The following is a 113948-nucleotide window of genomic DNA, read 5'->3' as shown; positions in this document are numbered from 1 at the left end:
CCGTCGATGCGGATCATCTCGGACATCTTCGCGTACACCTCGCAGAAGATGCCCCGGTACAACTCGATCTCCATCTCCGGCTACCACATCCAGGAGGCCGGGGCCACGGCCGACCTGGAGCTGGCCTACACCCTGGCCGACGGGGTGGAGTACCTGCGCGCGGGCCTGGACGTGGGGCTGGACGTGGACGCCTTCGCGCCGCGGCTGTCGTTCTTTTGGGCGATCGGCATGAACTTCTTCATGGAGGTCGCCAAGCTGCGCGCGGCCCGGCTGCTGTGGGCCAAGCTGGTCAGGCAGTTCGACCCGAAGAACACCAAGTCCCTTTCGCTGCGCACCCATTCGCAGACCTCGGGCTGGTCGCTCACCGCCCAGGACGTGTTCAACAACGTCACCCGGACCTGCGTCGAGGCGATGGCCGCCACCCAGGGCCACACCCAGTCGCTGCACACCAACGCCCTCGACGAGGCGCTGGCGCTGCCCACCGACTTCTCCGCCCGCATCGCCCGCAACACCCAGCTGCTGCTGCAGCAGGAGTCCGGCACCTGCCGGGTGATCGACCCGTGGGGCGGCTCGGCGTACGTCGAGAAGCTGACGCACGACCTCGCCTCCAGGGCCTGGCAGCACATCCAGGAGGTCGAGGCGGCCGGCGGCATGGCCAAGGCGATCGACGCGGGCATCCCGAAGATGCGCGTCGAGGAGGCCGCCGCCCGCACCCAGGCGCGGATCGACTCCGGCCGCCAGCCGGTGATCGGCGTCAACAAGTACCGGGTGGAGAGCGACGAGCAGATCGACGTCCTCAAGGTCGACAACTCCGCGGTGCGCGCCCGGCAGATCGAGAAGCTCCGGCGCCTCCGCGAGGAGCGCGACGAGGCCGTGACCCAGGACGCGCTGCGCGCGCTGACGGCGGCCGCCGAGGCCGGTCCTCAGCGCGGCGGCTCGCTGGACGGCAACCTGCTGCACCTGGCCGTCAACGCGGCCCGGGCCAAGGCCACCGTCGGCGAGATCTCGGACGCCCTGGAGAAGGTGTACGGCCGCCACTCCGGCCAGATCCGTACCATCTCCGGTGTGTACCGAGACGAAGCGGGCCCGTCGGCTCCCCTCCAGCGCACCCGCGACCTGGTCGAGCGGTTCGAGCAGGCCGAGGGCCGCCGTCCGCGCATCCTGGTCGCCAAGATGGGCCAGGACGGCCACGACCGCGGCCAGAAGGTCATCGCCACCGCCTTCGCGGACCTCGGCTTCACGGTCGACGTCGGCCCGCTGTTCCAGACCCCGGCCGAGGTCGCCCGCCAGGCCGTCGAGGCGGACGTGCACATCGTGGGTGTCTCGTCGCTGGCCGCCGGTCACCTCACCCTGGTGCCCGCACTGCGCGCCGAGCTGGCGGAGGCGGGGCGCGAGGACATCACCATCGTGGTCGGCGGCGTCATCCCCCCGCAGGACTTCGACGCGCTGTACGAGGCGGGCGCGGCAGCGGTGTTCGGCCCGGGCACGGTCATCCCGGACGCGGCGTACGACCTGCTGACGGCGCTGGCGGCCGATCTCGGCCACGAGCTGTGATTGCCTGATCGTATGGCTCCGCGGACGATCGATCTCAACAGCTACGTGACGGGTGTCCTCGACGGCTCGCGCGCCTGGATCGCGCGCGCCGTCACCCTCGTCGAGTCCACCCGGCCCGACCATCGTGTGCTCGCGCAGCAGCTGCTCCAGCGGCTGCTGCCGCACGCGGGCGGGGCGGTCCGGGTGGGCATCACGGGGGTGCCCGGGGTCGGCAAGTCGACCTTCATCGACTCCTTCGGGACGATGCTGACGGGGCTCGGCCACCGGGTCGCGGTGCTCGCCGTCGACCCGACGTCGAGCCGGACGGGCGGGTCGATCCTGGGCGACAAGACCCGGATGGAGCGGCTGGCGGTGGATCCTGCCGCCTTCGTCCGGCCGTCGCCGACCTCGGGGACGCTGGGCGGGGTCGCCAAGGCCACTCGCGAGTCGATGGTGGTGATGGAGGCGGCCGGGTACGACGTCGTCCTGATCGAGACGGTGGGCGTCGGGCAGTCGGAGACGGCGGTGGCCGGGATGGTGGACACCTTCCTGCTGCTCAGCCTCGCCCGCACGGGCGACCAGTTGCAGGGCATCAAGAAGGGCGTGCTGGAGCTCGCGGACGTCATCGCCGTCAACAAGGCCGACGGGCCGCACGAGCGGGACGCGAGGGCGGCGGCCCGTGAACTCGCGGGCGCGCTGCGGTTGTTGCAGGCGCCGGACGCGGCCTGGACGCCGCCGGTACTGACCTGCAGCGGGCTCGACGGGGCCGGGCTCGACGTGCTGTGGGAGCGACTGCAGCAGCACCGCAAGGTGCTCGACGCGACGGGTGCGCTGGCGGCCAAGCGGCGGGAGCAGCAGGTCGAGTGGACGTGGTCGATGGTCCACGACCAGCTGTACGCGCGACTGCACGAGCACCCGGAGGTGCGGCGGCTGGCCCCGTCGCTGGAGGCCGAGGTCCGCGCCGGCACGCTGCCGGCGGGGCTGGCCGCGCAACAGATCCTGGACAGCTTCTTCGGTACGCCCTGAGGGGAGTCACCAGCCGTCGCCACCATCGTCGAGGACGTCGCCGTCGAGGCCGACCTGGATGAAGTCTGGGACGCCGTACGGGATGTGGGCGCCGTGCACCGGCGCCTCATCGACGTCGCTGGCAGCCCCGGGTCAGATCGGTGTCCCTCCTGTCGCGTTCCGCAGCCGGTCGGGGGAGATCGGTGGCCAGAAAGACATCAGCGAGCCCGACAGGTCGGCACAGTCCCTGCGACTCTCCCTGCCACGCTCGCGCGGGAGCGCCCCGCGGCGCGTGGCTGCGGGGCGCCTTGTGGGGTTCAGTCGATCTTCTCCCCGTTGTGCGTACCGCCCTTGCAGAGGTTGGCCATCAGATCGGCCGTTCCACCGCCCTGCGTGCACTGAGAAGGGGTGACGTAGGACGGGGCACCCTTTGCGGTGGTGGCGGCGGTGGCGGTGGCGGCGCCCGTGAGGCCGAGTCCGGCGAGGGCTGCCGTGGCGATGACGGCGGCGAGGATTCGTCGAATGCGCATTTGGTTCCCCTTTCACGGATTTCCTCGGTTGGGGCCACTAATCAGCTTGATCTTCATCCCTATGGACGGCACGACATGTTGCGCCATTCGGGTGACGGCGCCGTCGGATGCGGGGCCAGTGACGCGACCCGTCGGACAGGACCTTGCGTATAGGACATTTTGTCAAGCGGTGCAGGTGGTCGACCCCGAGCAAAAGGTTTGTTCACCCAGCGGCGGCTACAGGAGCCAGGCGAGCCCGCGACCAGCCCACTTACCCCGATCGAAAGCGCGAAACGGAAATCGCCTTACTGACCGCCCACTCAATGGGCGTTTAGGGCGTCAACCCGCGTGACCGTTTGATCCGCTTCTCGGCGGTGGATTCCGTTTGGTTTAGCAATGCGGCGAAATACTCCTGCCAATGCAGAGCTTCCAGGGTGAAGCTGCCGGTGCCGAAGGCCAGGCTCGGATTCCTGAGCGCGGCCACCTCGTTGTCGCCCCTGCCGTAGGTCTTCTCGACCGCTTCCAGCCGGACGGCCACCGCCCGCCGGTCGTTCCCTCGGGTCTGCACTGGGTCTCCCCCGATCGGTCGCGCACCTCGCGCGAACTGGTATCGACGGTAGGAGCGGTGCCGTTCGGGCACATTGGCATGCCTTGGCGTACCCGAGGTAGAGGTTTCTCCGCCTCGGACAGCCGGCTCCGGTCTCAGTGGGTCGCGCCCTCCGGGACGCGGAGGTCGGCGGTGTGGGTCGCGGCGGCGGTGAGGAGGGCGCGAAGGGCGTGGGCGACGGCGTCGGCCGGGAGGGAGGGCTTGGAGCCGTCGAGGGCCTGTTCGGGGAGGGCGGGAATGTGGACGAAACCGCCTCGGACGGTGGGTAGTTCGGTGGCCAGCAGGTGCATCAGGGCGTAGAAGACGTGGTTGCAGACGAAGGTCCCGGCGGTGTGGGAGAGGGAGGCGGGGACGCCGGCCTGCCGGACGGCGGCGACGCAGGCCTTGACGGGCAGGGTGGAGAAGTAGGCCGCCGGGCCGCCGGGGGCGACGGGCTGGTCGACCGGTTGGCGGCCCGCGTTGTCGGGGATGCGGGCGTCGTCGACGTTGATGGCGACGCGCTCGACGGTGACGTCCGGGCGGCCGGCGGCCTGGCCGAGGCAGACCACCAGGTCGGGAGTGAACTCCCGTACAGCGGCGCGTAGTTCCTCGGCGGCCTGGCCGAAGACGCAGCTCAGGCGGATGGGGGTGACCAGGAGCCCGTCAGGCGGGGTGTCGGCGACGAGGCGGGCGACCTCCCAGGACGGGTTGACGTCGGCGCCGTCGAAGGGTTCGAAGCCGGTGATCAGGGCCCTGGCCACGGGACCGCCTTTCCAGGAATGGTCAGAACGCGAAGAGCGACATGATGACGATGTTGCAGACCAACAGCGCGCCGGCAGTTGGCACTTGGGCCTTGATCGGCCCGTACTGGTCCTTGAGTTCGAGCAGTGCCGCCGGGACGAGGTTGAAGTTGGCCGCCATCGGCGTGACCAGCGTGCCGCAGAAGCCGGCCAGCATGCCCACCGCGAGGACCACGGCCGGGTTGCCGTGCAGTTGGGTGATCAGGATCGGCCAGCCGATCGCGGCGGTCATCACCGGGAAGGCGGCGAAGGCGTTGCCCATGATGATGGTGAAGAGCGCCATGCCCAGGCAGTAGACCGCCACCGCCGCGTACGTGCTTCCGTCCGGCAGGAAGTGGGTGGTGATCTTGCCGACCTGGGTGCCGACGCCGGCGCTCTGGAAGATCGAGCCCAGGACGGCGAGCAGTTGGGGCAGCAGCAGTGCCCAGCCCATCGCCTCCAGCAGCCCGCGGCCGGACCGCAGGGCGACCGCCGGGTTGCGCTCGCGGGTGAGCAGCAGTCCGATGCCGAGGGCGACGATCGTGCCGATGCCCAGCCCGAGGAGCGTCTCGCTGCCGGTCTGCAGCAGCAGCGGACCGCCGGTGCCCAGGTGCACGCCCTTGAGCAGGGTCCCGCAGGCCAGTGCGACCAGCGGGAGCGCCAGCGCGGGGATGAACAGCCGGCTGCCCAGGCGCCCGGCGGAGGCGACCCGCCGTTCGGGGGCGGCGGCCGTGGAGGCGCCCCGGCCGGTGAAGCCGAAGCCGGCCAGACAGATCATCAGCAGCACGGCGACGCCCAGCGGTGCGGCGGGGGCGCTCTTGTCGGCGACCCAGGTGCCGTAGACGAAGCTCGCGCCGAGCAGGCCCCAGAAGGCGGCGCTGCCGTAACGCCTGGGGTTGCCGCGGTCCACCGCCATCTGTGCGGCCATCGCGACGAACATGGCTCCGACCAGCCAGTACAGCCACTCGACCTTGATCACTTGCTCGGCTCCTCGATGCGGACGGCAGCGGTGGCCCGGCCGGCGGGGGCGGACAGGTCCCGGGCGAGGGTGTGGTCCAGGCGCAGCAGGCGCGCGCCGTGGATGAGGGTGGCGCAGACCGCGGTCGGGATGGCCCACAGCGCGAGCTGCACCGGCTCCAGGTCGGCGTGGTAGGTCGCGTTGACGAAGCCGGTGATCAGGAGGATCGAGCCGACGGCGAGGAAGCAGTCTTCACCGAAGAACAGGCCGACGTTGTCGGCGCTCGCGGCGAAGGAGCGCAGACGTTCGCGGGCCCTGTCGGTCAGCGTGCCGTGGCGGCGCTCGGCGGCGGCCTCGGCCATCGGTACGACCATGGGCCGCACCGCCTGGGCCGGGCCGCCCAGGCCGGTGAGGCCGAAGGCGGCGCTGAGCTGGCGGAACACCAGGTACACGGCGAGGACGCGTCCGGCGCTGGCCCTGGCGAGCCTGTTCATCAGGGTGCGGGCCTGTTCCTGCAGGCCGTGGCGCTCCAGCAGGCCGATCACCGGCAGGGCGACGGCGAAGACCGTCACCGAGCGGCTGGAGGCGAAGCCGGTGCCGAAGGCCTCCAGGACCTTCAGCGGGCTCATCCCGCCGAGCAGTCCGGTGAGGACGCCGGCAACGCCGACGACGAGGAGCGGATTCCGCCGGGTGGCGAACCCGGCCACCACGACGAGGATGCCGAGCAGAACGATCACGTTCCTGACCGCCTTTCGAAGGGCCTCCGCTCCGAGTACGGCCGTCTGGGGCACCACGGGCGGAGGAGGTCGCGACCGGGTGGGCCGCGACCCTGCGGGGGTTGCCGAGAGGCTAGGGGATTGTGGAACAATCCGACAAGAGTTCAGGAGGTGGAACGTGACCGGGGTTTTCGACGCGCTCGCGGCCGACCGTGGCCGGCTCGAACGCGCCAGCGCCGCCCAACGCGTGGCCGAGGTGCTGCGCGACCACATCACCGAGGGCCGGCTCGCCCCCGGCACCCGACTGTCGGAGGAGGCACTCGGCGAGGCGCTCACCGTCTCGCGCAACACGCTCCGCGAGGCGTTCCGGCTGCTGGCCGACGAGCGGTTGGTCGTGCACGAGCTGAACCGCGGCGTGTTCGTCCGGATCCTCGAACCGGCCGACGTCGCCGACATCTACACCCTTCGCCTCGCCCTGGAGACGGCCGGGGTGCGCGCCCTGCACAGCGCCGCACCCGAGCGCCTGGCCGCCCTGCGGGCCGCGCTGGACCGTGCGGAGGCCGCCGAGGCGATCGGCGACTGGGTCACCGTCGGCACCGCCGACCTGCACTTCCACCAGGCCGTCGCGGGGATCGCCGGCAGCCGTCGGATCGACGAGTGCATGGCCCGGCTGATGGCCGAGCTGCGCCTGGCCTTCGCCGCCGTCCCGTCCGCCCGCGCGCTCCACGCGCCGTTCCTGCGCCGCAACCAGACCCTCACCGGGCTGCTGGAGTCGGGCGAGATCGACGACGCCGAGGTGGAGCTGACCAGCTATCTGAACGACGCGCGCGCGGTGATCGTCCGGGCGATGACGGAGAACGCGACAACGGAGAGCGCGATGGGGGAGGGCGCCACAGCGCAGCGCCCGATGACGGACGGCGCGAGATGACGCCGTCCGCTGCGATGACGATCGACCTCAACGCCGACCTCGGCGAGGGCTTCGGCCGCTGGACGCTCACCGACGACGACGCCCTGTTGTCGGTGGTCACCAGCGCCAACATCGCCTGCGGCTTCCACGCCGGGGACCCGAGCACCATGCGGCGGGTCTGCGAGCTGGCCGCCGAGCGCGGCGTGCGGATCGGCGCGCAGGTCTCCTACCGGGACCTCGCCGGGTTCGGGCGGCGCGCGATGGACGTCCCGCCCGACGAGCTCGCGGACGAAGTCGCCTACCAGATCGGCGCGTTGCAGGCATTCGCGCGGGGCGCCGGAGCGCGGGTGGCGTACGTCAAGCCGCACGGCGCGCTGTACAACCGGACAGTGCACGACGAGGAGCAGGCGGAGGCGGTGGTCCGCGGCGTCGGGCTGGCCGCACCGGGCCTTCCCGTCCTCGGACTGCCCGGTTCGCGGCTGCACGAGGCCGCCGGGCGGGCCGAACTGCCGGTGGTCGCCGAGGCGTTCGCCGATCGCGCCTACACCCCGCACGGCACGCTCGTCCCCCGCCGCGAGCCCGACGCCGTCGTCCACGACCCCGAGGCCGTCGTCCGCCGCTCGGTCACCATCGCCCGGGACGGCGAGGTCACCGCGCGCACCGGCGACCGGATCCGGCTGCGCGCCCGCTCGCTGTGCGTGCACGGTGACACCTCCGGGGCCGCGGACCTGGCGCGCCGGGTCCGAACGGCCCTGCGGGCGGCCGGAGTCCGGGTCGAGGCGTTCGCGTGAGCAGCACCGGGAACAGCGGGAGACGGACGAGGTGGACGGGGTGGACGGGATGAACATCCGGGTCCTGCGGGTCGGCCTCGACGCGCTGCTGGTCGAGCTCGACGGCGCCGACGAGGCGATGGCCTTCCACGCCGAGCTCCAGCGCCGGCGTGCGGCGTGCCGACTCCCCTCCGTCGCCGAGGTCGTGCCCGCCGAACGGACCGTCCTGCTCGACGGCGTGGCCGACCCCTCGGCCCTGGCCGCCGAACTGGCCGGCTGGCGCGTACCGCCGCTGCGGGCGACCAGCGAGGAGACCGTGACCGTCCCGGTGCGCTACGACGGCGCCGACGTCGCGGAGGTCGCCGCGCTGTGGGGCGTCGCCGAGGAGGACGTCGGGCGCATCCACTCGGCGACCGAGTTCCGGGTCGCCTTCAGCGGCTTCGCCCCCGGCTTCGGCTACCTGACCGGCCTGCCCGAGCGCTACCGGGTGCCCCGGCGGGCCGTCCCGCGTCCCGCCGTCCCGGCCGGCGCGATCGCCCTCGCCGGCCCGTACACCGGCGCCTACCCGCGCTCCTCCCCGGGCGGCTGGCAGCTGATCGGGCACACCGACGCCGTGCTGTGGGACCCGTCCCGCGAACCCGCGGCCCTGTTCAGCCCGGGGACCCGGGTCCGGTTCGTGATCGAGGAAGCCTGAGCCAGGAAGCCCGAGCCAGGAAGCCCGAGCCAGGAAGACCTGCTCGAAGGGAGCGTGATCGAGAGCGCATGACCGTCACCGTGATCAACGCAGGCCTGCTGACGACCGTCCAGGACCTCGGCCGGCCCGGGCACGCGCACCTGGGCGTGCCGCGCTCAGGGGCGCTCGACCAGCCCGCCCACCGGCTGGCCAACCGCCTGGTCGGCAACCCCGCCACGGCGGCCACCCTGGAGACCACCGTGCTCGGTTGCGCGGTGCGGGTGGACCGCGCGGTGACGGTCGCCGTGGCCGGCGCACCGTGCTCCGTGCGGGTCGACGGGCGGCCCGCCGCCTGGGCCGCCCCGGTGCGGCTGCCCGCCGAAGCGCTGCTGGAGGTGGGGCCGGCGACCAGGGGCGTGCGCAGCTACGTCGCCTTCGCGGGCGGGATCGCCGCCGCGCCCGTCCTCGGCAGCCGCTCGACGGACCTGCTCTCGGGGCTGGGCCCCGCTCCCCTGACCCCCGGGGAGGCGCTGCCGCTCGGCGAGCCGGTCGGCCCGGCCGCCGGGGCGGACGTGGTGCCGGCGCCCGCGCCGCCCGACCCGCTGCTCCTGCCCGTACTGTTCGGGCCGCGGGACGACTGGTTCACCGCTCGTTCGCTCGCCGTCCTGACCGGCCCCGGGTACCGCGTCTCGCCCACCAGCAACCGGATCGGCCTGCGCCTGGACGGCCCGCCGCTGGAGCGCGCCCGCGAGGGCGAACTCCCCAGCGAGGGCATGGTCCTGGGCGCGGTGCAGGTGCCGCCCGACGGCCGTCCAGTGGTCTTCCTCGCCGACCACCCCACCACGGGCGGCTACCCGGTCATCGGCGTCATCCCCTCCAGCGCCCTCCCGGCCGTCGCCCAGGCGGCACCCGGCACGCCGGTCCGTTTCACCCCGAGGGGACGGCGGTAACGCCCCTCGGCTCAGCGACGGATCGCCCCGGCGCGGCGCGCCGCGGCCTGGCGGGTGCGGCGGACGGCTCGGTGGAGGCGCTGGACGGCGATGAAGCGGTTCATCGCGTCGGTGAGGGTGAGGCGGTACTTGAGCCGGAGCTGGGCGTTGAGCTCGGCCACCCGCTCGGGGCCGATGGCGTTCAGGAGCCGGCTGACGTGCCGCTGGTAGACCTCCCAGTAGTTGCGGTCGCCGTCCGGGATGGACCAGAAGAACATCGGGATCTCCTCGACCAGGCAGTTGCGGTCGTAGGCGCTCAGGTACCCGGCGAACTGCGGCTCGGGACGGGCGAGGAGCCACTCGCGGACGAGTTCCATCGAGCGGACCCGGTCGATCAGGCCGCGCGGATCGGTCTTCTTCTGGGTGATCGAGAGGGCGCCGTCCTCGCGGACCCGCCAGTGGTAGATCGGCTCGGCGAGGACGTCGACCCGCTCGGCGAGGAAGTGGTGGGGGACGCTGACCGGCGCGTCCTCGTACAGGATGCCCTCGGGGTACTGGATGCCTGCGGCGTCGAAGAAGGAGCGCCGGTAGACCTTGTTCCAGGCGGTGCGGTCGGTCACCAGGGCGGGCAGTTCGCTGACGTGGGTGCGCAGCCGGGTCTCGCGGAACGGGCGGCGGTGGGCGTGCGAGGGGCTGAGGCCGGTGGTGCGCAGGCGCATCGCGTTGCCGGCGGCGAAGTCGGAGCCGGTCTCGTCGAGCGTGCTGATCATCAGCTGGTAGGCGTGCGGCGGCAGGGTGTCGTCGCTGTCGACGAAGGCCAGGTACTCGGTGCCGGGGGTGAGGTGGCGCCAGCCGGTGTTGCGGGCGGCGCCGAGGCCCTTGTTCTCCTGCTGGACGAGCCGGAAGCGCCCGTCCCGGGCCGCGTACGCCTTGGCGACGACGGGGCCGTCGTCGGTCGAGCCGTCGTCGACCATGACGCACTCGAAGTCCTCGAAGGTCTGTGCCGCGATCGAGTCCAGGCACTCGCCGAGGTAGCGCTCGACGTTGTAGATCGGGACCACGACGGACAGGCGCGGAGCCATCGAACGACCTTTCGCTCAGGAGCGGGCGGGCCGGTCGGCCGGTCGGCCGCCGACCGCCGGTGACCGGCGGTGGTCCGAGCGTAGCGACCGGGCGGCGATCCCGGGCGAACAGCGGGTGGCGGCGAGTCTTCGGTTCGGTGTGACTGCCGTGCCCGGAGTCAACGGCCCTGCCCGGTGTCAACGGCTGTGACGGGCAGCCGCGGTGGGAACCGCAGGGGGAGTGCCCCGGACCGCCCGACCGGTCCGGGGCACTCCCGCTCGATCGGTGCTCAGGCGCCCTTGACGGCGGCGAAGCGGGCCGAGACGTCCTGCCAGTTGACGACGTCCCACAGACGGGTGACGTAGTCGGGGCGGACGTTGCGGTACTGCAGGTAGTACGCGTGCTCCCAGGCGTCGAAGGCCAGCAGCGGGGTGGTGTTCTGGCCCACGTTGCCGTGGTGGTCGTAGACCTGCTCGACGATCAGGCGCTGCCCGAGCGGCTCCCAGGAGAGGATGCCCCAACCGGAGCCCTGGACACCGGTGGTGGCGGTCGAGAGCTGCTTCTTGAAGGCCTCGAAGCTGCCGAAGTGCTCGGTGATGGCGTCGGCCAGCTCGCCCTCGGGGCGGTCGCCGCCCTCCGGGGAGAGGTTCTGCCAGAACAGCGAGTGCAGCACGTGGCCGGACAGGTGGAACGCGAAGGTCTTCTGCAGCCCGACCAGGCCGCCGAACTGCTCCTTGTCGCGCGCCTCGGCGAGCTGCTCCAGGGTGTCGTTCGCGCCCTTCACGTACGCGGCGTGGTGCTTGGAGTGGTGCAGCTCCAGGATCTCGGCGGACATGGCCCGCTCGAGCGCGGAGTAGTCGTACGGCAGGTCGGGAAGCTGGTAGGTGCCCATCAGGACACTGCTCCTTTCGGCGGGTTGAGCGATGACGATCGTGCCGGGACAACACTATTGCGTATGAGTTGCAGGAACGAGCTATGGGCTCCTGCTTATTCCTCACATGCCGTCGGGCACAATGATCAGCCGAACGCGTAATGGCCGATAAGGGTGAGTGACCGTGACAGGAGTGACGGGGACGCCGGGATCCTCCGGGGCGCCGGTGGTGGTGCTGGGCATCGAGTCCTCGTGCGACGAGACCGGCGCGGGGCTGGTCCGGGGCGGTGTGCTGCTCGGGCAGGCGGTGGCGTCCTCGATGGACGAGCACGCCCGCTACCGCGGGGTGGTGCCGGAGATCGCCGCCCGGGCGCACGTGCACGCGGTGGCCCCGGTGGTCCGGGTGGCCCTGGACCGGGCCGGACTGGCCCTGGCGGACGTCGGGGCCGTCGCGGTGACGACCGGTCCGGGGCTGGCCGGGGCCCTGCAGGTGGGGGTCGCCGCCGCCAAGGCCTACGCCTTCTCGCTCGGCGTCCCGCTGTACGGGGTGCACCACCTCGCCGGGCACGTCGCCGCCGCGACCCTCGACGGCGGGCCGCTGCCCGACCCCTGCGTCGTGCTGATCGTCTCCGGTGGGCACACCTCGCTCCTGCTGGTCCGCGACCTCGCCCGGGACCCGATCCTCCACCTCGGCGACACCCTGGACGACGCGGCCGGTGAGTGCTTCGACAAGGTCGCCCGGATCCTGGGCCTCCCCTACCCGGGCGGGCCGGCCATCGACCGCGCCGCCCGCACCGGCGACCCGACGGCGGTACGGCTGCCGCGCCCGCTCACCGGACCGCGCGACGACCCGTACGCCTTCTCCTTCTCCGGCCTCAAGACCGCCGCCGCCCGCTGGGTCGAGGCCCAGCCCGAGCCGCACGTCCCGGACGCGGCGGCCGCACTGCAGGAGGCGGTCGCGGACGTGCTGACCCGCAAGGCGGTACGGGCCTGCACCGACCACGGGATCGGCACCCTGGTGGTGGTCGGCGGCGTCGCGGCCAACTCCCGGCTGCGGGCGCTCGCCGAACAGCGCTGCGCCGCGGCCGGGATCACCCTACGGGTGCCGCCACTGCGGCTGTGCACCGACAACGGCGCGATGGTCGCGGCGATCGGCGACCTGCTGGTCCGCTCGGGGGCCGAGCCGGCGCCCGCCCGGCTGTCGGTGGACCCGTCCGCGCCGCTGGAGTTCGCGGCGCTCAGTCCCGTACCCGTGCCGGCGCCGTTGTCGTAGCCACTGCCGTCCAGGTGAGGGCGGACGCAGTGGTGGGGGCATCAGGGCCGGCGCTCGCGCGAACGGGTCGCGGGGTCACGGCTGCTTCGGGAATTCGAGGGTGAGGACGGCGGGGGTGGTCTCCGGGGCGGCGAGGCGGAGGAGGCCGTGGCCGATGCCGGCCAGGCCGACCATCAGGGAGGGGCTGTGGACCCCGTGTGGCAGGCCGCAGGCCCAGCCCCGGTCGGCCAGGGCGTCCAGGGCGGCGTGCGCCTGTTGACGGGCGGCGGTCCGCCAAGGGCTGCCGGCCTGGTGGAGGGCTTCCAGGTTGCCGAGGTCGCCGTGGCAGAGTGAGGAGTTGTGGCCGAAGCCCTCCCGCAGGACGGTGCCGAGGGCGGTGTCGCGTTCGGCGAGGAGAGCGTTCCGCGCTTCGGGGAGGAGTTCGGCGAGGGTGGTGCGGGCCAGGGCGATGCCCGAGGCGCCGTGGCACCACAGCGCGGGGAAGGAGGGGGCGCCGCCGTCCTCGCGGACGTCGCGCCAGTTGGCCTCGGTGGCGTCGAAGAGCGTTCGCTCGTACTCGACGGCGGCGAGGGCGAGTCGGGGAAGCCGGGGGTCGCCGAGGCGGTGTCCGGCGCGGGCCAGGGCCCAGGCGATGCCGGAAGCGCCGTGGGCGAAGCCGGCCAGGGGACGGGTCGCGGCCGCGGCGAGGGAGGCGGGCAGCCAGCCGGCGCCGCCTTCGGGGTGCGGGACGGCGGCCTGGAGAAGCCGTTCGGCGCAGGCCGCCAGCGCGTCGGTGACGGCGGGCCCGGGGCGGACGGCCTCCCAGGCGAGCAGGCCGCCGATGGTGCCGGCGCTTCCGGCGAGCAGGTCGTACTGGGTGTCCTCGGCGGCGGTCGCGGTGACGCGGTCGAGCACGAGGGCGCCGAGGGAGTCGAGTTCGGCGTCCGGGTGGTGGGCGGTGAACTGGGCGAGCGCGTAGAGCACCCCGCCGGTGCCGGACAGTCCGCCGCCGAGCCGGTCGGCCCGCCGTCGGATCTGATGACGTAGCGTCAGCTCGGCTGCACGGGCGGCCTGATGGTGCGAACGGTCGCCGGTGGCCAGGGCGAGCTGGTGGAGGAAGAGCGTGATGCCCGCGGTGCCGCTGTACAGGTCGGGACCGAGTTCGGCGGGGGCCCAGCGGCCGGGCGGCGCCCAGTTGGGGCCGGCCCAGGCGAGGTCGGCGTTGCCGCGGTAGGCCTCGCGGAGCAGTTGTTCACCGACTTCGACGGCCTTGGCGAGGGCGCGGCCGCCCGGGTCCTCGCCCGGCGTTACGGGTGCACTCGAGGCGCGAACAACAGCCCGGTCCGGCTCGCGCGCCCCGTCCGCCGTCGTCACCGAGAGCCGCAGCAGCTGGAGTTGGCGGGCGAGGTCCTCCTCTCCGAGGGAGTCCGCCTTGGCGAGCGCGAGTTCGAGGGCGGGCCGGTCGGTGACGCCCGGGATCAGTGCGCCGGTGGACGAGCGGGCGTCGACGCCGTCGGGGCGGATGGTGAAGACGGGCACGTCGCCGCGCCACAGGTCGGCGCGTTCGTGTTCGACGAAGGCGAGCGTCTGCTCCTCCCAGCCGACCAGCGCCCAGAGCCGGTCGAGGTGGCGGTCCTGGTCGAGGGCGTCGCGGAGCAGGTCGGGATGGCAGGCGGTGTTGAGCAGGGTGCGGTACTCGAAGGTGTCGCGGCGCAGCAGTCGCGTCTCGTCGGCCGCGAACGCGCGGAGCAGCGTGCGGAGTTGCGGTTTGTCGGCGGCGAGCAGCCGGTAGGCCTCGGTGAAGCCGGCCTCCAGCTCCGCCAAGTGGTCGGCCGGTCGCAGCGGCTGCCCGGCCGGGACGGGCCGGCTGCCGGGCGCCTCGACGGGCATCCGCCGGTACTCCAGCCGGAGTTCGTCCGTGCCCTGGTTGACCAGGACGGGCACGGGGCGGGGCGGGAGGTTGGCCGGGTCCCAGCCGAGGGCGGAGATGTCGGCGCCGCCGTTGCCCTCGTCCCACATGCGTTCGGGGAGGAGGCCGGAGCGCAGCACCGAGTGGCGGGCCTGGTGGCGGGCGAGCCGTTCGGATTCGGACAGGTCCTTGGCGGGCTCGTGGAGATCGGGGTGGAGGAGGGCCTCCAGGTCGATCAGGACGGGCTGGTCCCGGACGGCGAGCAGGTTCTGGGCGTGACAGTCGACCGCGTCGAGGACGTACATCAGCGCGGCGAGGGCGCCGGCCCGGCGGTAGAAGGCACTCAACTCCCGCTCGTCCGCGGCCGGTTCGGCGGTGACGTGGGCGACCCAGCCGTAACCGTCGCCGGCCAGGTGGGCGAGGTCGCGCAGGGGCAGCCGCAGCTGGGGGTTGAGCCAGTGCAGGAGCTGTTGGAAGTGGGTCTCGGCGCCGAGCGGCCGGGGCTTGTAGACGAGTCGGACGCCGTGCTCGAAGCGCAGCGAGCTGACCGTGGCGCCGCCGCGGTGCGGGTCGCCGAGGCCGGTGGCGAGTTCGGTGAGCCGGCCGAGCGGGCGGTCCTCGGCGAAGGTGCGGGCGAGGGCGGGCAGGTCGGCGGCGAGGCGGCGGAACAGGGTGAGGGTGGTGCTCGTCCACTGTTCGGCGAGGGTGGTGAGGCGCAGGGCCAGGACCGGGTACTCGGCGAGGAGGCGGAGCGCCTGCTCGGGTCGGGCGAGCCGGTCGAGGAAGTCGCGGTAGCGCCGCTCGGGGGTGCCGGCGGTCAACTCGCCGCTGAGCCGGGCAACATGGAGTTCGGTGATGACGGTCCGGGTGGCCATCCCGTGGGCGGTGGCGGTGAGCGCGGGCAGGGCGAGCGCGGCCAGTTCCTCGGGGGTGCCGAGGGACGGTGCGTCCAGCGCGGCGAGTCCGGCGCACAGGCGGTCGCGGGCGGCGGCGAGCAGCGGGGCGACGAGCCGGGCGAAGTCGTGCTCCTCTGGGACGTCCAGGGTGGCCGGGCCGTCGAACGCGGCGGCGAGCCGCTCGGCCCACGCCGGGGTGCCCAGGCGGGCGGCGAGCGCGTCGGGGTGCTCGGCGAGGAGGGCGTGCACGGCGTCCGGGTCGAGGGCGTCGGACGCGAGGCGGCGGGCGAACCAGTCGGCGCGGTCGAACGGCGCCTGGGCCCGCCAGCGCTCCAGTTTCCGGTCGGCGCGCTCGGCACGGGCGGCCCGGTCGGTGCGCTCGGCGCGCTCCTCGTCGCCGGCACCCTCCCGGTCGAACCCTTCCGGCACCCGGCCGCGGGCGTTCAGCGGGACGGCTCGGGCGGCAGCCCGCAGGAGTTCGGACGCGTCGGCCACGGGGCGGTGCCGCCTCTCTTGTTGCACGGTTGCACTGCTTGCTCGGCGACGTGCGGCACGGGCTCCGGACCGGTCGTACGGCCGGTCCGGAACGCGTGCCGCACCCGGGCTCAGTAGCTGCAGACGCGACCGCAGCTGGACCAGCCGTCACAGGTGCTGTTCAGCACTGCGGCGGTGACGTAGAGCTCGTCCGCGAGCTCCCCGGCCGGGTGGACCTGGTGGCCCTGGCCGAGGGTGAGCCGGAAGTCCTCGTCCTTGAGTGCGCGAACCTGCTCAGCCGTGGGCTGCATGCTGCCTCCTCCAAGCGTTCGGGTCTGGCACGGGTGTGCCGGTTCCGGATCTTGGCAGCGCCTCCCGGCGGCACACCATAGGCATGCGCACCACCGGTCCTTGTTTCGGCCAGGGTCGAAGTAGTGGCCGCCCGACCGCCCCGTCCGCCGTTCGCCCAGGCAGAGCCTCGTCCCGACCCTCCTCCGACCGCCGTCCGATCGTTCGGACGGTGCTCCCACGTGGCCGGAATGCGGGCGCGGGGCCGAGTTCCTGGTTTGAACCGGTCGCTCCTGTGGCAGGGCCCCGCACCGAGGGTCACGATGGAGGCCGAACGCCCCCAGCCCGATCGGAGTGCGATGAGCGAGCAGCGCAACCTCGTCCTGCTGACCTTCCTCGACACCCCCGCCTGGCGATCCGCGTTCGACGAGGCCCAGCACCTGCCGGGCCTGCACGCGGTGGCAGCTCTGGAGCGCAGCTCCGACGGTGTGCTGGAGGTGCGGGACACCTTCACCCGGGGCGCCGGCGTGGCCACCGTCGGCTCCGGAGTGCTGAGCGGCCTGGTGGGCCTGCTCGGCGGGCCGATCGGGATGCTGCTGGGCTTCGCCGCGGGCGCCGCGCTGGGCAACGCGGCGGAGGAGCGGTACGCGACGGAGGCCGGCGCCGCGATGATCGTGCTCTCGCCCCGGGTGCCGGACGGCGGGGCGCTGCTCGCCCTGGACGTCCGGGAGTCCTCACCCGGCCCGGCGGACGAGCTGGCCGCGAAGCACGGGGCGGCGGTCGAGCGGATCGACGAGCACACCTTCACCGAGCAGGTCCGGGCGGCCGAGAAGAAGGCCGAGGAACGCTGAGGCGCACTGCGCAGGCCCACCCGAGCCCGTCCGTCCTGCCCGCGGAACCGGCTACGGGCTCACTCCGCCCGTAGCGCGTCCACCGTCCGCGCCCGCGTCGCCCGTACGGCCGGGAGCAGGGCGCCGAGCAGGGCGATCAGCACCCCGCCGAGGCCGAGCAGGATGAGCGTCGGCGTGCCGAAGACGTCCAGCGCGGAGGACGGGAAGTTCAGCCCGGCGCTGTGGGCCATCGCGGGCACCGTCAGGCCGTGAAGCAGCAGTCCGACCGGCAGGCCGATCGCGCCGCCGACCGCCCCGACCAGCAGCACCGAGGCCAGCACCACGCCCGCCGTCTGCGCCGGGGTCATGCCGACCGCCTTGGTGACGCCCATGTCCCGGGTGCGTTCGCGGATCTCCAGGACGACGGTGTTGAACACCCCGAGCCCGGCGACCACGACCAGCAGCACGGTCAGGGTGGCGGTGAGCGAGTTCAGGGCCGTGATCGAGTCGCTGGAGCCGTGTTCCGCCCCGGCCGCGGCGGCCAGGTGCAGCGGGGCGAGCGCGCCGCCGCGGGCGGTGGCGTAGGCGGCGTGGTCGGTGCCGGGCTTCAGTTTGACGAACCAGGTGTCGGGCTCCGGGGCCGTGCCGGACGGGAAGGTCGCGGCGTCGGTCAGCAGCTCGTTGGTCTGCACGTGGGGGTCGAAGACCTCTCCGACGATCCGGACGGTGACCGGCCGGCCGTGGGTCGTGAAGGTCACCTGGTCGCCGAGCCCGACCGAGGCCTCGGTCAGGAAGGTGCTGGGCGCGACGGCCTCGCCCGGGCCTCGGTACCAGCGGCCGAAGACCGAGCACGGCCACCGACTCCCCCGCCCGCACGCTCAGCGTCACCCCGTCCAGTGCCGCCCGCGCGCCCTCGTAGTGCCGGCTCACACCGCTCAGCCCGATCACCGGTTCACTGCTCACGTCCCCGCCGCCCTTGTCCGCGCCGCTCATGTCCCCGCTCCTCGTGGTCTTCCTGCCTGGTGACGACGAAGGTACGGACGGGCGGCGCACCCCCGCGTCCGCCGACGGCGGCAGGTTCCGTACCGCGTCCGGTGGACCCGGCGCGGCGTCATCCTTGCGATGTAGTCACCCGGTGTACCGGTTGCCGCCGACCGCGGGGCTGTCCCGGGCGCGGGCCGACCGCCACAATGTCCCGGTGATCAACCACCCGACGGTGCAGCGGCTGCGCACGGCAGCGACCCGGCTGGGGAGCGGCCCGGGTGCGGCTCCCCCGCCCCGGACGACCCGGCGCGGCCAGGCCTTCGACCTGGCCCTGGCCCTGTTCCTCTCGTACACCTGCGGACGCTACGCCATCGTCGCGCACCGCACCCACGACGCCCACGGCACCACCTGGAACGAGCTGTTGCTACTGGTGCCGCTCGTCCCGCTGCCGCTGGTGCTGCGTCGGCGCCACCCGCTCGCCGCGCTGTGGACGGTGCTGCCGGCCGCGCTGCTGGTGCGGTCGCAGCACCCGGATATCGCGTTCTGGGAGGGCGTGGTGGTGATCGTCGCCGCCTACAGCGCGGCGGCGTACGGGCGCCATCCGAACGCCCTCCTGCTGAGCCTGTCGGCCGCCACCGGCGCGCTGGCGGTGCTCTTCGACGACGCCCTGCTGCCGCACTTCCCGAACTCGGTGGTCGCCCTGCTCGTCCTGGTGCCGGTGTTCGCGGTCGCCTACGAACTGCGGATGTGGCGCCGCCGGGTGGAGGAGGGACGGGAGCGGCTGTCCGCTCTGGAACGCGACCGGCTGGCCGCGCTGCAGCGCGCGGTGGAACACGAACGGGCCCGCATCGCCCGGGAGTTGCACGACGTGGTGACCCACAACGTGAGCATGATGACGATCCAGGCCGGGGCCGCCCGCAAGATCCTGGACACCGCCCCGGACCGGGCCCGGGAGGCGATGGCCGCGGTGGAGTCCGGCGGCCGGGCGGCGATGACCGAACTGCGGCACGTGATGGGCCTGTTGACCATGGACTCGGACACCGGGGACGATCCCGCGGCGAGCGCCGACCTGAGCCCGCAGCCCGGCCTCGGAAGGCTGGACGCCCTGGTCGACGGCGTCCGCCGGGCCGGACTGCCGGTGGAGCTGACCGTGCGCGGGGAGCGCCGGGCGGTCCCGCCCGGGGTCGAACTCGCTGCCTACCGGGTCGTCCAGGAGGCGCTCACCAACACCGTCAAGCACGCGGGCGGTGCCGACGCCGAGGTGACCGTCGACTACGCCCCGGACGGGCTGCGGGTGGAGGTCACCGACACCGGCGGCCGCCCCACCGGCGCGGCCGCCACCGGCAACGGGCGCGGCCTGCTCGGGCTGCGCGAACGCCTCGCCGTCTACGGCGGCACCCTGCACACCGGCCCCCGGCCGCGCGGCGGCTACCGCGTCACGGCCTCGATACCGTTGGAGAGTCGATGAACGAGCAGCCCCTGCGCGTGGTGGTCGCCGACGACCAGGCACTGGTCCGGATCGGGTTCCGGCTGATCCTGGAGTCCGAGGGCATCGAGGTGGTCGCCGAGGCCGAGGACGGCGAGCAGGCCGTCGCCGCCGTCCGCCGGAGCAGACCGGACGTGGTGCTGATGGACATCCGGATGCCCGGCCTGGACGGGCTGGAGGCCACCCGGCGGATCCTCGCCGGTGGGCCGGAGAACGCGCCCCGGATCATCATGCTGACCACCTTCGACCTGGACCACTACGTCTACGCCGCGATGGCCGCCGGGGCCAGCGGCTTCCTGCTCAAGGACGTCACTCCGGAGCACCTGGCCGCCGCCGTCCGGCTGGTCCGCACCGGCGACGCGCTGCTCGCTCCCGCGATCACCCGCCGCCTGGTCGAGCGCTTCGCCCGCCCGGCCGCCCCGCACGCGGCCGCCCCGCACCGGGAACTGGCCACCCTCACCCCGCGCGAGCTGGAGGTGATGTCGCTGCTCGCCCGCGGCCTCAGCAACGCCGAACTGGCCGCCCGGCTGCAGCTGTCCGAGGCGACGGTGAAGACCCATGTGGCGCGGATCCTGGGCAAGTTGGGGCTGCGGGACCGGGCCCAGGTGGTGGTCGCGGCGTACGAGACGGGCCTGGTCAGCGCGGGGACGCCCGGAACGCCCGGAAGGCCAGGAACGCCGTAGGACTCAACGACGACCGGGAGCCCGGGGGTCCGCACCCCCGGGCTCCCGGTCACCGGTGAAGCGTCACACCAGGTCGAAGCGGTCCGCGTTCATGACCTTGACCCAGGCCGCGACGAAGTCCTCCACGAACTTCTCCTTGGCGTCGTCGGCCGCGTACACCTCGGCGACGGCGCGCAGTTCGGAGTTGGAGCCGAAGACCAGGTCGGCCCGGGTGCCGGTCCACTTGACCTGGCCCGAGGCGTCCCGGCCCTCGAAGGTGTGGGCGTCCTCCGAGGTGGACCGCCAACTGGTACCCAGGTCCAGCAGGTTGACGAAGAAGTCGTTCGTCAGCACGCCCGGGGTCTCGGTGAGCACGCCGTACGAGGACTGCTGGTAGTTGGCGCCCAGCACGCGCAACCCGCCGACCAGTACGGTCAGTTCGGGAGCGCTGAGGCCCAGCAGGTTGGCCTTGTCGAGCAGCAGGAACTCGGCCGGCAGCCGGTTTCCCTTGCCGACCCAGTTGCGGAAGCCGTCCGCCCTGGGCTCCATCGCGGCGAAGGACTCGGTGTCGGTCAGCTCCTGCGGCGCGTCCACCCGGCCGGGCGCGAACGGCACCTCGACGGCCAGGCCGCCCGCCTTGGCGGCCTGCTCGATGCCGACGCCGCCGGCCAGCACCACCAGGTCGGCCAGCGAGACCTGCTTGTCGCCCGCCTGCGCGTTGAAGTCCCGCTGCACGCCCTCCAGGGCCCGCAGCACGCCGGCCAGCCGGTCCGGCTCGTTGACCTCCCAGCCGGCCTGCGGCTGCAGCCGGATCCGGCCACCGTTGGCGCCGCCGCGCTTGTCACTGTTGCGGTAGGAGGAGGCGGCGGCCCAGGCGGTGGAGACCAGCTCGGAGACCGAGAGGCCGGTGGCGGCGATCCGCCGCTTGAGGTCGGCGACGTCCGCCGCGTCGATTCGCTGGTACGAGACGGTCGGCAGCGGGTCCTGCCAGAGCAGCTGCTCGCTCGGCACCTCGGGGCCGAGGTAGCGCACCACCGGGCCCATGTCGCGGTGGGTCAGCTTGAACCAGGCGCGGGCGAAGGCGTCGGCGAACTCCGCCGGGTTCTCCAGGAAGCGCCGCGAGATCGGCTCGTACACCGGGTCGAAGCGCAGCGACAGGTCGGTGGTGAGCATGATCGGGACGTGCCGCTTGTCCGGGTCGTGGGCGTCCGGCACGGTGCCCTCGCCGGCGCCGTCCTTCGGCTTCCACTGGTGGGCACCGGCCGGGCTCTTGGTGAGCTCCCACTCGTAGCCGAACAGCGTCTCGAAGAAGCTGTTGTCCCAGGTGATCGGGGTGGCGGTCCAGATGCCCTCCAGGCCACTGGTGATCGCGTCGCCGCCGACGCCGGTGCCGAAGCCGCTCTTCCAGCCGAGGCCCATCTGCTCCATCGGCGCGGCCTCCGGGTCCGGGCCGACGTTGTCCGCCGGGCCGGCTCCGTGGGTCTTGCCGAAGGTGTGGCCACCGGCGATCAGCGCGACGGTCTCCTCGTCGTTCATCGCCATCCGGTAGAAGGTCTCGCGGATGTCGCGGGCGGCGGCGATCGGGTCCGGGTTGCCGTTGGGGCCTTCGGGGTTGACGTAGATCAGGCCCATCTGGACGGCCGCCAGCGGGCTCTCCAGCTCGCGGTCGCCGGTGTAGCGCTCGTCGCCCAGCCAGGTGGTCTCCGGGCCCCAGTAGACGTCCTCGTCCGGCTCCCAGTCGTCGACCCTGCCGCCGCCGAAGCCGAAGGTCTCGAAGCCCATGCCTTCCAGGGCGACGTTGCCGGCCAGCACGATCAGGTCGGCCCAGGAGATGCTGCGCCCGTACTTCTTCTTCACCGGCCAGAGCAGTCGGCGGGCCTTGTCCAGGCTGGCGTTGTCGGGCCAGCTGTTGAGCGGGGCGAAGCGCTGCTGACCGCCGTCGGCGCCGCCGCGGCCGTCGCTGATCCGGTAGGTGCCGGCGCTGTGCCAGGCCATGCGGATGATGAAGGGGCCGTAGTAGCCGAAGTCGGCCGGCCACCAGGGCTGCGAGGTGGAGAGCACCTCCTGGATGTCCCGCTTGACGGCCGGGAGGTCGAGGGCGTTGAACGCCTTCGCGTAGTCGAAGGCCTCGCCGAAGGGGTTGGCCACGGCGGGGTTCTTGGCGAGGATCTTCAGGTTCAGCCGCTCCGGCCACCACTGGCGGTTCCCGCCGCCCTGGGTGGGGTGGAGCGCGCGCCCGTGGTTGACCGGGCAGCCGCCCGCGCTCGCCTCTACGCCGGTTGCATCGTGGTTCTCAGACATGGGAATCCTTCCCTACAAGGCGGATCACGGTGTCTTTCTGCTACCTACGGCACCTACTGCTATTGCCCAGGCTAGCGCCGGAGCCGATCCTACGATGGACGGAATCCAAGTCAAGAACGACACCAAACCCGTATCCGGTCGGGAAACGGACCGCAGCGGACGCCGGTTGGTAAACTCCGGTCCTCCCCGTGACCTGAATAGGTGAACCGTGATGAGTGACCTGCTGGAACGACTGCGCGAGCGCGGCTGGCGCCTCACCTCCCAGCGGCGTGTCGTGGCCGAGGTCCTGGACGGCGAGCACGTGCACCTGACCGCCGACGAGGTGCACGCCCGCGCGGCCGACCGCCTGCCGGAGATCTCCCGCGCGACGGTCTACAACACCCTCGGCGAGCTGGTCACCCTCGGCGAGGTCATCGAGGTGTCCACGGACGGGCGCGCCAAGCGTTACGACCCCAACGCCCACCGGCCGCACCAGCACCTGGTCTGCACCGGCTGCGGCGCCATCCGCGACGTCCACCCCGTCGGCAACCCGCTCGCCGATCTCCCGGCCGAGCAGCGCTTCGGCTTCACCCTCTCGGGGGCCGAGGTCACCTACCGGGGGCTCTGCCCGGCCTGCGCGGGCTGACCGCCCGCCGTTCCGGAAGCCGGAGACCAGGCGCTGCGGCGGTGGGCCCGGGACGGGTTCCGCTCACGAACGCGCGGTTCCGTCCGCGCGCGGCAGAGCTCTGGCGCGGGCGACGAGCAGGGCGATGTCGTCGTTTCCGCTCCGGTGGCGCAGGCCGCCGAGGAGGAGGTCGCAGGTCTCCTCCGGGGAGCGGCGGGGCCGTCCGAGGAGGTCGGTGAGGGCCGCGAGGCGGGTGTCGATGTCGTGGTCGCGGGTCTCCACCAACCCGTCCGTGTAGAGCACCAGTTCGTCGTCGACCGCGAGGTCGAGGGGGGCGTCCCGGAAGGTGACGCCGCCGACGCCGAGGGGCGCGCCGGTGGGTAGCTCGAGGAGGACCGGGGGGCGCCCGGGGCGGGTGTGGACCGGGGGGAGGTGGCCGGCGCTGGCGATGCGGCCACGGCGCCGACGGGGGTCGTGCACCGCGTAGACGCAGGTGGCGATAACCTCGCCGAGGTCGGCGGCGATCCGGTCGAGCTGGGTGAGGACGGCGGCCGGCGCCAGGTCGAGACCGGCCAGTGTCCTTGCCGCAGTGCGGAGTTGGCCCATGGTGGCGGCGGCGTTGATGCCGCTGCCCATGACGTCCCCGACCACCAGAGCCGTCATGTCGTCGCCCAGGGGGATGACGTCGAACCAGTCGCCGCCGACCTCGCCGACGCTCGCCGTCGGCTGGTAGCGGTAGGCGACTTCCAACCCGGGGGGTTGCGGGGGCGAGCCGGGCAGCAGGTGCCGCTGGAGGGCGAGGGCGGCGTGCCGCTGGCGCTGGTACCAGCGGGCGTTGTCGATGGCGACGGCGGCACGGGCGGCGAGTTCACCGGCCAGTACCAGGTCGTCGTGGTCGAAGGGCTGGTCGTTGCGGGCGCGTTTGAGGTCGAGGGCGCCCAGCACCTGGCCCCGGGCGCGCAGCGGTACGGCCAGGTAGGAGTGGACCCGGGCCTGCCTCAGCAGTTCGGCGGCCCGGTCGTCCTTGGCGATACGCGGCACGTCACGGTCGGTGACGTGGGCCAGCAGGACCGGGCGACCCGTACGGGCACAGCGGGTGATCAGACGGGTGGCGTCGTAACTGGCTATCTCGCCGACGGGGTCGGCGGCGTCGGCGGCGGGGGTGGGATAGGCGGCTTTGACGGCCAGGGCCCGGATCAGGACCGGGTCGTCCGTGCCGGTCGGGGGCAGGGTGTCGGTGAGGACGCTTTCCAGGATGTCGACGGCGGCGATGTCGGCGAACTCCGGGACGAGGACGTCGGCGAGTTCGCGGGTGGTGGTGTCGAGGTCCAGGGTGGTGCCGATGCGTTCGGACGCCTCGGCGACGACGGTGAGGCGTCGGCGGGCCGCTGCCGCGGCGGTGGAGGCCCGGTGCTGCTCGGTGACGTCGATGACCGTGACGGCGACGCCGATCACCCGGTGGGCGGGATCCTCCAGGCGGTAGAAGGACACGGACCAGGCGTGTTCGGTCCCGGGGTCGAGACGGGTGCGGCCCGTGGTGAACTGGTTCAACAGCGGGGTGCCGGTGTCCAGCACCTTCCGCATCGCCGCCTCGATCGTGTCGGCGTCCAGGAACGGCAGCGCCTCCCGGACGGTGCGGCCCAGGCACTCGGCGGCCGACATGCCGTTGATGCGCTCCAGCGCCGGGTTGATCAGGACGTACCGCAGGTCGGTGTCCATCACCGACAGCCCGATCGGGGACTGCTCCACCAGCCGCAGGGACAGTGCGAGGTCCCGTTCCAGGCGGCGCAGTGTGGCCTGGTCGGTGGCCAGGCCGAGCGCGTAGTACTGGCCGTGCTCGTCCTCCAGGCGCATGTTGCGGAACTCGGCCAGCAGCGTGGACCCGTCCTTGTGCCGCACCGGGAAGACCCCGGCCCACGCCCCGCCACCGAGCATCACCTTCGTGAACAGCGACAGCACCAGCTCCAGGTGCTGCTCCTCGACCAGCACCTGGGCGGCAGGACGGCCCAGCGCCTCGGCCGCCCGGTAGCCGAACAGGTCCTCGGCCTGCGGGCTCCACAGCACGATCCGCCCCTGCGCGTCCAGCACCACCGCGGCGACGCCCAGCACGTCCAGCAGCCCGCCCGGCTCCATCGCGGGATCCCGGCCCGGCTGGGCGGCACCCGACGGCGTCGCGTGCCCGGCGTCCACTCGGCCACCTCCTCCCGCCGACGCCCACCCAGCTGCAACGACGGCGTCGGTTCACTCCATCGTCCCGCCCCGGCCCGAACCCGCCAGTCCAGCAGCAGCCGCCCACCGGCGGAGCCTCGACCCCCGAACCGAAACGGTCACGCAGCGCTACCGGAAGGGGCTGTCGCGTGCGCGGTCTCCAGGCGGTCCGCCGAACGTGACGAGCCCCGGCCTCCTGCACGGGCCCCGGCGTGGGCCGGTCGAACCGGGTCCCGTCTACCGCAGGGGAAGGTTCTCCTCCTGGAGCCGGTGCAGCAGCATCTCCCGGTGCAGGGCGGCGATCGGCTCGAGGAGGTCGGGGTGGCGCAGCAGGGGCGCCGCCTGGTGCTCGTGGTCGCCGGGGCGCAGGAGGCGGGTCACGGCGCCGGTCGCACCGGCGCCCGCGGCGGCCGCGGCGGCCTGGGCGAGTGGGACGAGGGCCGGGTCGGCCAGGAGGCAGGCCGCCCAGCTGACGACGGTCTCGTCCACCCAGGTCCGCCAGGCGGTGTCCTCGGCGGGCCGGTCGTGTTCGGCGCCGGTGAGCCAGTCCAGTCGGGCGCTGCCGCCCGGGCCCAGGAGGTGCAGCAGTTGCGCGTCGAGGTCGGTGGGGTAGCGCAGCACGGCGGCGAGGGTGACGGCCTGGCCCGCCTGGGCCTCGGCCAGGGCCCGGCTGAACGCGCCGGGTGCCGGCGGGAAGGCGGTCAGCAGCCAGCGGGTGCCGGCGGCTATGACGGGGGTGAGATCGGCGGACAGGGCGTCCTCCTCGGGGCAAGCTCGCTTGCCCGGCCGGGTTCCGCGAGTTACGGCGCGAAGCCGCACTGCTCCGCTCGTGGCCGCCAGTGTAGGCGGGCTCGGCCCGGCAACGGCATGATGCCCGTCACTTCCGGCCGGGTGGGTGCGGAGGCCGGCTGCCGGGTCCGCACCCACCGGGCCTGTCGGGACCAGCTCAGGACTTGCCGCGCCCGGTGACGAAGTCGCGTGCCCGGTCCACCAGGCCTGCGCCCGGTGCGAGCAGCTTGCTGGCCATCGGGGTGCTGGGAGTGGACGGGTGGGGGCGGGTGGGTGCCATGGCCTTGGCCCGGCGGATCTTGTCCCCGAGATCGTTCAGCTGCTCGGGCGTACAGGCCTGCCGCAGCATGGGGAAGAGGTTGTTCTCCTCGTCCTGGAGGTGTGCGGCGACCTCGTCCATCAGCCGCCGCAGCAGCGAGGTCATCTCCGGGTCGTCGGCCCTCGTCTTCTCCAGTTCCTTGAGGAGCTTCTCGACCCGGTTGTGCTCCTCGATCTCCTTGTCCGCGAGCCGCGCCCCGCCTTCGACGTGCTCGCGCACCGCCGGGTAGAGGTACTGCTCCTCGGCGACCGAGTGCCGCACCAGCTCGATGGTGACCTCGTCCACGAGGTCCCGCAGCTCCTGTCCGCCGCCGCTCATCGCCTGGATGCGACCGAACATCCGCTCCACCTCCCGGTGGTCGGTCGTCAACTCGTCGATCACGTTTCCGCCGTGCCCCATGTCGCCTCCACGCGTCCGCGGGCGGGCCCTTCCCGCCCGGGTTCGGGAGGGGTTCCCCGCCCGGCGGGTCCGCGCCCCGGCGCTGGGCGGGTCTCATCCGATCGGACGCGCGCACGGGGGCACGGCCGCGCAGCCTGCAGTGCCCGCGCACCCGCCCGAGTCCTCCACCGCCGAACCTGGTCTACGTCTGGCTGACCGGGCGACGGCGCCCGGACGGACCTGGTCGGCGCGCGGGGTAGTTCACGAGACGCTGTCGGGAACCGCCGCTTCGTCGCGCAGCACCTTGACCTGCAACCTGACCAGCAGGAAGCAGGGCAGGCAGACCACCGCCATCGCCAGGAACGCCCAATGCGGGGAGGCCGTGTAGAGCGGGCCGGTGACGGCGGTGACGGCGGCGACCCCGAGGCCGATGGCCAGCCCGGCGTAGAGCGCCTGGGCGTTGGGCCAGAGGTCCTCGGGGACATGGCTCTGCACACAGCGCGCGTGCGCGAGGTGGGTCAGCGCGAAGGTGCCCGCGTGGAGCGTCTGCGTGAGCACCACGAAGGCCAGTGGCATCGGTACCGCGAGCAAACCCCAGCGCAGAACGGAGATCGCCGCGGCGGCCGCGAAGAGAACAGGGACCGGATAGCCGCCGAGCAGCGGTCCCGCGTACTTGAACAGGAGCAGTTCGCACCCGACGGCCAGCGCCAGCATGAGGCTGACGTTGATGCTCGACACGCCGAGCCGGCTGAAGTATTCGGCGCCGAAGGCGTAGTACGCCGCGTGCGCACCCTGGAGCAGCACGGAACTGCCCAGGCCGAGGGTGTAGACGCGGTTGCGCAGCAGCCGAACACGGCCGCCACTGGCCACGGTCGTCACCGTCGGGAATCCGACCGGGCTCACCACGTCCGCCACCGCGAGCAGCAGGCAGCCCACGACGAACACCCCGACCAGTGCGCCGCTGCCGGCCAACCGCCCGACCACGCCGGACACGCACAGACCGAAGAGGAACCCTGCCGAGCCGAAGTAGCGGACGCTCCCGTAGTCGACCTGCCCGTTCGCTGCGCCGATGGTCGCCAGGGTCTCGCTGAGCGGCATCAGCAGGGGATAGCTGATGCCGACCAGAACCGATACGGCCAGCATGGAGCCGAACTGAGGGTGAGTCAGGTAGAGCGGGCTGAGTGCCGTCGCCGTCCAGGCGAGCAGTTGCGACAGTCTCCGAAGCGGGATCGTTCGGCAGAGCATCGGGAAGACGACGGCTATGGAGATCGAGCGTGACACCAGACCGGCGGTGATGATCGCGGTCACTTCTGTTGGCCCGAAGCCTGACGCGAGCAGCCAGACCCCCCAGTAGGAGAGGTAGGAGCTCCAGGTCAGGAAGAAGAGGAAGAACCGGGCCGACAGCCACACTCGGAATGACATCTCAATATCTTCCTACACATACTCAGCTGCTCGTGGCCAGTTGGGCGACCGCCTTGGCTACCGTCAGCGCCGCCCGCTCGCACTGCTGCTTGTCGACGTCCAAGTGGGCCACCAGCCGGACCGTCCGCGGTCCCATGACCGAGACCCGCACGCCGGCCGTCGCGCAGAGCTCCTGCACCTTGGCCGCATCGGGCACCTCCACGAACACGAGGTTGGTCTGGGGTTCCCGAACCTCCAGTCCACTGTCGCGCAGCAGACCGGCGATGAGGGCCGCGTTCGAGTGGTCCTCGGCCATCCGCCCGATGTTGTGCTCGAAGGCGTAGATGGCAGCGGCCGCCAGGATCCCGGTCTGCCGCATGGAGCCGCCCATCCGGTGCCGCATGACCCGGGCCTCCTCCAGACGGTCGGCATCGAGGAGCAGCACGGTGCCGGCGGGCGCGCCGAGCCCCTTGGAGACGCAGAGGGACAGGGTGTCGAAACAGGCTCCGTAAGCCTCGAAGGAAACGCCGCTGGCGACATGGGCGTTCCAGAGCCGGGCGCCGTCGCAGTGCACCGCGACCCCGGCCTCGCGGGTGATCCGCCGGATCTCCCGCAGCGCGGCCAGGGGGTACACCACGCCGCCGGCCGCGTTGTGGGTGTTCTCCACCGCCACCGCCCGCGTCCCGCTGCCGTAGGCGGTAGCCGGACGGATCATCCGGGCGAGCACCTCCGGGTCGATGAGGCCGTCGTCGGAGACCGTCGTCCGGGTCAGGATCCCGCCGTGCCAGGCGACTCCCCCGTCCTCGTAGAGGAGGAAGTGCGCACCCGCGTCAGCCAGCAGCTCCTGCCCCGGCGGTACCAGCAGACGGAGCGCGAGCTGATTGGCCATGACGCCGCTGGGCAGGAACAGTGCTCCGGTGAACCCGAAGGCGTCGGCGAGCATCCGTTCCAGCCGGATCACCGTGGGGTCGTCACCGAGGGTGTCGTCACCGACCTCGGCGGCGGCCATGGCGGCTCGCATGGCCGCAGTGGGCCTGGTGACGGTGTCGCTCCGCAGATCGATGGTCTGGTCTGTCACGGTGCTCCCTTGATATCGGGTGCCGAGGGGACGGCCGAGCCCTTGGTGAGGGCGGTCAGGCTGTCCGTGAGGCAGTCGAAGAAGAGGTCGGGGTGGTCTCGGAAGTAGAAGTGGCCGCCGGGAAAGAGCCGGACGGCGGACGGACCCGTGGTGTGCCGGCGCCACTCGCCGAGCCGGCTTTCGTCCTCCCAGTCGTCCGTGGCGCCGAGAGCGAGGATGGGGCAGCTCAGCGGGGCTGTCGGGACATACTGGTAGGTCGCGACGATGGTCAGGTCCGCATGCAGGTTGGCCAGGTACAGCTCACGCATCCGCGCGTCGCTCCCGAGCTCCGGCAGTGGTCCGTACCGCTCCTCGACCCGGGGGACGAAGTCGGCGCCGTCGAGGAGGTGGAGCGGCAGTCCGGGGCGGTGCAGGTGCGGGGGGCCGTTCACGGACACGATGAGCTGCTGCGGCTCCGGGCGTCCGCGGTCGCGCAGCGCGACAGCTGTCTCATAGGCGACGATCGCACCGAGACTGTGCCCGATGAAGGCGTACGGGCCCGAGAACTCGGCCTGTTCCGTCAGCGCGCCGACCAGTTCTCGCATGTCGGTCATGGCCGACTCGCGCATCCTGCTTCCGCGGCCCGGGAGTTGGACCCCCCACACCTCGACCTCGGCGGGGAGTCGGTCCGCCCAGCGCTGGTACTCACCGGGCGAGCCACCGCTGTGCGGGAAGCAGTAGAGGCGCAGGGCGGCGCCGGCTCGCCGCTGACGGCACATCAGCCATCGGGGTGGTGCGGCTGTCATCGCCACCTCCTTCGGTCGGTCAGTTCTTCTGCGGCAGTGCGTCGTAAGCCAGTTGGTCGATCGCACCGTGGTCCAGCTTGCCGTTGGGCAGCACCGGAAGCCGGGACAGCGGCACGATGCGGCTCGGCACGGCGACGGCCGGCAGGCGCTCGATGAGGTGCGCCCGGAGGGTGCGCTGGTCGACTTCTCCGTTCGTCGGGCTCACGAAGCCGACCAGCTTCTTCCGTCCCTGGACGCTGCAGACACCGACTGCGGCGGCCTCCACGTCCGGGTGGGTGCGCAGTGCCTGTTCGATTTCGGAGCGGTCGACGCGCATCCCACCGAGCTTGAGCTGGTGATCGGCCCGGCCGTGGAAGCGCAGTTCGGCCTCGGCGGTGACGGACACGATGTCACCCGTGCGGTACAGGTCCGAACCGAGCTCGGCGAGGCCCGGTCCGCCGATGTGGAGCTCCCCGGGTTCCCCGGTCGGTACGGCGGCACCATCGGCGGACCGGACGTAGAGGCGGGTCCCGGGAACAGCGCGCCCGATGGGTACGTCGGAAAGGTCCGCATCCGCCCGGGTGCACTCATGGACCGCGCTCCACACCGTGCACTCCGTCGGACCGTATTCGTTGTAGAGCCGGGTACGGGGGAGCGCGTCGAAGTGCCGCTGGACCAAGTCGGGAGGGCATGCCTCCCCCGCGACGATCACCGTCGACAGCGCGCCGGCCCGCTCGGCGAGGCCACCGCGCAGGGCGATGTCGTAGAGCGACGGAAGCATGAGCAGGTGCGACGCGCGGTACTCCTGCGCGGCCCGGCCGACCGCCAGCAGGTCCGCCGGGCGGTCGCTCGGGATGACCAGTCGGCCGCCGCAGGCCAGGGTCCAGTAGATGCCGGCGACCGAACTGTCGAACGAGATCGACGAACAGAGCAGGAAGGTGGAGACCGGCGTGGGGTAGTACTCGAGTCTGGCCGCGGTCGAGGCCGCCAGCGCGGAGGCGGAGATCGTGACGCCCTTCGGCCGCCCGGTCGACCCGCTGGTGAAGCAGGTGTACGCCAGGGTGCCGCGGACCGTTTCACCCCGGGAACCCTCGGCATCGGCTTGCACCGTCCGGAGGTTGTCGAGCCGGATGCCCAGACCAGGCTCCGACACCGAGAACCTCGCGCCGCTCGCCTCCGCGATGTAGCGCTGCCTGGCGACCGGGAACCCGGCGTCCACAGGGACGTATCGCGCTCCCGCACGCAGCACCCCGAGCATGCCGACGACCGCCCAACGGGACAGCCGCGCGTGCACGACGACCGGGCTGTCCGGCTCCACCCCAGCGGCCCGCAGCGCGGTGGCGATCACGGCGGACCGCTCGTCCAGCTCCGCGTAGCCGAGTGATCCCTCACCGTCGACAACTGCCGTGCCCTGGGCCCGGAATGGCTCGATCAGGTCGAGGATGTGCGGCGGGGCGTGGAGTGGCACGACTGGCAGGTCTGGTACCCAGTGGGTCATCTGAGTCAGCCCTCCACCGTGGCCCTGCGGGGAACTCCTGCGACTGGGACCCGCTTGAAGCCGGCCAGGAACGTCGAGTGCATCCGCTCGATCTCGCCGACCACCTCGATCGAGGAGAACGTCGCGAACAGTTCGGTGAACAGCAGGCGCAGGGCCAGCCGGGCGAGGTGCGAGCCGACGCAGTAGTGATGGCCGACGCCGAAGGCGAGGTGCCGGTTGGGGCGTCGCCGGATGTCGAACACATCGGGATCGGGGAAGACCTTGGCGTCCCGGTTGGCCGAGGCCAGGTAGGCGACCACGGCGTCGCCCTCCGCGACCGGCACGCCGGAGAGTTCGACCGGGTGGAGTGCGTAGCGCATGAAGTTGCTGGCCGGCGTGGCCCAGCGCAGGGCCTCCTCGATACCGGAGTCCAGCAGCTCCGGGTGCGCGGCCCAGTCCCCGTAAGTCGGGCTCCCGGCCAGTTCGACGATCGCGGCGATCGGGACGTGCGGCAGAGTCCCGGCCGAACCCAGCAGCATGCTGTAGCAGTTGGAGATCACCGAACCGGTCGAGATGCGCTCGCCGTCCACTTCGGTCTCGGCCAGCACACTGATCAGGTCGTCACCGGGATTCCGCAGCCGTGCCCGGACCAGGTCCGAGAAGTAGGCGAAGATCTCACGATGACCGCGCTTCAGCGTCGGCTCCACTCCGCCCGGCAGCTGGAACTCGGGATCCTCCTCCGCCGTCGACATCATGGCCAGTCGGATGAGACGCGGATAGTCCTCGGTGGGCAGCCCCAGGATGGGGCCGAGGGCGACCAGCGGCAGCTGGGACATCGCGACCGCGAAGTCGAAGGGCTGCCCGTCGGCACCGGGGGCGAGCAGGTCACGGATGCCGGCCTGGATCCGGTCGGAGAACGATGCGAGCGGCTTGACGGCGAGTGCCTGCTTGAGCGGGATCCGCGCTCGGTCGTGGTGCGGTGGGTCGGTCGCCGCCAGTTGCTTCCCGGCTGCCGGGTCACCGCGGCCGAGCAGGTTGAGCAGCGTGCCTCGTTCCGAGGTGAAGGCGGAGTAGTCGTGCAGCACCCGCTCGACATCGGCATACCGGGTGACGACCCAGTAGCCGCCGCCACGGCCGGAGTTCGGTTGCCAATGGACCGGGTCGTGTTCGCGAAGGTGACGCCAGACCTCGTGTGGTTCGCCCTGGGAGTAGAGCCCGGGATCGGTGAGGTCTCTTGCCGTACCGGTGCTCACTGACGGCCTCCCGGGTGCGCGCCGGTCGTCCCGGACGGAGCGGCCGCCACGGCCTCCTCGATCACCTGCGTCAACTCCGTGATCGTGGGCGACAGGAAGAGGGTCGTGGCCGAAACCTCCACCCCGAATTCCTTGTCGATATCGCCCTGCAGTTCCGCTGCGGTCAGCGAGTCGCCACCGAGCTCGAAGAAATCGTCGTCCAGTCCGATCGGCGATATCTCCAGCCGGGCGGTCCATAACTGCGCGAGCCGCTCCTGCACTGATGTCTGCTGTGCTGCTTCCACTGCCACGAGCAACTCCCTTACGCGTCGAACGAATAGACCGAGAAGAGTGGCACGCTCACCCGCGACCTTCCCTTCAGGAACGACTTCTCGATCAGGCAGGTGATTCCGACCACCGTGGCACCAAGCTCCTCGAGCATTTCCACGGCGGCCGCCACCGAGTTTCCGGTGGCAACGATGTCATCATGAATGAGGACTCGGGAACCGGGCTGCACCAGATCCTTGCGAACCTCGATCCGATCGGTCGAGTATTCACCGGAGAATGTCCGGCTCACCGTCTCGCCCGGCAGCTTCCCCTCTTTGCGAATGGCCAGGAAGCCGCAGTCCAAGCGATCCGCCAAAGCCCCGCCGAGGATGAAACCTCGCGCGTCTATGCCGGCAACGTAGTCCGGAGTGAGCGGAGTTGACCACTCTGTGAGGTCCTCGAGCGCCGAACTGAAGGAGTCTCGATTGGCCAGCACCGGCATGACGTCGCGAAATGCAACGCCAGCCCGGAAATCCTTGAACACTGGAACCCTTGATTCGCCGTCCCGCTGTTGACCGGTTTTCATGAGTCCTCCTTACTGCCGCACGGCAGTGAAAGATCCTGACGAGCGCGCCAGGAAAGGCCTACCCTGAAGGAATTCCGGATTTCGATAGTGCGGTAACAGTCCGGCACCGTGTCGCAGTGGCCGATGCGCCTGTCCGGGAAACCGATTCGGCTGCGCCGGAAAACTCGGACGGACCGTTCCGGCGCCCGGGGCCCCCGAGCGTGATCGCAGCCATAACAGCCGGATCATCGTTCAACACAAGAACTTCATCGGCAAACACAGCCCCCCGGTTGACTCCGAACCGCTAGCTGGACGTGTCCATGACGCTGTGGACGAAGCTACATCGCAGGCGCCCCCTCGGCAAGATCGCTTGGACTTTCATCCACCGAGAACTCACAATTGACGGTCGGTCGGGTCGGAAAGCTCCGCCCGTGCCAGCATTGGCGTCGAAATCATCAGAACCACCGGGTTGAGACCGATTTGCCGGAGTCGGCCGTTCGACGACGCTCCCGCGGCGCCCGACAGGAACTCGGGCACCGCGCCCGCTCCACACCGCCCCAGCCCACCGCCGTAGCCCGCGCTGCTGACTGATCCTCAGGGTTGCTTCGCAGAAAGGTTGGTTGGATCATGGCTGCCATGAACACGACCGAGATCAATGCGTCCCCCGCACCGGCACTGACCATAGGTTTCGACCTCGACATGACGCTGGCCGACGGCCGACCGGGCATCAAGGCGGTGCTGGACATGGTGGCGGCCGAGACGGGGGTCGCCATCGACAGCGACCTGGCGATCACCCGCGTCGGCCCGCCGATCGAGGAGGAGATGGCCTACTGGTTCCCCGCCGATCAGGTGGACGCGGCTGCCGACCGGTATCGGGCACTGTTCCCCGAACACGGCGCCCCGGTGGGCAAGTTGCTGCCCGGTGCGCTCGAGGCGATCGCCGCCGTCTACCGGCACGGAGGTCGACCGATCGTCGTCACCGGCAAGTTCGAGCCCAATGCCCGACTGAACCTCGCCGCGCTCGACATCAAGGTCGACGACGTCTTCGGCTCGGTCTTCGCCGACCGCAAGGGTTCCGTTCTGCGGGAGCAGGGTGCCAGCGTCTACGTCGGTGACCACCTCGGCGACATCACCGGGGCACGGACAGGCGGCGCACTCGCGGTGGCAGTGGCCACCGGGCCGTACACCGCGGACGAACTGCGCGAGGCCGGTGCCGATGTCGTACTGAACGACCTGACCGAATTCCCGGGCTGGCTCGACACCCACCTCGCGGCTTGAACCGGACCGGACCCGCAGGTGATCGAGTCATCGACTCCCGTCACCTGCGGGTCCGGTCATCGCGGGCGGGCCCGCGGAGCCTGGTCTCAGGCGACCGTCCCGGAGGTGTCCCGGAGGGCGACGCTCGCGTGACTCTCCTGAAGGCTCTGCTCGGACACCAAGGTCAGTCGCGCCGAGGACTGGAACTCCGGCAGCGTCACCGAGCCACAGGAGACCATGGTGGACTTGATCTTCGCAATGGTGGTGGCCAGACCCTCGTTGAGATCGCCGGCATAGGGAACGTAGCCGTCGACACCCTCCTCGAAGACCAGTCCCTGGCCGCCCTGGCCGTAGCGCTGCCAGTTCCGGGCACGGTTGGAGCCCTCGCCCCAGTACTCCTTGACGAAACCGTCCCGGGTGGGGATCTTCGCACCGGGCGCCTGGTCGAACCGGGCGAAGTACCGCCCCATCATGACGAAGTCCGCACCCATCGCCAGCGCCAGCGCCACGTGGTAGTCCTCCACCAGACCACCGTCCGAGCAGAGCGGCACGTAGTCGCCGGTGCGCTCGAGGAAGGCGTCGCGGGCCGCGGCGACGTCGAGGACGGCGCTCGCCTGGCCCCGGCCGATGCCCTTCTGATCGCGCGTGATGCAGATGGAGCCGCCGCCCACCCCGATCTTCACGAAGTCGGCACCGGCCTCGGCGAGGAAGGTGAACGCCTCGCCGTCGACCACGTTGCCGCCGCCGATCGGGATCTCCGGATAGTGCTTCTTCGTCCAGGTCAGTGCCTCGGCCTGCCAGTCGCTGTAGCCGTCGGACGAGTCGAAGCACAGGACGTCCGCGCCCGCCTCCAGCAAGGCCGGGACACGATCGCGGTAGTCGTGGGTGTTGACGCCCGCACCCACGCGCAGGCGCTTGTCTGCGTCCACGACCTGGTTCGGGAAGCGCTTGTTGTCCGCGTAGTCGGACCGGAACACCAGATGCTGCAGGTGCCCCTCGTCGTCCAGCACCGGAAGGCAGTCCAGTCGCTCCTCCCACAGCCGCGCGTTCGCCTCGGAGAGGGTGACGTCGACGCCGGCATGCGGCAGGTCGCCGACGGCGGTCATCCGGCCACTGACAGGTCCTTCGAGGTCGTGCCGCTGGGGATGGAAGTCGCGCGAGGTCACGAGTCCGAGCAGGCGTCCGGTGGCGCTCCCGTCGTGGGTGACGGCGGCGGTGCTGTGGCCGGTTCGGCCCATGAGCCCGACCAGGTCGCGAAGGCTGTCGTCGGGCCGGACGTTCGTGTCACTGGTGACGAACCCGGCCTTGAAGTTCTTCACCTTCCGGACGGCCGCTGCCTGTTCCTCGATCGACTGGTTGTGGTGGATGAAGCTCAGACCGCCGTTGCGGGCGAGCGCGATCGCGAGCTCCGGAGAGCTGACCGCCTGCATGATCGCCGACGCGAACGGGGCGTGCAGCTCGATCGCCGACGCCTCGCCCGCGCGGTGCCGCACCAGGGGCGTACGCAGATCGACGGCCGCGGGCCTGCAATCGGTTCGAGTCCGATTCGGAAGGAGCAGATACTCGTTGAACGTCCGCGACACCTCGGCGATGATCTGTGCCATGCATTCCTCCTGATCCCATCGGCCGGCGCCGGTCGGCCCAACCGTGAAGCCCGCGCCCATGTTCGATGGCTCGGCCGGTCGGGTGCGCGGAAGGGCGTGGCGGAGCTCCGCCTCCCCAGGGCGTGCATCCTGACCGGATCTCACAAGTGAGGCGCGGTAGTTGATCCCGCACCCTATCGACTGCCCGCCCTGTTGACGAATCATCGTCATATCGTCAGCTGACACCCGACAGCAGCCCCTGGGCGAGGACCCGGACAGCGCGCTGCAGGCCAGTTGATCCAGGGTCAGGATATTCGGGGCCGACCCCGCGCGCCGACTCCTCCACCCACCGGTCCGGCGCCTCGGCCCGCAGCTCGCGGAAGAGCCCGTACGGCACGTCCTCAGCGTACGTCTCCGGCCGGAAGATCCGGTTCACCCGCGCCTGGTCGAAGCCCATGCCGACCGACCGTACGCGGCAAGTCGGCGGCCCGCCAGAACCCGGGGCGTCACGGTTGCAGCGATCGGCGGCCGACATCCCGTAGGGTCGGCCAATGGCGAAGTACTTCGACGTGCACCCAGAGTCCCCCCAGCCGCGCACCATCAGCACCGTGGCCGACAGCGTCCGGTCCGGGGCTCTCATCGCGTACCCGACCGACTCCTGTTTCGCCCTGGGCTGCCGACTGGACAACCACGAGGGCCTGGAGCGGATCCGCTCGATCCGGCGCCTCGGCGAGCGGCACCACTTCACCCTGATGTGCGAGGACTTCGCGCAGCTCGGGCAGTTCGTCCAGCTCGACAACTACGTCTTCCGGGCCGTCAAGGCGGCGACCCCGGGCAGCTACACCTTCATCCTCCCCGCCACCAAGGAGGTTCCGCGCCGGCTGCTGCACCCGAAGAAGAAGACGGTGGGCGTCCGGATCCCCGACCACGCCGTCACCCGGGCGCTGCTCGCCGAACTCGGCGAGCCGCTGGTCTCCAGCACCCTGATCCTGCCCGGCGAGGACGAGCCGATGACCCAGGGGTGGGAGATCAAGGAGCGGCTGGACCACGTGCTGGACGCCGTGGTGGACTCCGGCGAATGCGGAACCGAACCGACCACGGTGATCGACTTCTCCGACGGGGAGGCGGAGATCGTCCGGCGCGGGGCGGGCGACCCGGCACGCTTCGAGTGAGCGCTGACGGGGGCAGTGTCGGGTGAGGGCTCTCGGGTGAGGCTGCGGCGCCGGTCTCAGCGGTGGCGGAGGTCCACGAAGGCCCCCGCCAGGCCGCCGAGCGAGACGGCCGGGACGAGCGACGCGTCCCAGGGCTGACCGCCCGCCACTCCCGAGACCACCACCAGCGCGAGGACGGCGACGCCCGTCACCCGTGCCGGGACCGAGCGCGGCACCAGCGGTAAGGGCTTGCCGTTTCGCCGTTGTCGGGCCAGTTTGATGATGAGCAGGAGTACTGCGACCGCGAGCAGCGGCGGCGCCATGTCGTGGGTCATGGCGCCAGGATGTCATGGACGGTGAAGAGTTGTTCGAGTTGGGCGGGGTCGTCGGTCCGGAACACGGCCGCTTCCACGGCGAGTTGGAGGTCAGGGCCGTGCAGCCATTCGGCGAGGGCACGGTACGCGGAGCTCTGTTTGTCCCGGAAGGCGTTCGAGGGTTCGAGCCACCCGGCGAGGGCGAGCTCGTGCAGCCGCTCCACGGCCGTCGGGGTCGCCAGGCGGGCCCATTCTGCTAGCCGGTCACCGGTGCGGTCCGGGTCGGCGGCGGCGAGGGCACAGAGGACGGACTCGGCGTCCCACCACTCCTCGGCGTTGTGGAGGGCGTCCGACCAGAGTGCGTCCAGGAGCCGGCGCAGGTACCCGGCCTCCGGCCAGTCGTACCAGCCGGCCCGGGCGAGCTTGACGCCGACCACTTCCAGGTCGGGGACGGTGAGTTCGCCGGTCAGAACGAGTTGGAGGATGCGGGGGGCGAAGTAGCGGAAGTCGCCGGGCGAGCCGACGGTGCTCAGCGCCGAGGTGGCGTAGTGCGTCAGCTCGTCCGGCCCCAGCCGCTCGCGCGGGGTACGGAGCAGGGTCTCGATCCCGGCCGGCGCGTTGCAGCACGGGCAGGCGTCGATGCCGGTGGGGCGCGGGGCCGTTGCGAACGCGGCGGGGAGCCCGTTGACGAGGTCCTGCAGTGCGGTGCCGTCCATGATGGACACCATTGGACACGCCCTCAGCGACTGGCCGACCAGTTGAGCAGCAGGCGGAGGGCGTCGTCGGAGGGGGTGCCGGGGTCGGCGGTGTAGGTGACGAGGGCCTGGTCGGGGTCGTCGGCGGGGCGGAGGGTGTCGTAGGTGAGGTCGAGGAGGCCGGCGACGGGGTGGTGGAAGCGTTTGCGGCCGGAGGTCTTGTCGGCGACCGGGTGTTCGGCCCAGAAGGCGTTGAACTCCGGACTGCCGAGGCAGAGTTGGCCGATGAGCTCGGCGAGGCGGGGGTCGTCGGGGCGGCGGCCGGCCTCCAGGTGGAGGAAGGCGACGTTCTCCCGGGCGCAGGTGGACCAGTCGGCGAAGAGGTCGCGGGAGGCCGGGTCGAGGAAGGTGATGCGGGCGATGTTGCGGTGTTCGGGCGGGAGGGCTCCGTAGTCGCCGAAGACGGCTGCCGCGGCCCGGTTCCAGGCCAGGATGTCCATCCGGTGGCCCATCACCACGGCCGGTGTGCCGTCGAGTCGGTCGAGCAGGCGCAGCAGGGAGGGGCGGGGCTGCTGGCGCGCGGTGGGGCGGCGGCGCACGCGGCCGGACGGGCGGGCGAGGCGGTGGAGGTGGCCGGACTCGTCGGGGGCCAGGCGTAGGGCTCGGGCGACGGCGTCGAGGACGGCTTCGGAGGGGTTGCCGACGCGGCCCTGTTCGAGGCGGGTGTAGTAGTCGACGCTGACCCCGGCCAGGTGGGCGAGTTCCTCTCGGCGCAGGCCGGCGACCCGGCGCCGGCCGCCGTAGTCGGGGAGGTCGACGTCGGCGGGCCGGAGGGCGGCACGGCGGGTGCGGAGGAAGTCGCTGAGGGCGGTGGTCGGGTTCACGGAGACGATTCTGACCCGTCGGGCGCCCCCGTGCCTGGCCCCGGCAGGACCAGGCACGGGCACGGGCACGGGTACCGGTACGGACCCGGGTACCGGTACGACCGCGGCCTCAGCCGGTGAGCGACGGGAAGGCGGGGACAAGGCCGCCGTCGATCACGAGGTCCTGCCCGGTGATGTACGAGGACCGCTCGGAGAGCAGGAACGCCACGGTCTCCGCGACGTCCTCGGCCCGCCCGAGCCGGCCGAGCGGGACCTGGGCGCGGATCGGCTCGTGGTCGGCCGGGTCGGGGACGGCGGCGTGGAACGTCGGCGAGGCGGGCGAGGTCGGCGGGCATCGTGACGTCGGCGCGGACGGTGAGCAGGCGCTCCTCGGGTCGCTCGGCGGCATCGCGGCCCCCGGCGGCGAGTTCCTCGGCGGCACGGGCCAGGCGGGCGTCGTCGCGGCCGGTGATCACGACCCGGGCGCCGGAGGCGAGGAGGAGGCGGGCGGTGGCGAGGCCCATGCCGCTGGTGCCGCCGGTGACGAGGACAGTGGCGTGGGAGGTGGGATGGGTGGCGTTCATGGCCCCACCCTCACGGCGGGCGCCGGCACGGTACCAGGCCCCGCCCGACCCCGGGTGCGCCGGAACCACCCTCGGGAACGGATCGGGAACAGATCCGTTCACCGCCGGGTTGGGGCATGGCGACGAGCTTGCAGCACACCCGAACAGCGAGGGCTTTCCCATGAAGATCGGCATCATCGGTGCGGGCAACATCGGCGGCAACCTGACGCGGCGTCTGACCGCGCTCGGGCACGACGTCTCGGTGGCGAACTCGCGCGGTCCGGAGTCGCTGAAGGCGCTCGTGGAGGAGACGGGCGCTAAGGCGGTGACGGCCACCGAGGCGGCGAAGGGCGCGCAGGTCGTGGTGGTGACGGTGCCGCTGAAGAACGTGCCGGACCTGCCCGCCGGGCTGCTCGACGGCGCCGCCGAGGACGTGGCGGTGATCGACACCGGCAACTACTACCCCAAGGAGCGGGACGGCCGGATCGACGCGATCGAGGACGGCGGGCTGACGGAGAGCCGCTGGACGGAGCAGCACCTCGGCCACCGGGTGGTCAAGGTGTTCAACGGCACCTACGCGCAGGACCTGCTGGAGCGGCCCCGCCCGGCGGGTGACCCGGAGCGGCTGGCCGTACCGGTCGCCTCGGACGACGAGGCCGCGAAGCAGGTCGTGCGGGCACTGGTCGACGAGTTGGGCTTCGACACCGTGGACGCGGGCGGCATCGACGATTCCTGGCGCCAGCAGCCGGCCACCCCGGTGTACGGGCTGCGCGCCGGGGTCGAGGCCGTGAAGCGGGCGCTCGCGGAGGCGTCCCCGGAGCGCCCGGCGGCCCACCGGGCCTGAGCCCCCGTCCGGCGGATCCGCCCGGACAGGGACAACGGTCAGCGGAGTCGGCGCGCCCCCTCGGCCGGTACGGCGGTGAGGGCGCGCGGCTCGGCGGGACCGGCCGTACTCCCCCGCACCACCAGCTCGGCGGCCAGTTCCACCCCCGCCGGGGGCGGCCCGGCTCCGCGCACCTGGTCGAGCAGCCGCTCGACCAGCGCGGCGGCGATCGCCCCCAGCGGCAGCCGCACCGAGGTCAGCGCCGGGTGCAGATGGCGGCAGAGCGGAGTGTCGTGGAAGCCGGTGACCGCGATCCCGCGCGGCCCGACCGCCAGTCCCTCCGCCCGCACCGCCTCGTACACGTCCAGCGCCAGTAGGTCGCTGCCCGCCGCGACGGCCGTCGGCGGCTCCGGCCCGCGCAGCAACTCCCGTACGCCCGCCGCCTCCGGACCGGGGGCGGTGACGGCGGCCAGCCCCAGCCGGCGCGACTCGGCCAGGAAGCCCGCCCGGCGCGCCGCCATCCACGGCAGGTCCTCGGAGCCGCCGAGGTACCCGATCCGCCGGTGGCCGAGCGCCGCGAGGTGGCGCACCACGGCGGCCGTCGCCGCGTCGTTGGCGATGTCCACCCAGTGCTGCGGCTGCGCGGGCCCGGTCCGCCCGAAGGTGACGAACGGTACGCCGAGCCGGGCGACGTGCTCGACCCGGGCGTCCTCGGCGAGCACGTCCGCCAGCACCAGTCCGTCCACCTGGCGGGCCGCCACCAGTTCGTCGATGGCGGCCGTCGGGTCCGCCGCGCCCCGGGCCCGGCGGAACAGCAGCACCCGCCAGCCCTGCTCCCCGGCGGCGTCGACCAGGGCCTCCAGGAACCCGGCCATCAGCGGGTTGGGGTCGTGGGGGTCGTCCGCCGGGGCGAGGTAGCCGATGGTGCGGCGGGCGCCGCTGCGCAGCGAGCGGGCCGACTGGTCGGGCTGGTAGCCGAGTTCACGGATCATCGCGGTCACCCGCTCCAGCGTCTCCGGGCGGACCCGGTGCGGGGCGTTGAGCGCGTTGGACACGGTCTGCCTGGAGACCCCGGCCGCTCTCGCGACATCCTCGATGGTGGTGGCGCCGCGGCGCGGCCGGTGTGCTCCCTCGGGCGGCATGCGGTCCTCCAGGCGGTGCGGCTCGGTCGGGCGTGCTGCTCGGTCAGGCGTGTGATCCGGGCGGAGGGCTCGGTCGGAGCAGCACGGTCAGGCGCGACGCAGCGTCAGCAGACCGCCGCGCGGCACGGGGATCGGGGCGGCGAGGCCGAGTTCGACCTCGCCCTCGCGGACGATACGCCCCCTGGCGTCCCGCACGGTCGCCACGGCCGTCCCGCTGCCGCCGGTCAGCCGCACGTCCGGGTCGGCGTCGGCGTTGGCCACCAGCAGGGTCCGCCAGCCGTCGCCGGAGGCGTCCACCGGCAGGGCGGCGTACCGGGCGACCGCGACGGTGTCCCCGCCCAGTGCCGTCACCAGCGGGTATCCGAGGTCCGGGCGGGACGGTCGCAGCTCGCCGAGCTGCAGGGTGTCCAGGTGGGTGCGGAAGACGCCGAGCCAGAAGGCGATCGCCTCGCGCTGGGCCGGGCTCTGCGCGGCGAGGTCGACGGAGACCTGCGGCACCGAGAACAGCACGTTGATCAGGTGGCAGGCGATCTGCTCGGGCGGCTCGGCCGGGTGCCACATCAGCATGTCGGAGTGGACCGGGACGGGCCCGGCGGCGAGCCGCAGGTCGACCGTCCGCTGCCGGTTCTCCTGGGGGCCGAGCGGGCAGTCGGTGGCGCGGATCATGGTGACGTACGGCCACAGCGCCGGGCTCACGTACGGCTGGCGGTACTCGACCATCGCCTGCGGGTCCGCCGCGGTGATCCGGTGGCGGATGGCGGCGAGCAGTCGCTGCACGCCCTCGTCCACGCTCGCGCAGTCCGCCTCGGGACCGGCGGCGGGGGCCGGCCCGCGGGAGAACCAGTCGACGAAGTCGACCTTGAGCCCGTCCGTGCCCCACTCCTCGACGGCCCGGGCGAGCCGGTCGGTGAGGAAGTCGCGGACCTCCGGGTAGCGCGGGTCGGCCACGACCGCGCCCAGGTGGGCGGCGTCGGCGAGGGCGTGGCGGCCGAGCTTCCCGAAAGCGGCGCTGTCCTTGCCGATGAACGGCAGGGCGTACCAGAGCAGGTAGCGCACGCCGAGCCCGTTCACCCGGGCGACGTGGGCGGCGGTGTCGGGCAGTGACACCGGCTCCCAGTCGCCGCAGTGGGCGTAGCCGCGGGTGCGGTCGGCGGTCATCCAGCCGTCGTCCACGATGATCACGTCCAGGCCGAGCGCCTTGCCGAGCGCCGCCTGGGCCTCGACGCGCTCCGGCGTGACGTCCTGGTGCATCGAGTACCAGGTCGAGTAGGCGGGCCGGCGGGCGGCGTCGGGGATGTCCACGGTTCGGCCCTCCCCCCACCAGGCGGCGAGGTCGGCCAGGCAGCGGGCGAAGTGCCGCCCCGAGGTGTCGATCCGTACGGTGAGTTCGCCGTCGGCCTGGGCCCAGAACCGGAACTCGCCGGTCTCCTCGACCACTCCCGCCCCCGCCAGCACGTCGGGGCGCCCGGCGGCGAAGGCGCACAGCGCGACGTCCCCGGTGCCGACCAGCGCGGCGATCGGTGCGCCCGCGGCGAGGCCGGTGCGGCGCGGCGCGCTCCAGGCGGCGGGCAGCCAGCCGGTGCCGCGCGGCTCCGGGGTCCAGAAGGCGGTGGCGTCCACGCAGGGCACCCGCCACTCGATCCGTACCGGCCCGGCGTCGCGCGCGGTCACCTCGACCACCCCGTCCGCGACCGGCCGGGCGGTGGCCGCTCCGCTCGCTGCGAGGCTCGCCCCGAGGCTCGCCCCGAGGTCCGGGCCCTCGGCGTGCAACGGGCGCAGGCCGCCGGCGGCGGCGGGGGCGTGCGGCTCCCAGATGTCGGTCCCGGTCATGCTGCTCAGCCTTTCGTGGCGCCGGCCAGCAGGCCGGAGATGAACTGCCGCTGGAGGACCAGGAAGAGGACCATCATCGGCAGGGTGGACAGGGCGGTGCCGGAGAGGATCGCGCCGTAGTCGGTGGTGGCCTTGTTGCCGTACAGCGTCGCGAGGGCGACCGGCAGGGTGTGCATGTCCGGACTGCGCAGTGCGATCAGCGGCCAGACGAACTGGTTCCAGGAGCCCAGGAAGAGGAAGATCGAGAGCGCGGCGAGCACCGGTCGCATGACCGGGACGACGACGTTCCACAGCACCCGGAACTCGCCCGCGCCGTCGACCCTCGCGGCGTCCAGGAGTTCGTCCGGCAGGCCGGCCAGCGACTGGCGCATCAGGAAGACGGCGAAGGGCACGCACAGTCCGGGCAGGATGATCGCCTGGTAGGAGTCGAGCAGGCCGAAGCTCGTCATCATCTTGAACAGCGGTACCAGCATGACCTGTTCGGGCACCACGAGGGTGGAGAGCAGCAGCGCGAACAGCAGGGTGCGGCCGCGGAAGCGGAACTTGGCGAAGGCGTAGCCGGCCAGCAGGGCGACGACCAGCGCGCCGACGGTCTGGATCCCGGCCACCAGCAGGGAGTTGGCGATCGCCCGGAGCAGGCCGATCCTCTCGTCGAGGCGGTGCAGGTTGGCGCCGAGGCCCCCGCCGGGCAGCAGGTGCGGCGGCCAGTCGAAGATCTCGGTGTCCTTGCGGGTGGTGGAGATCAGCAGCCAGTAGAAGGGGGCGACGGAGAGGCCGGTGAGGCCGGCGAGGAGGAAGGTCAGCGGCCAGCCGCGGAGCTTCACGCGGTTCATCGGTCCTTCTCCCCCATCAGGCGCATCTGGACCGCGCCGAGCACCGACACCAGCAGCGTGAGCGCGTAGGCGATGGCGGAGGCGTAGCCGAAGTCGAAGTACCGGAAGCCGTTCTGGTACAGGTACATGGAGACGGTCAGGCTCGCGTTGTCCGGGCCGCCGCCGGTCAGCACGTACGGCTCGTCGAAGAGTTGGAGCGTGCCGATGGTGGACAGCACGACGGTGAACAGCAGGACGGGGCGCAGCGCGGGAACGGTGATCGCGGTGAAGCGGCGGACCGGTCCGGCGCCGTCGACCATCGCGGCCTCGTACAGGTCCTTCGGGATGCCCTGGAGGCCGGCCAGGTAGATGACGGCGTTGTAGCCGGTGTAGTGCCAGGTGAGCACCAGGACGACGGCCATCCGCGCCCAGAACGGCTGGCCGAGCCAGTCGACGGCGGGCAGGCCGACGGTCTCCAGCAGCCGGTTCACCGCGCCGTCGTCCGTCCTGAGCAGGAAGGCGAACATCACGCCGGTGGCGACCAGGCCGGTGACGGCGGGCATGAAGACACCCAGCCGCCAGACCGCCCGCCAGCGCACCAGGACGGAGTTGATGCCGACGGCCGTCAGCAGGGCGAGCGCCAGCATCAGCGGGACCTGGACGACGAGGATCTCGGCGGTGTTGCGCAGGGCCGTCCAGAACAGCGGATCGTCCAGCAGGCGGCGGTAGTTGGCGAGTCCGGCGGCGCGGGTGGCGCTGCCGGCGCCGGTGGTGAAGGAGAGCAGCAGGGAGTCGACGATCGGGTAGGCCTTGAACACGCCGAAGGTGACCAGGGCCGGGGCGAGCAGCAGGTACGGCAGCGCGGCACGGCGGCGGCGGGCGCTCCGGCTCGTCCGTAAGGTCATCCTGGCGGGTTTCGCGGTCGGCGTCACGGCCGGGGCGGTGGCGGTGGTCGTCATGCGATCGTGCGTCCGGTCTGCTGGGCGAGCCGCCCGGCGGCGTCCTGGAGGACGGCGGCCGGGTCGCCGGACTCGAGGAAGACCTTGGTCTGGGCGTCGCCGACGACCTTGAGGGCGCGGGCGTAGTCGCCGGAGTAGTTGGTCGGGTCTCCGCCGTCGACGGCGAGGTCCGCGAAGGTCTTCAGGACGGGCTGGCCGCCGAAGTACGGGCGGGGCGCGGAGTACAACGGGTCGGAGTAGGCCGCGGTGAGCGCGGGGAAGACACCGCCGGCGGCGAACATGGCGTTGACGGAGGCCGGGCGGGTGAGCGCGTACTCGACGAACTTCCAGGCGGCGCGGCGGCGCGGGCTGGAGGCCGAGACGGCCAGGTGGGTGGAGTTCACCAGGGCGGTGCGCTTGCCGCCGGGGGTGACGGCCGGGGGCTTGGCGAGGCGCCAGTTGCCGCTCTGGCCGGGGAACTTGGCCTCCAGGTAGTGCGCGGCCCAGGCGGGCATCGGGGCGACGGCGAGCTTGCCCGCCTTCATCAGGGTGGCCCAGCCCTGGTCGCCGGGGGCGTCGGCGACCAGCCCGGCCGCGTCCAGGCGCCGGACGATGGCCAGGGCGCGGACGTCCGGCTCGGAACCGAGGGTGATCCTCCCCTGGAGGTCGAAGTAGAAGGCACCCTGGAGCTGCATGAGGGACTGCAGGAAGTCGAGGTCGGGGTCGGGGTTGGCGGCCTTGTTGATGCCGATGAGGGAGATGCCGGGGTTGGCGGCCTTGAAGCGGTCGGCGACGGCGATCAGGTCGTCCCAGGTGGCGAGGGTGGTCGGGTCGATGCCCGCCTTGTCGAAGCAGTCCTGGCGGTAGAAGAAGCCGAGCGGGTTGACTTCCCAGGGCAGGGCGTGGACATGGCCGTCCTTGCCGGTGACGACCGGCCACAGGCCCTTGGCGAACGCGTCCTGGTGGGCCGTCGCGCCGAACTGCGAGAGGTCGGCGAGGCCGCCGGGGAACTTGTCCACGTAGCCGGGCAGGTAGTCGCAGCCGATGTGCAGCACGTCGCCGAGCCCCTGGCCGCCGGCCGCGAGACCGACGGTGATCTTGTCCCAGATGGCCGGGTTGCCGATGTCCTGGACGTCGACCTTGATGCCGGGGTTGTCCTTCTCGAACGCCGGGACCACTCCGCGCAGCGCGGCGGCGGCGGTGGCCCAGGACCAGACGGTGACCGTCCCGGTCTCCGCGTCCCCGCCCGAACCCCCGCCTGGATCGGCGCCGCCACAGGCCGCGAGGCCACCACCGGCGGCCAGCGCGAGCAGTCCGGCTCCGGAGGCACGGAGCAGGTCGCGACGGGAAAGGTGTGACATTGCATTCCTCCTGATGGGATGGCGCCGGACGAAGACGGGGCGGGGGGGCAGTGCGCTCGAAGGCCGTCGGCTTGAACGTTCAAACCCACAAAATAGACCACAACCCAACAGGTTCACACGAGCGGCAGCCAGCAAACGCCCACCCTCCCCACCCCGTCAACCCCTCCGCCCCGGAAGCCCCGTCTCCGCAACCGTTCCGTTATGAGTCGCTCGGTCGAGCGCGGCGGACTCGGAGGTTTGACGGTCCGTAAACGAAGGGGGCAGGCGGCCGTTCGCTCGGACGGGTTCGAGGTACCGGCGTGCTGCGAGGCGCGGGTTAGAGATCGTTCTGAACTTCTGACGAGCCATTGAGGCCGGGCCGGCCCCGCGCCTACACTCGCCCGGCCGTGACCTTGTGTCCCGGAGCCCCCTCGCGTACCCGGTGTCGCACGATCCGGCCCGGGTACCGGCCTTTGTCCCCCAACCCACCCTCGTGGAGGACCACTTGAAGGCTCCAAGCATGCGTCGAACACTCCTGGCAGGGGTGAGCGGCCTGGCCCTCGCGGCCTCCGGCGCGCTCGCCGTGCCGACGGTTACCAGTGCCGCCGCCGTCGGCTACCCGGTGGTGCACCCCGCGGTGGCCGACTACAGCCAGGTCTCGACCGGCACCACTCCCCCCACCCCGGCGCAGTGCGCGTCGGCGGGCCGCCGTTGCTTCAGTCCGCAGGGCATCCGGGCCGCCTACAACCTGGGCCCGCTGTACGCCAACGGTTTCGACGGCCGGGGCCAGACGATCGCGATCTTCGACTCGTACGGCAGCGACACCATGGCGCACGACCTGCACGTGTTCGACCAGGCCTTCGGTGTCAACGCGATGTGCGGCGAGGAGGGCGTGGCCTGCCAGCCCGGCATGCCGACCTTCAGCGAGCTGCACGTCCAGGGCGACCCGGGCACCACCGCGCCGCCGTCCACCAGCCGGGGCACCGGCCAGGAGAGCAAGGCCGCCTGGGCGCTGGAGGTCGCGCTCGACGTCGAGACGGCGCACGCCATGGCCCCCGGCGCCAACATCCTGCTGGTCAGCACCCCCACCGCCGAGACGCTCGGCGTCCAGGGCCTGCCCGCTCTGATGAACGCCGAGCAGTACGTGGTCGACCACCACCTGGCGAACGTCATCTCCCAGTCCTTCGCCTCCGCCGAGGGCGCGTTAGCCAGCAGCCAGTCGATCGAGCCGCTGCGGCACGCCTTCAAGTCGGCGGCGCTGAACGGGGTCACGGTGCTCGGCTCGTCCGGCGACAACGGCACGGCCGGCTCGGTGAAGACCCCGGTGAAGTCGGGCGGCTCGACCCTCCCCTACCCGTCCGTCGAGTGGCCGGCCTCCGACCCGCTGGTGACCGGCGTCGGCGGCACCTTCCTGTGCACCGACCCCGGCGCGACCGCCGGCCGGACCGTGGACAGCACCGACAACCCGGCCGCCTGCCGGACCAACGTCGGTGCAGCCGAGGTCGGTTGGAGCGGATCGGGCGGCGGGTTCAGCCAGGTCTTCGACAAGCCCGGCTACCAGTCGGCGCTGCCCGCCGGCTCCACCGCGATCGGCGCCAGGCGCGGCGTTCCGGACGTGGCCCTCCAGGCCTCGCCCGGCACCGGCGCACTGGTCTACCTGTCGCTGCCGCCGGACGGCTCCTCCGGCCTCAAGTGCGGTGCCACGCCGTGCAGCACGGGCTGGTACGACATCGGCGGCACCTCGCTGTCCTGCCCGCAGTGGGCCGGCCTGGTGTCGATCGCGGACCAGATCAACGGCGGCGGCCTCGGCCAGATCAACCCGGCCCTGTACAAGCTGGCCACCGACCCGGCCGCGTACGCGGCCGACTTCGACGACGTGACCCTCGGCAACAACACCACCGACCCCACGGTGCCCGGCTACTCGGCCACCACCGGATGGGACCCGATCACCGGCCTCGGCACGCCCAACGCGGCGAAGCTGCTGCCCGACCTGGTCAGCGCGGCCCACGCGGGGTGAGCCCGACACCCTCGAGGACGTCGCACTGAGGACGTCGCCCCGCCGAGCCGCTGCTCGGCGGGGCGACGTCGTTGGCAGGGGAGTCGGCCGCGACCGGTGGCGGTGCGGCACATGCCGCAGAGGCGAAGCGTGGGGATCCGGTCCATGTCCCCGGCCCGACCGGGCACTTCATGCTTCACCTCACGGTCTCCGCCCCCACCCACCCTGGAGCCCCGCCATGGACCGACCCGCACGCAGGCGCAGCCTGGTGGCCCGCGCCGTGCTCGCCCTCACCCTCGCCCTCGCTTCCGCCATCGGCATTCCCGCCGCGCTCGGCGCCGCCCCGGCCGCAGCCGCCACCGCCACCGCCACCGCCACCGGCGGGACGTACCAGCAGGTGAGCGACTTCGGCTCTAACCCCGGCAACCTCGCGATGTACACCTACGTCCCGGCCGGCCTGCCGACCGGAGCACCCCTGGTGGTCGCCCTGCACGGTTGCGGCCAGAGCGCGAACGACTACTACACCGGCTCCGGCTGGCCGAAGTACGCGGACGCGTACCGCTTCGCCGTGGTCTTCCCGCAGACCGACCCCGGCAACAACCCGCTGTCCTGTTTCAGCTGGTTCGACTCGTCCAAGGACACCCGCGGCAACGGCGAGGCCGCGTCCGTCGTGCAGATGGTGAGCAGGGCCGAGTCGCTCTACGGCTCGGACTCGCGCCGGGTGTTCGTCACCGGCCTGTCCGCGGGCGGCGGCCTGACCGCCGACCTGCTGGCCGACTACCCCGACGTGTTCGCCGGCGGCGCCGTCGACTCGGGCCTCCCGGCCCAGTGCGCCGGTACCCAGGCCGCCGCGTCCGGCTGTCAGAACGGCAGCCAGAACCTCACCCCGGGCCAGTGGGGCGACAAGGTCCGCAGTTCCGATCCGGGGTACACCGGCCCGTGGCCGCGGGTGGCGATCTGGCAGGGCACCGCCGACTACACCGTCCGGCCGGTCAACGGCACCGAGCTGCGCGACCAGTGGACCGACGTATGGGGCATCGGCCGGACCCCGTCCACCACCCGGAGCCTTCCCGGCGGCACCACCCTGACCACCTACGACGACGGCAACGGCAACCCGGCCGTCGAGCTGTACTCCGTGTCCGGCATGGGCCACGGCCTGGCCGTCGCCCCGGGCTCCGGCCCCGACCAGTGCGGCACGGCGGGCGCGTACTTCCTGAACACGATCTGCTCCAGCTACTACACCGCCCAGTTCTGGGGCCTCGCCACCCCGGTGAGCGGAAGCGGGCTCCCGGCCCCGAGCGGGCTCACCGTCACCGGTACCACGGCCGATTCGGTCTCGCTCTCCTGGAACCCCGTCGGCGGCGCGGCCTCCTACGAGGTCTACCGGGGCGGCACGAGGGCCGGCACCGGGGCCGTCACCGGCACCACCTACACCGACACCGGCCTGACCGCCGGCACCCCGTACGACTACACCGTCGCGGCCGTCGACTCCTCCGGCACCGTCGGCGCCCGCTCCGCCGCTGTCCGGGCCACCACCAGCGGCCGGGCACCGGCCTGCTACACCACCGACAACTACCACCAGACCCTGGCCGGGCGGGCCCACCAGAGCGGCGGCTACACGTACGCCAACGGCTCCGGCCAGAACATGGGCCTGTGGAACCTCCTCGTCACCCACACCCTGGAGGAGACCTCCCCCGGCTACTACGTGATCGCCGACTCGGGCTGCCCGGCGTGAGCGCCCTCACCCGTTGACCGGACCGCGCGAGAAGTCGGACCGGCCGACTTCTCGCGCAGCGGCGTCGGGGGTGCGGTCAGGCGGGAGTCCGGCCCCTGCTCGGTGGCGGGAGGGCCCGCGCGGGGGAAGGTCCGGAGCTGGTGCCGGTTCGGGGTCGGACCCGCCACGGGCCTTGTCCTCACCGGGCGGTTGACGGAGATCGGGAGTGAGGGCGCAGGCCGTTGTTTCAGCGGCCGACTTCGCGCAGGCGGAAGTCCTCCACCGTCTCCCTCCGGATCAGCAGGCGGGCGCGGCCGTCGCGTACCGCCGCCACGGCGGGGCGGCCGACCAGGTTGTAGCCGGAGGCCATCGACAGCTGGTACGCGCCTGCGGCCGGGACCGCCAGCAGGTCGCCCGGGCGCAGATCGGCGGGCAGGGCCGCGTCCCTCACCAGCACGTCCCCGGCCTCGCAGTGGCGGCCGACCACGTCGGCCCGCATCGCGTCCGCGTCCGAGCGCCGGCCCACCAGCCGCACGCTGTACTGCGATCCGTACAGGGCCGGGCGCGGGTTGTCGCCCATCCCGCCGTCCACCGCCGCGAAGCAGTGGCCGTCGGCGCCGTGCTTGACGGACAGCACCCGGTAGACCGCCACTCCCGCCGGTCCGGCGATCGCGCGGCCCGGCTCGACGATCAGGTGCGGCACCTCCAGCCCGGCCTCCGCGCAGCGCACGGCCAGCCGGTCGGTCAGCCGGACCGCGAACTCGGCGAGGTCGAACTCCGCATCGGACGGCAGGTACTTGATCCCGTGCCCGCCGCCGAGGTCCAGTTCGGGCAGCTCGACACCGTGCCGTTCGCGCACCTGGGCCAGCAGCCGCACCAGCGCGTCCAGCGCCCGCAGGTACGGCTCCACCTCGGTGATCTGCGAGCCCAAGTGGCAGTGCAGTCCGGCCAGTTCCAGCCCTGGCTGGTCCAGCACCCGGGCGATCGCGTCCGCCGCGTCGCCGCCCTCGATCGGGAAGCCGAACTTCTGCCCGCCGACCCCGGTCCGCACCGCCGCATGGTGCCCGGCGGCGATCCCGGGGACGACCCGGACCAGCACCTTCTGCGGGGTGTCGGCGGCCACCAGCGCGGCCAGCCGGGCGATCTCCGCCGGGCCGTCGATCACGATCCGCCCGACCCGCAGCCGGCGCGCCAGCCGCAGCTCCGCCGGGGACTTGGCGTTGCCGTGCAGCAGGATGCGCTGGGCCGGGAAGCCCGCCGAGACCGCGAGCCACAGTTCGCCGGAGGAGCAGACGTCCAGGCCGAGCCCCTCCTCCGCGACCCAGTCGGCCATCGCGCTGCACAGGAAGGCCTTGGCCGCGTACAGCACCTCGGCGTGCGGCAGAGCCTGCCGGTAGGCCCGCGCGCGGCTGCGCACCTCGCCCTCGTCCAGCACGTACAGCGGGGTGCCGAACCGCTCGGCCGCCTCGGCCAGCCCCACTCCGCCGACCAGCAGGTCGGCTCCCGGGCCTGGCCGCGCCGAGGCCGGCCAGGGGCCGCCGAGCACGTCGGCGGTCGCGGACGCAGGGCCGGGGGCTGGGGCGGGGGCAGGGGCGGAGGCACGGCCGGGGGCGAAGGCGGCGGAACGGGCGATGAGCTGGGTCATGGTGGCACTCCTCCGGGTCGGTCTTCCGCGTCAGTCTTCGAACTGCATCGCGATGCGGCATTGCGCCGGGCGGCTGCGGTCGTGGGCGGCGGCCGGCTCCGGGGTCCGCAGTCCGGGTTCCGGCTGCTCGGCCGGACGGTCGACGAGCCGGACCACCCGGCGTAGCGGAGGTTCGACGGCGAGGGCGGTGTCGTTCACGGCGGGATCCCTTCGGACGGTGGGCCGCTCGGCCCGGGCACCTACCAGTGGAAGCCCTCCGCTCACCGACCGCACCCTCCCTTGACGCAGGCCGTACGCCCCGGTGGCCGACCTTGACACCCTCCTGACGCACCCCCCGGAACGGGCGTTCGAGCCGGTCGCCCGCCGTGCCCGGGAGCTGTCGGGAACGGCCGCTTCGCCGCCGAGCCCGCGTCAACGGCCTTACGGCGCGGCGGTATCCGGTGGTGGGCTGTCCGCCGGCGGCGGCTGTCAGGGAGCCGTCAAGAAGCGTGTGACCGGCGTCATGGTGACGTCAGTACCGGTACGGACGGAATGGTTCCGCGGTTCACTGGAGGCATCCGAAGCAAGGAGCACCTAACCGCAGGACTCGACCGGAGTGAGCTACCGGAGAGACGGAGGCGAACGGTCATGACCGGGACCACCACCGCGACCACCACCGGGAACACGAGCGGCAACACGAGCGGGAGCGCGAGCGGAGCCGCAAGGGTGATCGTCGGTCTGAGCGGATCGCTGAGCAGCCTGGCCGCCCTCTACCACTCCGTCGGCGAGGCGGCCCGGCACGGGGCCGTACTGGTGCCCGTCGCCGCCTGGACGGTGGGCGACCGGGACGGGCTGCGCCCGCGGTCCGAGCTGGAGCACGCCGCCCGGCGGCGCCTGGACGTCGCCTTCGGGCAGGCCTACGGCGGTTACCCGTCCGGCCTGGTCATCCGCCCGCTGGTGGTGAACTCCGAGCCGGGGCCCGCCCTGGTCGCCGCCGTCACCGGCCCGGAAGACCTGCTGGTCCTCGGCGCCCCCACCCGGCGCCGCTTCGACCGGCTGCGTGGCACGTCGGTGGCCCGGTACTGCCGGCACCGGGCGGGCTGCCGGGTGGTCGAGGTCTCGCCGTCGGCGCTGCTGACCCGACTGGAGCTGCCCGCCCGTACGGGGGCACCGCTGCCGCTGCTGGCCCGCTGAGCCACCGGGCTACCCCGGAGCCGGCAGGCGGGCGCTGAGCCAGCTGAGCGAGGGCGGGATCAGCCGGTCCCAGGTGGTGAAGTTGTGGCCGCCGGTGCCCACCGTCGCCTGGGCCACCACCAGCGGCGGCCGGGCCGCCGCCGCGAAGGCGGTGGAGTCGGCGTACGTGCGGCCGTCCTGCTTGCTGTCGGCGAGCAGGACGGCGAGTGCGGGCACCGGCAGGTGGGTCAGGCGCCAGTTGAGGTCGGCCTCGCTCCGGCGCTGTTGGCTGCCGCCGAAGAGGTCGCCGGTGGTCACGTCCTCCGCGGCCTTGAAGTAGCCGGAGAGCGAGACCGCGGCCGGGAAGGTGCCGGGGTGCGCCATGCCGAGCTTGACGGCGCAGTAGCCGCCGGTGGAGTCGCCCATGACGCCGAGGCTGCCGGCGCCGCCGAGCACCCGGTAGCCGGCGCGCAGGTCGGCGGGCACGTCGGTGCTGAAGTACGTCTGCGCCTGAGGGCCGTACGGGACGTCCTCGCACTCGCTGTCCCGGGGCATGCTGGGCGAGGGCCGCATCAGGACCAGGACGGTCGGTTTCATCGTGCCCTTGTCCAGCAGGTCGAGTTCGGTGGCCGGGTAGCGCAGTTTGGTGACCAGGTTGGCGGCGTCCCCGGGGAAGCCGGTCATCACCAGCACGGCGGGGAAGTGTTCGGTCTCGTTGCCGGGCTGGAAGTACTGCGGGGGCAGGTAGACGTACCCGTCGGTGCTCAGGCCGGTGGTGCCGCCGGGCAGCCGGACCCTGTCGAGCCGGCCGATCCGGGCCGGGTCCCGGCTGACCGACCCGGCGCCGGTGATCTTGGCCGTACCGAGCACCTGCACCCCGGCCGGTCCGGTCGGTGCCGCCGGTCCGCTCGGTGCCGCCGGTCCGCCGCTCGGGGTGGTGGCCCTCGGGGTTCCGCCGGCGCCCTGGATGACACCGGCGCCGTGCTCGTGCCCGAGCAGGTCGGACCAGCTGCTGTAGAAGACGAAGTAGTCGTTGACGGCGAGCCCGAACACGACGAGCAGCGACAGCTGGGTGACGGCGAGGGTGCCGAGCCGCAGGAACATCGCCGGCCAGCTGCGGACGGCGAGCTTCGGCCAGACCCAGAGCGTGCCGAGCACCGTGAACACCGCCAGCAGCGCCGCCAGCGCCAGCAGCTTGTGACTGGTGAGTCCCATCGGTTCCCGCCTCCCCTACCACTGTGGACCACCGGCCGGGGAAGCGACGCACCTCACCCACCGTAGCCGTCGCCGTTCCTCCAGCGCCTGCCACCCCTGGTCGCGCAGGAACGGGGGGTCGGTGAAGCGGATGCCGGTGAGGTCGCGCAGCGCCGACCGACTTGGCGCCGAGCGGGTCGATCGCGTCCGAGCCGGTGCTGAAGTGCACCTCCGTGCGTTTCGGTACCGGCTCGGCGCCGGTTGGTCCTCCAGGAGCCGCCGGACGGTCGACCGCTCCGCGGGCGAACTTCGACAAGCGTGTCGAAGTTGACATGACCGGGTTATGCTGTCAACAGGTCCGAGGGTGGAATTCGGCCCCCGTTAACAGAACTCCCGCACTTGGTTGAGTTTTTGACGGCGCGTCAACCCGGTGCGTGAGCCTTCACCGTCCGGCCCGTCCGGGCGTGCCCCTGTCCGCCCGCCGCCGTTGTACGGAAGGTGAGTCGCCGCGCCCGCCCCAGCCCCCCGGTATCCCTGCCGAGGAAGAGGTTTCCCATGACGACGTCCCGGCTCCTCCCTCGCCCCGGCCGGGCAGCGGTGCTGCTCACCGCCCTCGGCCTGCTCGTCCTGGAGGAGGTCGCCCTCGGCCTGGCCGAGGAGGAGGACCGCCCGGTCATCGGCGGCGCCCTGATCGGCGTCTCCTGCTCCGGACTGCTGGTCGTCGGAGCGGTCCTGTTCAGCCGCTGGCTGGACGCCCGCCGCCCGCTCCCGCTGCCCCCGCCCGGTCCCCACGGGCGCGAGTACAGCGCCCGCGCACTGGAGGGCTTCCCGATGGAGGCCGTCCGCCCCCTGCTGCTCACCGAACACGCGCCGCAGCTGGGCCAGTTGTACTCGGCCTGGATGCTCGCCAGGGCCGGCCGCCCGGCCGCCTGGATCGCCCGCCGGCTCGGCCTCCCGCTCGAAGCCGTCCAACTGCTGGTCGACGCCGCCCGGCCGGATACCGGAACCTGCTAGGAACGACTCCGGCCCCGGAACCGCACCGTTCGGTTCCGGGGCCGGAGTCCGGTCGTTCGGTCAGCTCTCGCGGGCCGAGGCGTCGTCGATCAGGAACGCGGTGCCCGGAGTCGCGCCGGTCTCGTGGGAGACCAGCTTGAGGCCGATGGTGGTCCCCCAGCCGACCTGCCCGATGAACGGGGACAGGTCCACCGACTGGTACTGGTAGCCGCCGGTCGCGTTCTGGCTGGTCCAGGTCTTCACCGTGCCGAGCGGCTGCCCGGTGTACTGGTCGATCGCCACCAGCGACAGCGTGTCGGGCGCGGCGGCCGAGGTGTTGGTCGACTCGGTGTCGAGCCAGAAGGAGAAGGTCGCCCGCCCGTAGCCGGGGTAGGTGTTCAGGTAGGTGGTGATGGAGTCGTCCGTCCCGGTGTTCTGGCCGAGCCAGGCGTACCAGGAGCCCGAGTGCGGCGCGTGCAGGCTGGACGGGGTGATGATGTTGTACCCCGACGGGCCCCAGGAGTCCGTCATCACCGTGTGGTTGACGTCCGCCGAGCCGTTCTCGAAGCCGGGGTCGATGAGCTGCTCGATCCCGCCGCAGCCCGACCCGCCGCCGGCGCTGACGCTCTCCCAGAAGCCGCTGGACGCCGTCCTGCCCGCCGGGTCCGTCGCCGTCACGTTGATCCGCTGGTAGCCGTTGGTCGCGGCCGCGGTACCGGAGATCACCCCGCTCCTGGCGTCGATCGAGAGCCCCTGCGGCAGGCCGGTGGCGCTGTAGCTGAGGGCGGCACCGGTGCTGGACACGCCCACCGCCGGGATCGACAACGGCTGCCCGGCCTTGTCGGTCCGGTCGCACATCGTGCTCACCGACACCGGCGGGCTGGCCACCACCGGGTCCGAGGCCATGCACAGGTGGTCGGCGTTGGACCACAGGGTCTGCAGCGGGAAGCTGCCCGTCGCCAGGTCCTCGAAGAACAGCCCACCGTTGGAACCCTTGGGGATCCAGGCGCACTTGTCGCCGATCTCCTGGCCGGTGGCGTCCGTCCAGCCGCCCGGGGTGTTCGGGTCGGTCACCGTCTCCGCGTACTCGTGGCCGCCGATGATCCCGTAGCCGTCCAGCCGGCCCCTCGGGGTGTTCTCACCGAACCAGTTGGTGCCGCAGCCGGCCACGTCCGTCAGGTACGGCATGTTGGTGTAGGCGAGCTGGCCGTACGGAGAGCGCTGGAAGTCGTGCCAGGCGCAGTAGCCCAGTTCCTTCCACTTGTCCGGGTCGGTGCCCTGCGGCGAGTCGATGACGTACTGGACGTTGCGGTTCTGCGCCTCGGTCAGGTTGCCGAAGTGTTTCGCGGCGGCCAGCGCCTCGGCGCCGAGCTGCGGCTCGGTCGCGGCCTGCGGCGCGGGGGCGCCGTTGTCCACCCAGACGCCCGCGAGCACGCTGCCCTGCTGCGGGTACGGGATGTGCGCGGAGCCGGCCGGGCACTGGACGGAACCGGCGGCGATGCCCTCGCAGTACTGGGTCAGGACGGCGCTCCAGCCGTCCCCGGAGCTGCCGAGGCCCTTGAAGAAGTCCTGCTGGTACGGGGCGGCCTGGTCCGGGTCGCCGCTCACCACGGTGTCGCCGGACGCGTTGGTGGACGGAGTCCCCCACTGGGAGCCCCAGAGCACCAGGTAGACCTTCGGTGCGCCGATCACCACACCGGTCGACTCCTGGCCGCCCTTGTAGGTGACCTGGAGGTCGTACTGGTTCGCGACGTTGCCGTCGCCGTCCTTGCCGCCGGTGCCCGGGTCGGCACCGTCCACCAGCTGGGGCGTCTTCTTGACGCCGCCGTTCGCGGCGCCGGCGTTCGCGGCGGCGACCGGGCCGGTCCTGGCCGCCTTGGCCCGGCGCGGACCGGCCTTCTGCGGGGCCGCGGCGGTCTTCGGGGTGCCCGGCTCGGCCGCGACGGTGGCGGCCCGCGGCGCGTGGGAGTCGGCCATCGCGGACAGCGGACTGCTGAGCGCGGCCCCGGCCAGGGCGGCGGCCAGTGCCACCAGCGCGGTGCGCGGGGCGCGTCGGCCGGGTGGGGAGGTGCGGGATCGGAATCTGAACACGGGTCGGGTTCCGTCTCTCGTGACATGGGGGAAGGGTGCACGGATTGCGGTACGCGTACGGAGCTGACAGCTCGTCAACCGGATGCGGCGGGGGATGGGAACCGGATCTCGCCGGGACCGCTGTGCAATGCGCCATATGATATTTCACTGACTGGCGCACACAAGGCCCAAGCTCGCACAGGGGCACGGATTTTAACCGCCCCTTACCCGACCCGGCTTCGCCTTGGCATTCCGCACGCGGACGAGCCGCCCCGTCACACCTGCCGCATGTTCGCCTGCGCCACCAGGAACGGCACCAGCCCGCGTTCCGCCAGCGCCGCCCGCCACGCGTCCCGGGCCCGCCCCAGCTCCCCCGGCCCGTCCGCCTCCCCCTCGGCCGGCCCCTCCCCCCGGGCCGCCGCCCCCAGCAGGCCCGCCCCGCCCACCAGCAGCGACACCGCGCCCACTGCGGCCGCCACCCAGCCGGCCACCACCAGGGCGTTCCCCAGCACGTACCCGAGCAACAGGAACACCACCGCCGCCGCCACCGCAACGATCGGCACGATCACCCCCAGCACGCCCCACCACCCCGACACCCGCTCCCGTGACGGCTCGTCCACCGGCAGCCGCGCCTCCGCGTCGGCGTCCGCCCGCGCCGCGTACGTGCTGGCCGGCCGGAAGCAACCGCACGCCACACCTCGGTTACCGTCTGGTTGATCCCGCACGCGGCTCAAGGCGCGCCACGGGAAGAAGACGAGGGGACAAGGTGCATCCGAACACTGGACCGGGCGTGGGGCTCACGCCGACGGAGACGGCTGCTCTCCTGCTGGACAAGATCCGCCAGGGTCAGGACTACGCCCGCGGGAAGAAGGAGAAGTTCCGTCGGCGCGCGTCCGTGATCAAGATGCTGACGCTCGCGCTGTCCGCCGCCTCCACCATCCTGCTGGGCCTGCACCGGTGGACGGATCTGGCCTTCGCGCTGGTGGCCCTGGTGACGGCCCTGGCCGCCGCCGAGCCGTTCTTCAACTGGCGCTCCCGGTGGGTGCTGATGGAGGAGGCGCAGTACCGCTTCCGGCGGCTCGCCGACGACCTGGAGTACCTGGTGGCGTCGACGGACCCCGCCGACCTGGCACGTCGCCAGCTCGACGGCGTCTTCGACCGGTACCAGGCGGTCTGGGAGGACCTGAGCCGCACGTGGCTGGAGCAGCGCCGCGAAGCCGTACCGTCGTCCAGCGCCTGATCGTCCCGGCCCCCGGCCCGGACGGGCTGGAGGCCGGTCGGCCGGTCAGCCGGTGACGCTGGCGGAGCCCGTCTCGATGTGACCGGTGGCGCGGCGGATCCAGGCCGGGTCACTGCTGACGGTGACCGTGAAGTCGTACCAGCCCTGCGCGATGGTGACGGCGTTGAAGAAGTCCTTCACGGTGGCGCCCGGGGCGACCTGGTAGGTCCAGCTGCCCGTACGGTAGTTGCCCGCGGTGATGGTGAAGGTGACGGCGCTGGTCCCGCTGTTGGTCATGGTGAACCAGACCGCCGGGTCACCGGTGTCCGGCGCCGGCGCGTAGGAGGTGGTGGCCTCCGCCGTGCGGCCGGCCGCGGTCGCGTTCCCGGCGAAACGGCGCAGGGTGCGGTTGGGGCCGAGCACGGTGAAGTCGTACTGCCCGTTGCCGTAGCCCGCGCCGATGTCGAAGGAGTCGCGGGCGCTGCCGTCGGTGCCGGTGGCGGCGTCGTACGGGGCGACGGTGTACTGCCAGGGGCCGCCGCTGCGGTAGGCGTTGGCGTGGACCGAGTAGTGCGCCCACGCGGTGGCCTGCGGGCCCTGGTTGGCCAGGTCGATCCAGAGCCGGGTCCGGCCGTCGGTGCCGGTCTCGATCCGGTCGACCCAGGCGTTGGGCTGGTAGGGCAGCGCGCGGGCGGGCTTGGTGCCGGGCTCCTGGGTGGGCATGGCGTTGGTGCCGGGGCTCGGGTTGATCTGCACGTTGGCGGCGGCCTGGCTGAGGGTGGCGCTGGTGTCCGGCAGCGCGGGCAGGCCGTAGACCGGGCTGGTGAAGTCGAAGGCGCCGGTGAGGTCCCCGCAGACCCGGCGGCGCCAGTCGCTGATGTTGGGGCAGCGGGCGGGGGTGCCCAGGGCGGCCGTCCAGGTCTCCAGGAAGCGGATGACGCTGGTGTGGTCGTAGACCTGGGAGTCGACCCAGCCGCCGCGGGTCCACGGCGAGACCACGATCATCGGGACGCGGAAGCCGAGGCCGATGTTGGTGCCCTTGCAGAACTCCCCGGCGGTGCCGGCCGGGGCGACCGGCGGGGGCACGTGGTCGAAGAAGCCGTCGTTCTCGTCGTAGTTGAGGAACAGGGCGGTGGAGTTGAAGACCTCCGGGTCGGCCGCCAGCGCCTGGATCACCAGGTTGACGAAGTGGGCGCCGTTCTCCGGCGGGCTGTCCGGGTGCTCGGAGAACAGCTGGCTGGCCACCACCCAGGAGACCTGGGGCAGCGTGCCGGCGAGCGCGTCGGCCCTGATCGCGGCGGCGATGTCGTCCGGGGTCGAGCCGGTGCTGGGCACGGAGCCCATGCCGCGCTGGGCGAGCGGGCTCGAACTCGGCGCGCCGGTGAACTGGTTGAAGTAGGCGAGGCCGTTGTCGCCGAAGTTGTCGTGGGCGTTCTGGTAGACCTTCCAGCTGACGCCCGCGTTCTGCAGGGTCTCCGCGTAGGTCTGCCAGTGCAGGCCGGACTCGGAGCCGCCGTCGTAGGCCGGGCCGCCCGCGGTGGCGCCCGGGTCGATCGTGCCGGACCACAGGTAGGTGCGGTTGGGGCCGGTGGCCGAGAGGATCGAGCAGTGGTACGCGTCGCAGATGGTGTAGGCGTCGGCCAGCGCGTAGTGGAACGGTATGTCCTCGCGGGCCATGAACCCCATGGTCCGGTCCGAGCCCTTGGCGGCGATCCAGGAGTCCATCCTCCCGTTGTTCCACGCCTTGTGCTGGGTGGACCACGAGTGGTCGAGCGAGCCGTCGCACTGCGCCAGCTGCTCGGCGCTGACGCCCCACCACCAGGTCCTGGTCTTGCTGAGCTGCCACGGGTACTGCCGCCCGCTGCCGTTCGGCTGCTCGAACACGCTGGTGCCGCCCGCGATCTGGAGGGCGGTGCGGTCGCCGAATCCGCGCACGCCCTTCAGCGTGCCGAAGTAGTGGTCGAAGCTGCGGTTCTCCTGCATCAGCACCACGACGTGCTTGACGTCGCGGATCGTCCCCGTCGTGGTGGCGGACGCGCTGGACAGCGCTCCGGGCAGGGCGGTGTCAAGGCCGATGGCCGCGCCGAGGGCGGCGGCCGAGCCGAGGAAGGTGCGACGGGTGACGGGTGACACGTGAGGCCTCCGGGAGGTGTGGACAGCTCCAGCGCCTGCGACCGTTCGGTAGCGGGACGACTACCGCCCGGCAGCCGGGTGGCTGAGAAGTTATACCGGACGGGCCGTGGGCGGCGGGCCGCGCCCCGGCCCGCGGCCCGGCCCGTGTGCCCGGCGTGCCCGGTCACCGACCGCCGTGCGGCAGCTCCCGCGGCTCCTGCCCGACGCCGCCGATGAACTCCAGCAGCCGCGCGTTCACCACCTCGGGCCGCTCCAGGTTCAGTCCGTGCCCGGCCCGTTCCACGATCTCCGCGCGCACGCCCGGGATCAGCGACGTCACCCGCTCCACCACCTGCCGTGGCCGCAGCAGCGCGCTGCGCCCGCCCACCAGCACCAGCGCGGGCAGCCGGACGGAGGCCAACTCCTCGTCCGTGAACGGCCGGGCCGGCGGGCGGCTGCCCGGCTTGTAGCTGCGCATTGCGAGCATCAGCGGCGCGATCCTCTCTCCTCGCCGCCATGACCCGCCTGGCCGCCCGCATGGGAGAGCGGGTCCAGCGCCGCGTCCGCGCCATGGGCGTCGGCACCGACCCGCGCGGCATCGTCGAGGCCGTGCTGCTCGAAGGTGTCCCCACCGACGAGGAGAGCCGGGCCTTCCACCTCATCTACACCGAGTACGCCGTCCTCTCCGTCACCGACCCCGCGCTCGCCGGACAGGCCTTCCTCGCCGCCCCCGACGAGATGGAAGCCTTCCTGGCCACCCAGCTGACGGCCGCCCAGCGGGCCGGCACCGCCGATCCCCGACTGGACGCCCGTCAGGAGGCCGTCGTCCTGCTCGCCGTCTCCGCCGGCCTCGGGCTGAGCGTCCTGCTCGGCCAGCGCACGGCGGACGAGGCCACCGCCGTGCTCCACTACCACCTCGGCCGGGTCTTTCCCCACTGACGGCGACCGGGCTCCCGAGGAGAACGGCGGACGGGCAACGGCGGAGCCCGTTGCGGCACGCTCCCCGCCACGACGCCTTCCGGCCATCGGCTCGTGGCCGGGTCCTGCGGACAGCGCAGCCACGGACGCCGGGTCTGCTCAGATACAGGCCCTGGCGTCCACTCAGTCCCCGGCCTCGGCCCCCGCCCCTGCCCCTGCCCCTGCCCCTGCCCCGGCGAGGAGCGCGTGCACGGCGGCGGCCATGGTGCGGCGCGCCTGCTCGGTGCTCAGCCCGCCGCTGCGCCAGTGGTACCAGGCGCTCCACGTGGTCACCGCGTCCAGCCCGTGGAGCAGGTCCGTACGTGCGGACTCCGGCAGCGCGTCGAGCTCCGCGGCGAAGATCTGGGTGAGCCGCAGGCGGGCGAAGTCCAGCATCTGCTGGACTGCCTCCTGGATCCGCGGGGACGGGTTCTCCAGCCGCATGACGGCCAGCCTGGCCGGGGTGACGCCCTCCAGGATGCGCGCCCGCTGTTCCGTGAGGGCGGCCACCCGCAGCTCGCGCGGCCCTTCGGTGGGAAGCGGCCTGATCTGGGCCGCGAGCTGCTCCAGGCGGCGATTGACGGCGACTTCGGCCAGTTCGGCCATGTCCGCGAAGTGGTGGAACACCAGCCGGCGCGACACCCCCGCCCGCTCGGCCACCTTGTCGGCGGGGAAGTGCGCCTGGTTCTCGTCGATCAGCGACAGCATCGCGTCGGCGATCTTCTCGCGGGTCTGCCGCCCGCGTTCCGTCCGCCCGTCGGTGACGGGCACGGCGGCTTCGGTCCGCTTCACGTGGGCTCCTCCGCCCTCTCGTTGACATTCTTGCACCGCGAGTGCAAGTGTACCCATTGCACGGTGAGTGCAACTAGTTTGGGCGGGCCCGCAGCCTGCCCGCCGCGCGAGGAAGGGCTGTCCACCGCCGATGTTCACCACTGTGGGGCGCTGGTGCGCCCGCAGACCCAGGCGGGTCATCGCCGCCTGGCTGCTGCTGGCGGCCGCCGCGCTCAGCGCCGTCGCGACGTTCGGGCGCGTCACCAGCGAGGCCGTCTCCATCCCCGGCAGTGACAGCCAGGCCGCACGGGACATCGCCGACCGCGCGTTTCCCGCCTCCGCCTCCGGCAAGCAGCCCGTCCTGCTGCACACCCCGGCCGGCGCGGCCCCGCTGACCGCCTCCGACACCGCCGCGGCGGTCCGGGGCGCGGCGGCGGCCATCGCCGCGGTACCGCACGTGGTCGCCGTCACCACGCCCTACGACCCGGCCGGCGCCACGGCCATGAGCAGCGACGGCCACACCGCGTACCTCTCGGTCGAACTAGACGTCTCCGGGCGGGACGTGACGCCGTCGATGACGGACGCCGTGCTCGCCGCGGCGGCGCCGGCCACGGCCGCCGGCATCGAGGTGACCCCGGGCGGCTCCCTGGCCGCCGCGGTCGACCGGGGCAACACCGGCCGCAGCGAGGCCATCGGACTCGGCACCGCCCTGGTGATCCTCACCCTCTCCCTCGGCAGCCTCCTCGCCGCCGGACTGCCGCTGCTCGCCGGAGTGATCGGCCTCGGCATCGCCCTGCCCGTCCTCGGCCTCGTCGGCCACCTGATGGACGTGCCCGAGGCCGGCGAGACCATCGCCGCCATGATCGGGCTGGGTGTCGGCATCGACTACACCCTCTTCGGTCTCACCCGCTTCCGGGAACTGCGAGCCGCCGGGGTCGGGATCGAGGAAGCGGCCGTGCGCACCACCGCAGGCTCCGGCAAGTCCGTCGCCTTCGCCGGCAGCGCCGTCGTCGCGGCCCTCGCCGGGCTGGCGCTGGGCGGGCTTCCCCTGCTGTACGCGCTGGCCCTCGCCCCGGCGATCGCCGTGGTGACGGCGCTGGGCGTGAACCTCACGCTCCTGCCCGCGGCCCTGGTGCTGCTGGGCGGCCGGCTGACGCCCAAGGGGTCCGCGGCCTCCGCCCCGGCCGGACGCCCGCGCGGCTGGGGACGGGTCGCCGCCCTGGTCGCGGCCAGGCCCTGGCCCCTGCTGCTGGCCGGCCTCGCCCTGCTCGGTGCCCTCGCCGTCCCTGCGGCGCACCTCCACCTGGGCCAGCTGGACGCCGGGAGCAAGGCTTCCGGCAGCATGAGCCGCACCTCGTACGACCGGATGGCCGCGGCCTTCGGCCCGGGTTCCAACGGCGTGCTCCAGGTCGTCGACGTCCTGCCCTCCCCCGCCCAGCCGGCCCCGGGGAACACCGCCCAGCCGGGTGCGGGGAACAGCGCCGTGCCCGCCGCCGGCCCCACCGACCCGCGCCTGGCGGCCGTGACCACCGCACTGCGCGGAGCCGAGGGCGTCGCCTCCGTCAGCCCGCCCGCGCTCGCCACCGACGGACGCACCGTCCGCTGGCAGGTCACCCCCACCACGTCGCCGTCCGACCCCGCCACCACCGCTCTCGTCCACCGCCTGCGCGCGGACGTACTGCCCCGGGCCACCGCCGGGACCGGCCAGCAGCTGCACGTCGGCGGCACCCCGGCCGCCCAGGCGGACCTCAACGCGCGGATCGCCCAGCGCATGCCGGTCGTCGTCGGCTTCGTCCTGACCGTCGCCGGACTGCTCCTGCTCCTGGCCTTCCGCTCGCCCGTCGTCGCCGTGAAGGCCGCCGTGATGAACCTGGTGTCGGTGGCCGCCGCCTACGGCGTGCTCACCGCGGTCTTCCAGCACGGCACGGGCGCCCGGCTGATCGGCCTGGACGGCGCCGTCCCGATCCCCGGGTACGTGCCCCTGCTGATGTTCGCCGTGCTCTTCGGCCTGTCCATGGACTACGAGGTCTTCCTGCTCAGCGCCGTGCGCGAGGGCTTCCTGCGGGAGCGGGACAACCGCCGCGCCGTGGTCGCGGGCCTCAGCGGTACCGGACGGATCATCAGCTCGGCGGCCCTGATCATGATCGCCGTCTTCCTCAGCTACCTGCTCTCCGACGACCCCGTCGTCAAGATGTTCGGCATCGGCCTGGCGAGCGCCGTCGCCCTGGACGCCACCGTCGTCCGCGGCCTGCTCGTCCCCGCCACCATGGTCCTGCTCGGCGACGGCAACTGGTGGCTGCCCCGCTGGCTCGACCGCCTACTCCCGCACGTCGACATCGAGGGCGACGGCCACACCCCGCAGCCCGGCGAGTCCGGCGAGCCGGCTCCCGTGCTCCAGACCCGGTGAGCCCCGCGGATCCCGAGCCCCGCCCGCCTCGAACCCACTCCCGAACCCACACCCACGCTCACACCCGAACCACCCATCAGGAGCACGTCCCCATGCACAGCCACGTCCGCCGCGGTCTTCCGATGCTCACGGCCGTCGGCCTGACCGTCGGGGTCACCGCCCTCGCGGCGCCCGCCGCCCACGCCGAGCCCGACTGCGGGCGCGCCCCGGTCCAGTACTCCGTCGACGGCGGCGCGCACTGGACGAACGACGCCACCATGCCCGCCGAGTCCGGCAGCGTCCAGGTCCGGCTGGCCGGGGTGCCCACCGCGGGCTGCGACTACCACGTCTCGCTGGGCTCGTACGCGACGCAGGGCACGACCTGGGCCACCTCCGGTCAGCAGACCTTCCTCGGCTGGGCGACCACGACCCTCACCCGCGAGCACTACCGGGACACCCTCGACGTCACCGGCCACCTGCCGCGGTGCTACGGCGAGTTGGCCCTCTACTCGGTCGGCGAGAAGTACGACGGGAGCGACAGCGACCACCCGCTGCCGCACTACCCGGACGAGCCGTTCTCCGGCCTGGTGATCGCCTCCTGGAACGGCGGCACCGCCTGCGCCCCGACGCCCACCGGCAGTCCCACGACCCCCGCCCCGACGCCCACGTCCGCTGCCACACCCACACCCACGCCCACGCCGACGTCCGCCACCGCGCCGGTCACCACCGCGCCGGCCCCCACGCCGGTCCCGGGCGCACCGACCGCCTCACCGCGGGCCACCCCGCGGACCCCGGCCACGACGACGCCGGCCACCTCAGCTCCGACGCTGGCCGCCACCGGCAGCGACGACGGCCTCCTGACCGCCGCCGGCGTCGCCGCAGCAGCGCTGATCGCCGCCGGCGGCGTCGCGTTGCGCCTCGGCCGACGACGCTGACGGCACGACATCTGCGGCTCGTCCGCACGGCTTCTCCCACGGCAGAACGCCGCGCCCTTCCCCCGGCGCCCCGAATCCCTAGGCTGAAGGGGTGAGCACTCAAGCGCCGAACGAAGCCCGCGTCATTCCGCTGCGTCCGCAGACCTCGCCGCCCGGTTCCGGTGGGACGAACGGTACGCCCCAGGCACCCGCGCCGAAGGAACCCCTCTGGCGCGACCTCATCGGTGACGTCCTGCGGCGCGAACGGCTCGCCCAGGAGCGCACGTTGAAGGACGTCGCGGAGGAGGCCCGGATCTCGATGCCGTACCTGTCCGAGCTGGAGCGGGGCCGCAAGGAGGCCTCCTCCGAGGTGCTCGCGGCCGCCGCCAAGGCCCTCGGGCTCGGACTCGGCGACCTGCTCTCCCTCGCCCAGGACGAACTGGTCCGGCACAACACCCGCAGCCGGTCGGCCCACCGCCGGTCGGCACCGTCAGCACGGACCAACGGCCTCTGCCTGGCCGCTTGACCGACACCGGTGGGCCGGTACACCCCCGTGGTACCGGCCCACCTTGCTCGGGTCAGGCGAACGCGAGCCGCCGGCTCAGCACCTCGTCCGCCAGCCCGTACGCGACGGCCTCCTCGGCGGTGAGCACCTTCTCCCGGTCCATGTCCGCGCGCAGCGTCGCCACGTCGTGCCCGGTGTGCCGGGACAGCACCTCCTCCACCTGGGAGCGGATCCGGACCATCTCCTTGGCCGCGAGACTGAGGTCGGAGACCATCCCCCGCCGCCCGCCGCTGGCCGGCTGGCCGAGCAGCACCCGCGCGTGCTGGAGCACGAACCGCCGCCCGGGATCGCCGCCCGCCAGCAGCACCGCCGCCGTGGAGGCCGCCTGGCCGACGCAGAAGGTGGAGATCGGCGCCTGCACGAAGGTCATCGTGTCGTAGATCGCCATCAGCGAAGTGAACGATCCACCGGGCGAGTTGAGGTAGATCGAGATCTCCCGCTCCGGGTTCTCCGACTCCAGGTGCAGCAGCTGCGCGATGACCACGTTGGCGACGCCGTCGTCGATCTCGGTGCCGAGGAAGATGATCCGCTCGTTCAGCAGCCGGCTGAAGACGTCGTACGTCCGCTCGCCCTTCGCGGTCCTCTCGATGACGTACGGAACCGTGTAGGACCCCATGTCACAACCCCATCCGTCGACGCGAGGTGGCCGGACGAATGTCGGCCACCGACTCCACCACCCGGTCCACCAGCCCGTACTCCACGGCCTGCTCCGCCGTGAACCAGCGGTCCCGGTCGCCGTCCCGCCGGATCGTCTCCTCGCTCTGTCCGGTGTGCTCGGCGGTGATCCGCTCGATGGACCGCTTGGTGAACTCCAGGTTCTCCGCCTGGATCTCGATGTCCGCGGCCGTCCCGCCGATGCCCGCCGATGGCTGGTGCATCATGATCCGCGCGTTCGGCAGCGCGAACCGCTTGCCGCGCGCCCCCACGGTGAGCAGGAACTGCCCCATGCTGGCCGCGAACCCCATGGCCAGCGTGGACACGTCGTTCGGGATCAGCCGCATGGTGTCGTAGATCGCGAGCCCGGCCGTGACCGACCCGCCCGGGCTGTTGATGTACAGGCCGATGTCGCTGCGCGGGTCCTCCGCCGACAGCAGCAACAGCTGCGCGCACACCCGGTTCGCCGACACGTCGTCGACCTGCGTGCCGAGCAGCACGATCCGCTGCGCGAGCAGCTGCGCCGCGAGGTGGTCGTCGAAGGCGCTGGGCGGAGTGTCGCCCTGCTCCGCGCGGGGCGCGTCGAATGGTTTCATCTGGTCCCTCCTGGTCGAGGCGAAGATGCCGTCGACCCCACTCTCACCCCTGACCGCCGACCGGCCCCCGTTTCTCTGCCCGCCGCAGATTCGCCGAGGGCAGAGCCTCAGACCGCCACGGCCGGCTGTCCTCCGGGTCGCCGGAAGTCGCCGTGGAACACCTCCCGGACGTGCCACTCCCGATGGCGGTCCGCGACCGGCGGATTGCCTGGCTGTGGACCGATGACGGGCCGTCCGGCGAGCGTGAGCACGTGCTGGCGGCTGGCCTCGCTGCGGCCGACGAACCGTTGGGAGACCAGGATCCGGTGCCCCTCCCCCACCCCCAGCACGCCCTTGTCGAAGAGCTTGTGGTGCAGCGAGCACAGGCACAGCCCGTTGTCGACCGCGTCCGGCCCGTCGTGCGACCACCAGCGCACGTGGGCGGCCTCCAGACCGACCGTGCTCGCGCCGAGGGCGCCGTCGTAGCCGCAGAACGCGCACTGGAACTCGTAGGCGGTGAGTATCAGTTCACGCATCCCCCGGTCCCGCTGCCGCCGGGCCGCACCCCGCGCGATTTCGGTCCCGGCCTCCTCCAGATCGAGGCCGACGGCCTCGCAGAGGTCCTCGTGCAGCGAGGACGGGAAGTGGGCGTCCAGCAGCACCCGGGCCATCCGGCCCAGCAGCGCCGGCTCCCGGCGGAGCGCTGCCCGCAACTCGGCCGCGAGCCGCCCGGTGGCCCCGCTCGACCGCAGCAGCCCGATGCCGGTGCCGGGGCTCCCCGGTCCCCGGTCGGTGCGGACCTCCCAGACGCCGTCGCTGACCAGGTGGTGGAACGGGTACGCGGGTGTGGTCGCGTGCGACGGCCCGTACTCGACGAGCAGCCGCTTCAGCTCTTCCTCGACCACGCTGTAGCGCAACTCCCCGTCCGCGTCCCGCTGGTAGCTGCCCAGGGCGTAGAGCAGCAACAGCGGTTTGTGCGGCGCGCGGACGCCGTTGTTCGTCCAACGCCTCAGCCCTGCCACCCGATCCAGCCAGTCCATGCCGGCCAGCGTAGTGGCGGCCCTTGTTAGCCTGATCATCATGTTGAGGAGAAGTGCGGATTCCCGTCCCCAACTGGCCCTGATCACCGCCAGTTTCGTCAGCAGGGTCGGGAACGGCCTCTTCAACACCGCGGCCGTCCTGTACTTCACGCTGGTCGTGCACCTGCCCGCCACCCAGGTGGGAGCGGGACTGACGGTCGCCGGCCTCTGCGGCCTGGCGGCCGGCCTACCGGCGGGGAACCTGGCCGACCGGTACGGGCCGCGCGCGGTCTGGCTGACGGCCCTCGTCCTCCAGGCGGCCACCATGGCGGCCTTCGTCCTCATCGACAGCTGGCCGGCGTTCACCCTCGTCGCCGCCCTGGACCGGCTGGCCGCGACGGCGGCCGGCGCCGCGGGCGGTGCGCTCATCGCACGGGTCGGCGGCGAACGCCCGGCCGCCTTCCGGGCCCGGCTGCGCACCTTCGTCAACCTCGGTGTGGTCGTCGGCACCCTGGGGGCGGCCGTCGCGCTCCAGATCAACACCCGCCCCGCCTACACCGCACTGATCCTCGCCAACGCCGCCAGCTTCGCCGGGGCCGCACTGATCGCGTTCCTGGGCGTTCCCAACTACCGACCCCTGCCCCGGCCGACAGAACACCGCCAGTGGTCCGTTCTGGCCGACCGGCCGTACGTCACCTTCGTGGCGCTCTACAGTGCGATGGGCCTGCAGTACCAGGTCATCTCTTTGCTCCTGCCGATCTGGCTCAGCACCCACACCGATGCTCCCCGCTGGACGGTGGCGGCGGTGTACGCGATCAACAGCGGGGTGTGCGTGCTGCTGCAGAGCAGGCTCGGGTCGAAGGTGGAGACCCCGCAGCAGAGCGGCCGTGCGTTCCGCCTCGCGGGGCTCCTGTTCCTGCTCAGCTGCCCGTTGATGGCACTGACGGCGGACGTTCCGGCGTGGGTCGCACCGGTGCTCACCGTCCTTGCGGTGTGCATCCACAGCGTCGGAGAGGTGTGGGAGTCCTCCGGCGGCTACGCGCTCGGGTACGGACTCGCCCCCGACCACGCCCAGGGCCAGTACCAGGGCCTCCTCGGCATCGGCTTCGACGCAGGCCAGGCCCTGGCACCTCTGGTCCTCACCGGGGCGGTACTCGCCCTCGGCCACACCGGCTGGCTCCTCCTCGGCGCCCTGTTCGCGGCCGTGGGCGCAGCAGGCCCCCCGGTGGCCGCGTGGGCCGAGCGCACCCGGCTAGGTCGTCAGGTGGTCGAACTCCCCCGCCTTGACGCCGAGCAGCAGGGCACGTAGCACGTCGAGTGAGGTCGAGATGATGATGCCGGGGGCATCACTCTCACGAATCCTGATGCCATCGCCGGACGCTTCGGCAAGGTAGATGCAGTTGGCGGTGTCGCCGCTGAAAGAGGATTTCTGCCAGCTCTGATCGGCCACGATTGTTCCCGTCTCAAATGCTCTGGGCGATCCGGCGGATGAGGTCGCGGGAAGCGTCAGGCTTGAGCGCGCTCGCCTCCAACCGGTCCAACACGGCTCGATGCTTGATCAGCTGCGGCTCGGTGTCAATGAACTCGAACCGGTCGCCGTCGACCTGCACACTGTCCAACCGCGCGACTTCGGCGGCGAAGTACACGACCCCAGCACCGGAACTCGGGAAGCTGCCGGTGCCGAACGGGATCACGCGCAGGTCGATGTGCGGGTACTCGCTCACGGTCAGCAGGTATTCCAGCTGATCCCGGACAACGTCCGGGCCTCCGAATCCCATCCGCAGGGCGGTCTCATGGACGACGGCCGACAGCGGGATCGGCTGTTCCCTGTACAGCACCGCCTGGCGCTTGATGCGATGAGAGACAAGGTGCTCCACTTCGGGTGGCGACAAGGGAGGGACCACATCCCGGAAGAGTGCACGAGCGTGCTCAGGGGTCTGAAGCAGGCCGGGGATGTGAATCACTTTGATCCTGCGTCAGGTCCGCCTCGCTGTGGCGCTCAACTCCCGTGTACGTAGGAGACTTCCATGACTGCTGCGCCCTCGCCAAACCCCCGCATCCCGTTCGACCAGGAGCTGTGCGGGCTCGTCCTCGGCACCGCTCCCCGGCTGTTCGCCGTCGTCCAGGTGTGCGACGAGGGCAGGGAAGACGCCGACGGCTGGGTCGCAGCCTGGGGGCTCGCCGACCACGCCGGGCCGACGCACGTGATCAGCCTCGACGGGCGGGCCCGCATGACCCTCCCCTCCCCCGAGCGCGCCCTGCGCCACTTCACCAACCAGCCCGGCATCACCGCGCGCCTGGTCTGGCTCGCCCAGCCGGACGCCGCCGCCATCGACCGCCCCGCGGCCGCCTGACAACCCGTCCCCTCTGCGCAGGAAGTCGACCAGTCCGACTTTCTGCGCAGACGATGACTCACACGCCGGCACTCGGCATCACTCAGCTCGCGGTCCACCTGCCTTTCCCGGGTCGACTGCGCCCCTGTCTGTTCACTCGTCAGTGTGAGGACCAAGAGCGAGCCCAAGCACGGGGAGGCATGGGGTGGGTGGCTACATATCGGCGACCCAGCGCCTCCACCGAACCGGTCTGGCCCGGGAATTCGACATGGGGGGCGCCAGCAGGACCAGGAACAGGAAGCTCTGACGTGGCGCCCGGCACTTCGGATGGCAAGGCGTGGACGCGTTGGCTCCTGGGGGTCTTCCTCACGGCCTGCGTGCTGGTCACGGTGGGGTGCGTGTGGTGGGGCGTGGTCGAAATGCGCCGGTCCTTCGACCGGCCCGAGACCGACTACGACCGCGCGGAGCGGCTGGCGGGACTGCACTACAAGCAGCACCCCGGCAAGGGGCGGTACTACATCCCAACGGCCGCTGCGCTGTCCCGGGCAGCCGACGGGTCGCCGGTCGCCTACCTGCACTTCGGGATAGCCGGCGGCGACTCCGCCAACATCGACGACTTCCTCCACACCTACGACCTGCCGAGGCCCGGCTCCGTCGCCCCGCTGCCGCAGGACCTGCGCGCGGCGCTGTCCGGCGACGAGCCGGCCGAGGGCCTGCTGCTACCGGTAGGGCAGGCCGGGCGGCAGATCTTCGTGGTGATGCGGCCTTGCGACGTGGAGGGTGCGGGCGACGTCTACGTCCGGGCCACCGGCAGATGAAAGGGCTCCCGGTCCTCCGCGCAGGAAGTCGGCCGGACCGGCTTCCTGCGCAGGCTTGAACGCGACCGCTACCCCTGCTCGCCTTCGTAACTGAACGGTTCGACGGTCCAGGGCAGCCCCGGCCCGTCCCGGAAGGCGGCGAAACCCGGCGGGAGGCCGGCCAGCTCGGAGAGGGAGGGATCGTTCTCCGTCGTGCAGGCGATGCAGTACACGTCGCTGGAGCCGGGGAGGTTCGGATCGTTCACGCCGTCCCCGATCAGCCAGTCGCCCTCGCCGTCATGGATCACGACGAGGGCCGGCATGCGCCCCTCCGCGACGGTCCGCTGCACCACGGCGCCCAGATCGGGTGGAAACCGCCCGTCCGGGAACGGAAAGGGTGCGTGCCGGACGACCGGGTGGGACGCGTGGTTCATGGCAGCAGTATGGCGGCCGCCGCGCCGAGACGGCGCGGCGGCCCTGCCCGACAGGTGCGGCTACCGGGCGGCGGCGCGCTCGTTCCGGGAGTCGGAGTCCTCGTCGTCCCCGTCCCAGCCGTCGCTGCGGTCCCGGTAGAGGGTGAAACGGTCGTACAGCACCGGCGTCGGCACCGGGTTCGCGGCGGTGGCCGGGACGGAGTGGTAGTAGGAGACGGTGATGGTGGTGCGGCCGCCCGGGAACAGTCCGGGATCGACGTCGAAGACGGCGACGCCGTAGGGGTGGGTGGTGTCGGGGTCGGTGACGGCGGACCAGTGGGCCTTCTCCTTGGCGTCCGGGTCGGCCTTGAAGGTGAGGCGCTGGGTGCGGACGGAGGCCTCGCGGACGCCGTCGCCGTCGGCCGGCAGGTAGACGTCGTCGTGCCCGGCGGTGCCGCCGCCGCCCAGGATGAGGTGGACGGTGCCCTGGGAGGTGTCGATCTGCCGGAGGTCGTCGTCGACGACGGCCGGGGTGAGCAGGCCGCCGGGTTCGGTGCCGCGGACGGGGTGGGTGCGCTCGTAGTCGTGGTCGTGCCCGGCCAGGACGAGGTCGACGGAGTAGCGGTCGAGCAGTGGCAGCAGCTTCTCGCGGATGCCCATGTCGCCGCCGTGGCTGGCTGCGGAGGAGGACATCGCGAACTGGTGCAGGTTGACGACGATCCAGTCGACCGACCGTCCGGCCCGGGCGCGCGACAGCACCCTTTCCAGCCAACGGAGTTGGGCGCCCTCGCTGTAGTCGCTGATGTAGATGGACCGGCCGGTGGCCGGGTCGAGGCTGGCGTCGTCCTCGACGGCGATCTCGTTGCCGTCCAGGCTGGCGAACAGCACGGAGCCGACCTGGAAGCTGTACCAGTTGCCGCAGTGGTCGCGGGTGCCGTTGTCGGGAAGTTCGAAGCGGGTCAGGTAGGAGGCGTACCCGAGGTCGCCTCCCCCGGCCTCGACCTCGTGGTTGCCGGGCGCGGGCATCCAGGGGCGGTTGGCGGCCGACTTGGCCATGTTGTTCATGAACGCGTTCCAGGCCTGCGGCTGGAGCTGCTCGTTGTTGTTGGCGTACGCGAGGTCGCCGTTGAGCAGGTGGAACAGCGGGCCGAACTGCTCGACCTGGCGGACGGCGGCTGCGCCGTGGACGGACGACTTCTTGAACACGTTGTCGCCGGTGCCGAGGTCGCCGAAGCTTGTGAACCGGAAGGCGGCGCGGCCGCGGGCGGGGGCGGTGCGGAAGGTCCCGCGCACCGGCCGGGCACCGTCGTGCAGCACCTCGTAGACGTAGGTGGTGTCGGGGCGCAGCCCGTTCAGGCGGGCGTGGTGGGTGTACGTCTCGACCTTGTTGAGCCCGTCGACGTAGCTGCGGCTGGACGCGTCGACGCTGCGGTCCGCGCCGCCGCGCGGGGTGCCGATCCGCACCCTGGGGCGGCTGACGGAGGCGGCCGTCGCCCAGGAGACGGTCATCTCCCGGGAAGGCTCGTTGCCCCACTGGAGGTGGATCTGCTCCGGTCCGGGGGTGCCGGCGACGGCCGGCTGGGTCCACAGCAGGGTGGACGCGGGCAGGGCGGTCAGCGCGCCGACCGCCGTACCCGTCCGAAGGATCGTTCTACGCGAGGGTTGTGCCACCATGCCGGAACCTCCTGGGCTTCGGGAAACGCCGAGGAGGTTCCCAGCCGGACGGTACGTCCGGACCACGTTCGAACGTGCGCGCGGGGAACGGAAGCTGAACGCTGGTCCGAGCCCGGAGTCAGCCGGCGGCCACCCCCGGCAGGCCCTCCCCCACCCCCGGCAGTCCGGTGGCCACCCCGTCGAGGGCGTGCGAGCAGACGCAGTCCCGCTCGGCGGGCAGCCGCTCCAGCGCCTTGAAGAGCACCGTGCGCAGCCGGCCGACGTTGCCCGCGAAGACCTCCAGCACCTCGGCGTGGGTCACCCCGTCCCCGGCCTCCACCCCGGCGTCGTGGTCCGTGACCAGCGCCGACGAGGTGTAGCAGAGGCCGAGTTCGCGCGCCAGCACGGCCTCCGGGTGCCCGGTCATGCCGACCGCGGACCAGCCGTTGGCGGTGAACCAGCGGGACTCCGCCCGGGTGGAGAAGCGCGGACCCTCGATCACCACCAGCGCCCCGCCGTCCACCGGCTCCCAGGCCGACTCGCGCGCCGCCTCCAGCACGGCCCGCCGACCGGCCGGACAGTACGGGTCGGCCATCGGCACGTGCACCACTCCGGGCACCGAGCCGTCCGGCAGCGGCTGCCCGTCGTAGTAGGTCTGCACCCGGCCCGCGGTGCGGTCCACGAACTGGTCGGGCACCAGCAGCGTGCCCGGCCCGTACTCCTCCCTCAACCCGCCCACCGCGCACGGGCCCAGCACCTGCCGCACGCCGAGGGAGTGCAGCGCCCACAGGTTGGCCCGGTAGTTGATCCGGTGCGGCGGCAGCCCGTGACCACGCCCGTGCCGGGGCAGGAACGCGACCCGGCGGCCGGCCACCTCACCCACGAACAGCGCGTCGCTGGGCGGCCCGTACGGCGTGTCGACCCGCACCTCGGTCACCTCGTCCAGCAGCGCGTACAGCCCCGAGCCGCCGATCACGCCCAGTTCGGCCCGTGCCGTTCCCTGATCGATCGTCATCGCCCGTTCACACCCTTCGTCGAGAGGCGGTCCCGGCCACTCTAGGAGCCGAGCGCGGAGGGGGTGACGGCCGGATGGCCGCGGGCCGCCGGGGTGGTCCGTGACCGCCGGCCGGGTGACCTCTCCGACGTGTCGGCGGCCGCGCGCCCCCCTCGGCGTGCCTGGGTGGGAACGCGCCTCCTCCGGGCGGCGCACGCCCTGTCCCCGGACCTGAGAGCCGCCCATGCCTTCCACCGCCTGTCTCCGCAGCGTCGTCCCGACCGCGCTCTGCGCCCTCGCTGTCGCCCTCGCCGCACCCGCGGCCCACGCCGCACCCCCGGGCGGCGACAGCGGAACCGACCCCGGCGGGAGGGACGGCGGCCGGTACGACTGGGAGCGCGTGGCGGCCTGCGAGAGCAGCGGCAACTGGCACATCAACTCCGGCAACGGCTACTACGGCGGCCTCCAGTTCGACCAGCCCACCTGGCGGGACAACGGCGGCCTGGCCTACGCCCCGCGCGCCGACCTGGCCGGCCGCGAGGAGCAGATGGCCGTCGCCCAGCACCTGGCCGAGCGCCGCGGCCTCTCCCCCTGGCCGGTCTGCGGCTCCCGCGCCCTCGACGGCCACGGCCACGGCGCCGCCCGCGGCCAGGGGAGCGGGCCCGACCAGGAGGCCGCCAACCGCGACCACGAGCGCGACAGCGTCCTGCCGCCGCCCGCCGCCGGCCCGGCCCGCGGGGACGGCCGGTGGACCGTCCGGGAGGACGACACCCTGGACGGGCTCGCCGCGGCCCTGAACATCCCCGGCGGCTGGCCCGCGCTCTACGCCCTCAACCGCTCCACGATCGGCGACGACCCGGACCTCATCCAGCCGGGCCTGGTGCTGCGCCTGCCCTCCTGACCCCGGCCCAGCTCGGCACCCGCCCGGCACCCGCCCGGCAGCGGCCCGCCGGGACACCCGAACTCGCCGCCCACGCCGTGCCCCGTCCGGCGTGGGCGGCGTCCTCATGGCGCCCCGCGCCCCGCCGCACCACGGCCGGGCGTACGCCCGGCCCGGGCGAGGAGACGGTCGTAGTGCTCGGGTGCGGTACTCGTGCGGGCTGGGCCCTCTCTCGCGCCGTCCGGCGTTCTGATGATCCGACCGCACTCTATGAGCACCTACCGGAACGTCGAGGGCCCGCCCGGTCCTGGTGGACCGGACGGGCCGGGGCGTCGGACGGACGCGCGGCTCAGCCGACGTGGACGCGCGGACGCTTGGTCCGGTCCGGCTCCGCCTCGCGGAGCACCTCACGGGTGACCGGGGCGACCTCGCCCTGCCCGAACAGGAAGAACCGCAGGAACTGGGCGAAGGGGTTGCCTTCGGTCCACTCGAAGTACAGGTGCGGCCGCTGCCCGGTGCGGTCCCGGACGGTGAGCGCCAGGGCGGCGATCGCGTTCGGGATGCTGGAGCTCTCCAGGGTGAGCACCCGGTACCGGCCGTGCAGCACCTCGCCGCGCACGGTCAGCTCGGACTCGAAGTCCGACGCGTCGCGGACCGTCACCTCGACGAAGACCAGGTCGTCCTCGCCGGGGATGTCGTTGTCGGCGCGGATCTGCCGGATCTTGTCGCGGTACTCGGCGACGTCCCGGTTGGTCGGCTCGTTGGCGATCAGGCGCAGCGGCCGGTGGGCGTAGTCGCGGATGAAGCGCTCCGCCGTCTCGTCCAGCACGACCTCCGTGACGCGCAGCTCGAAGGCGCGCTTCAGGCGGGAGAGCAGCGAGACCAGGATGATGCCGGCGATGAAGCAGGCACCGATCTTGACGCCGTCCGGGCGCTCCATGGTGTTCACCACGGTGGTGTACAGGAAGACCGCGGCGATGACCCCGAAGCCGACGGTCCAGCCGCGCTGGCGCTTCTTGTAGGCGGCGATGGTGACGGCGATGGCCGCCGAGCTGATCAGGACCAGTACGCCGGTGGCGTAGGCCCCGCCCTGGGCGTCGACGTTGGCGTCGAACAGCCAGGTGATCAGGAAGCCGACGACGGTCAGGACGATCACCATCGGGCGCACGGCGCGGGCCCAGTGCGGGGCCATGCCGTAGCGCGGCAGGTAGCGGGGCAGCAGGTTGAGCATGCCCGCCATGGCGGAGGCGCCGGCGAACCACAGGATGGCGATGGTCGACAGGTCGTAGACGCTGCCGAAGGCGCCGCCCAGGTACTCGTGCGCCAGGTAGGCCAGGGCGCGGCCGTTGGCCTGGCCACCGCTCTCGAACTCCTGGGCCGGGATGAGCAGGGTGCAGATGAAGCTGGTCGCGATCAGGAAGGTGCTCATGATCACGGCGGCGGTGGTGAGCAGCTTGCGGGTGCCGCGGATCCGGCCGACCGGGTTCGCCTCGGTGTCGTCGGCGTCGCCCTTGATGTGCGGCATCACGGCGACGCCGGTCTCGAAGCCGGACATGCCGAGCGCGAGCTTGGGGAAGACGACGAGCGAGACGCCGATCATCACGAAGATGTTGCCGTGCTGGGCGGTCAGGGCGCTGGACCAGTCGGTGACGACGTGCGGCGCCTGGATGATCTTCCAGATGCCGACCGCGACGACCACCACGTTGAGCGCCAGGTAGACCCCGACCAGCCCCACGGCCAGGCCGATCGCCTCGCTGAAGCCCTTGAGGAAGACCGCGCCGAGCAGGGCGACCAGGATCAGCGTGATCAGCATCTGCTTGCCGCCGAGGACGCTGGTGAGGTGCGGGTTCTCGACCAGGTGGGCGCTGGCGTCGGCGGCCGAGAGCGTGATCGTGATGATGAAGTCCGTCGCCGCGAAGCCGAGCAGGGCGAGGACGAACAGCTTGCCCTTCCAGAACGACAGCAGCCGCTCCAGCATCGCGATCGAGCCCTCGCCGCGCGGGCTCTCCTGGGCCACCCGCCGGTAGACGGGCAGCGCGCCCAGCAGGGTGACTAGCACCAGCACGATCGTGGCGATCGGCGACAGCAGGCCGGCCGCGAGGGCGGCGATGCCCGGCTGGTAGCCGAGCGTCGAGAAGTAGTCCAGGCCGGTGAGGCACATCACGCGCCACCACGGCTGGCCCGTGTGCGCAGCGTGACCGGCGTCGGCGGCGGAGTCCCCCGGCTCCTCACCGCCCTGCTGCGCCCGCTCCGCCTCGGCCTTCCTGGCTGCGGCCTTCTCCGGGGACATGTCCTCCAGGAGCCAGCTGCGGAGCCGTATTCGCGCCGACGACGGGTCCTCCGTCGTCGTCTCCGTCGAACCCGACGAAACCACCTTGCACCTCTTGTTTAAAGACCCCGTAAAAGCGCCGTCGGGCGACGGCAGTGCGCCAGGCTATGCGACGGGCGTTAAGGACACGTCATCGGCCCGCGTTAAGAAAACGTCATGGATGCGCAGGTCGGGGCGGGTACCGCGGTGCGGCCGGGCGCGGGGCGGGCAACGGGCGGGCCCGCGCCGGGGCGACGGGGAGTCCCGCCGCCCCGGCGTCTCGGATCCCGGACGGGGTTACGCGTGGTAACCGAGAACGGTCATCATGCCGGTCTCGGAGTGGTACACGTTGTGGCAGTGCACCATCCACAGCCCCGGGTTGTCGGCGTCGAAGTCGACCGCCAGGGTCGTGCCCGGCAGCACGATCGCGGTGTCCTTGCGCGGGCCGTCGGCGCCGAGCGCGAAGCTGTGCCCGTGCAGGTGGACGGGGTGCCACATGCTCGTGCTGTTGCGGAACTCCAGCCGCACCCGCTCGCCCGCCGCGACCGGGTAGCGCTGCGCCGGGTCGTACCTGCGGCCGTTGAACGCCCAGTCGGCCTTCGCCATGCCGCCGGTGAGCTCCAGCCGGACGGTGCGGTCCGGCGCCTTGGCGGGCAGCCGCACGCTCGCGTCGGCCTTCAGCTGCCCGGCGGTGAGCAGCCGGCCGTCCAGCTCGGCCGGGCGCACCGAGGCGTCGGGCGCGGCGCCGCCGCCGGTGCGCAGTACGGCCAGCGCGGCGGCGTTCTTGCCCTCGGCGAGGGCGGTGAGCGGGAAGACGCCGTCCTTGACGGTGACCAGCACGTCGTAGCGCTCGCCCATGCCGAGCAACAGAGCCTGGGTGGTGGCCTGTTCGACCGGGAAGCCGTCGGTGTGGGTGACGGTCAGCTCGTGGCCGCCGAGGGCGACCCGGTAGGCGGTGTCGCCGCCCGCGTTGATCAGCCGGATCCGGATCCGGTCGCCGGGCTTGGCGGTGAAGGTCTCGGGGGCGCTCGGCAGGCGGCCGTTGACCAGGTGGAAGGGGTGGGCGACGTCGCCCGCGTCGCCGCCGAGCAGCGGGCTCGTGGCGCCCATCAGCATCCGGGAGGGGCCGGTGGCCGGCGTGGGCGTGCCGCCTCCCATGTCCATCCCGGGCATGCCGTGCGAGGAGTGGTCCATCCCGCCCATGCCCTTGGCGAGTTCGGCGAGCACGGCGTCCGGGGTGCTGCCGTCGACCCCGTCCAGCCAGTCGTCCAGGACGACGACCCACTCCCGGTCGTAGCGCAGGGGCTCCTTCGGGTCCTCGACGATCAGCGGCGCGTACAGGCCCCGGTCCTGCTGGACGCCGGAGTGCGGGTGGAGCCAGTAGGTGCCGGGGTGGGAGAGCGCGAAGCGGTGGTCGAAGGAGGCGCCGGGCCGGACCGCCTCCTGGGTGACGCCCGGCACGCCGTCCATGTCGTTGCGCAGCGCGAGGCCGTGCCAGTGCAGCGAGGTGGGCTGGGGCAGGTGGTTGGCGAGGGTGAGGGCGAGCGTGTCGCCGAGGGTGGCGCGGACCTCCTGACCGGGCAGGCGGTCGCCGTACGCCCAGCTGCGGACGGTGCGTCCACCGAGGTCGAGGGTGGTTTCGGTGGCGGTGAGCGCGACCTTGCGCTCGGGGCCGGGCCTGCGCCTGGCCTCGGCGGCCGCGACCTCGGGGCCGTTCGGGGAGACGAAGCCGGCGGGGGCGATGGCCTGGCCGGTCGGCCCGTGGTTCACGGCCGAGTGGTCCATGCCCTTCATCGGGTCCGGGCCGGCGTCGTTGGAGCAGGCGGCGAGCATTCCGGTCCCGGCGGCGGCGAGCGCGGAGACCAGGACGGTACGACGGGTGGGTGTGCGCATGACGGGTGCACCTCGTGCGGTGGTGTGGGCGTGCAGGACATCGCGTCGGCCGCCCCGTACTCGGGCACGGGACGGCGGACGCGCGCCTACTGACGCAGCACCGAAAGTCTGCCGAGGAGTATCCGCCCGCCCCCGGGCGGCGGCTGCGCCCGAACGGCCCGCAGCAACCGCGCCCGCAGCTCGGCGGCGGCGTCACCACTGCGGCGCAGCAGCGGCCCGACCAGCAGGAGCACCAGCGTCCAGCCGACCAGCACGGCGAGGCAGACCGCCATCGGGTCCATGCCCTCCGCGGCGACGGGCTCCACGGTCGCGTGCGCCGACCCGGCGGCCACCGCATGGTGCCCCGCCATCGGCTGCCCAGCCGTCAACTGCGGGCCGTGCCCGCCGTGCCCCCTGCCCGGGTGGCCGAGCGTGTGCATCGCCACGATCCCGAACAACAGGGCCGCGAGGATCACCAGCCGCGCCGGCGACGAACCGTACGAGCGCTGCTGCGCCATGACCCGCCTCCCGCGCCCGCCTCGATCCTCCGCTTACCCCTACAGGGTATCCGACCTCCCACCTGGAGGTCTTTTCCCCTGTGTCTGGTCCGACCGCACCCCGCCCACCTGAGCCGGCATCCCGTTCGGGGCCGCACCTTCCTGCCGGTGCGGCCCCTCCGCATCCGGCCGGTCCGCATTCCCCGTGTTGCGCCTGAGCGATCGGCTAGCATGCGCGTCAGTTTTTGATCACTACGGACCGACTGAGCGACCTACCGGTCCGGATCCAACGGGGGAACGAAAGAAAATGGCAGATCCTGACGCGGGCTTGGAGTTCAAGGTCAAGCCGGGCGAGTTGGACGGCTGCGGGCAGAGCGCGCAGCACATCGGCGGCCTGATACCGGGTGAGACCTCGAAGATCAGCGACCCGTGCAACCAGGCCGCCGGGGGGCTGAAGGGCTGGCTCACCGCCGGCGCCATCCAGAACTGCGGCACCAACTGGAAGACCCTGCTGGACAAGCTCGGAACCGACATGGGTGACGTGGGCACCAAGCTCGGCACCTCGGCCACCTACTACCGGCAGGCCGAGCAGAACGCCCACAACAGCATGAAGAACCCGAGCGCGCCCGCCGCGAACGGGTCGGAACCGGACCCCTTCGGCACCGACTTCACGCCCGGTCCGGTGAAGCCGCGCAGCGCGAAGGCGGCCGAGTAAGCGATGGACATCAAGACCCTCCACGACGCCGACATCATCGGCATCTCCACCGCGAAGAGCGCCTTCGACACCCTGGCCACCGCCTTCGGCCAGCACATCGAGTCCTGGCAGCACGACGTCGTCGACCGGCTGGGCCACTCCGAGTGGACCGGGACGGCCGCCGGGCACGCCAACACCCGGATCTCGAACCTGGGCACCGAACTCCAGTCCGCCAAACAGGAACTGGGGCTGGTCAGCCGCGCCCTCCAGGACGCCTACGACGGCTTCGCCGCCGCCCAGGCCCACCTGATCAGCGCCCTCGACGACGCCAAGACCCACAAACTCACCGTCGCCGCCGACGGCGGGATCACCTGGGACAAGGACCCCAACTCCCCGAACTTCGCGGGCAACGACGCCGAGAACCAGGCCAAGCAGATCCAGTCCCGGATCACCGCCGCCCTCAACGAGGCCGACCACGCCGACCAGACCATCAACACCAGGCTCGGCCACCTCGCCACCAACGCGAGCAACGGCACCGGCCTGGACTCCGCCACCGCCAAGGCCGACACCGACGCCGCCAACGCGCTGGAGCAGGTCCCCGCCGCCGGCACCGACCCGAACAGCGTCAAGGCCTGGTGGAACGGCCTGACCGACGAGCAGCAGCACCGGATGATCCTCAACCACCCCGACCAGATCGGGAACCTCGACGGCATCCCCGCCGTCGCCCGCAACGATGCCAACCAGATCAACCTGGCCCGCGGCAAGCAGGACATCCAGCGCCAACTGGACGGCCTCGGCCCCGCGCCGGCGACGACCATCGGCTCCGGCAGGTTCATCCGTCCGAACCCCGCCTACACGGACTGGCAGCAGAAGCACGACGACCTGACGGACAAGATGACCGGCATCAAAGCCATCGAGGCCCGGCTGAACACCAAGGTCGACGACCAGCACCCGCCGACCTTCCTGCTGGGCTTCGACACCAACGGCCACGGGCACGCCATCATCGCGGTCAACAACCCCGACACGGCGAACAACGTGTCGACCTACGTCCCCGGCACCGGCGCGCGCCTCGGCAGCATCAACAGCGACATCAACCGCTCAGACCTGATGGTCGCCTCGGCCAACACCGCCAACAGGCAGGCCGGGGACAAGAGCACCACCTCGTCGATTACCTGGGTCGGCTACGACGCGCCGCAGAGCATCATCCCGGAGGCCGCGGACGACACGTACGCGAAGAACGCGGAGGACAAGCTGGTCAGCTTCGAGAACGGGCTGCACGCCACCCACGACGGGAAGATCGGGAACAACACGATCCTGGCCCACAGCTACGGCACCACGACCGTGGGCTACGCCATGCGCGACCACGGCCTCCCGGTCGACAACGCCGTCCTCATCGCCAGCCCGGGCGCCGGCGTCGAGAACGCCAAGGACCTGCGCATCGACCCGTCCCACGTGTACGCCGCCCAGAGCCCGGCCGACGCGATCGGCTGGGCCGCCGCCACCGACCCCAGCGGGATGGGGGACAACATCTGGGACAACATCAAGAGCGACTGGGGCTTCGGCGACGGCGACCACCACCTGATGTACGGCCGGCAGACCACCGCCCCCCAGTTCGGCGCGAACGTCATGCCCGTCGACCCCAACGCCGGACACTCCGACTACTGGAACGCCGGTTCGCCCACCCTGACCGCCATGGGTCAGGTCATCGCCGGAAAGCCGATGCAATGAGCGCCAGCAACCGCACCCCCCTGACCAGGGCGGCCACCGCGGCGGCCGCCCTGGCGGTCACCGCGCTGCCGCTGACCGCCTGCGGCGCGGCCACCGTGCACGAGCGGTCGAAGCCCACGATCACCCTGGACCAGGCCAAGACGCAGATAGACGGCTACCTCGCCGACATTCTGGCCAAACTGCCGGTCCGGCCCGTCTCGACGCCGGCCTCGTTCTTCGACATGGAGTGCGACGCCAACGACATCGGCCCGCACGGCCGGCAGCAGACCAGCCGGGGCTACGACTTCGGCGACGTGTCGTCAGACGTCAAGGTCCAGGCCGTGACCGACTACCGCACCTTCCTGACCGGCCAGGGATTCCAGCCAGTTCAGGACCCCCCGAACTTCCATCACGCCTGGATCAAACTGAAGAACCCGCAGAACGACTTCCTCGCCACCCTGGACGGAACCTCCGACTCCAGCCGCGACCTCACCCTGAAGGTCAGCTCCCCCTGCGTCTGGCCCAACGGCACCCCGCCCGCCTAGCACCGGCCGCTGGCCCAACTCCCGTTCGGGGCCGCACCTTTCCAAGGTGCGGCCCCTTCGTACGCGCACCCCGCAATCCCCCTTGCCCGCTCTTCACGATCCGCTAGCATGCGTCGTCGGTTACCGCAACGGGCCGCCCCAGCAGTCGGCCCGTGACTGACGGGGGGACACATGGCGGACCCGGACGCGTCCTTGGACTTCAAGGTCAAACCGGACGAGTTGGACGGCTGCGGACAGAGCGCCCAGCACATCGGCGGCCTCATACCCGGCGAGACCGCGAAGATCACCGACCCGTGCAGCCAGGCCGCCGGCAGGACCACCTCGTCGATCGCCTGGATCGGCTACGACGCCCCGCAGAACATCGTCCCCGAGGCCGCCGACGACACGTACGCGAAGAACGCCGAGGACAAGCTGCACGGCTTCGAGGTCGGACTCCATGCCACCCACGACGGGAACATCGCCAACAACACCATTCTCGGGCACAGTTACGGCACCACGACGATCGGCTACACCATGAAGGACAAGGGCCTTCCGGTCGACAACGTCGTCCTCGTCGGCAGCCCCGGCGCCGGTGTCGACACCGCCCGTGACCTCCACATCGACCCGTCCCACGTCTACGCCGCACAGAGCCAGGGCGACCCGATCGGCCTGGCCCCGGCCGTCGACCCCGGCGGGCTGGCGGACAACGCCTGGGACAACATGAAGTCCGGCTTCGGCTTCGGGGGCGACGACCACCATCTGATCCACGGCCGGCAGACCACCGCCCCGGAGTTCGGCGCGCAGATCCTGCCCACCGACCCCAACGGCGGGCACTCCGACTACTGGAACGCCAACTCGCCCACGCTGCCCGCCATGGGGCGGATCATCGCCGGCAAGTAGGGCCGCCACTTCCTCCTCCCGGCCCGGGGCCGTACCTCCGCGAAGGTACGGCCCCGAGGCCGTTTCTCACACCTGCCGCACGGCGGCCGCCAGGTGCGTACGGAACCAACGCTGGCCCGGATCGGCCGAGTTGCGCGGATGCCAGGCCATCCCCAGCTCCAGCGGCGGCAGTTCGAGCGGGATCGGGAAGGTTCGCAGGCCCAGCGCCTCGAAGGTCCGCGGCAGCCAGTCCGACGGGCCGAGGGTCACCAGGTCGCTGTCCCGGGCCAGCAGCATCGCGCCGGTGTGGCTGGGCACCACCACCGCGACCCGGCGGCGCAGCCCGCGGTCCGCCAGCGCGGTGTCGATCGGCCCGTGCCGCCGGCCGCGCCGGGAGACGCCGATGTGGTCGGCGGCGGCGAAGCGCCGGGCGGTGATCCGCCCCTCGAACAGCGGGTGGCCGCTGCGCGCCACGCCCACCACGGTCACGGTGACCAGCGGCCGGGTGCGGACCTCCGGGTCCAACTGCCCGAGCACGCCCACCTCGACGTCCACCACGCCCTGGCGCAGTGCCGGTCCACCCTCCATGGCCTCGGGCAGGAAGACCACGTCGACCCCCGGCGCCTCGGCCCGGATCCGTTCGGTGAGCGGACCGGCCACCCGAACCAGCACCGCGTCGCCGGCCTGCACGGTGAAGGTCCGCTCCAGGTGCGCCGGGTCGAAGCCCGCCCCGGGGCGCAGCAGGTTGTCGCAGCCGCGCAGCAACTCCGCCACCTCCTCGCGCAGTTCGAGCGCCCGAGGGGTCGGGACCAGGCCCTGTCCGGCCCGGACCAGCAGCGGGTCGCCGACGGCCCGGCGCAGCCGGGCCAGCGTCCGGCTCACCGCCGCCGGTGAGGTGCCGAGCCGCTCGGCGGCCCGGGTCACGCTGTTCTCCTGGAGCAGGGCGTCCAGGGCCCGTAGCAGGTTGAGGTCCATCCATGGCTCCTGAACTGCGGTTTTGCGCTGTGGTCAATGATCCCGTGCCAATACTTGCATTGTTCGGCCGGCGCGGGGCGCGGAGAGTGGGACCGTCCGAACTGTTCCCGCGACACGTCATCACTTCCAGGAGCCCACGTGCCGAACGACCCCCGTTCCCACCTCACCGGCGACGTCCTCGCCGTCGTCAGCCAGAGCGGCGCGACCGTCTCGTTCTTCGACGCCGCCACCGACGCCCTGCTCGACACCCTCGAAGTCACCGCCGAACCGCACGAGTTGTGCTTCGACCCGACCCGGCGCCTGCTCTGGTGCACCACCGCCTACCACTCCGGCTACTACCACGCCCACAGCGGCCGGAGCACCAAGCTGACCGTCATCGACGCCGACACCCGCCGGATCGTCGAGGTGATCGACCTGGCCCCCGAGCACGGCCCGCACGGGCTCGCCCTGGACCTGGACCGCGACCGGCTCTACGTCAGCGTCGAGGCCTCGGCGGACCGCCCCGGCGGCGTGGTGGTCGTCGACCTGGCGACCCGCCGCCCGCTGGGCCGGATCGACACCGACGCCCCGGGCCCGCACTGGTTCGCCATCTCCCCGGACGGGCGCACCGGTTACGCCACGAACAAGGAGGCACCGTTCGTCTCCGTGGTGGACCTCGGCCGCGGCGTGCTGACCGCCAAGGTGGAGGTCCCCGGCAGCGAGGGCCTCGCCGTCTCCCCGGACGGCAGCCGGGTGTACGTCGCCGCGCCCTACCTCGGCTTCGCCGGCAAGCCGGACGCCGAGCCCGGCATCCACGTGATCGACACCCGTACGGCCTCCGTGGTGGAAGTCCTCCCCACCGGGTCCGCCGTCATACCGGTCCATCTGACCGCCACCGGCCGGCTGCTGACCGGCGAGATCAGCGCCACCCCCGGCACCGACTCCCCGCTCGGCCGCCAGGACCCCGGCCGCCTGACCGTCTTCTCCGCCGCCACCCACCGGCCGCTCGGCTCCCTCGAGGTGGGGCAGTTCCCGCTGACCATCACCTCCTCCCCCGACGGCCGCTTCGGCTACGTGTCCTGCGTCGTCTCCTCCACCGTGGACGTCGTCGACCTCACGACCCTGACCCCCGTCAGCCGCCTCACCGTCCCGAAGACCGCCGAACCGGGCGCTCACGGCCTGGCCTACCTCCCGCGCCGGGCCTGACACCACCGGGCTCCGGGCGCGGACCGCGCCCGGAGCCCTGCCGTGCCCGAAGCCCCGCCCACGCCCCGAGTCTTGTCGCCGCCCGGAGCGGAGAGCATCCTGAGGCACACCCGTTGTTCCGGGGGTGGGGGGAGGCACGATGAGACGCGGCTTCGGCGTGCTCTGCTCGACGCTCGCGCTGCTGGCGGCGCTGACCGCGGCTACCGGGTGCGAGCCGGTCGTCGACTCCGGCGCGTTCCGGCCCCCGGTGCTCAACCCCGAACCCGCCCCGTCGTCCGCCCAGTGGATCGTGGACCTCGTCGCCGGGCTCAACACACCACCCCGGTGCCCCAAGCCCACGCTGCCGACCCTCGCGGTCCTCGACACCGACGGCCGGAACCGGGCGGTCGCCTTCTGGCTGGTGGACCACCTCGACGTCTGCTACGCCGCCATCAACCACCGGGGCGAAACACCCACGACCATCTGGTTCTCTCCCATCGAGGACCTCGTCGCGCGCACCCCCATGCCCGCCGACACCACGCCGGGCGTCGACTCCTACGCCTTCACCGCCTACCGCGGCCGGGTCGACGACATCCAGGTCACCGGCGACCCCGACCACCTCGTCAGCCCCGTCCACCACCTCACCGTCGACCTCGGCATCGGCGACCTCGTCACCTTCGCCGCTTACCACTACCGCATCCCAGCGACCGGCAAGCCGCTCACCCTCACCCTCTGCACCCCAACCGCCCCCTGCCGCAACGCCCACTGACCCGGCCCGCCGCGACCGAGCCGCTTCCGAGACGCTCCGAACCCTGTCGCCGCAACTCGGCGGCGGAACCTGGCCTCATCGGGTCGCTACGGGAGTGCCCGAAGAAACGCCTTCAGCCTTCACCGTCTTCGACTGCCTCTCACACCGCACCACAAGAAGGCCTACGCATCGTTAGGCCGGTGTGATAATGGCAATGTTCTATGTGCACGTCGCTCTCAGGGGGATGCATGGCTATTGAGTTGCCGGGCGAACTGGTATGGGTCATGGACTTGTTGGGCCTGCCATGGCCCAAGGTCAATGAGGACAAGGTGCGGGAGTTTGCCGGCCACGTTCGGAAGTTCGCCTCCAACATCGACCACACCCACGCCGAGGCGACCGCCACCCTTCAGGAGATGGCGCACCATTACCAAGCCAAGTCCTACGAGCAGATGGTCGCCCGCTGGTCGAAGATGACCAACGATCACCTGCACGAACTGGTCGCCGTGTGCAACGCATCCGCGACCGCTCTCGACGCGGGTGCAGATGCCATCGTGGCGATGAAGCTCGCAGTGATCGCAGAACTCGGCGTACTCGCCGCCGAGGCCGTGGGCGGGGCGATAGCCACTGTCGCGACGCTCGGCCTTGCCTCGGCCCTTGACGCGGTCGCCGTGGCCGCGACCCGGCGAGTCGTCAGCACGGCGATCAAGGCGGCCGAGGAGGAGATCATCGCACTCCTCATCACCAGGGCCACAGAGCCGCTTCAGAGAGAGGTCGAGAAGGCCGTCAAGGGCATGGTCTTCGCGGGCGTGAAGAAGGCTCTGGCCGGTGTGGATGGGGATCTGGTGGCGGACACCGGCGAGGGCTTCGCCATCAACCCTCTTGAGCTACTCGCACTGGCCGACAAGATGACAGGTCACGGAGAGGCTGTGCGCGGCCACGCCAAGGACTTCACGACAGCGACCGCGGCGGTGAGCTTCGCTTGAGCCGCCACCCGATCACCAAGGCACTGGAAGACGCCGCCAAGAAGATCGGTGCCACGATCAGCAAAGAGGCTGCGGCCGCAGTCAGCGACATGTATCACCATGCCGCCCATGGCACCAAGCAGGTCGCAAAGAATGTGGCCGCAGCCGATGAGGCGCACAAGAAAAAAATACTGGAGCTGGCAGAGAAGATCGCAGCCAACCCAGGCAAGGGCGGCGAGGGCTCGCAGGCTCGGATCGCGGCGCAGCACGATGCGAGGACCAAGCTCGCCTCGGCAGTCGGCGTGAAGGGCGACTTCGATGTTGAGTACCAGATCGATAGCGCCAAGTATCCGGAGTCCGCAAAGCACATCGCGGAAGCTCAAAAGGGTATGATCTGGCGTGGCCATTCACATAGCTCCGGTAGTCCGCTCCCTTCCGTCCTGACCATCGACCGGGGGGGCGCCCATCAGAACCGCAAGGATTCGCTACGAGGGATTCGAACCAACCGCGGGACTCAACGCGATGAATACCCTCCGGCCATGTTTAAAGAGGGCGGGACCGGGGCCAGTGTAAAACACATCAACGGGTCCGATAATGGCGGATCTGGATCGACGATGGGGAATGCGCTAGAGCCACTCCTAGACGGGACGCGAGTAAAGATAAAAGTGATCTAATGGAGATTGGAGGCGGCTATGAATAAGAGTGAGAAAATTATTTCCGATGCGAGGAAAGGCAACTTCCTCGCCGATCTTCCGGACCTGCTGGAGATTGCAACCAGGAAGGGCGGGGCTCGGGGGCCGGTATGGGAGGCCGCAGCCGCGGCGGTACAGATCCTCTTCTGGACGGGCGAGTTCGCGCAGGCCGCCGATCTGACCCAGGATCTGATCGAGCGCGATGGCCCGCTCGGTGGAGAGCTGTGTGATCAGTCCACCCCCTTCCGGCCGGCGCTTCTCGCGGGCCAGCTCTACGCGGATGAGCCAGCTGCACCCCGGCTAGCCGCCTGTGCCGAGCGCATCCCGGACGGCCGCTATATGCGGAGGGACTTCGAGTGGCTCTCCCAGGAACTGCCTCGACAAGGCGTGGAACCCCTTCTCCCTTGCCACAGCGACTGGGGTGGTGCGGTTCGCCCGCTGGACGGCGTCATCGGCGCGGGACTCGTCGACCGGAACTACCACGAACTCGACAGGAAGCAGCGCCGACTGGTGTGGGAGGCGCTGTCTGAGACCAACGACTTCACAAGGGCGCACCAACTGCTCACCGACACGGGGGAGGAGCCCGAGCAGTACTCCATCTGTCTGTGGATGGCAGGGTGGTATGCGACCCGTGGCGAGGTCGAGCACGGCGAGCAGATGCTGCTGGCCGCGCACAGCCGCTGGTGGCCCTTTGCCAAGTGGGACGCCATCCCCGATGCGCCCGTTCTCCAGCCGACCCTTCGTTTGGTAGTCACCGACAAGGTGCGCGACCATTACCTCACCAGGCCGATCGGCCCAGAAGCACAAGCAGCGGAGTGAAACGGATGTCCGACAGCCCCCTGGACCAGCTGATCGGCCGCGCCCGCGGCCCGATGGGCCCGGCGATCGAAATCGACTTCGGCCACGAGACCGGACCGCTTCACGAGCTCGGAGTCGCGCTCGGCCGGATGAACGGCTTCTTCGCCTTCAACGCGGGCATCCAGGTCTTCCGGGCCGGGGAAGAAGGGCTGGGGCCCGACCTCCTCTCCTGGAACTCTGACGAGCTGTGGAAGAGCACGTACGGCGGCTTGGCCGACAACGTCCTCTGCTTCGGTCAGGACCTCTTCGGCACCCAGTTCGCGATCGTCGGCGGCGAACGCGTTGTCACCTTCGATCCCGAGACCGCAGAGACAGAAGATCTCGGAAGCAGCCTGAACGACTGGGCCGCCTGGCTGCTGAGCGACCCGGACGTGAACGCCGCCGCGTCCTTCGCCTACGAGTTCCAGAAGCAGAACGGCGCCCTCGCCCCCGAGCAGCGTCTCGTGCCGCTCCAGTTCTTCGTTGCGGGCGGTGACTACAGCTTCGAGAACGTCGTCGTCCGGGATGCGGGCGAAGCGATGCGGATCAGGGGCCCGATCGCCCAGCAGATCCACAATCTTCCCGACGGCGGCACACTCAGCCTGGGAGTCACCGAGTAGTCGGGCCGCAGTCCGCCAATGCCGCTCCGGGGCCGTCGACACAACGCCAACGGCCCCGGAGCAGTGTGCCGAGGCGACGACCCGGAGCCGTCCCTGAGGAACGGCCCCTAAGGGCGTAGACACGCTCGCCGGTGGGCATGGCACGGTCGTAGTTCCATGTCATCAGCCGTGAGAAGGTACCAAGCATGAGTGCAGTGAAGTTCATCCTCAATGTCATCTGGTTGGTTTTCTGCGGCATTTGGATGGCTCTTGCCTACGTGCTCGCCGGAATCATCTGCTGCGTGCTCATCATTACCATCCCGTTCGGCATCGCCTCGTTCCGGATCGCCGGGTTCATACTGTGGCCGTTCGGGCGGACCACCGTCGAGCGCCGCGACGCCGGGGCGGCGTCCTGCGTGGGGAACGTGATCTGGTTCGTCTTCGCCGGGTGGTGGCTGGCACTCGGGCACCTGATCACCAGCATCCCGCTGTTCCTGTCGATCATCGGGATCCCGTTCGGCTGGGCCAACCTCAAGATGATCCCGGTCTCGCTGATGCCCCTGGGCCGCGAGATCGTCCCAACCGACCAAGAATGGGGAGCCTGATAGTCCCCACACCCGCCGACGGCCGGCGGGGGCAAGATGACCCGCAGGCCATCAGTGAAACTAGAATGGAGGAGGTTCGTCCAAATCCTCCAGCAGAGGAGGATCCACGTCTTCGGAAACATGGTGACCGAACCGAGAGGCGTAGTCCTGAATGGTTGAGTCGTGCTGGACTGAAATAGTAAGCATCCAGAGCTGCTCGCCAGGCTGCTCGTAACCCACCAGAGGAACCGCTAGGCGGGCGAGGGCATCAGCGCTGCACCAAAGTCTCGTCTCCGACTCCTCGCTTGAAAGTGCGGAAAAATTCAAAGGCAAGAATGACTGTAGGGCATCATTTGACATCGACTTATCAATGAATGTCGTAAACTTCCGTTTACTGCCAATGATGGCCTCGCGTACGGTGCAGTGGAGGAGGAACTGCCCAAGGCCCTGGCCAGTGCTGTGCCAGTCGCGCGATCCTGATTCTGTGCAGAAAACCTGCCGGTCGCTACGACCTGCGTGGATGGCCCAGTAGTAGCCATGCTGGTTTTCACGCCAGAACGTGAGCATCCCGTCGGCTGCTGGTGCAAGATCCGGAAGCGCCACTGGGTGATCTTGGAATATGACCGGTGCGCCCACGCGCGCTACTGCTGCGTGCCACTCTGCAAGCTCAGGAGGAACGGCGGGTTCCATGCCTGCCTCAATGGCATCTGCCACTCCTGTGGAGCCGCACCAGCGCTGCAAGAAGCGATTGACGCTGTCTCTACCGATCGATAGCAGTTCATCCATGACAGCAAAATACGCCATCGATGCGCACTCTGGATCGCTTGAATTGGTTGCCATCACAGCTCGCGCACATAATCCAAGATGTTGCCGGGGTGATTTTGAAACTTCGCCAACATGCTATCAGCAGTCATCGCGCATTCCGTACGTGCTTGCGAGGAGCTACCCGAATTGGTTGTAAATCCAGAGCTTCGCACCCTTCGGCGGGCATCCTCAATCGGCTTGACCGGAACTCCTCCAGCGCGCGCATAAGCAAGCCGCGACAGAATTCATATATGCCACCCCGATGCGCCCGACAAAGTTCTCGGCGGTTGCACGAATATCCGCCCATCGGCGATCAGACGAAAGCGGGCTTCGCCGGAGCCGGGTCCAGCGAAGCCCACTACCTCATGTATTGAGCCCGAACTTTGGGTTGGGTCCGCGGCGCGGGTAGTAGTTGGCCCCGATAGTGCAAAGCGTCAACTCTCCGAGCAACGGAGCTCAGCCCTTATGGCAATGAAACATTCCTCACTTTTCGCCCAATTTATCCTGCATCACCATGATTGCATTGCCGCGCACCTTGACAATGTAGCCGTCATCCTGAACAACGATTACGAATCCAGTGACGGGCGAGACGACAATCACGCTCGCGTACATAAAGTAGTCGCGGACGCGAGTAGGGAACGCCTTGACGAAATCAACAAGACGTGAGGCCTCAACAAAGAATGGTCCTTGATCTTCGTCAAAGCTGGTGCTGTTCACTACGATGAGGGGGCCTTCGAGGTCATCGCAGTACGACAAGAAGTCATCCTCGATGACATCGGAATCGCGCTCTTCAATGTCAAAGGGTGCCCAGCCGTCCAAAGGGATGCCGGCAATCCTGTCCGGATCATACGCCGTTGACCCAGGTAGAACTGCAGCCAGCAGCATTTCCGCGAATTCCCAATTGACATGCTTCTTTACTGCGGTCACCTGAATTCACGCCCCTTTACGAACACCTTCAACACGGTCTTCCACTTATTCCCCTTGCTGACACCAAGGTCATTGTTTTCCAGCTCAGACAGTTTGACGCGAGGACCCTCCGGCGGGTTTTTATGCCCATCGAGATTAAAGTCAATATCGCGATGCCTGCCATTGGGGAGAGTGCCGCGCCAAAACTCTGGCTTCCTGTTCGCGAAATTATCCAGGCTTCCTCCAGCAAGGTGATCGGCGATCGCCAAAAGATCATCTTCGTTGGCGACGGTAAGACGCTCCACCTGTTCGCCAGCCGAGTTTGTCACCATCCGCGATTCGACGGAAACATCGCATCCTGCAAGCAGGCGGGCGGCTTCATTGTCGTTGTGTACGAGTATCGGCGTGGCGCCCGCCAGCGCGTAGTACGTGTGGAGGTTTGCGATGGTGCGGCTATAGGCCGGCCGGGGGCTGGTTCGGTAGCTGCGGACCTGGAGGACGGATGCGGTCTTGCCGTCCGCGGTTCGCAGGCATTGGCCGATTTTGAGGGTCACTGGCGTTAGTCCAGTGCTGGGTGGTCTCATCCCAGTATGGATGCTTTGGGGTGGAGGTGATCGTGGAGGTCTTGGACGAATTTGAGGGTCGGCGTCCGTCAGATCGGTGAAGTCGCGGTCGTTCGACCCGACGATGGTGTTGGTGACTGGTTCGGCGTTCGTCGTGTCGGTTTTTGGGTCTGTTGCGATGACTTCGCCGCCGAGATCAACCACCGCCCATGCAAAACGCTCGGCTGGGAAATCCCAGCCGAGCGCCTGCATAACAGGTCAGAGCTTGATCAACTAGCCCTGCTGCAACAACCCTGGGAAACCGCCGATATCCAACAGGGCTCAAGTTCGGGCCACTCTCCGACCACGGTCCCAGATGGTTCTGCGTGAGGGCAATTCGGTCGCGTCGATCTCACATCGAAACCCGGAAAAGACTATTATCCAGCTCACCATCAACCATCACCGGCGAGGATAGATTTTCTCGCAGGTGGTTGACAATCCGGGACGCATAGATGAGAGCCCCTGGTGAGATGACAGGCTGCCTATCAAAAACTGAAAGGCGAACATTTCCCGGAGCAGCCCCCACCAGAGCGGCAATTCCAGAAAATCCGGCACCGGGAGAGGGGAGCTCCATTCTAGACAGGTCGACAGACTCGGACAGCGACACATCCCAGCTAAAGGAGAACCAATCACCTACCTGAAGCGGATCAGGGATCCGACTAATCGAAACTCTCTCAGGATACTCTTCGTCCTTCATTTGATCCAATCTATCCCACCGGAATAATGTGCGGCCAGGTGGCATGTTGATTAATGGCCTCGAATGCCTCGGGCGAGAATATCGACTGCGTCGGCTTCTCTAGATTAATCAAGTGACCCCTACTTTCCAGGTCTTGCACGACAGACTTTGGAAGTCGGCAAATCAGCACGCACACGTCACCTTTCGCCGCATGTCGACTTCCCCAATAGGCGGCCGTCTCAACTGCAGCCGCGCGATCTGCCTGGTCAACCTGAATGGCATAGAAACTTCCAGGGGCCTTCGAATAGACAGAATTCGCGACATTGGCACCCGAGTCGAGGCCATTTGCTGCAATGTTGCGAGCTGACTCCATGGTTGTCCCATGCGCGAAGTCAACGGTCTCATCACAGTTATCGTTGTGAACGAGGACCGGCGTGGCCCCCGCCAGCACATAGTACGTGTGGCGGTCGGCGACGGTGAGGTCGTATGCGGCCTGAGGGTTGGTGTCGTAGTTCCGCACGGTCAGGACGGTGAGGGTTCGGCCGTCTGCGGTGCGGAGTTCATCTCCGGTGTGGAGTTCCGAGGCGTTGGTCCAGCGCTGGGTGGTTTGGTCCCAGAAGGGGTGGTGCTGGGTGCTGGTGAGGTTCTCCGCCTTCCTGGAGTCGCTGGTGGAGGCGGTGGCCTGCAGGGTCAGGTCGGTGAAGTGCTCGTCGTCCGGTGTGCGGATCGTGTGGGTGACGGGTTTGGGCTCGGTCTTCCCGGTTGTCGGGTCCGTCGCCTGGACCTGGTCGCCAGTCTGAAGGGTCTCGATGGCTTGAGATGTGCCGTCAGCCAGGAGGACGCGCGTGCCTGGAGGGAAGCTGTGCGCGGCGCCTGCCAGAAGGCTGGTGATATCGCACGCCGCGTTGGATGCGGCGCTCGCTTCTTGTTCGACCTTTTCTGCTTCGTTGGTGGCCTTTGCGGCCTTTTCGGCGAGCTGTGTGCCCTTTGCGGCGATGCGCTCGCCGGGGATGGCGCCGGCGAGGTTCTGGGCGGCACTCAGGTAGTTGCCGTCGTGGGCGTCCATGACGGCGGACCCGACAGCGCCGACGGTGCTCACCCCTGGGATGTACTGGAGCGTGTCAAAGAGTTCGTGGACGCTGTCCTTGACTGTTCCGCCGCGGTAGATGATGAAGATGTGCTTGGAGACGTAGACGGGGTGGTCCTTGTTGCCGCTATACCAGTTCCAGTAGCCCTCGGTCCAGGAGCCGTCGCGTTCGAGTTTGAACGTTTCGGTGGTGATGTTGCCCTTGTCGTCGGAGCAGGTGCCGAATCCGCCGCAGACGCCGTCGGGGCGTAGCCCGCTGGGGTCGCTGAGGTTGACGGGGTTGTTGTTGCTGTAGGCGTAGCCGTTCCACTGTTGGGGGTCGGCTTCGTCGAGGATGGGGTCGGGGCTGATGAAGCGTCCGCGGGCTGGGTCGTATTGGCGGGCGCCGAGGTTGGTGAGGCCGGTGGTGTCGTCTTTGCTGCCGCCGACGTAGCCCTTGGTGCCGGCCCATGCGGAGGCGTCGGGCTGGGTGCCGCGGGGGTTGCCGAAGGGGTCGGTGGGGCGGCGGGTGACGGTCTGGTTGGGGTCGGTGTTGATCTGGACGCCGTTGGTGCCGTGCGGGTCGGCGGCCTGGATCAGGACGGCGCCGCCGCCGATGGGCGCGGTGACGCGGGTGAAGGTCAGGCCGCCAGGGGCGGCGATGGAGCGGACGTTGCTCAGCGAGCCGTTGGGAACCGAGGTGTCGAGGGTTAGCTCGTCGGTGGGCAGGTTGAGCGTGGTCTTGCCGGGGTTGCGGCGGATGAGCTGGTTGCCGTCCGCGTCGTAGAGGTAGGTGGTGGTGGCGCCGGTCTGGCCGGACTTGGTCAGGGAGTCGAGTTTGTCCTCACCGTTCCAGGTCAGGGTGGTGGTGCCGCCGGTGTCGGTGATGGCGGTGGTTCGGCCCTTGGCGTCGTACTGGTAGGTGACGGCCTTGGTGCCGCCCGGGCCGGTGGTGGTGGAGGTGAGCAGAGCGTGCGGGCCGCCGGTGCCTCCGCCGCTGTTGGAGGCGGTGGTGGGGGTGTTGGTGGTCTTGGCGGCTCCGAAGGTCTGAGTGGTAGTGGTGTCGTTGAGGCTGTTTCCGGTGATGTCGTGCTGGACGAGGCCGGCGCGGTTGCCGGTCGCGTCGTAGGTGTAGGTGTTCCAGTAGGGTGAGGGGCCGCCGACGGTGCGGCCGCCGGGGTTGACGGTTGCCGGGGCGTCCTTGTTGGTGCAGCCGCCGATGCCGGGCACGCTGGTCGAGCTGCCGGTTCCGTGGATGGTGCCGGAGGAGTCGGTCCAGTCGGCGATCGTGGTGACGGGGCCGGTGTCGGTCCAGGCGCCTGTCAGTCGGCTGAGGTGGTCATAGGTGAAGCACTGGGTGTCGGTTGCCGAGGCGTTCTGGATGTTCGTGGCCGAGGTGATGCGGCCGGACGGGGTGTAGGTGTACGAGGTCTGGTCGACCGCAGTGGTTCCGACCTGGCGGTCGACGAAGGAGTTGATGACCCGTCCGGTGGCCCAGTCGTACTGCTGGGTCGAGACGACCTGCGTGCCGTAGTCACCGGCCGTCGTGCGGATGGGCCGTGCGAGCGCGTCGTAGTCGACCTGCATGACCACGGTCTGGTCAAGGCTGGCAGCGGAGAACAGGAGTCCCGTGTTGCTGTTGGCGTAGGTGACCGACTCGGCCGGAAGCCCGCCGGCCGCGGGGATGTTGGTCTTCGTCAGAGCGCCGAGGACCGAGCTGTAGGAGTTGGTTGTGGTGTAGGTGCCGGCGAGGGCGCCTTCCTTGGAGGGAATCGTGACGGAGGTGCCGAGGGGTCGGTACGCGGTGTCGTAGCCGGTGACGGCCTTGGTGTAGGCCACGCCGTTCGCCCCGCCGACGTATCGGGTGGAGGATGTAGGTTGGCCGTTGACGAGGGTGTCGTAGGTCCAGGAGGCCAGTTGGTTCGCGGGTGCGACGCTTCCGTTGTACGTGCCGGTCTTTCGGCCGAGCAGGTCGTACGAGTAGGCGAGGGTGTTGCCCTTGGCGTCGGTCGTGTGGTCGATGCGCGAGTTGACGTCGTAGGAGGTCTGAGTCGTACCGGTGTCCGGGTCGGACGCGGAGACCTGTCGGCCGCGCAGGTCGTAGGTGTAGTTCCAGGTGTTGCCGCTGCTGTCGGTGCGGCCGGCGGTCTGACCGGCCGGCGTGTACGCGTACGTGGTGACGTCTGCGTCAGCGCTGTTGCCCGTCGCGGTCGGCGTTCGGTACTGCCAGCGAGCAGTGGTACGGCCACGGGCGTCAGTCACGGTCGAGGTGGCAGTTCCTCCGCCGGGTGGGGTCACATCGGTGCGGTCAGCACCCGGGTAGCTGGTAGTCGTGGCCCACTGGAGGTTGCCGTTCGAACGGAACTCCGACCGCACGACACGCCCGTTGCCGTCATAGGTGTTCCAGGTCTGGCCCGGAACCTGCCCGTCGGCCACAGGCATGAAGATCGAGTTCGTCGGGAACGAGCTCTTCTCGTAGTACGGGGCGGAGGTCTTGATGACCCAGCCGTGTGTGTCGTAGACGGTGTCGGTGATCAGTCGCCCGTTGGGTCGGGCGTCGCTGGTGCGCTGGCTCTGCCGGGGGCGGCCCAGGCCGTCGTAGAGGTCGATGTTCGCCGAGTAGGTGCTGGCACCGTCGTTGAGGGACTCGGTCTTGACAGTGGACGGTCCAGCGGTGCCCCTGAGGGAGTAGGTGAACTTCTTGCTCGCCAGGTCCGTGGTCGGGCGTCCCGGTGCCCACACGGCGGTGAGGCGGCCGAGGGCGTCGTACTGGGAGGTCGTGACACGGCCGTTGACATCGGTGCTGGTCAGCACGGACCCGCGAGCCGGGTCCTGCGTGGTCGTCGTGGTCCAGCCCGCTCCCATGGGCCCAGTGGTCTGCACCTGAGTCGGGAGCGCACCGGAGGCAGGCGTGAAAGCGATTTTGGTCACTGCGGGCGTGACTGACGGGCCGCTGACCTGATTTCCGGCGGCGTCATACGTGGAGCCGTCGGTGGTCGACGTCGTCAGGCTTCGCCCGTAGGTGTCGAAGGTCGCGCTGCCGATCTGCACGTAGACGGGATTGCCGGACTGGTCGAAGTGATCAAGTGTCTGGGAGCCGGTCGGCTCGCCGGTCGCGCCCGCCTTGCCGAAGGGCTTGCCGTCGTAGATCGTCCGGCCTGCGGAGAGCGTGCTGGTGGATGTGGCAGTGCCAGAGCATGCCCCCTGGAAGGAGGTCTTCTGCGAGACGAGCGTGAGCAGCTGCGGGTTGTCGCTGGCCGCGTAACCGGTCGTGGTGCAGATCTCGGGGGTGGCGGCGGTGCCGTCGCCCTTGTCGTCGACCTTGATGACGCGGTTGCCGTTGGCCGGTTCGGTGGTCGTTACTCCCGTGGTCGTCCGCCATGTTCCGTCGGCGAGCTTGGCCTTGGTGATCGCGGTGGTTTCGGAGTCCGCGTACCAGGCGAAGATCTGCGGCGCACCGGCGCTCTGGGCGTGGGTCGCGGACTTCTGCTGCCCGTTGTAGGTACTGCCGGATGTCGTCGTGACTGTGCCGCCGGCCTGGTCGAAGGTCTCGGTGGCGACGACGCGGCCGTTCAGCTGGTTGCTGTCGGTGACGGTGCCGCCGAGGGGGCTGGGGACCTGGACGCTGCGCTTGGTCGTGCCGTCGGCGAGGTGGTCGCCGTCCATGCCGCGCAGGTAGGTGACCTTCTGCTGGCTCTTGGGGGCTTCGCCGGGGTCGGCGTTGCCGGTGGTGGTGGTCACCGACTGGTAGCCGCGGAAGTCGTCCCAGGTGCGGGTCTTGGGGTCGGTGAACTCGGCGTCGTTGCGGTGCCACGCGGCCCCGCCGTTGTAGGTGTACTCGGTGGTCTTGGAGATGGCAGGGGTGCTGACGAGGTCCTGCTCGACGACGGTCTTGACGAGGGGCTTGTCGAACCAGTCGTTGACCGGGTCCTTGGAGGACTGGCCCGGCAGGTACCACTTGACGGGCATGCAGGCCATCGCGTTGCCGTCCTCGGAGGCCGGCATGTGGTTGTTGACCCGGGAGCACTCGGGGTCGGCATAGATGACGTTGATCCGGCCGCCCATCTCGGTCGTGATGCTCTGGATGCGCGGACGCATGAACATCGGCGATGCCGGGACGAGACCGTCGATCCGGTTGGCGCGCATCTTGTACTGGAACTGCACCGGGGGCAGGTCCTTGATCTCCGCCTGGCCGTTGCTCGGGACGTGCTGGACGGCGTCGAGCTGCAGGAGGCGCTTGGTGCCGTCGCCCGGGTCGGCGAGTTCCTGGTTGAGGTTCCAGGTGTCGACGGTGCGGTAGGCGTTGTTGACCAGAACCTGGGTGCTGATCGCGGTCAGGCGCTTGGTGGTGAAGAACGTCGGCGCGGAGACGGTGCAGGAGCTGTCGGTGCAGATCTGGTCGACCGGTGTGTCCGGCCACGCGTTCGGGGTGCTGGCTCGCTTGGCCTCGGAGCAGTCGTTGGAGGCGTCGGGTATGCAGCGTTCGGCGACGGTGAAGAGGACCTTGGCCGCCGGGTTCGCGCCGCCCTTGGCCGCCTTCTGGTCATCCAGGCGCTGGCCGTAGCCGATCTCCTTGAGGTAGCCGGAACGCTGGTAGTCGGTGAGGGTGCCGTTGCCGTTGCTCTGGGCGTTGCCGCGCTTGTACTTGTTGCCTTCGGCGGCGTACTTGTAGGTGGTCAGGTTGCCGTGCGGGTCGACGACGTAGTCGAGCTGCCAGCGCCAGGCCATCTGACACCAGGAGCTGTTTCCGCTGCCGGCGTTGTAGCAGGGGTCGCCGCTGTTGGGCGAGTACACCGGCACGGTCAGGACGGAGTTGGCGGCCGGGTCGCTGCCGTCGCCGCCCGGCAGGTGGTTGAGGCCGAAGTAGTACTGGATGCCGTCAGGCGTGGTGATCCGCCAGTACTCCATGCCCTGGTAGTCGATGTCGCCCGCGGCCTTCGGGGCGCCCGTGAGCTGCTCGACCTTGGTGCCGTCGTCGCTCGAGAGGTGCCAGGTTCCGGTCGCGTCATCGCGCACGATCGCGCCGGAGTGGCCCGCAAGGGAGAGAGTGGCGTTCTGTCCGCCCCAGCACTGGTCTGCGGAGCCGGTGATGCCGGCCTTGTCGCAGCCGCGGTAGGAACGTTCGATGAAGCCGGGCTCGTAGCCCCAGCCGTCACCGACCCACGAGGGTTGCGCGTTCGTGGCGGACGTCTTGCCGTCCACGTCCGCAGAGTTGTAGCTCAGCGCCACAGCGGGTGCCGCGTTGCCGAGGGCGGGCGGCACCTGGATCGGGTAACTGTAGGTGAAGTTGCCCGCGTTGGAACCCGAGGTCCAGGCCGACGACGGGGACATGGGAGACGCGGTGTAGGTTCCCAGTGCGCCGGAGGGTGAAGGCGTCGCGGAGAGCACGAGCGATCCGGCGCTGCTGCTGGTACTGGCGGTGGCCACGGTCTGTGCGGGCGCTGCCGTTGTGGTGAAGGAGGCCTTCACGGCACCCGTCTGCCCCTGCCGGGGAGTTGCCGCGGGCGGCAGGGTGACATCCGCTGTGATCTCACCTTGCCCATCGGCTTTCGCCGTCACGGGGGTCTGGGTACGGCACTCCGGCAGGTCCGGGGTGGTCAGTGCACAAGGCGGCAGAGCGACAAGGGAGGCCCGGTCGGACCATCCGGTCGCCTGCAGCGCCTTCAAGTCCAGGGTGACGCTCGCCGCGCGTCCACCACTGCTGGCGGGCGCCTCAGCATCAGTCAGGGCGATGAGCGGGCCGTTGACTCCGGCGGCCTTGCCCTTGTCCTGCCCGGTCACCTGAACCGTGACCGTGTGCGCGCTTTCTGTCTTGCCGGGGCCGGGTGCGACGCGGACGGCGAGTGCTCCGGCCTTGGTGCCGGTTGCGCCGCCGGAGGCCGGTGATGCTCCGCCGGTCGCCTTGCGCGCGGCCTCGGCTTCGGCGCTGTCGGCCCCGACCGTCACCGTCGCTGTGCCCGTCGTCAATGGCGCCGTCGGTTCAGGCGTCCAGGCAGGAGCCTTGGCCGCCGGGGGAGGCGCCGGCTGGGCGTCGCGCCCCTCGACCGAGACGGTCCCGTCACCAAGCGGCGTGTTCGGAGGCGTCCAGACCTTCCCCTTCTGCGTGGGGAAGGTCACCGCCATCGCCGACGGCACGCTCACCCCGGTCATTGTCAAGGCGACCAACGCCGCCACAGCAGGCGACCGCCACCGGCCTCCTGCTGGTCTCCCAGCCCGTTTGCGGGCAGGCCAAGCCATCGTCACGTCTCCTCGGGTAACTATCGACGGAAAGTCAAATGAGCATGGCTATGCCATGGTTGATGTGACGATAAGTGAAGGCTCGGACACATCGCCAGAGTGTTCGATCGCCGCGCGTGAGATGTTTATTAAGTCTTGACGTTGGCATCTCGCGCGTATACGGACATGTCCACGCAAGGCGGTAACGGGTTTGACGGACCGACAGCTCAGGCCACATCGTTCCCATCCGAACGCAGACGCACGACGGTGTCTGCCTACCGGGAGGGATTCACAGAAGAGGCATGTCCACCACGCCACGGACAATTGCGCACACTCCGCCGCCACCATCGATACGCAAGCGCGCCACCCGCATGACCGCGCTCGCAGCGGGCTGCCTGGTAAGCCTTGGCCTGCTCGCCGCGCCTTCAGCAGTGGCGGCCGATACCCCGGCCGCACCCGCCCACGGGCCAGCCGGCGGAGTTGCGCCACTGGTTCCTTCCACACCCACCCCGGCCCACACGCCCCTGCAGCAGGCCATGCTGGACGCGATCGCCAAGGCGAAGTCCACCGGCAAGCCTGTCGTCATCGACGCTCTGACTGACGTGGCGTCCAAGACCATCGCCAACCCCGACGGCACGCTGACGACCACAGCCAACGCCCAGCCCGTCCGAGTGAAGCGGGACAGCGGCTGGGCCGATCTTGACCCCACGCTCCGCCAGAACCCCGATGGCACCGTCAGTCCCGCCGTCGTGACCACGGCACTCGCTCTGTCCGGCGGGGGGAGCGGCCCGATGGCCACCCTCAAGACCACCGACGGCAAGCAACTGTCCGTCGGTTCCCCGTTCTCGCTGCCAAAGCCGGCTTTGAACGGCGATACGGCCACGTACTCGAACGTACTGCCCGACGTCGACCTCCAGGTCACCGCCCTGCCAGTCGGTGGCTGGCGAGACGTGATCGTCGTACGGACGGCGAAAGCAGCGGCCAACCCGGCGCTGAAGACGCTGCGCTTTCCGATCACCGCCCAAGGACTGACGGTCTCTTCCGACGCCAACGGCAGTATCAACGTCAAGGACGACAAGGGCAGCCTGCGATTCCGGTCCCCGGCCCCACTGCAGTGGGACTCCTCCAACTCCTCAGCGGCTCCGGCCGGCGCCACCGCCGGGGTCAAGTTGGCGTCCTTCTCCGCCGCGGCACCGTCCTCCGACACAACTCCCTCGCCGGCCGCGGCTGGGACCCCGTCAACAGCTGAGGCACCCGGGGACGGCGCAAACGTCGCCAGGATCGGCAGCAACATCACGGAAGCAGCGATCGAGCTGACGCCCGATCCCCAGGCCCTCGGCTCCGGAACCGGCCCGTGGTACCTCGACCCGTCCCTCGTCGCCGCCACCAGCTCGACCCAGGGCTCGGCGGAGGTCCAGGAGAACTACAAGTCGGCGGAGAACTTCAACAAGAAGAGCAACCTGGCTACCGGCTACTGCGGCTTCCACAGCAGCGACCCGAACCTGGACTGCGGCAGTGAGGGCCGCCAGCGCGCCTACTTCCAGTTCGGCATCAACCCGGCCCTCTACACCAAGCCCAGCGGTGCCGAAAGCCCGCCGACCATCTTCAACTCCACCCTCAACGCCCAGGTCACCGGCGCGTCCAGCCCGGGAACGAACACGCCGCTGGTGGTGTACTCAGCTCCCAAGCCCATCTACGAGCACACCAGCTGGAACGACCAGCCCTGCGGCACCAACCGCAGCATCGTCATGGAGAATTGTCCGTCGGTCAACGGGCAATGGATCACAGGCACCGGCCCGCTGGCCATCGACGTGACCGACATCATGAAGCAGGCGATTGCCGGCCAGTGGCCGTGGTGGACCGCCGCCATCGCCCCGCAGGGCAATGAATTCGATAAGTCGTTCCGGCACCAGATTGCCAACAACCCGTACATCACCACCACCTACGACATCACGCCGACCGTCTGGTGGGCTCGCACCACGCCCACCCCGGGATTCGCGGGCAACAACAGCACAGCCGCGTGCACCAGCGGCGGCGCCAACCCCTGGGACAACCCCGGCTGGGTCGGCAACAACCAGGAGATCTACCTCACCGCCAACAGCTGGTCACCGGCCGGGCAGCCGCTCTACACCGGCTATCACATGTGGGACGACAACGACCCCAACTTCAGCGCGGTCCCGGGAGACTGGGGCGGAAGTTACAACGATCCGGGCCCGTCCAAGAGTGTGGGATCGCTGTCGGACGGCCACCAGTACGGCTGGACCGCCCGCGCCACCGACAACACCCTCACCTCACCCATGACTGGGTGGTGCTACTTCCGCGTCGACAAGACCAACCCCCGCGTCAGCATCAGCTCCACCGACTTCCCGCCCTCGGGGACCCCCAACCCCAGCCCGGCCAAGTACATGAACGACCAGGGCACCTTCACCATCAACGCCGACGACCCGTCCCCGGGTTCGGGCCTGCAGGCCTCCGGCGTCGCGTGTGTGCGGGTGAGCACCGACCCGACTCCGGTCGTCGGCTGGAAGTGCGGCCAGGACGGCACACAGGCACCGGGCACGCCGTACACCTACCAGCCGCGCCGGTGGGGCACCAACACCCTCTACGCCTGGGCCATGGACAACGCCGGCAACTACAGCCAGCCGGCCATCTACAACTTCTACGTTCCCTGGAAGCCCGGCACACAGCCACTGTTCGGAGACGTCACCAACGACCAGCAGCCGGACATCCTCCTCGCCGACAAGAACGGCGACCTGCGGATCATCGGCGGCAACACCGACCCCACGAGCTCGCTGGCTGCCCCTGCCTCAGCCGCGCCCGGCAACCGCGAGTACGGCACCACCTGGGCAGACTTCCAGATCAGCCACCACGGCGCCCTCACGGTCGGCCAGCCGGTCGACCAACTCGTCGTCCACTACAACAAGGACACCGTGCCCGCGCTGAAGCGCACGCTGTTCGTGGTGACCAACGACGGCACCGGGCACTTCGACACCTTCCCCCCTCTGACGCCTGACCGGCCCGCTTGCACGACCTACGGCACCGACGCACCCTGCGGCACCGACTACAACGCCCAGGACTGGAGCAACGTCTCCCAGGCGATCGCCTTCGGCACCCCCAAGGGCGAAGCCGTCGGACCCAAGGCAGGCGACCCGACGAAGACCGTCTTCACCACGCAGACCTCCGTCATGACCCTGGAGAACAACAAGCTCTACATCTTCAACCCCGCCGGCAACGCCTTCGGCAGCGCAACACTCATCCCCACCGCCTCAGGCAGCTGGACCGACCTCGAACTCATCAACCCGGGTGCGGCCAACGGACCCACGACCAATCCCGTCACCAAAGCAGCCAAGAACCAGGCGACGCTCTGGGCGCGCAACCGGGTCAACGGAAACATCTACGCCTACGCCCTCAGCTGGAACGCCGACGGCACCGTCGACTACTCCGCCCTCACCAAACCCGACGCCGGCACACCGATCCTGACCGGCGCCAACTGGACCAGCACAGCCCAGCCGCTGGTCGGCGCCGCCGACCTCAACAACGACGGCTCCCCCGACCTCTGGGCCATCAACACCGGCAACGCCATCACCGTCTTCCCAGGCAAGAGCAGCACCAACACGACGAACAAGGTCGACGGCTTCAGCGACTGGCAGTTCCTCGGCTACTCAGATGCCAGTGTCTCCCTGCACCCGAACCTGGTCTCCTGGCAATGCATGGACGCCTGGGGAGGTTCTCGGGACGGCGCTCCGCTGGCCATCGGCAGCTGCTGGAACACCGTGAGCCAGCGGTTCAACCTCAGCACGGATGGCACCATCCGGGCCGGCTCCTACTGCGTCTCCACGGTCGGCAACGCCAACACCAACGGAACCCAGCTCGCCCTCGCCAACTGCGACGGCAGGCCCACCCAGAAGTGGTCCGTTCAAGCGGACGGCCGCATCATCAACCAGACCACCATCACCGGAGGCGACCCCAACACCGGCCGCTGCATCGAGCTGAACAACTCGCACACCGAACAGGGCACCCGGCTCGACATCTGGGACTGCCCCGGCCTCTTCGACAACAGCCGCTGGACCCTCCAGGCCGAACGAACCCCGTGACCGGTCAGTCGCCCCGAGGGGGAAACTGACACGACTCCCGCAGGACGGGGCTTCGACCGTTCCGGCGAGGAACACCGGGTGGCCGACGAGGAATGGTCCTCGTCGGCCACCCGGTGTTGGTGCTGGTCAGGCCTACGGCAGCGTCAACCGGAAGCGCAAGGGTGAAGCTGCGTCATGCGGAGCGCCGGGACACGCTCCCCTTCGGCATCGCCTCGTTCCGGATCGCCGGGTTCATACTGTGGCCGTTCGGGCGGACCACCGTCGAGCGCCGCGACGCCGGGGCGGCGTCCTGCGTCGGGAACGTGATCTGGTTCGTCTTCGCCGGGTGGTGGCTGGCACTCGGGCACCTGATCACCAGCATCCCGCTGTTCCTGTCGATCATCGGCATCCCGTTCGGCTGGGCCAACCTCAAGATGATCCCGGTCTCGCTGATGCCGCTCGGCCGCGAGATCGTCTCCACCGACCAGGTCTGGGGCGCGCGGTACTGACCGCGCAGCGCCGAACGGCCCGCCCCTCCCACGGGGCGGGCCGTTCGGCGTTCGGGCAGGTCAGAGGCCGAGGATCCGGACGGCCATCTCCCGCATCTCGACCTTGCGGATCTTGCCGGTGACCGTCATCGGGAACTCCTCGACCACGTGCACGTAGCGCGGCACCTTGAAGTGCGCGAGCCGGCCCTCGCAGTAGGCGCGCACGGCCTCGGCGGTGAGCGGCTCGGCGCCCTCGCGCATCCGGATCCAGGCCATCAGCTCCTCCCCGTACTTCGGGTCGGGGACGCCGATCACCTGGACGTCCAGGACGTCCGGGTGGGTGTAGAGGAACTCCTCGATCTCACGCGGGTAGAGGTTCTCGCCGCCGCGGATCACCATGTCCTTGATCCGGCCGGTGATCGCGAGGTAGCCGTCCCCGTCCATCACCGCGAGGTCCCCGGTGTGCATCCAGCGGGCCGCGTCGACGGCCTCGGCGGTGCGCTCGGGCTCGTCCCAGTAGCCGAGCATCACGGAGTAGCCGCGGGTGCACAGCTCGCCGGGCTCGCCGCGCGGGACGGTGCGGCCGGTGGCCGGGTCGACGACCTTGACCTCCAGGTGCGGGCCGACCCGGCCGACCGTGGAGACCCGGCGCTCGACCGGGTCGTCGGTGCGGGTCTGGGTGGAGACCGGCGAGGTCTCGGTCATCCCGTAGCAGATCGACACCTCCGCCATGCCCATCCGCTCGATGACCTGCTTCATCACCTCGGCCGGGCAGGGCGAGCCGGCCATGATGCCGGTGCGCAGGCTGCCGAGGTCGTAGCGGGCGAAGTCCGGGTCGGCGAGTTCGGCGATGAACATGGTCGGCACGCCGTACAGCGAGGTGCAGCGCTCGGCGGCGACGGCGGCCAGGGTGGCACCCGGTTCGAAGGAGGGGGCCGGGATGACCGTGCAGGCGCCGTGCGAGGTGGCGGCGAGGTTGCCCATCACCATGCCGAAGCAGTGGTAGAAGGGCACCGGGACGCAGATCCGGTCCTGCTCGGTGTAGTTGAGCAACTCTCCGACGAAGTAACCGTTGTTGAGGATGTTGTGGTGCGACAGGGTGGCACCCTTGGGGAAGCCGGTGGTGCCCGAGGTGTACTGGATGTTGATCGGGTCGTCCGGCGCCAACTCGCCCTGGCGTTCGGCGAAGTCGGCGAGCAGGGCGGGACCGGCCTTGCGTCCGGCCGCCAGCAGGCCGTCCCAGGCGGGGCCGCCGAGCAGCACGACGCGCTCCAACCCGGCACAGCGCGGCCGGACTTCCTCGATCATCCCGGCGTAGTCGGAGGTCTTGAAGCTCTCCGCGGCGACCAGCAGCCGGATCCCGGCCTGGTTCAGCACGTACTCCAGCTCGTGCGCCCGGTAGGCCGGGTTGACGGTGACCAGGATCGCGCCGAGCTTGGCGGTGGCGTACTGGGTGAGCGTCCATTCGGCGCAGTTGGGGGCCCAGATGCCGACCCGGTCGCCCTTGGCGATCCCGAGTTCCAGCAGGCCGAGGGCCAGCGCGTCGACGTCGGCGGCGAGTTCGGCGTACGTCCAGCGGCGGGCGGTGGCGCGGTCGACCAGGGCGTCACGGTCGGGGAAGGCGCGCACCGCGCGGTCCAGGTTCTCCCCGATGGTGTCGCCGAGCAGCGGGACGTCCGAGGTGCCGGAGGCGTAGCTGCGCGGGGTCGGAGTGGTCGGCACGGGCTGGCTCCTGGGTGCGGCGGTGCGGCGGTGCGGGACGGCCACCATGGTCGCGGTCCCGGGCCCGCGCCGCCACCCCCGAACGGGGGTACCGACACGGCGCCGGGGCCGCCCGTCGGATCCGACGGGCGGCCCCGGCGCACGGGTCAGCCGTTGATGCAGACGTTGCCCGCCGTCGAGTTGAGGAACCCGGGCAGGTTGATCGTGTTGCCGCAGAAATTGGCCTCGAAGTTGATCGGGAACTGGATCTGGTTGCCGGAGAGCACACCGGGCGAGTTGGCGGCGACACCGTTGGCGGTCGCGTCGCCCGCGGCGGCGGTGCCGGCACCGGCCAGGACGGCCACCGCGGCGAGCGCGGCGGCGGCGAGGGTGGTGCGAATACGCATTGCGTGACTCCTTGTGAGGGTGGCAAACGTCCGTGTGACGATCACACTCGCACCGATCGAACGCGACAGCAGGCCGCGAGCGTCCGAATTGGTCATTCAGAGGGCGTGTCGCGCTCCGACGCCATCGGCGCGGATCCCGACGCCGACCCCGCGGGCCCGGACACGCTCAGTGATTCCAGCAGCTCCCGGGCCGGTTCCAGCCCCGGTTCCGCCGCCACCGCGCGGTGCAGCAGGCCGAGCGCCAGCGCCCCGTCACCCGCCGCCAGCGCCTCCAGCGCGCGGTTGTAGTCGATCCGAGCGGAGTAACGCAGCCGGAACAGCACGCCGAGGTCCTCCCGGCAGGACGGGCAGCCCAGCGACTCCCGGTCCGCCGGCACCCTGCAGAGCGGACACAGCACCTCCACAGACGTCGCGGCACTCATCGCGGACCGGCCTCCTCCGGACGGACCGGGCCCAGCGACTCGGCGGCCGGCTCGCTGCCCAACTCGCGCTGCGCCTGCGCGTACAGGGCCAGCAGGTTCGACATGTGGGTGTTGACCGCCTCCATGTTGGGCGCCTCCACCGCGTCGTCCAGCCCGCGCAGCTCCGCCATGATCCGCTGCGCCAGGGCCGGGGAGATCATGTTCTGGCTCACGTAGACGTTGCACATGGTGAGCATCCGGAAGGTGTGGCCGAGCGAGTCGCACAGCTCGTCCGCCTTCTGGGCCGCGCGCATCGCGCCCTCCCAGTCGGCCGCCTCCCGGCGCAGCCGCAGCTCGGCGGCCACCGAGCGCAGCCGGTCCAGGTCGCTCGGGTCCAGGTGCTTCTCGCAGTAGTGGATGAACAGGCTCAGGTACGCCTCCGAGCCGCGCACCCAGCGCTGGGCCTTGAGCTGGCGCTGCGCCCGCTCCAGCGCCTCGTCCACCGACTGACCGCGGGTCTGCCCGGCCGCCAGGTCGTCCAGGGCGTCCATCAGCCGCTGGGCCTCGCGCATCTCGGCCTCGGTGAGCTCCCCGCCCCAGCGGTCGGTGAAGGTCTCGATCTGCCGCTGCTGCTCCTCGACCTGCACCTTCAGCTCCGGGTCGAGGGTGACCCGCTCCAGCTTGACGGTCTTCTCGGCGCCGCCCTGGATCCGCACCGACAGGGTGATGGTGCGGTCGCGGTCGAGGCCGAAGGAGACCTCGACCGGGGTGCGGCCGCCGAGGCCCTCCGGCAGGCGCAGGGTGAGGTGACCGATCAGCTCGTTCTGCTGGGCGATCTCGTGCTCGCCCTCGTACACCGCGATCTCCAGCCGCTGACGACCGCTGCCGGAGACCACGAACTCCCGGCTGACCGGCGAACTGGTCGGGTAACTGGTGTTCTTGGGGATGATGACGGCCAGCCGGCCGTCGTTGAGCTCGATGCCGAGGTTCTTCGGGGTGATGTCGAAGGGGTTGGTGACCTGCATCAACTCCCCGCAGCCCGAGCAGACTTCACTGCCCGGCGGGTTGACCCTGCTGCACGAGGCGCAGCGCAGGCCGACGTCCTCGGCGGCGGTGGTCGCCACCTTGGTGTGGCCGGGGGCGGCCGAGTTGAGCGCTTCGCCGCACAGTTCGCAGGCGGTGACGCCCGGGGCGGCCGGGGTGCCGCAGCGCGGGCAGTTGTCGCCGCGCACCACGGCGGTGGACCGGGACTGCTCCGGGACGGTCGCGCCCGTTCCGACCGTGGCCGAACCGGCCATGTCCTGGCCGCACTTGGGGCATTCGGAGGCCTCGGCGTCCACCGGGACGTGGCAGGTCGGGCAGGAGACGCGCTCGCCGCCGAGCAGGGAGGTCGCGCAGTTGGCGCAGTTGGAGGCCGAGAGGTCCCCGGGGGCACGGCACTCGGGGCACTCCACCTCGCCGACCAGCGCGGACTGCACGGCCGCGCCGAGCGCCACGCACTGCATCGGGTTGACGCCGCGTTTGATCCGGCGGGTGCCGAACACCTCGCCGAGCCGCCGCTCGACCAGCGGGATCGAGGTCGAGCCGCCGACCAGCACCACCTCGTCGATGTCCCCGACGGTCAGGTTCGCCTGCATGATGGCCTTGTGGGTCAGCTCGATGGTCCGCTCGATCTGGGCCTCGATCAGCTCCTCGAAGCGGGCCCGCTCGAACTCCGTCTCCAGCACCAGCTGTCCGGCGCCCAGGCCGGGCAGGATCACCTCGGAGGACTGCTGGTTGGAGAGCTCGATCTTGACCGTCTCGGCGGTGGAGGCGATCTTCGGGCGGTCGCGCAGGTCGGGCTGGTAGTCGGAGCCGTACTCCTCGCGGATGTCCTCCAGCAGCGCGGTGGTGATCGCGCGGTCGAAGTCGTCGCCGCCGAGCAGGTTGTCGCCCTCGATGCCGAGCACCGAGACCGAACCGGGCACCAGCAGCAGGATCGAGATGTCGAAGGTGCCGCCGCCCAGGTCGTACACCAGGACGGTGCGGCCCTCGTCACCGGCCTCGCTGGCGAGCCCGTAGGCGAGCGCGGCGGCGGTCGGCTCGTTGATGATCCGCAGCACGTGCAGGCCGGCCATCCGGCCCGCCTCCTGGGTCGCGGCGACCTGCCGCTCGCCGAAGTAGGCGGGGACGGTGATGACGGCCCGGTGGAAGGGCTCGCCGAGACGCTGCTCGGCGTCCTGCTTGAGCCGGTGCAGGATGATCGCGGAGATCTCGATCGGGGTGTAGGAGCGGCCGTTGAACCAGACGTTGACGTCGCCGTCGGTGCCCGCGGTGACCTTGTAGTCGACCTCCTTGAGGGCCGCCTGCACCTGCGGGTCCTTGAACTTGCGGCCCATGAAGCGCTTGACCGAGCGGATCACGTTGGCGCCGTCGATGGCGATCCGGCTGCGCGCGGTCGAGCCCACCAGCAGCTCGCCCTTGCGGCCGCTGCCGACCACGGAGGGCGTGGCCTCCTGGTTCTGCCGGTTGAAGATGATCTCCGGCTCGCCCCGGCGGAGGTGGGCCACCACCGAGTTGGTGGTGCCCAGGTCGATGCCGAGTGTGCGGTACATGTCGTTCCCCTCTTGCCCCTCGTGGTCCAGCTACGTCCTGGCTACTTCTTGCGCTTGGCCCGCTTGGCCGGCCGGCCCGGCGCCTTGGCCTGGCGACGGGCCCTCGGCGGGACCGGCCTGGCCGGGGCCTCGGCGGCTGCGGGCTCGGCGGGTGCGGGCCCGGGCTCGGCGGCCTCCGGTTCCCCGGGCTTCTCCGGCTCCTCGAGGTGCTCCGCCTGCTTGGGCTTCTCCGCCTGCTCGGGCTTCTCCGTCTGCTCGGGCCGCTGGGGCTTCTCCGCCTGCTCGGGCTGCTGCGGCTCGATCAGCTCGACCCTGGGGTCCTCGGCCGACCGCAGCGCCGACTCCGGTGCGGCGACCACCACCTGGGCCCGGCGCAGCACCTCCTGCTCCCAGAAGAACCCGGTCACCACCGTCTGCACCACCGTTTCCGGCGCCACCCCCGGCCGCACCTCGGTGCCGACGATCTCGGTCAGCGCCGGGTCCGCCGCCAGCCCCTCCAGCCGCATCGGCTTCACCCCTGCCTTGGCCAGCCGGCCGAGCAGCCGCCGACGGGTCGCCTCCAGCCCGGCGCCGCGACCGTGCGCGACCAGCTCACGGTCCAGCCCGAGCGCGGCGAGCGCGTCGTCCACCTCGACCAGCACGCCCAGCAGTTCGCGCTGCGCGGCCCGGGCCTGCTGCTTCTGCTCGGTCAGTTTGTTCCCCAACAACGACGCCCGGAAGAGCAGTTGGGTGAACTTGGCCTCCAGGTCGACGGACTCGACCCCCGGCGGGACCTCCAGCGGCCGGTGGCCGTCGAGTACGGATGCGGTCGGTGCGTCGGTCATTCCGGTACCTCGATCTGCGGCAGCACGGACAGGTCGGCCGCGTAGCGGGCGGGGACGGGGGGTTCGGGGTCGGCGCCGCCGGGGGCGGGCTCGGCGAAGTCGGCGGCCGCCTCGGCCCGGTGCAGCGCGAGCAGTGCCGGGGCCGGGGGCAGCCCGGGGCGGTCGATCACCAGGAGCGGTTCGGCGAGCGCGGGGGCCAGCAGGTCGGCGGCCTGGTCGACCGGTTCGGGCGGCAGCGGCTGCTGGAGGTCCACCTCCAGGCGCCGGTCCGGGTTGCGCAGCAGCGCGGCCGCGTCCTGGATCTGCTGGCGGCTGTACCGGCCCGCCTTCAGCGCCTTCCCGACGGAGAGGTTGATCTCGCGCACCCCGGCCGTGAGCGGGATGCCCAGGACCTCGTACGGCGACGGTTCGTGCAGTGGCATGGCGGGCGGTCTCTCTCCTCACGGCTCGGGATTCGGGTGCGCGCTTCGTTCTGCCGGGTGCGACGGCACCGATCGTCGCGCGGTTGCGTTCAGTTGAGCTTCGCGATGCGCTGCTGCAGGGCGCGCAGTTCGCGGTCGCGCGGGTTGTGCGAGACAGCCCTTTCGATCGCCGCCTGAGCCAGGTGGTAGTCGCGGGCGTTGGCCTGGGCGACGGCCCAGGAGCTGTAGACCACGGCGAGTTCGCCGTGCAGCTTGGTGTTGTCCGCCGGGCTGGCGGCCAGGGCGAGCGCCTCCTCCAGCAGGCCGACCGCGACGGCGTAGCGGCGGGCCTCGAAGTGGGTGATCGCCTCGCCGCGCCAGACGCTGACCATCAGCCGGCGGATGTCGGTCGAGTCGTCGTAGGACATGGCCTTCTTGAGCATGTCGGCCTGGGCCGCGAACGGTTCGTCCCGCATGTTGTCGATGACGTGGTTGGCGAGCATGACCGAGATCCGGCGGTCGGCCTCCCTCCCGGCGTCGCCCTCCCAGTCCGGGTCCCAGAGCAGCGCCTGGATCATGTTGCCGGTGGCGCGGGCCCGGTCGTCGGCGAAGGCGGCGGAGCGGGCGAGCTGGCGCAGCACGAAGGCCATGCCGTGCCGGTGCTCCGGGTCGTCGCTGAGGTCGATCAGCTGCTTCCACAGTCCGACGGCCTCGGTCAGCTCCTCGTCGGAGGCGTCGACGCGGCTGAGCTGGCCGGCCCGGTTGCCGAGGGCGGCCTGCAGGAAGTGCTTGGCGGTCGGGTCGCCGGGGGCGAGTTCGAGGCTCTTGGCGAGGAGTTCGAGGGCGCGGGGATAGTCCTTCTCCTCGTTGTTGATCTTGCGGGCCCACTGGGCGTAGGTCGCGCCGAGGTCGCCGCGCACCTCGGGGTCGTCCGGCGCCAGCGCGTACGCCTTCTCCAGCAGTTCGGCGGCGCCCGCCTGGTCGTCCACGGTGCTCTTCAGCAGGGCGCGGGCGGCCCGTACGCCGGACTCGGCGGCGATCCGGGCCGTGTCGGCCGGCAGCACGAGGCCGGGTACTGTCCTGGCCCGGGTGAGGCACTCCAGCGCCTCGCGCCAGTCCTGGTTGCGGTGGTGCTCGCGGGCCTGGCTGACGAGCGCAGCGCGGAGCAGCGCCTCCCAGGCCGCGTCGCGGTCGCCCTCGGCCACCGTGTCCAGCGCGGCGACGGCGGCGGCCTGACGGCCCTGGAGGTGCAGGTACTGCTGCGGGCCGAGCGCGCCGAACAGGGCCAGGGCCCGGGTGAGCGCGGGCACGGGCGCGGACGCGTCGGGGCCCGTGGGGCGACGCCACGTCCGTACGGCCTCCTCGAAGGCCTCGGCCCAGGCGGCGGTTTCGGGCTCCGCGCGCAGCAGCCCGTCCAGCACGGGGCCGACGACCAGGCGCCGCGCGGGGCAGCCGGGCAGGGTGATCCGGACGTCCTCCTGGGCGAAGGCGTCCGCGGCGTGGGCCTCCATGCCCAGGCGCAGCGTCCAGGCGGTGACCTCGTCGCCGCTGCGGCCCGCGGCCCGGTCGAGGGCGCGCAGGTCCTCGCGGAGGCGCTCGGAGAGCGCGGCGCGGGCGGCGGCCGTCCGCTGCGGCTCGGCCGGGCGGCCGGTGATCCGGGCGGTCTCCGCCCACAGCTCCTCGCGGTGCAGGGCGGCGACCAGGCAGCCGACCGTCCAGGCCCAGACCTGCTCGTCCGGCGCCTCGGCGGCCGCCGCGAACCGGTAGCCGGCCAGGCCGAGCGCGTGCAGCAGCCGGGGGTGGGCCGGGTCCTTGAGCAGCAGTTCGCGGTAGGCCCGGTACGCCTCGCGGTGGCGGCCCTCGGCGGCGTGCTGGTGGGCCTCGTGCTCGCCCAGCAGCACCAGCGCCCCGGCGGCCTGCGGATGGCCGGGCGCCAGGGTGAGCGCCTGGCGCAGATCACCGGCCGCG

The 113948-nt window shown here is 71.2% G+C and carries 105 protein-coding genes and 1 pseudogene (1 of these 106 running past the window's edge); 40 read left to right on the top strand and 66 right to left on the bottom strand.

Annotation, left to right across the window (positions count from 1 at the left end; all coding sequences use genetic code 11):
- Together scpA and meaB are read left to right on the top strand one after the other, a co-directional pair.
- On the top strand, positions 1-1554 hold the 3' portion of the coding sequence (scpA, locus tag HS99_RS35950) for a methylmalonyl-CoA mutase (protein WP_030279876.1). Its footprint begins 648 nt before the window's first position; the window shows 1554 of its 2202 coding nt (coding positions 649-2202); its start codon lies off the left edge, out of view; its stop codon occupies positions 1552-1554.
- A gap of 12 nt (positions 1555-1566) precedes the next feature.
- Positions 1567-2559, top strand: a complete 993-nt coding sequence (meaB, locus tag HS99_RS35945; RefSeq protein ID WP_030552479.1) for a methylmalonyl Co-A mutase-associated GTPase MeaB — start codon at positions 1567-1569, stop codon at positions 2557-2559.
- A gap of 296 nt (positions 2560-2855) precedes the next feature.
- On the opposite strand, the gene HS99_RS35940 is transcribed toward meaB, so the two are convergent.
- The 5 genes from HS99_RS35940 to HS99_RS35920 form a co-directional block, all read right to left on the bottom strand.
- Positions 2856-3068, bottom strand: a complete 213-nt coding sequence (locus HS99_RS35940; protein WP_030279880.1) for a hypothetical protein — start codon at positions 3066-3068, stop codon at positions 2856-2858.
- Positions 3069-3378: 310 nt separating this feature from the next.
- On the bottom strand, positions 3379-3615 hold the full coding sequence (locus tag HS99_RS35935) for a hypothetical protein (RefSeq protein WP_030552481.1): 237 nt from the start codon (positions 3613-3615) through the stop codon (positions 3379-3381).
- A gap of 134 nt (positions 3616-3749) precedes the next feature.
- Positions 3750-4394 (bottom strand): pyroglutamyl-peptidase I, encoded by a 645-nt coding sequence (gene pcp / locus HS99_RS35930; protein ID WP_030552483.1) that lies wholly within the window; start codon positions 4392-4394, stop codon positions 3750-3752.
- A 22-nt stretch (positions 4395-4416) separates the two neighbouring features.
- On the bottom strand, positions 4417-5391 hold the full coding sequence (locus tag HS99_RS35925) for a DUF979 domain-containing protein (RefSeq protein WP_030279883.1): 975 nt from the start codon (positions 5389-5391) through the stop codon (positions 4417-4419).
- A complete protein-coding gene (locus HS99_RS35920) occupies positions 5388-6107 on the bottom strand; it encodes a DUF969 domain-containing protein (RefSeq protein ID WP_030552485.1) in 720 nt (239 codons plus the stop codon). Before HS99_RS35920 ends, HS99_RS35925 begins: the two co-directional genes overlap by 4 nt.
- Positions 6108-6264: 157 nt before the next feature.
- Here HS99_RS35920 and HS99_RS35915 point away from each other — a divergent pair, with 157 nt between their 5' ends.
- The 4 genes from HS99_RS35915 to HS99_RS35900 all read left to right on the top strand — a co-directional run bounded on the left by HS99_RS35915 (position 6265) and on the right by HS99_RS35900 (position 9386).
- Positions 6265-7014 carry a GntR family transcriptional regulator gene (locus HS99_RS35915; RefSeq protein ID WP_063737997.1) on the top strand — a complete coding sequence of 250 codons (750 nt, stop codon included), beginning with the start codon at positions 6265-6267 and terminating at the stop codon, positions 7012-7014.
- On the top strand, positions 7011-7784 hold the full coding sequence (locus HS99_RS35910) for a LamB/YcsF family protein (protein WP_030552487.1): 774 nt from the start codon (positions 7011-7013) through the stop codon (positions 7782-7784). The genes HS99_RS35915 and HS99_RS35910 overlap by 4 nt, the downstream gene beginning before the upstream one ends.
- A 49-nt stretch (positions 7785-7833) precedes the next feature.
- The gene (locus HS99_RS35905) at positions 7834-8457 is read left to right on the top strand and encodes a 5-oxoprolinase subunit B family protein (protein ID WP_030279890.1); all 624 of its coding nucleotides are present in this window, start codon (positions 7834-7836) and stop codon (positions 8455-8457) included.
- A gap of 68 nt (positions 8458-8525) precedes the next feature.
- The gene (locus tag HS99_RS35900; RefSeq protein WP_030552490.1) at positions 8526-9386 is read left to right on the top strand and encodes a 5-oxoprolinase subunit C family protein; all 861 of its coding nucleotides are present in this window, start codon (positions 8526-8528) and stop codon (positions 9384-9386) included.
- Positions 9387-9397: 11 nt separating this feature from the next.
- Here HS99_RS35900 and HS99_RS35895 read toward each other — a convergent pair whose 3' ends face one another.
- On the bottom strand, positions 9398-10447 hold the full coding sequence (locus HS99_RS35895; protein WP_030279895.1) for a glycosyltransferase family 2 protein: 1050 nt from the start codon (positions 10445-10447) through the stop codon (positions 9398-9400).
- A 269-nt stretch (positions 10448-10716) separates the two neighbouring features.
- Positions 10717-11319: a superoxide dismutase gene (locus HS99_RS35890; RefSeq protein WP_030279897.1), complete on the bottom strand. Its 603-nt coding sequence runs from the start codon at positions 11317-11319 to the stop codon at positions 10717-10719.
- 172 nt (positions 11320-11491) lie between these two features.
- Between HS99_RS35890 and tsaD the strand changes: the two genes are divergently transcribed.
- A complete protein-coding gene (gene tsaD / locus HS99_RS35885) occupies positions 11492-12571 on the top strand; it encodes a tRNA (adenosine(37)-N6)-threonylcarbamoyltransferase complex transferase subunit TsaD (protein ID WP_370863333.1) in 1080 nt (359 codons plus the stop codon).
- A gap of 75 nt (positions 12572-12646) precedes the next feature.
- Here tsaD and HS99_RS35880 read toward each other — a convergent pair whose 3' ends face one another.
- Both HS99_RS35880 and HS99_RS35875 read right to left on the bottom strand, forming a co-directional pair.
- Positions 12647-15850 (bottom strand): type 2 lanthipeptide synthetase LanM family protein, encoded by a 3204-nt coding sequence (locus HS99_RS35880; RefSeq protein WP_030552494.1) that lies wholly within the window; start codon positions 15848-15850, stop codon positions 12647-12649.
- Between the two features lie 110 nt (positions 15851-15960).
- Positions 15961-16140 carry a hypothetical protein gene (locus tag HS99_RS35875; protein ID WP_030279901.1) on the bottom strand — a complete coding sequence of 60 codons (180 nt, stop codon included), beginning with the start codon at positions 16138-16140 and terminating at the stop codon, positions 15961-15963.
- Positions 16141-16476: 336 nt separating this feature from the next.
- Between HS99_RS35875 and HS99_RS35870 the strand changes: the two genes are divergently transcribed.
- Positions 16477-16968, top strand: coding sequence for a hypothetical protein (locus HS99_RS35870; protein ID WP_043387597.1), 492 nt, complete (start codon positions 16477-16479; stop codon positions 16966-16968).
- Between the two features lie 59 nt (positions 16969-17027).
- Here HS99_RS35870 and HS99_RS35865 read toward each other — a convergent pair whose 3' ends face one another.
- Positions 17028-17705 carry an ABC transporter permease gene (locus HS99_RS35865; RefSeq protein ID WP_157846523.1) on the bottom strand — a complete coding sequence of 226 codons (678 nt, stop codon included), beginning with the start codon at positions 17703-17705 and terminating at the stop codon, positions 17028-17030.
- A 440-nt stretch (positions 17706-18145) separates the two neighbouring features.
- On the opposite strand from HS99_RS35865, the gene HS99_RS35860 reads away from it, so the two are divergent.
- Entirely contained in the window at positions 18146-19399 is a 1254-nt protein-coding gene (locus HS99_RS35860) for a sensor histidine kinase (RefSeq protein ID WP_063738002.1), read from the top strand.
- Positions 19396-20100 carry a response regulator transcription factor gene (locus tag HS99_RS35855; RefSeq protein WP_030552496.1) on the top strand — a complete coding sequence of 235 codons (705 nt, stop codon included), beginning with the start codon at positions 19396-19398 and terminating at the stop codon, positions 20098-20100. Before HS99_RS35860 ends, HS99_RS35855 begins: the two co-directional genes overlap by 4 nt.
- A 63-nt stretch (positions 20101-20163) precedes the next feature.
- Here the strand turns inward: HS99_RS35855 and katG are convergent, their stop codons facing one another.
- Positions 20164-22380: a catalase/peroxidase HPI gene (katG, locus tag HS99_RS35850; protein ID WP_030279910.1), complete on the bottom strand. Its 2217-nt coding sequence runs from the start codon at positions 22378-22380 to the stop codon at positions 20164-20166.
- 211 nt (positions 22381-22591) lie between these two features.
- Here katG and HS99_RS35845 point away from each other — a divergent pair, with 211 nt between their 5' ends.
- A complete protein-coding gene (locus HS99_RS35845; RefSeq protein WP_030279912.1) occupies positions 22592-23005 on the top strand; it encodes a Fur family transcriptional regulator in 414 nt (137 codons plus the stop codon).
- 63 nt (positions 23006-23068) lie between these two features.
- On the opposite strand, the gene HS99_RS35840 is transcribed toward HS99_RS35845, so the two are convergent.
- The 11 genes from HS99_RS35840 to HS99_RS45510 form a co-directional block, all read right to left on the bottom strand.
- Complete coding sequence (locus HS99_RS35840) at positions 23069-25117, bottom strand: SpoIIE family protein phosphatase (RefSeq protein ID WP_078867111.1); 2049 nt, start codon at positions 25115-25117, stop codon at positions 23069-23071.
- A 312-nt stretch (positions 25118-25429) separates the two neighbouring features.
- Positions 25430-25945 (bottom strand): hypothetical protein, encoded by a 516-nt coding sequence (locus HS99_RS35835; protein ID WP_030279916.1) that lies wholly within the window; start codon positions 25943-25945, stop codon positions 25430-25432.
- 193 nt (positions 25946-26138) lie between these two features.
- Positions 26139-26699, bottom strand: a complete 561-nt coding sequence (locus HS99_RS35830; RefSeq protein ID WP_030279918.1) for a hemerythrin domain-containing protein — start codon at positions 26697-26699, stop codon at positions 26139-26141.
- Positions 26700-26939: 240 nt separating this feature from the next.
- Entirely contained in the window at positions 26940-28100 is a 1161-nt protein-coding gene (locus HS99_RS35825; protein ID WP_078938748.1) for an MFS transporter, read from the bottom strand.
- 22 nt (positions 28101-28122) lie between these two features.
- A complete protein-coding gene (locus tag HS99_RS35820) occupies positions 28123-29157 on the bottom strand; it encodes a threonine aldolase family protein (RefSeq protein ID WP_030552501.1) in 1035 nt (344 codons plus the stop codon).
- A complete protein-coding gene (locus tag HS99_RS35815; RefSeq protein ID WP_078867101.1) occupies positions 29154-29942 on the bottom strand; it encodes a thioesterase II family protein in 789 nt (262 codons plus the stop codon). Before HS99_RS35815 ends, HS99_RS35820 begins: the two co-directional genes overlap by 4 nt.
- A 19-nt stretch (positions 29943-29961) precedes the next feature.
- The gene (locus HS99_RS35810) at positions 29962-31389 is read right to left on the bottom strand and encodes an amino acid adenylation domain-containing protein (protein ID WP_158876504.1); all 1428 of its coding nucleotides are present in this window, start codon (positions 31387-31389) and stop codon (positions 29962-29964) included.
- A gap of 35 nt (positions 31390-31424) precedes the next feature.
- On the bottom strand, positions 31425-32651 hold the full coding sequence (locus tag HS99_RS35805) for a cytochrome P450 (RefSeq protein WP_030552505.1): 1227 nt from the start codon (positions 32649-32651) through the stop codon (positions 31425-31427).
- The gene (locus HS99_RS35800; RefSeq protein WP_157846524.1) at positions 32648-32941 is read right to left on the bottom strand and encodes an acyl carrier protein; all 294 of its coding nucleotides are present in this window, start codon (positions 32939-32941) and stop codon (positions 32648-32650) included. The genes HS99_RS35805 and HS99_RS35800 overlap by 4 nt, the downstream gene beginning before the upstream one ends.
- An 11-nt stretch (positions 32942-32952) precedes the next feature.
- Complete coding sequence (locus HS99_RS35795; protein WP_046386169.1) at positions 32953-33483, bottom strand: adenine phosphoribosyltransferase; 531 nt, start codon at positions 33481-33483, stop codon at positions 32953-32955.
- A gap of 372 nt (positions 33484-33855) precedes the next feature.
- A complete protein-coding gene (locus HS99_RS45510) occupies positions 33856-33999 on the bottom strand; it encodes a hypothetical protein (RefSeq protein WP_157846525.1) in 144 nt (47 codons plus the stop codon).
- A gap of 90 nt (positions 34000-34089) precedes the next feature.
- On the opposite strand from HS99_RS45510, the gene HS99_RS35790 reads away from it, so the two are divergent.
- Positions 34090-34740, top strand: a complete 651-nt coding sequence (locus HS99_RS35790; RefSeq protein WP_030279935.1) for an HAD family hydrolase — start codon at positions 34090-34092, stop codon at positions 34738-34740.
- Positions 34741-34826: 86 nt separating this feature from the next.
- Here HS99_RS35790 and HS99_RS35785 read toward each other — a convergent pair whose 3' ends face one another.
- Positions 34827-36323 carry an IMP dehydrogenase gene (locus HS99_RS35785; RefSeq protein WP_030279937.1) on the bottom strand — a complete coding sequence of 499 codons (1497 nt, stop codon included), beginning with the start codon at positions 36321-36323 and terminating at the stop codon, positions 34827-34829.
- A gap of 214 nt (positions 36324-36537) precedes the next feature.
- The gene (locus tag HS99_RS35780; RefSeq protein ID WP_030552507.1) at positions 36538-36759 is read right to left on the bottom strand and encodes a hypothetical protein; all 222 of its coding nucleotides are present in this window, start codon (positions 36757-36759) and stop codon (positions 36538-36540) included.
- A 94-nt stretch (positions 36760-36853) separates the two neighbouring features.
- Between HS99_RS35780 and HS99_RS35775 the strand changes: the two genes are divergently transcribed.
- Positions 36854-37474 carry an L-threonylcarbamoyladenylate synthase gene (locus HS99_RS35775; protein WP_030552509.1) on the top strand — a complete coding sequence of 207 codons (621 nt, stop codon included), beginning with the start codon at positions 36854-36856 and terminating at the stop codon, positions 37472-37474.
- A 56-nt stretch (positions 37475-37530) separates the two neighbouring features.
- Here the strand turns inward: HS99_RS35775 and HS99_RS35770 are convergent, their stop codons facing one another.
- From HS99_RS35770 to HS99_RS47350, 5 genes and pseudogenes are all read right to left on the bottom strand, one after another.
- Entirely contained in the window at positions 37531-37788 is a 258-nt protein-coding gene (locus HS99_RS35770) for a hypothetical protein (protein ID WP_030279941.1), read from the bottom strand.
- Positions 37785-38483 carry a hypothetical protein gene (locus tag HS99_RS45505; RefSeq protein WP_157846526.1) on the bottom strand — a complete coding sequence of 233 codons (699 nt, stop codon included), beginning with the start codon at positions 38481-38483 and terminating at the stop codon, positions 37785-37787. The genes HS99_RS35770 and HS99_RS45505 overlap by 4 nt, the downstream gene beginning before the upstream one ends.
- A 23-nt stretch (positions 38484-38506) precedes the next feature.
- Positions 38507-39346, bottom strand: a complete 840-nt coding sequence (locus tag HS99_RS35760) for a helix-turn-helix domain-containing protein (protein ID WP_232543003.1) — start codon at positions 39344-39346, stop codon at positions 38507-38509.
- 109 nt (positions 39347-39455) lie between these two features.
- Positions 39456-39734, bottom strand: coding sequence for an SDR family oxidoreductase (locus HS99_RS47545; protein WP_030552515.1), 279 nt, complete (start codon positions 39732-39734; stop codon positions 39456-39458).
- A pseudogene (locus HS99_RS47350) lies at positions 39712-39849 on the bottom strand (hypothetical protein); the annotation flags it as partial. The gene HS99_RS47545 and the pseudogene HS99_RS47350, both read right to left, overlap by 23 nt.
- A 220-nt stretch (positions 39850-40069) precedes the next feature.
- Here HS99_RS47350 and HS99_RS35750 point away from each other — a divergent pair.
- Complete coding sequence (locus HS99_RS35750; protein ID WP_030279946.1) at positions 40070-40732, top strand: NADPH-dependent F420 reductase; 663 nt, start codon at positions 40070-40072, stop codon at positions 40730-40732.
- A 38-nt stretch (positions 40733-40770) separates the two neighbouring features.
- Here HS99_RS35750 and HS99_RS35745 read toward each other — a convergent pair whose 3' ends face one another.
- The 5 genes from HS99_RS35745 to HS99_RS35725 form a co-directional block, all read right to left on the bottom strand.
- Positions 40771-41853, bottom strand: a complete 1083-nt coding sequence (locus HS99_RS35745; protein ID WP_046386890.1) for a LacI family DNA-binding transcriptional regulator — start codon at positions 41851-41853, stop codon at positions 40771-40773.
- Positions 41854-41940: 87 nt separating this feature from the next.
- Positions 41941-43683, bottom strand: a complete 1743-nt coding sequence (locus HS99_RS35740) for a glycoside hydrolase family 36 protein (protein ID WP_046386889.1) — start codon at positions 43681-43683, stop codon at positions 41941-41943.
- A gap of 5 nt (positions 43684-43688) precedes the next feature.
- Entirely contained in the window at positions 43689-44516 is an 828-nt protein-coding gene (locus HS99_RS35735) for a carbohydrate ABC transporter permease (protein WP_030279952.1), read from the bottom strand.
- Complete coding sequence (locus HS99_RS35730; protein ID WP_030279954.1) at positions 44513-45454, bottom strand: carbohydrate ABC transporter permease; 942 nt, start codon at positions 45452-45454, stop codon at positions 44513-44515. Before HS99_RS35730 ends, HS99_RS35735 begins: the two co-directional genes overlap by 4 nt.
- A complete protein-coding gene (locus tag HS99_RS35725; RefSeq protein WP_030552520.1) occupies positions 45451-46794 on the bottom strand; it encodes an extracellular solute-binding protein in 1344 nt (447 codons plus the stop codon). The genes HS99_RS35730 and HS99_RS35725 overlap by 4 nt, the downstream gene beginning before the upstream one ends.
- Positions 46795-47293: 499 nt before the next feature.
- Between HS99_RS35725 and HS99_RS35720 the strand changes: the two genes are divergently transcribed.
- Together HS99_RS35720 and HS99_RS35715 are read left to right on the top strand one after the other, a co-directional pair.
- On the top strand, positions 47294-48790 hold the full coding sequence (locus HS99_RS35720; RefSeq protein WP_141763882.1) for a S53 family peptidase: 1497 nt from the start codon (positions 47294-47296) through the stop codon (positions 48788-48790).
- Between the two features lie 217 nt (positions 48791-49007).
- A complete protein-coding gene (locus tag HS99_RS35715) occupies positions 49008-50504 on the top strand; it encodes an extracellular catalytic domain type 1 short-chain-length polyhydroxyalkanoate depolymerase (protein ID WP_078939106.1) in 1497 nt (498 codons plus the stop codon).
- A 226-nt stretch (positions 50505-50730) separates the two neighbouring features.
- Here HS99_RS35715 and lysA read toward each other — a convergent pair whose 3' ends face one another.
- Both lysA and HS99_RS45495 read right to left on the bottom strand, forming a co-directional pair.
- Positions 50731-52128 carry a diaminopimelate decarboxylase gene (gene lysA, locus HS99_RS35710; RefSeq protein WP_078958617.1) on the bottom strand — a complete coding sequence of 466 codons (1398 nt, stop codon included), beginning with the start codon at positions 52126-52128 and terminating at the stop codon, positions 50731-50733.
- A 30-nt stretch (positions 52129-52158) separates the two neighbouring features.
- Positions 52159-52326 (bottom strand): hypothetical protein, encoded by a 168-nt coding sequence (locus HS99_RS45495; protein WP_157846527.1) that lies wholly within the window; start codon positions 52324-52326, stop codon positions 52159-52161.
- Between the two features lie 429 nt (positions 52327-52755).
- Between HS99_RS45495 and HS99_RS35705 the strand changes: the two genes are divergently transcribed.
- On the top strand, positions 52756-53301 hold the full coding sequence (locus tag HS99_RS35705; protein ID WP_157846528.1) for a universal stress protein: 546 nt from the start codon (positions 52756-52758) through the stop codon (positions 53299-53301).
- A 9-nt stretch (positions 53302-53310) separates the two neighbouring features.
- Here the strand turns inward: HS99_RS35705 and HS99_RS35700 are convergent, their stop codons facing one another.
- The gene (locus tag HS99_RS35700) at positions 53311-54495 is read right to left on the bottom strand and encodes an alpha/beta hydrolase (protein WP_030552528.1); all 1185 of its coding nucleotides are present in this window, start codon (positions 54493-54495) and stop codon (positions 53311-53313) included.
- Positions 54496-55029: 534 nt separating this feature from the next.
- Here HS99_RS35700 and HS99_RS35695 point away from each other — a divergent pair.
- Positions 55030-55488 carry a hypothetical protein gene (locus HS99_RS35695; RefSeq protein ID WP_050366913.1) on the top strand — a complete coding sequence of 153 codons (459 nt, stop codon included), beginning with the start codon at positions 55030-55032 and terminating at the stop codon, positions 55486-55488.
- A gap of 60 nt (positions 55489-55548) precedes the next feature.
- Here HS99_RS35695 and HS99_RS45490 read toward each other — a convergent pair whose 3' ends face one another.
- The gene (locus HS99_RS45490; protein WP_051835519.1) at positions 55549-57558 is read right to left on the bottom strand and encodes an Ig domain-containing protein; all 2010 of its coding nucleotides are present in this window, start codon (positions 57556-57558) and stop codon (positions 55549-55551) included.
- Positions 57559-57812: 254 nt separating this feature from the next.
- A complete protein-coding gene (locus HS99_RS48020) occupies positions 57813-58232 on the bottom strand; it encodes a hypothetical protein (protein WP_050366911.1) in 420 nt (139 codons plus the stop codon).
- 95 nt (positions 58233-58327) lie between these two features.
- On the opposite strand from HS99_RS48020, the gene HS99_RS35680 reads away from it, so the two are divergent.
- Positions 58328-58777 (top strand): SLATT domain-containing protein, encoded by a 450-nt coding sequence (locus HS99_RS35680; RefSeq protein WP_232543023.1) that lies wholly within the window; start codon positions 58328-58330, stop codon positions 58775-58777.
- 45 nt (positions 58778-58822) lie between these two features.
- Here HS99_RS35680 and HS99_RS35675 read toward each other — a convergent pair whose 3' ends face one another.
- Positions 58823-60889, bottom strand: a complete 2067-nt coding sequence (locus tag HS99_RS35675; RefSeq protein ID WP_030279974.1) for a phosphocholine-specific phospholipase C — start codon at positions 60887-60889, stop codon at positions 58823-58825.
- A 163-nt stretch (positions 60890-61052) separates the two neighbouring features.
- Entirely contained in the window at positions 61053-61355 is a 303-nt protein-coding gene (locus tag HS99_RS35670; protein ID WP_191898798.1) for an alpha/beta fold hydrolase, read from the bottom strand.
- A gap of 29 nt (positions 61356-61384) precedes the next feature.
- Between HS99_RS35670 and HS99_RS35665 the strand changes: the two genes are divergently transcribed.
- Complete coding sequence (locus HS99_RS35665; protein WP_050366910.1) at positions 61385-61807, top strand: TetR family transcriptional regulator C-terminal domain-containing protein; 423 nt, start codon at positions 61385-61387, stop codon at positions 61805-61807.
- A gap of 162 nt (positions 61808-61969) precedes the next feature.
- On the opposite strand, the gene HS99_RS35660 is transcribed toward HS99_RS35665, so the two are convergent.
- The gene (locus HS99_RS35660) at positions 61970-62617 is read right to left on the bottom strand and encodes a TetR/AcrR family transcriptional regulator (RefSeq protein WP_050366909.1); all 648 of its coding nucleotides are present in this window, start codon (positions 62615-62617) and stop codon (positions 61970-61972) included.
- Between the two features lie 130 nt (positions 62618-62747).
- Here HS99_RS35660 and HS99_RS35655 point away from each other — a divergent pair, with 130 nt between their 5' ends.
- The 3 genes from HS99_RS35655 to HS99_RS35645 all read left to right on the top strand — a co-directional run bounded on the left by HS99_RS35655 (position 62748) and on the right by HS99_RS35645 (position 66422).
- A complete protein-coding gene (locus tag HS99_RS35655) occupies positions 62748-65003 on the top strand; it encodes an MMPL family transporter (protein WP_030552542.1) in 2256 nt (751 codons plus the stop codon).
- A 92-nt stretch (positions 65004-65095) separates the two neighbouring features.
- The gene (locus HS99_RS43730; protein WP_046386786.1) at positions 65096-65917 is read left to right on the top strand and encodes a hypothetical protein; all 822 of its coding nucleotides are present in this window, start codon (positions 65096-65098) and stop codon (positions 65915-65917) included.
- Positions 65918-66008: 91 nt separating this feature from the next.
- Positions 66009-66422 (top strand): helix-turn-helix domain-containing protein, encoded by a 414-nt coding sequence (locus HS99_RS35645; RefSeq protein WP_030552544.1) that lies wholly within the window; start codon positions 66009-66011, stop codon positions 66420-66422.
- Positions 66423-66474: 52 nt separating this feature from the next.
- On the opposite strand, the gene HS99_RS35640 is transcribed toward HS99_RS35645, so the two are convergent.
- From HS99_RS35640 to HS99_RS35630, 3 genes are all read right to left on the bottom strand, one after another.
- Positions 66475-67077 carry a ClpP family protease gene (locus tag HS99_RS35640; protein WP_030279990.1) on the bottom strand — a complete coding sequence of 201 codons (603 nt, stop codon included), beginning with the start codon at positions 67075-67077 and terminating at the stop codon, positions 66475-66477.
- Between the two features lies 1 nt (position 67078).
- Positions 67079-67711, bottom strand: coding sequence for a ClpP family protease (locus HS99_RS35635; protein WP_030279992.1), 633 nt, complete (start codon positions 67709-67711; stop codon positions 67079-67081).
- 107 nt (positions 67712-67818) lie between these two features.
- Positions 67819-68730, bottom strand: a complete 912-nt coding sequence (locus tag HS99_RS35630) for a phosphorothioated DNA-binding restriction endonuclease (protein WP_030552546.1) — start codon at positions 68728-68730, stop codon at positions 67819-67821.
- Between HS99_RS35630 and HS99_RS35625 the strand changes: the two genes are divergently transcribed.
- Positions 68729-70018 (top strand): MFS transporter, encoded by a 1290-nt coding sequence (locus tag HS99_RS35625; protein WP_107050773.1) that lies wholly within the window; start codon positions 68729-68731, stop codon positions 70016-70018. The two genes, HS99_RS35630 and HS99_RS35625, sit on opposite strands and share 2 nt — an antisense overlap.
- Here HS99_RS35625 and HS99_RS35620 read toward each other — a convergent pair.
- Together HS99_RS35620 and HS99_RS35615 are read right to left on the bottom strand one after the other, a co-directional pair.
- Positions 69962-70159, bottom strand: coding sequence for a DUF397 domain-containing protein (locus HS99_RS35620; protein WP_030552550.1), 198 nt, complete (start codon positions 70157-70159; stop codon positions 69962-69964). The two genes, HS99_RS35625 and HS99_RS35620, sit on opposite strands and share 57 nt — an antisense overlap.
- A 13-nt stretch (positions 70160-70172) precedes the next feature.
- Positions 70173-70673, bottom strand: coding sequence for a DUF5753 domain-containing protein (locus tag HS99_RS35615; RefSeq protein ID WP_051835520.1), 501 nt, complete (start codon positions 70671-70673; stop codon positions 70173-70175).
- 63 nt (positions 70674-70736) lie between these two features.
- Here HS99_RS35615 and HS99_RS35610 point away from each other — a divergent pair, with 63 nt between their 5' ends.
- Positions 70737-71063, top strand: coding sequence for a hypothetical protein (locus HS99_RS35610; RefSeq protein WP_043387603.1), 327 nt, complete (start codon positions 70737-70739; stop codon positions 71061-71063).
- A gap of 287 nt (positions 71064-71350) precedes the next feature.
- Positions 71351-71860 carry a hypothetical protein gene (locus HS99_RS35605; protein WP_030552557.1) on the top strand — a complete coding sequence of 170 codons (510 nt, stop codon included), beginning with the start codon at positions 71351-71353 and terminating at the stop codon, positions 71858-71860.
- 68 nt (positions 71861-71928) lie between these two features.
- On the opposite strand, the gene HS99_RS35600 is transcribed toward HS99_RS35605, so the two are convergent.
- The 3 genes from HS99_RS35600 to HS99_RS35590 all read right to left on the bottom strand — a co-directional run bounded on the left by HS99_RS35600 (position 71929) and on the right by HS99_RS35590 (position 74920).
- The gene (locus tag HS99_RS35600) at positions 71929-72273 is read right to left on the bottom strand and encodes a hypothetical protein (RefSeq protein WP_141763881.1); all 345 of its coding nucleotides are present in this window, start codon (positions 72271-72273) and stop codon (positions 71929-71931) included.
- Between the two features lie 60 nt (positions 72274-72333).
- Entirely contained in the window at positions 72334-73926 is a 1593-nt protein-coding gene (locus tag HS99_RS35595; RefSeq protein ID WP_050366907.1) for a purple acid phosphatase family protein, read from the bottom strand.
- A gap of 118 nt (positions 73927-74044) precedes the next feature.
- Complete coding sequence (locus HS99_RS35590) at positions 74045-74920, bottom strand: S-methyl-5'-thioadenosine phosphorylase (protein ID WP_043387605.1); 876 nt, start codon at positions 74918-74920, stop codon at positions 74045-74047.
- Positions 74921-75143: 223 nt separating this feature from the next.
- Here HS99_RS35590 and HS99_RS48015 point away from each other — a divergent pair, with 223 nt between their 5' ends.
- Positions 75144-75800 (top strand): LysM peptidoglycan-binding domain-containing protein, encoded by a 657-nt coding sequence (locus HS99_RS48015; RefSeq protein WP_030552565.1) that lies wholly within the window; start codon positions 75144-75146, stop codon positions 75798-75800.
- A gap of 328 nt (positions 75801-76128) precedes the next feature.
- Here the strand turns inward: HS99_RS48015 and HS99_RS35580 are convergent, their stop codons facing one another.
- The 3 genes from HS99_RS35580 to HS99_RS35570 all read right to left on the bottom strand — a co-directional run bounded on the left by HS99_RS35580 (position 76129) and on the right by HS99_RS35570 (position 80477).
- The gene (locus HS99_RS35580) at positions 76129-78069 is read right to left on the bottom strand and encodes an APC family permease (protein WP_232543002.1); all 1941 of its coding nucleotides are present in this window, start codon (positions 78067-78069) and stop codon (positions 76129-76131) included.
- Between the two features lie 315 nt (positions 78070-78384).
- A complete protein-coding gene (locus HS99_RS35575; protein WP_030552568.1) occupies positions 78385-79980 on the bottom strand; it encodes a multicopper oxidase family protein in 1596 nt (531 codons plus the stop codon).
- 86 nt (positions 79981-80066) lie between these two features.
- On the bottom strand, positions 80067-80477 hold the full coding sequence (locus HS99_RS35570; protein WP_030280016.1) for a DUF6153 family protein: 411 nt from the start codon (positions 80475-80477) through the stop codon (positions 80067-80069).
- A 286-nt stretch (positions 80478-80763) separates the two neighbouring features.
- Here HS99_RS35570 and HS99_RS35565 point away from each other — a divergent pair, with 286 nt between their 5' ends.
- The 4 genes from HS99_RS35565 to HS99_RS35550 all read left to right on the top strand — a co-directional run bounded on the left by HS99_RS35565 (position 80764) and on the right by HS99_RS35550 (position 84281).
- Positions 80764-81171 carry a hypothetical protein gene (locus HS99_RS35565; RefSeq protein WP_141763880.1) on the top strand — a complete coding sequence of 136 codons (408 nt, stop codon included), beginning with the start codon at positions 80764-80766 and terminating at the stop codon, positions 81169-81171.
- A 3-nt stretch (positions 81172-81174) separates the two neighbouring features.
- Positions 81175-82878 carry an alpha/beta hydrolase gene (locus HS99_RS35560; RefSeq protein WP_030552575.1) on the top strand — a complete coding sequence of 568 codons (1704 nt, stop codon included), beginning with the start codon at positions 81175-81177 and terminating at the stop codon, positions 82876-82878.
- The gene (locus HS99_RS35555; RefSeq protein ID WP_030552576.1) at positions 82875-83402 is read left to right on the top strand and encodes a hypothetical protein; all 528 of its coding nucleotides are present in this window, start codon (positions 82875-82877) and stop codon (positions 83400-83402) included. The genes HS99_RS35560 and HS99_RS35555 overlap by 4 nt, the downstream gene beginning before the upstream one ends.
- A 171-nt stretch (positions 83403-83573) precedes the next feature.
- Positions 83574-84281: an alpha/beta hydrolase gene (locus tag HS99_RS35550; protein WP_030552578.1), complete on the top strand. Its 708-nt coding sequence runs from the start codon at positions 83574-83576 to the stop codon at positions 84279-84281.
- Positions 84282-84347: 66 nt separating this feature from the next.
- Here the strand turns inward: HS99_RS35550 and HS99_RS35545 are convergent, their stop codons facing one another.
- Positions 84348-85235, bottom strand: coding sequence for a LysR family transcriptional regulator (locus HS99_RS35545; protein WP_030552580.1), 888 nt, complete (start codon positions 85233-85235; stop codon positions 84348-84350).
- 138 nt (positions 85236-85373) lie between these two features.
- Here HS99_RS35545 and HS99_RS35540 point away from each other — a divergent pair, with 138 nt between their 5' ends.
- The 7 genes from HS99_RS35540 (at position 85374) to HS99_RS35515 (ending at position 90842) form a co-directional block, all read left to right on the top strand.
- Entirely contained in the window at positions 85374-86420 is a 1047-nt protein-coding gene (locus tag HS99_RS35540) for a YncE family protein (RefSeq protein WP_030290871.1), read from the top strand.
- Positions 86421-86559: 139 nt separating this feature from the next.
- Positions 86560-87168 carry a hypothetical protein gene (locus HS99_RS35535; RefSeq protein ID WP_030290869.1) on the top strand — a complete coding sequence of 203 codons (609 nt, stop codon included), beginning with the start codon at positions 86560-86562 and terminating at the stop codon, positions 87166-87168.
- 227 nt (positions 87169-87395) lie between these two features.
- Positions 87396-88130 carry a WXG100-like domain-containing protein gene (locus tag HS99_RS35530; protein WP_030290868.1) on the top strand — a complete coding sequence of 245 codons (735 nt, stop codon included), beginning with the start codon at positions 87396-87398 and terminating at the stop codon, positions 88128-88130.
- Positions 88127-88783 (top strand): NucA/NucB deoxyribonuclease domain-containing protein, encoded by a 657-nt coding sequence (locus HS99_RS41925; protein WP_232543001.1) that lies wholly within the window; start codon positions 88127-88129, stop codon positions 88781-88783. Before HS99_RS35530 ends, HS99_RS41925 begins: the two co-directional genes overlap by 4 nt.
- Before the next feature lie 18 nt (positions 88784-88801).
- On the top strand, positions 88802-89620 hold the full coding sequence (locus HS99_RS35525; protein ID WP_030552583.1) for a hypothetical protein: 819 nt from the start codon (positions 88802-88804) through the stop codon (positions 89618-89620).
- A gap of 5 nt (positions 89621-89625) precedes the next feature.
- Positions 89626-90258, top strand: a complete 633-nt coding sequence (locus HS99_RS35520) for a hypothetical protein (protein ID WP_030290866.1) — start codon at positions 89626-89628, stop codon at positions 90256-90258.
- A 185-nt stretch (positions 90259-90443) separates the two neighbouring features.
- Positions 90444-90842 carry a YccF domain-containing protein gene (locus HS99_RS35515; protein WP_030552585.1) on the top strand — a complete coding sequence of 133 codons (399 nt, stop codon included), beginning with the start codon at positions 90444-90446 and terminating at the stop codon, positions 90840-90842.
- Between the two features lie 60 nt (positions 90843-90902).
- On the opposite strand, the gene HS99_RS44345 is transcribed toward HS99_RS35515, so the two are convergent.
- The 5 genes from HS99_RS44345 to HS99_RS35505 all read right to left on the bottom strand — a co-directional run bounded on the left by HS99_RS44345 (position 90903) and on the right by HS99_RS35505 (position 100206).
- On the bottom strand, positions 90903-91607 hold the full coding sequence (locus HS99_RS44345) for a hypothetical protein (protein WP_141763879.1): 705 nt from the start codon (positions 91605-91607) through the stop codon (positions 90903-90905).
- 501 nt (positions 91608-92108) lie between these two features.
- On the bottom strand, positions 92109-92552 hold the full coding sequence (locus HS99_RS35510) for a hypothetical protein (protein WP_141763878.1): 444 nt from the start codon (positions 92550-92552) through the stop codon (positions 92109-92111).
- Complete coding sequence (locus HS99_RS44340; protein ID WP_141763877.1) at positions 92549-93346, bottom strand: hypothetical protein; 798 nt, start codon at positions 93344-93346, stop codon at positions 92549-92551. Before HS99_RS44340 ends, HS99_RS35510 begins: the two co-directional genes overlap by 4 nt.
- Before the next feature lie 139 nt (positions 93347-93485).
- Positions 93486-93830, bottom strand: a complete 345-nt coding sequence (locus tag HS99_RS44335) for a hypothetical protein (RefSeq protein WP_141763876.1) — start codon at positions 93828-93830, stop codon at positions 93486-93488.
- Between the two features lie 10 nt (positions 93831-93840).
- Positions 93841-100206, bottom strand: a complete 6366-nt coding sequence (locus HS99_RS35505; RefSeq protein WP_050366906.1) for a polymorphic toxin-type HINT domain-containing protein — start codon at positions 100204-100206, stop codon at positions 93841-93843.
- A 1421-nt stretch (positions 100207-101627) separates the two neighbouring features.
- On the opposite strand from HS99_RS35505, the gene HS99_RS35500 reads away from it, so the two are divergent.
- Entirely contained in the window at positions 101628-105185 is a 3558-nt protein-coding gene (locus tag HS99_RS35500; protein WP_050366905.1) for a ricin-type beta-trefoil lectin domain protein, read from the top strand.
- A 161-nt stretch (positions 105186-105346) separates the two neighbouring features.
- Positions 105347-105673, top strand: coding sequence for a YccF domain-containing protein (locus HS99_RS35495; RefSeq protein WP_046386556.1), 327 nt, complete (start codon positions 105347-105349; stop codon positions 105671-105673).
- 60 nt (positions 105674-105733) lie between these two features.
- Here HS99_RS35495 and HS99_RS35490 read toward each other — a convergent pair whose 3' ends face one another.
- The 7 genes from HS99_RS35490 to HS99_RS45485 form a co-directional block, all read right to left on the bottom strand.
- On the bottom strand, positions 105734-107422 hold the full coding sequence (locus HS99_RS35490) for an AMP-binding protein (protein ID WP_078938678.1): 1689 nt from the start codon (positions 107420-107422) through the stop codon (positions 105734-105736).
- Between the two features lie 98 nt (positions 107423-107520).
- Positions 107521-107760: a chaplin gene (locus HS99_RS35485; protein ID WP_030555494.1), complete on the bottom strand. Its 240-nt coding sequence runs from the start codon at positions 107758-107760 to the stop codon at positions 107521-107523.
- A gap of 92 nt (positions 107761-107852) precedes the next feature.
- Complete coding sequence (locus tag HS99_RS35480; RefSeq protein ID WP_141763875.1) at positions 107853-108182, bottom strand: hypothetical protein; 330 nt, start codon at positions 108180-108182, stop codon at positions 107853-107855.
- The gene (locus tag HS99_RS35475) at positions 108179-110755 is read right to left on the bottom strand and encodes an Hsp70 family protein (protein WP_050366904.1); all 2577 of its coding nucleotides are present in this window, start codon (positions 110753-110755) and stop codon (positions 108179-108181) included. Before HS99_RS35475 ends, HS99_RS35480 begins: the two co-directional genes overlap by 4 nt.
- 41 nt (positions 110756-110796) lie before the next feature.
- Positions 110797-111579 carry a nucleotide exchange factor GrpE gene (locus HS99_RS35470; RefSeq protein ID WP_030555491.1) on the bottom strand — a complete coding sequence of 261 codons (783 nt, stop codon included), beginning with the start codon at positions 111577-111579 and terminating at the stop codon, positions 110797-110799.
- On the bottom strand, positions 111576-112001 hold the full coding sequence (locus tag HS99_RS35465) for a hypothetical protein (RefSeq protein ID WP_030290853.1): 426 nt from the start codon (positions 111999-112001) through the stop codon (positions 111576-111578). The genes HS99_RS35470 and HS99_RS35465 overlap by 4 nt, the downstream gene beginning before the upstream one ends.
- An 89-nt stretch (positions 112002-112090) precedes the next feature.
- Positions 112091-113948 (bottom strand): hypothetical protein (locus HS99_RS45485; protein WP_211295907.1); only part of this gene is annotated, 1858 nt, incomplete at its 5' end.

Origin of the sequence: Kitasatospora aureofaciens, from assembly GCF_001188955.3 — a bacterium.
Classification (GTDB): domain Bacteria; phylum Actinomycetota; class Actinomycetes; order Streptomycetales; family Streptomycetaceae; genus Kitasatospora; species Kitasatospora aureofaciens.
This window is presented reverse-complemented; position numbering and strand designations above follow the sequence as displayed.

Excerpts from the sequence above, each read along its gene's own strand:
- HS99_RS35740 (WP_046386889.1), bottom strand. The coding sequence starts at position 43,683 with ATGACCGGGACCGACATCTGGGAGCCGCACGCCCCCGCCGCCGCCGGC.
- HS99_RS35590 (WP_043387605.1), bottom strand. The coding sequence starts at position 74,920 with ATGACGATCGATCAGGGAACGGCACGGGCCGAACTGGGCGTGATCGGC.
- HS99_RS35890 (WP_030279897.1), bottom strand. The coding sequence starts at position 11,319 with ATGGGCACCTACCAGCTTCCCGACCTGCCGTACGACTACTCCGCGCTC.
- HS99_RS35595 (WP_050366907.1), bottom strand. The coding sequence starts at position 73,926 with ATGGTGGCACAACCCTCGCGTAGAACGATCCTTCGGACGGGTACGGCG.
- HS99_RS35530 (WP_030290868.1), top strand. The coding sequence starts at position 87,396 with ATGGCTATTGAGTTGCCGGGCGAACTGGTATGGGTCATGGACTTGTTG.
- HS99_RS35910 (WP_030552487.1), top strand. The coding sequence starts at position 7,011 with ATGACGCCGTCCGCTGCGATGACGATCGACCTCAACGCCGACCTCGGC.
- HS99_RS35580 (WP_232543002.1), bottom strand. The coding sequence starts at position 78,069 with ATGTCCCCGGAGAAGGCCGCAGCCAGGAAGGCCGAGGCGGAGCGGGCG.
- HS99_RS35470 (WP_030555491.1), bottom strand. The coding sequence starts at position 111,579 with ATGACCGACGCACCGACCGCATCCGTACTCGACGGCCACCGGCCGCTG.
- HS99_RS44335 (WP_141763876.1), bottom strand. The coding sequence starts at position 93,830 with ATGAAGGACGAAGAGTATCCTGAGAGAGTTTCGATTAGTCGGATCCCT.
- HS99_RS35845 (WP_030279912.1), top strand. The coding sequence starts at position 22,592 with ATGAGTGACCTGCTGGAACGACTGCGCGAGCGCGGCTGGCGCCTCACC.
- HS99_RS47545 (WP_030552515.1), bottom strand. The coding sequence starts at position 39,734 with ATGCCGCCGAGCGACCCGAGGAGCGCCTGCTCACCGTCCGCGCCGACG.
- HS99_RS35560 (WP_030552575.1), top strand. The coding sequence starts at position 81,175 with ATGGACATCAAGACCCTCCACGACGCCGACATCATCGGCATCTCCACC.
- HS99_RS35840 (WP_078867111.1), bottom strand. The coding sequence starts at position 25,117 with ATGGAGCCGGGCGGGCTGCTGGACGTGCTGGGCGTCGCCGCGGTGGTG.
- HS99_RS35875 (WP_030279901.1), bottom strand. The coding sequence starts at position 16,140 with ATGCAGCCCACGGCTGAGCAGGTTCGCGCACTCAAGGACGAGGACTTC.
- HS99_RS35665 (WP_050366910.1), top strand. The coding sequence starts at position 61,385 with ATGACCCGCCTGGCCGCCCGCATGGGAGAGCGGGTCCAGCGCCGCGTC.
- HS99_RS35905 (WP_030279890.1), top strand. The coding sequence starts at position 7,834 with ATGAACATCCGGGTCCTGCGGGTCGGCCTCGACGCGCTGCTGGTCGAG.
- HS99_RS35700 (WP_030552528.1), bottom strand. The coding sequence starts at position 54,495 with ATGGGACTCACCAGTCACAAGCTGCTGGCGCTGGCGGCGCTGCTGGCG.
- HS99_RS35500 (WP_050366905.1), top strand. The coding sequence starts at position 101,628 with ATGCTGGACGCGATCGCCAAGGCGAAGTCCACCGGCAAGCCTGTCGTC.
- HS99_RS35490 (WP_078938678.1), bottom strand. The coding sequence starts at position 107,422 with ATGGTGGCCGTCCCGCACCGCCGCACCGCCGCACCCAGGAGCCAGCCC.
- HS99_RS35465 (WP_030290853.1), bottom strand. The coding sequence starts at position 112,001 with ATGCCACTGCACGAACCGTCGCCGTACGAGGTCCTGGGCATCCCGCTC.
- HS99_RS35520 (WP_030290866.1), top strand. The coding sequence starts at position 89,626 with ATGTCCGACAGCCCCCTGGACCAGCTGATCGGCCGCGCCCGCGGCCCG.
- HS99_RS35770 (WP_030279941.1), bottom strand. The coding sequence starts at position 37,788 with ATGACCCACGACATGGCGCCGCCGCTGCTCGCGGTCGCAGTACTCCTG.
- HS99_RS35575 (WP_030552568.1), bottom strand. The coding sequence starts at position 79,980 with ATGCGCACACCCACCCGTCGTACCGTCCTGGTCTCCGCGCTCGCCGCC.
- katG (WP_030279910.1), bottom strand. The coding sequence starts at position 22,380 with ATGTCTGAGAACCACGATGCAACCGGCGTAGAGGCGAGCGCGGGCGGC.
- HS99_RS35505 (WP_050366906.1), bottom strand. The coding sequence starts at position 100,206 with ATGTCCCCGTCGTCGGCCTGGACCTCGGGTTCCAACGCGGGCAACTTC.
- HS99_RS35600 (WP_141763881.1), bottom strand. The coding sequence starts at position 72,273 with ATGAACCACGCGTCCCACCCGGTCGTCCGGCACGCACCCTTTCCGTTC.
- HS99_RS35515 (WP_030552585.1), top strand. The coding sequence starts at position 90,444 with ATGAGTGCAGTGAAGTTCATCCTCAATGTCATCTGGTTGGTTTTCTGC.
- HS99_RS35795 (WP_046386169.1), bottom strand. The coding sequence starts at position 33,483 with ATGAAAACCGGTCAACAGCGGGACGGCGAATCAAGGGTTCCAGTGTTC.
- HS99_RS35525 (WP_030552583.1), top strand. The coding sequence starts at position 88,802 with ATGAATAAGAGTGAGAAAATTATTTCCGATGCGAGGAAAGGCAACTTC.
- HS99_RS35830 (WP_030279918.1), bottom strand. The coding sequence starts at position 26,699 with ATGGGGCACGGCGGAAACGTGATCGACGAGTTGACGACCGACCACCGG.
- HS99_RS35705 (WP_157846528.1), top strand. The coding sequence starts at position 52,756 with ATGACCGGGACCACCACCGCGACCACCACCGGGAACACGAGCGGCAAC.
- HS99_RS35855 (WP_030552496.1), top strand. The coding sequence starts at position 19,396 with ATGAACGAGCAGCCCCTGCGCGTGGTGGTCGCCGACGACCAGGCACTG.
- HS99_RS35640 (WP_030279990.1), bottom strand. The coding sequence starts at position 67,077 with ATGGGGTCCTACACGGTTCCGTACGTCATCGAGAGGACCGCGAAGGGC.
- HS99_RS35535 (WP_030290869.1), top strand. The coding sequence starts at position 86,560 with ATGAGACGCGGCTTCGGCGTGCTCTGCTCGACGCTCGCGCTGCTGGCG.
- HS99_RS35610 (WP_043387603.1), top strand. The coding sequence starts at position 70,737 with ATGACTGCTGCGCCCTCGCCAAACCCCCGCATCCCGTTCGACCAGGAG.
- HS99_RS35720 (WP_141763882.1), top strand. The coding sequence starts at position 47,294 with ATGCGTCGAACACTCCTGGCAGGGGTGAGCGGCCTGGCCCTCGCGGCC.
- HS99_RS35870 (WP_043387597.1), top strand. The coding sequence starts at position 16,477 with ATGAGCGAGCAGCGCAACCTCGTCCTGCTGACCTTCCTCGACACCCCC.
- meaB (WP_030552479.1), top strand. The coding sequence starts at position 1,567 with ATGGCTCCGCGGACGATCGATCTCAACAGCTACGTGACGGGTGTCCTC.
- HS99_RS35570 (WP_030280016.1), bottom strand. The coding sequence starts at position 80,477 with ATGGCGCAGCAGCGCTCGTACGGTTCGTCGCCGGCGCGGCTGGTGATC.
- HS99_RS35565 (WP_141763880.1), top strand. The coding sequence starts at position 80,764 with ATGGCAGATCCTGACGCGGGCTTGGAGTTCAAGGTCAAGCCGGGCGAG.
- HS99_RS35625 (WP_107050773.1), top strand. The coding sequence starts at position 68,729 with ATGCCGGCCAGCGTAGTGGCGGCCCTTGTTAGCCTGATCATCATGTTG.
- HS99_RS35695 (WP_050366913.1), top strand. The coding sequence starts at position 55,030 with ATGACGACGTCCCGGCTCCTCCCTCGCCCCGGCCGGGCAGCGGTGCTG.
- HS99_RS44340 (WP_141763877.1), bottom strand. The coding sequence starts at position 93,346 with ATGCAGGCGCTCGGCTGGGATTTCCCAGCCGAGCGTTTTGCATGGGCG.
- HS99_RS35735 (WP_030279952.1), bottom strand. The coding sequence starts at position 44,516 with ATGAACCGCGTGAAGCTCCGCGGCTGGCCGCTGACCTTCCTCCTCGCC.
- HS99_RS35670 (WP_191898798.1), bottom strand. The coding sequence starts at position 61,355 with ATGCTCGCAATGCGCAGCTACAAGCCGGGCAGCCGCCCGCCGGCCCGG.
- HS99_RS35780 (WP_030552507.1), bottom strand. The coding sequence starts at position 36,759 with ATGGGCTTCGACCAGGCGCGGGTGAACCGGATCTTCCGGCCGGAGACG.
- HS99_RS43730 (WP_046386786.1), top strand. The coding sequence starts at position 65,096 with ATGCACAGCCACGTCCGCCGCGGTCTTCCGATGCTCACGGCCGTCGGC.
- HS99_RS35940 (WP_030279880.1), bottom strand. The coding sequence starts at position 3,068 with ATGCGCATTCGACGAATCCTCGCCGCCGTCATCGCCACGGCAGCCCTC.
- HS99_RS35550 (WP_030552578.1), top strand. The coding sequence starts at position 83,574 with ATGGCGGACCCGGACGCGTCCTTGGACTTCAAGGTCAAACCGGACGAG.
- HS99_RS35825 (WP_078938748.1), bottom strand. The coding sequence starts at position 28,100 with ATGTCATTCCGAGTGTGGCTGTCGGCCCGGTTCTTCCTCTTCTTCCTG.
- lysA (WP_078958617.1), bottom strand. The coding sequence starts at position 52,128 with ATGACCCAGCTCATCGCCCGTTCCGCCGCCTTCGCCCCCGGCCGTGCC.
- HS99_RS35555 (WP_030552576.1), top strand. The coding sequence starts at position 82,875 with ATGAGCGCCAGCAACCGCACCCCCCTGACCAGGGCGGCCACCGCGGCG.
- HS99_RS35790 (WP_030279935.1), top strand. The coding sequence starts at position 34,090 with ATGGCTGCCATGAACACGACCGAGATCAATGCGTCCCCCGCACCGGCA.
- HS99_RS35635 (WP_030279992.1), bottom strand. The coding sequence starts at position 67,711 with ATGAAACCATTCGACGCGCCCCGCGCGGAGCAGGGCGACACTCCGCCC.
- HS99_RS35630 (WP_030552546.1), bottom strand. The coding sequence starts at position 68,730 with ATGGACTGGCTGGATCGGGTGGCAGGGCTGAGGCGTTGGACGAACAAC.
- HS99_RS35655 (WP_030552542.1), top strand. The coding sequence starts at position 62,748 with ATGTTCACCACTGTGGGGCGCTGGTGCGCCCGCAGACCCAGGCGGGTC.
- HS99_RS35725 (WP_030552520.1), bottom strand. The coding sequence starts at position 46,794 with ATGTCACACCTTTCCCGTCGCGACCTGCTCCGTGCCTCCGGAGCCGGA.
- HS99_RS35900 (WP_030552490.1), top strand. The coding sequence starts at position 8,526 with ATGACCGTCACCGTGATCAACGCAGGCCTGCTGACGACCGTCCAGGAC.
- HS99_RS35815 (WP_078867101.1), bottom strand. The coding sequence starts at position 29,942 with ATGACAGCCGCACCACCCCGATGGCTGATGTGCCGTCAGCGGCGAGCC.
- HS99_RS35485 (WP_030555494.1), bottom strand. The coding sequence starts at position 107,760 with ATGCGTATTCGCACCACCCTCGCCGCCGCCGCGCTCGCCGCGGTGGCC.
- HS99_RS48015 (WP_030552565.1), top strand. The coding sequence starts at position 75,144 with ATGCCTTCCACCGCCTGTCTCCGCAGCGTCGTCCCGACCGCGCTCTGC.
- HS99_RS35745 (WP_046386890.1), bottom strand. The coding sequence starts at position 41,853 with ATGCCGCCCGAGGGAGCACACCGGCCGCGCCGCGGCGCCACCACCATC.
- HS99_RS44345 (WP_141763879.1), bottom strand. The coding sequence starts at position 91,607 with ATGGATGAACTGCTATCGATCGGTAGAGACAGCGTCAATCGCTTCTTG.
- HS99_RS35785 (WP_030279937.1), bottom strand. The coding sequence starts at position 36,323 with ATGGCACAGATCATCGCCGAGGTGTCGCGGACGTTCAACGAGTATCTG.
- HS99_RS35895 (WP_030279895.1), bottom strand. The coding sequence starts at position 10,447 with ATGGCTCCGCGCCTGTCCGTCGTGGTCCCGATCTACAACGTCGAGCGC.
- HS99_RS35715 (WP_078939106.1), top strand. The coding sequence starts at position 49,008 with ATGGACCGACCCGCACGCAGGCGCAGCCTGGTGGCCCGCGCCGTGCTC.
- HS99_RS35480 (WP_141763875.1), bottom strand. The coding sequence starts at position 108,182 with ATGAGTGCCGCGACGTCTGTGGAGGTGCTGTGTCCGCTCTGCAGGGTG.
- HS99_RS35730 (WP_030279954.1), bottom strand. The coding sequence starts at position 45,454 with ATGACGACCACCGCCACCGCCCCGGCCGTGACGCCGACCGCGAAACCC.
- HS99_RS35750 (WP_030279946.1), top strand. The coding sequence starts at position 40,070 with ATGAAGATCGGCATCATCGGTGCGGGCAACATCGGCGGCAACCTGACG.
- HS99_RS35545 (WP_030552580.1), bottom strand. The coding sequence starts at position 85,235 with ATGGACCTCAACCTGCTACGGGCCCTGGACGCCCTGCTCCAGGAGAAC.
- HS99_RS35775 (WP_030552509.1), top strand. The coding sequence starts at position 36,854 with ATGGCGAAGTACTTCGACGTGCACCCAGAGTCCCCCCAGCCGCGCACC.
- HS99_RS35475 (WP_050366904.1), bottom strand. The coding sequence starts at position 110,755 with ATGTACCGCACACTCGGCATCGACCTGGGCACCACCAACTCGGTGGTG.
- HS99_RS45505 (WP_157846526.1), bottom strand. The coding sequence starts at position 38,483 with ATGGACGGCACCGCACTGCAGGACCTCGTCAACGGGCTCCCCGCCGCG.